This is a genomic window from Corynebacterium sp. UBA4397, assembly GCF_002390965.1.
Lineage (GTDB): Bacteria > Actinomycetota > Actinomycetes > Mycobacteriales > Mycobacteriaceae > Corynebacterium > Corynebacterium flavescens.
Genome location: NZ_DGRD01000017.1, coordinates 246 through 115,588, shown reverse-complemented (window position 1 = coordinate 115,588; position 115,343 = coordinate 246). Strand labels below are relative to the sequence as shown.

Annotated in this window: 93 protein-coding genes (1 of these 93 only partly in view); 45 read left to right on the top strand and 48 right to left on the bottom strand. The window is 60.7% G+C overall.

The features are described 5' to 3' along the window. The 5 genes in view from B2696_RS03895 to B2696_RS03875 are tightly spaced (at most 35 nt apart) and all read right to left on the bottom strand, a layout consistent with a single transcriptional unit that may run on beyond the window. Positions 1 to 196: the 5' end (the start) of a ribokinase gene (locus B2696_RS03895; RefSeq protein WP_276622745.1), read on the bottom strand. Its footprint begins 710 nt before the window's first position; only the first 196 of its 906 coding nucleotides appear in the window; the start codon lies at positions 194 to 196; its stop codon lies beyond the left edge, outside the window. Continuing rightward, the gene (locus tag B2696_RS03890; protein ID WP_286954044.1) at positions 193 to 1,110 is read right to left on the bottom strand and encodes a substrate-binding domain-containing protein; all 918 of its coding nucleotides are present in this window, start codon (positions 1,108 to 1,110) and stop codon (positions 193 to 195) included. Before B2696_RS03890 ends, B2696_RS03895 begins: the two co-directional genes overlap by 4 nt. 16 nt (positions 1,111 to 1,126) lie before the next feature. Continuing rightward, positions 1,127 to 2,080: an ABC transporter permease gene (locus B2696_RS03885; RefSeq protein ID WP_286954042.1), complete on the bottom strand. Its 954-nt coding sequence runs from the start codon at positions 2,078 to 2,080 to the stop codon at positions 1,127 to 1,129. 14 nt (positions 2,081 to 2,094) lie between these two features. After that, a complete protein-coding gene (locus B2696_RS03880; RefSeq protein ID WP_286954041.1) occupies positions 2,095 to 3,663 on the bottom strand; it encodes a sugar ABC transporter ATP-binding protein in 1,569 nt (522 codons plus the stop codon). A gap of 35 nt (positions 3,664 to 3,698) precedes the next feature. Then, positions 3,699 to 4,703 carry a LacI family DNA-binding transcriptional regulator gene (locus B2696_RS03875; RefSeq protein WP_276622749.1) on the bottom strand — a complete coding sequence of 335 codons (1,005 nt, stop codon included), beginning with the start codon at positions 4,701 to 4,703 and terminating at the stop codon, positions 3,699 to 3,701. 124 nt (positions 4,704 to 4,827) lie between these two features. Between B2696_RS03875 and B2696_RS03870 the strand changes: the two genes are divergently transcribed. After that, the gene (locus B2696_RS03870) at positions 4,828 to 5,280 is read left to right on the top strand and encodes a YdcF family protein (RefSeq protein WP_286954038.1); all 453 of its coding nucleotides are present in this window, start codon (positions 4,828 to 4,830) and stop codon (positions 5,278 to 5,280) included. 251 nt (positions 5,281 to 5,531) lie between these two features. On the opposite strand, the gene B2696_RS03865 is transcribed toward B2696_RS03870, so the two are convergent. From B2696_RS03865 to B2696_RS03855, 3 genes are all read right to left on the bottom strand, one after another. Then, positions 5,532 to 5,957 (bottom strand): hypothetical protein, encoded by a 426-nt coding sequence (locus tag B2696_RS03865; RefSeq protein WP_286954035.1) that lies wholly within the window; start codon positions 5,955 to 5,957, stop codon positions 5,532 to 5,534. Between the two features lie 10 nt (positions 5,958 to 5,967). After that, on the bottom strand, positions 5,968 to 7,011 hold the full coding sequence (locus B2696_RS03860; RefSeq protein WP_286954032.1) for a ribonuclease HI: 1,044 nt from the start codon (positions 7,009 to 7,011) through the stop codon (positions 5,968 to 5,970). Between the two features lie 92 nt (positions 7,012 to 7,103). Then, positions 7,104 to 7,670, bottom strand: a complete 567-nt coding sequence (locus B2696_RS03855) for a TetR/AcrR family transcriptional regulator (RefSeq protein WP_286954029.1) — start codon at positions 7,668 to 7,670, stop codon at positions 7,104 to 7,106. An 83-nt stretch (positions 7,671 to 7,753) separates the two neighbouring features. On the opposite strand from B2696_RS03855, the gene B2696_RS03850 reads away from it, so the two are divergent. Further along, entirely contained in the window at positions 7,754 to 8,929 is a 1,176-nt protein-coding gene (locus tag B2696_RS03850) for an acyl-CoA dehydrogenase family protein (RefSeq protein WP_286954026.1), read from the top strand. Between the two features lie 36 nt (positions 8,930 to 8,965). On the opposite strand, the gene B2696_RS03845 is transcribed toward B2696_RS03850, so the two are convergent. The 4 genes from B2696_RS03845 to B2696_RS03830 all read right to left on the bottom strand — a co-directional run bounded on the left by B2696_RS03845 (position 8,966) and on the right by B2696_RS03830 (position 14,694). Continuing rightward, positions 8,966 to 11,224: a 3-hydroxyacyl-CoA dehydrogenase/enoyl-CoA hydratase family protein gene (locus B2696_RS03845; RefSeq protein ID WP_286954024.1), complete on the bottom strand. Its 2,259-nt coding sequence runs from the start codon at positions 11,222 to 11,224 to the stop codon at positions 8,966 to 8,968. Between the two features lie 3 nt (positions 11,225 to 11,227). Beyond that, the gene (locus B2696_RS03840) at positions 11,228 to 12,385 is read right to left on the bottom strand and encodes a thiolase family protein (protein WP_286954022.1); all 1,158 of its coding nucleotides are present in this window, start codon (positions 12,383 to 12,385) and stop codon (positions 11,228 to 11,230) included. A 138-nt stretch (positions 12,386 to 12,523) separates the two neighbouring features. Beyond that, entirely contained in the window at positions 12,524 to 13,240 is a 717-nt protein-coding gene (locus B2696_RS03835) for a M15 family metallopeptidase (RefSeq protein ID WP_286954020.1), read from the bottom strand. Beyond that, the gene (locus B2696_RS03830; RefSeq protein WP_286954018.1) at positions 13,237 to 14,694 is read right to left on the bottom strand and encodes an APC family permease; all 1,458 of its coding nucleotides are present in this window, start codon (positions 14,692 to 14,694) and stop codon (positions 13,237 to 13,239) included. Before B2696_RS03830 ends, B2696_RS03835 begins: the two co-directional genes overlap by 4 nt. A 414-nt stretch (positions 14,695 to 15,108) precedes the next feature. On the opposite strand from B2696_RS03830, the gene B2696_RS03825 reads away from it, so the two are divergent. Further along, positions 15,109 to 16,272: an NRAMP family divalent metal transporter gene (locus tag B2696_RS03825; protein WP_286954077.1), complete on the top strand. Its 1,164-nt coding sequence runs from the start codon at positions 15,109 to 15,111 to the stop codon at positions 16,270 to 16,272. After that, the gene (locus tag B2696_RS03820) at positions 16,272 to 17,060 is read left to right on the top strand and encodes a putative hydro-lyase (protein ID WP_286954016.1); all 789 of its coding nucleotides are present in this window, start codon (positions 16,272 to 16,274) and stop codon (positions 17,058 to 17,060) included. The genes B2696_RS03825 and B2696_RS03820 overlap by 1 nt, the downstream gene beginning before the upstream one ends. Before the next feature lie 49 nt (positions 17,061 to 17,109). Here B2696_RS03820 and B2696_RS03815 read toward each other — a convergent pair whose 3' ends face one another. Then, positions 17,110 to 17,724, bottom strand: a complete 615-nt coding sequence (locus B2696_RS03815; protein WP_286954013.1) for a GntR family transcriptional regulator — start codon at positions 17,722 to 17,724, stop codon at positions 17,110 to 17,112. A gap of 230 nt (positions 17,725 to 17,954) precedes the next feature. Here B2696_RS03815 and B2696_RS03810 point away from each other — a divergent pair, with 230 nt between their 5' ends. Further along, on the top strand, positions 17,955 to 19,232 hold the full coding sequence (locus B2696_RS03810) for a DUF2867 domain-containing protein (protein ID WP_286954011.1): 1,278 nt from the start codon (positions 17,955 to 17,957) through the stop codon (positions 19,230 to 19,232). A gap of 29 nt (positions 19,233 to 19,261) precedes the next feature. Here B2696_RS03810 and B2696_RS03805 read toward each other — a convergent pair whose 3' ends face one another. From B2696_RS03805 to B2696_RS03795, 3 genes are read right to left on the bottom strand one after another with little or no spacing between them, the layout of a single operon-like run. Further along, on the bottom strand, positions 19,262 to 21,007 hold the full coding sequence (locus B2696_RS03805) for an acetyl/propionyl/methylcrotonyl-CoA carboxylase subunit alpha (protein WP_075729282.1): 1,746 nt from the start codon (positions 21,005 to 21,007) through the stop codon (positions 19,262 to 19,264). Further along, positions 20,997 to 22,592, bottom strand: a complete 1,596-nt coding sequence (locus B2696_RS03800) for a carboxyltransferase domain-containing protein (protein ID WP_075729283.1) — start codon at positions 22,590 to 22,592, stop codon at positions 20,997 to 20,999. The genes B2696_RS03805 and B2696_RS03800 overlap by 11 nt, the downstream gene beginning before the upstream one ends. Next, complete coding sequence (locus B2696_RS03795) at positions 22,592 to 23,353, bottom strand: LamB/YcsF family protein (RefSeq protein ID WP_075729284.1); 762 nt, start codon at positions 23,351 to 23,353, stop codon at positions 22,592 to 22,594. Before B2696_RS03795 ends, B2696_RS03800 begins: the two co-directional genes overlap by 1 nt. 201 nt (positions 23,354 to 23,554) lie before the next feature. On the opposite strand from B2696_RS03795, the gene B2696_RS03790 reads away from it, so the two are divergent. Continuing rightward, positions 23,555 to 24,382: a hypothetical protein gene (locus tag B2696_RS03790; protein WP_286954007.1), complete on the top strand. Its 828-nt coding sequence runs from the start codon at positions 23,555 to 23,557 to the stop codon at positions 24,380 to 24,382. 20 nt (positions 24,383 to 24,402) lie between these two features. Then, positions 24,403 to 24,603, top strand: a complete 201-nt coding sequence (locus tag B2696_RS03785) for a hypothetical protein (protein WP_286954004.1) — start codon at positions 24,403 to 24,405, stop codon at positions 24,601 to 24,603. 48 nt (positions 24,604 to 24,651) lie between these two features. Here the strand turns inward: B2696_RS03785 and B2696_RS03780 are convergent, their stop codons facing one another. The 3 genes from B2696_RS03780 to B2696_RS03770 all read right to left on the bottom strand — a co-directional run bounded on the left by B2696_RS03780 (position 24,652) and on the right by B2696_RS03770 (position 26,792). After that, complete coding sequence (locus tag B2696_RS03780) at positions 24,652 to 24,912, bottom strand: metal-sensitive transcriptional regulator (RefSeq protein ID WP_075729289.1); 261 nt, start codon at positions 24,910 to 24,912, stop codon at positions 24,652 to 24,654. Next, on the bottom strand, positions 24,909 to 26,555 hold the full coding sequence (locus tag B2696_RS03775) for an FAD-dependent oxidoreductase (protein WP_286954002.1): 1,647 nt from the start codon (positions 26,553 to 26,555) through the stop codon (positions 24,909 to 24,911). Before B2696_RS03775 ends, B2696_RS03780 begins: the two co-directional genes overlap by 4 nt. A gap of 63 nt (positions 26,556 to 26,618) precedes the next feature. Then, a complete protein-coding gene (locus tag B2696_RS03770; RefSeq protein ID WP_286954000.1) occupies positions 26,619 to 26,792 on the bottom strand; it encodes a hypothetical protein in 174 nt (57 codons plus the stop codon). Between the two features lie 411 nt (positions 26,793 to 27,203). Here B2696_RS03770 and B2696_RS03765 point away from each other — a divergent pair, with 411 nt between their 5' ends. From B2696_RS03765 to B2696_RS03745, 5 genes are all read left to right on the top strand, one after another. Continuing rightward, positions 27,204 to 27,371 (top strand): DUF2283 domain-containing protein, encoded by a 168-nt coding sequence (locus B2696_RS03765; protein ID WP_286953998.1) that lies wholly within the window; start codon positions 27,204 to 27,206, stop codon positions 27,369 to 27,371. Positions 27,372 to 27,855: 484 nt separating this feature from the next. Further along, on the top strand, positions 27,856 to 30,849 hold the full coding sequence (locus B2696_RS03760) for a DEAD/DEAH box helicase (RefSeq protein ID WP_286953996.1): 2,994 nt from the start codon (positions 27,856 to 27,858) through the stop codon (positions 30,847 to 30,849). 87 nt (positions 30,850 to 30,936) lie between these two features. After that, the gene (locus tag B2696_RS03755; RefSeq protein WP_286953995.1) at positions 30,937 to 35,541 is read left to right on the top strand and encodes an Eco57I restriction-modification methylase domain-containing protein; all 4,605 of its coding nucleotides are present in this window, start codon (positions 30,937 to 30,939) and stop codon (positions 35,539 to 35,541) included. Positions 35,542 to 35,652: 111 nt separating this feature from the next. Further along, the gene (locus B2696_RS03750; protein WP_286953994.1) at positions 35,653 to 42,348 is read left to right on the top strand and encodes a DEAD/DEAH box helicase; all 6,696 of its coding nucleotides are present in this window, start codon (positions 35,653 to 35,655) and stop codon (positions 42,346 to 42,348) included. Positions 42,349 to 42,445: 97 nt separating this feature from the next. Then, positions 42,446 to 44,833 (top strand): 3'-5' exonuclease, encoded by a 2,388-nt coding sequence (locus B2696_RS03745; protein WP_286953993.1) that lies wholly within the window; start codon positions 42,446 to 42,448, stop codon positions 44,831 to 44,833. Between the two features lie 35 nt (positions 44,834 to 44,868). On the opposite strand, the gene B2696_RS03740 is transcribed toward B2696_RS03745, so the two are convergent. Together B2696_RS03740 and B2696_RS03735 are read right to left on the bottom strand one after the other, a co-directional pair. Then, positions 44,869 to 50,370, bottom strand: a complete 5,502-nt coding sequence (locus tag B2696_RS03740) for an AAA domain-containing protein (protein ID WP_286953992.1) — start codon at positions 50,368 to 50,370, stop codon at positions 44,869 to 44,871. 123 nt (positions 50,371 to 50,493) lie between these two features. Further along, positions 50,494 to 50,757 (bottom strand): hypothetical protein, encoded by a 264-nt coding sequence (locus B2696_RS03735; RefSeq protein WP_286953990.1) that lies wholly within the window; start codon positions 50,755 to 50,757, stop codon positions 50,494 to 50,496. Between B2696_RS03735 and B2696_RS03730 the strand changes: the two genes are divergently transcribed. Then, the gene (locus B2696_RS03730; protein ID WP_286953988.1) at positions 50,756 to 51,106 is read left to right on the top strand and encodes a TetR/AcrR family transcriptional regulator C-terminal domain-containing protein; all 351 of its coding nucleotides are present in this window, start codon (positions 50,756 to 50,758) and stop codon (positions 51,104 to 51,106) included. The genes B2696_RS03735 and B2696_RS03730 overlap by 2 nt on opposite strands. On the opposite strand, the gene B2696_RS03725 is transcribed toward B2696_RS03730, so the two are convergent. The 3 genes from B2696_RS03725 to B2696_RS03715 form a co-directional block, all read right to left on the bottom strand. Beyond that, positions 51,103 to 52,080, bottom strand: a complete 978-nt coding sequence (locus tag B2696_RS03725; RefSeq protein WP_286953986.1) for a zinc-binding dehydrogenase — start codon at positions 52,078 to 52,080, stop codon at positions 51,103 to 51,105. The two genes, B2696_RS03730 and B2696_RS03725, sit on opposite strands and share 4 nt — an antisense overlap. An 84-nt stretch (positions 52,081 to 52,164) precedes the next feature. Beyond that, entirely contained in the window at positions 52,165 to 52,587 is a 423-nt protein-coding gene (locus tag B2696_RS03720; protein WP_075729294.1) for an organic hydroperoxide resistance protein, read from the bottom strand. A 13-nt stretch (positions 52,588 to 52,600) separates the two neighbouring features. After that, the gene (locus B2696_RS03715) at positions 52,601 to 53,050 is read right to left on the bottom strand and encodes a MarR family winged helix-turn-helix transcriptional regulator (RefSeq protein ID WP_174775547.1); all 450 of its coding nucleotides are present in this window, start codon (positions 53,048 to 53,050) and stop codon (positions 52,601 to 52,603) included. A 171-nt stretch (positions 53,051 to 53,221) separates the two neighbouring features. Between B2696_RS03715 and B2696_RS03710 the strand changes: the two genes are divergently transcribed. From B2696_RS03710 to B2696_RS03700, 3 genes are all read left to right on the top strand, one after another. After that, the gene (locus B2696_RS03710) at positions 53,222 to 53,830 is read left to right on the top strand and encodes a hypothetical protein (protein WP_286953983.1); all 609 of its coding nucleotides are present in this window, start codon (positions 53,222 to 53,224) and stop codon (positions 53,828 to 53,830) included. A gap of 537 nt (positions 53,831 to 54,367) precedes the next feature. Continuing rightward, positions 54,368 to 55,711 (top strand): TRAP transporter large permease subunit, encoded by a 1,344-nt coding sequence (locus B2696_RS03705; protein ID WP_286953982.1) that lies wholly within the window; start codon positions 54,368 to 54,370, stop codon positions 55,709 to 55,711. A 62-nt stretch (positions 55,712 to 55,773) separates the two neighbouring features. Next, entirely contained in the window at positions 55,774 to 56,028 is a 255-nt protein-coding gene (locus tag B2696_RS03700; RefSeq protein ID WP_276622799.1) for a hypothetical protein, read from the top strand. A gap of 9 nt (positions 56,029 to 56,037) precedes the next feature. Here the strand turns inward: B2696_RS03700 and B2696_RS03695 are convergent, their stop codons facing one another. Beyond that, complete coding sequence (locus B2696_RS03695) at positions 56,038 to 56,811, bottom strand: GntR family transcriptional regulator (RefSeq protein WP_075729298.1); 774 nt, start codon at positions 56,809 to 56,811, stop codon at positions 56,038 to 56,040. A gap of 109 nt (positions 56,812 to 56,920) precedes the next feature. Between B2696_RS03695 and B2696_RS03690 the strand changes: the two genes are divergently transcribed. Continuing rightward, complete coding sequence (locus B2696_RS03690; protein WP_286953978.1) at positions 56,921 to 59,845, top strand: FAD-binding and (Fe-S)-binding domain-containing protein; 2,925 nt, start codon at positions 56,921 to 56,923, stop codon at positions 59,843 to 59,845. Between the two features lie 5 nt (positions 59,846 to 59,850). On the opposite strand, the gene B2696_RS03685 is transcribed toward B2696_RS03690, so the two are convergent. From B2696_RS03685 to B2696_RS03650, 8 genes are all read right to left on the bottom strand, one after another. Further along, positions 59,851 to 60,267 (bottom strand): cupin domain-containing protein, encoded by a 417-nt coding sequence (locus B2696_RS03685; protein WP_075729300.1) that lies wholly within the window; start codon positions 60,265 to 60,267, stop codon positions 59,851 to 59,853. Then, complete coding sequence (locus B2696_RS03680) at positions 60,267 to 61,085, bottom strand: class I SAM-dependent methyltransferase (RefSeq protein WP_286953976.1); 819 nt, start codon at positions 61,083 to 61,085, stop codon at positions 60,267 to 60,269. Before B2696_RS03680 ends, B2696_RS03685 begins: the two co-directional genes overlap by 1 nt. Before the next feature lie 99 nt (positions 61,086 to 61,184). Further along, positions 61,185 to 61,703 carry a DUF4232 domain-containing protein gene (locus B2696_RS03675; RefSeq protein ID WP_286953974.1) on the bottom strand — a complete coding sequence of 173 codons (519 nt, stop codon included), beginning with the start codon at positions 61,701 to 61,703 and terminating at the stop codon, positions 61,185 to 61,187. A 423-nt stretch (positions 61,704 to 62,126) separates the two neighbouring features. After that, positions 62,127 to 63,203 carry an ABC transporter ATP-binding protein gene (locus B2696_RS03670; protein ID WP_075729303.1) on the bottom strand — a complete coding sequence of 359 codons (1,077 nt, stop codon included), beginning with the start codon at positions 63,201 to 63,203 and terminating at the stop codon, positions 62,127 to 62,129. Between the two features lie 37 nt (positions 63,204 to 63,240). Beyond that, positions 63,241 to 64,563, bottom strand: a complete 1,323-nt coding sequence (locus tag B2696_RS03665) for an ABC transporter substrate-binding protein (protein ID WP_286953972.1) — start codon at positions 64,561 to 64,563, stop codon at positions 63,241 to 63,243. Between the two features lie 62 nt (positions 64,564 to 64,625). Then, the gene (locus tag B2696_RS03660; protein WP_276622807.1) at positions 64,626 to 65,450 is read right to left on the bottom strand and encodes a carbohydrate ABC transporter permease; all 825 of its coding nucleotides are present in this window, start codon (positions 65,448 to 65,450) and stop codon (positions 64,626 to 64,628) included. After that, positions 65,450 to 66,340, bottom strand: a complete 891-nt coding sequence (locus tag B2696_RS03655; protein ID WP_286954075.1) for a carbohydrate ABC transporter permease — start codon at positions 66,338 to 66,340, stop codon at positions 65,450 to 65,452. The genes B2696_RS03660 and B2696_RS03655 overlap by 1 nt, the downstream gene beginning before the upstream one ends. Positions 66,341 to 66,469: 129 nt before the next feature. After that, positions 66,470 to 67,762, bottom strand: coding sequence for a D-serine ammonia-lyase (locus B2696_RS03650; protein WP_286953968.1), 1,293 nt, complete (start codon positions 67,760 to 67,762; stop codon positions 66,470 to 66,472). A 346-nt stretch (positions 67,763 to 68,108) separates the two neighbouring features. On the opposite strand from B2696_RS03650, the gene B2696_RS03645 reads away from it, so the two are divergent. Continuing rightward, positions 68,109 to 68,585, top strand: coding sequence for a hypothetical protein (locus B2696_RS03645; RefSeq protein ID WP_075729307.1), 477 nt, complete (start codon positions 68,109 to 68,111; stop codon positions 68,583 to 68,585). A 54-nt stretch (positions 68,586 to 68,639) separates the two neighbouring features. Here the strand turns inward: B2696_RS03645 and B2696_RS03640 are convergent, their stop codons facing one another. Then, entirely contained in the window at positions 68,640 to 70,223 is a 1,584-nt protein-coding gene (locus tag B2696_RS03640; RefSeq protein ID WP_286953965.1) for a helix-turn-helix domain-containing protein, read from the bottom strand. Between the two features lie 180 nt (positions 70,224 to 70,403). On the opposite strand from B2696_RS03640, the gene gabT reads away from it, so the two are divergent. From gabT to B2696_RS03625, 3 genes are read left to right on the top strand one after another with little or no spacing between them, the layout of a single operon-like run. Beyond that, positions 70,404 to 71,732 (top strand): 4-aminobutyrate--2-oxoglutarate transaminase, encoded by a 1,329-nt coding sequence (gene gabT, locus B2696_RS03635; RefSeq protein WP_286953964.1) that lies wholly within the window; start codon positions 70,404 to 70,406, stop codon positions 71,730 to 71,732. Between the two features lie 12 nt (positions 71,733 to 71,744). Further along, positions 71,745 to 73,226 (top strand): NAD-dependent succinate-semialdehyde dehydrogenase, encoded by a 1,482-nt coding sequence (locus tag B2696_RS03630; RefSeq protein ID WP_286953962.1) that lies wholly within the window; start codon positions 71,745 to 71,747, stop codon positions 73,224 to 73,226. Positions 73,227 to 73,236: 10 nt separating this feature from the next. After that, on the top strand, positions 73,237 to 74,802 hold the full coding sequence (locus B2696_RS03625) for an amino acid permease (RefSeq protein WP_286953959.1): 1,566 nt from the start codon (positions 73,237 to 73,239) through the stop codon (positions 74,800 to 74,802). Between the two features lie 162 nt (positions 74,803 to 74,964). Here the strand turns inward: B2696_RS03625 and B2696_RS03620 are convergent, their stop codons facing one another. The 5 genes from B2696_RS03620 to B2696_RS03600 form a co-directional block, all read right to left on the bottom strand. Next, a complete protein-coding gene (locus B2696_RS03620) occupies positions 74,965 to 76,356 on the bottom strand; it encodes an MFS transporter (protein ID WP_286953958.1) in 1,392 nt (463 codons plus the stop codon). Between the two features lie 104 nt (positions 76,357 to 76,460). Continuing rightward, positions 76,461 to 77,846: an NAD-dependent succinate-semialdehyde dehydrogenase gene (locus tag B2696_RS03615; protein ID WP_075729312.1), complete on the bottom strand. Its 1,386-nt coding sequence runs from the start codon at positions 77,844 to 77,846 to the stop codon at positions 76,461 to 76,463. Between the two features lie 64 nt (positions 77,847 to 77,910). After that, the gene (locus B2696_RS03610) at positions 77,911 to 79,482 is read right to left on the bottom strand and encodes an APC family permease (protein ID WP_286953956.1); all 1,572 of its coding nucleotides are present in this window, start codon (positions 79,480 to 79,482) and stop codon (positions 77,911 to 77,913) included. After that, positions 79,475 to 80,443 carry a universal stress protein gene (locus B2696_RS03605; RefSeq protein WP_286953954.1) on the bottom strand — a complete coding sequence of 323 codons (969 nt, stop codon included), beginning with the start codon at positions 80,441 to 80,443 and terminating at the stop codon, positions 79,475 to 79,477. The genes B2696_RS03610 and B2696_RS03605 overlap by 8 nt, the downstream gene beginning before the upstream one ends. A 3-nt stretch (positions 80,444 to 80,446) precedes the next feature. After that, complete coding sequence (locus B2696_RS03600) at positions 80,447 to 81,949, bottom strand: flavin monoamine oxidase family protein (protein WP_075729314.1); 1,503 nt, start codon at positions 81,947 to 81,949, stop codon at positions 80,447 to 80,449. Between the two features lie 151 nt (positions 81,950 to 82,100). Between B2696_RS03600 and B2696_RS03595 the strand changes: the two genes are divergently transcribed. Then, on the top strand, positions 82,101 to 82,775 hold the full coding sequence (locus B2696_RS03595) for a TetR/AcrR family transcriptional regulator (RefSeq protein WP_286953953.1): 675 nt from the start codon (positions 82,101 to 82,103) through the stop codon (positions 82,773 to 82,775). Here B2696_RS03595 and B2696_RS03590 read toward each other — a convergent pair. Both B2696_RS03590 and B2696_RS03585 read right to left on the bottom strand, forming a co-directional pair. Continuing rightward, positions 82,772 to 83,443 carry a TIGR03089 family protein gene (locus B2696_RS03590; RefSeq protein WP_075729316.1) on the bottom strand — a complete coding sequence of 224 codons (672 nt, stop codon included), beginning with the start codon at positions 83,441 to 83,443 and terminating at the stop codon, positions 82,772 to 82,774. The genes B2696_RS03595 and B2696_RS03590 overlap by 4 nt on opposite strands. A 46-nt stretch (positions 83,444 to 83,489) precedes the next feature. Next, a complete protein-coding gene (locus B2696_RS03585; RefSeq protein ID WP_286953951.1) occupies positions 83,490 to 85,121 on the bottom strand; it encodes an LCP family protein in 1,632 nt (543 codons plus the stop codon). 165 nt (positions 85,122 to 85,286) lie between these two features. On the opposite strand from B2696_RS03585, the gene B2696_RS03580 reads away from it, so the two are divergent. From B2696_RS03580 to B2696_RS03570, 3 genes are all read left to right on the top strand, one after another. Then, positions 85,287 to 86,198, top strand: coding sequence for a glycosyltransferase family 2 protein (locus B2696_RS03580; protein ID WP_075729317.1), 912 nt, complete (start codon positions 85,287 to 85,289; stop codon positions 86,196 to 86,198). A 109-nt stretch (positions 86,199 to 86,307) separates the two neighbouring features. Continuing rightward, on the top strand, positions 86,308 to 87,402 hold the full coding sequence (locus tag B2696_RS03575; protein ID WP_286953948.1) for an NDP-sugar synthase: 1,095 nt from the start codon (positions 86,308 to 86,310) through the stop codon (positions 87,400 to 87,402). A 488-nt stretch (positions 87,403 to 87,890) separates the two neighbouring features. Continuing rightward, complete coding sequence (locus B2696_RS03570; protein WP_005528147.1) at positions 87,891 to 88,139, top strand: WhiB family transcriptional regulator; 249 nt, start codon at positions 87,891 to 87,893, stop codon at positions 88,137 to 88,139. Between the two features lie 141 nt (positions 88,140 to 88,280). Here the strand turns inward: B2696_RS03570 and B2696_RS03565 are convergent, their stop codons facing one another. After that, a complete protein-coding gene (locus B2696_RS03565) occupies positions 88,281 to 88,751 on the bottom strand; it encodes a metallopeptidase family protein (RefSeq protein WP_286953947.1) in 471 nt (156 codons plus the stop codon). 95 nt (positions 88,752 to 88,846) lie between these two features. Between B2696_RS03565 and B2696_RS03560 the strand changes: the two genes are divergently transcribed. Together B2696_RS03560 and B2696_RS03555 are read left to right on the top strand one after the other, a co-directional pair. Next, positions 88,847 to 89,308: a DUF3499 domain-containing protein gene (locus B2696_RS03560; protein ID WP_276621602.1), complete on the top strand. Its 462-nt coding sequence runs from the start codon at positions 88,847 to 88,849 to the stop codon at positions 89,306 to 89,308. 29 nt (positions 89,309 to 89,337) lie between these two features. Continuing rightward, on the top strand, positions 89,338 to 90,705 hold the full coding sequence (locus B2696_RS03555; RefSeq protein ID WP_286953945.1) for a phosphomannomutase/phosphoglucomutase: 1,368 nt from the start codon (positions 89,338 to 89,340) through the stop codon (positions 90,703 to 90,705). 40 nt (positions 90,706 to 90,745) lie between these two features. Here the strand turns inward: B2696_RS03555 and B2696_RS03550 are convergent, their stop codons facing one another. Then, positions 90,746 to 92,095 (bottom strand): FAD-dependent oxidoreductase, encoded by a 1,350-nt coding sequence (locus B2696_RS03550; RefSeq protein WP_276621598.1) that lies wholly within the window; start codon positions 92,093 to 92,095, stop codon positions 90,746 to 90,748. Positions 92,096 to 92,350: 255 nt separating this feature from the next. Here B2696_RS03550 and B2696_RS03545 point away from each other — a divergent pair, with 255 nt between their 5' ends. The 4 genes from B2696_RS03545 to B2696_RS03530 are packed head-to-tail and all read left to right on the top strand — an operon-like array spanning position 92,351 to position 96,017. Continuing rightward, complete coding sequence (locus tag B2696_RS03545; RefSeq protein ID WP_075729324.1) at positions 92,351 to 94,027, top strand: nitrite/sulfite reductase; 1,677 nt, start codon at positions 92,351 to 92,353, stop codon at positions 94,025 to 94,027. Further along, positions 94,024 to 94,299, top strand: coding sequence for a hypothetical protein (locus B2696_RS03540; protein WP_075729325.1), 276 nt, complete (start codon positions 94,024 to 94,026; stop codon positions 94,297 to 94,299). Before B2696_RS03545 ends, B2696_RS03540 begins: the two co-directional genes overlap by 4 nt. Then, positions 94,296 to 94,997, top strand: a complete 702-nt coding sequence (locus tag B2696_RS03535) for a sirohydrochlorin chelatase (RefSeq protein ID WP_286953939.1) — start codon at positions 94,296 to 94,298, stop codon at positions 94,995 to 94,997. The genes B2696_RS03540 and B2696_RS03535 overlap by 4 nt, the downstream gene beginning before the upstream one ends. Before the next feature lie 3 nt (positions 94,998 to 95,000). Beyond that, positions 95,001 to 96,017 carry a sulfite exporter TauE/SafE family protein gene (locus tag B2696_RS03530; RefSeq protein ID WP_286953938.1) on the top strand — a complete coding sequence of 339 codons (1,017 nt, stop codon included), beginning with the start codon at positions 95,001 to 95,003 and terminating at the stop codon, positions 96,015 to 96,017. 39 nt (positions 96,018 to 96,056) lie between these two features. Here B2696_RS03530 and cobA read toward each other — a convergent pair whose 3' ends face one another. Then, on the bottom strand, positions 96,057 to 96,794 hold the full coding sequence (gene cobA, locus B2696_RS03525) for a uroporphyrinogen-III C-methyltransferase (RefSeq protein WP_075729327.1): 738 nt from the start codon (positions 96,792 to 96,794) through the stop codon (positions 96,057 to 96,059). Positions 96,795 to 96,938: 144 nt separating this feature from the next. Here cobA and B2696_RS03520 point away from each other — a divergent pair, with 144 nt between their 5' ends. Further along, complete coding sequence (locus B2696_RS03520) at positions 96,939 to 97,973, top strand: exopolyphosphatase (RefSeq protein WP_286953933.1); 1,035 nt, start codon at positions 96,939 to 96,941, stop codon at positions 97,971 to 97,973. An 11-nt stretch (positions 97,974 to 97,984) separates the two neighbouring features. Continuing rightward, positions 97,985 to 99,214 carry a mannose-6-phosphate isomerase, class I gene (gene manA / locus B2696_RS03515; RefSeq protein ID WP_276621590.1) on the top strand — a complete coding sequence of 410 codons (1,230 nt, stop codon included), beginning with the start codon at positions 97,985 to 97,987 and terminating at the stop codon, positions 99,212 to 99,214. A gap of 37 nt (positions 99,215 to 99,251) precedes the next feature. Here manA and B2696_RS03510 read toward each other — a convergent pair whose 3' ends face one another. Further along, positions 99,252 to 100,049, bottom strand: a complete 798-nt coding sequence (locus tag B2696_RS03510) for a hypothetical protein (RefSeq protein WP_276621588.1) — start codon at positions 100,047 to 100,049, stop codon at positions 99,252 to 99,254. A 175-nt stretch (positions 100,050 to 100,224) separates the two neighbouring features. On the opposite strand from B2696_RS03510, the gene B2696_RS03505 reads away from it, so the two are divergent. From B2696_RS03505 to B2696_RS03465, 9 genes are all read left to right on the top strand, one after another. Then, a complete protein-coding gene (locus tag B2696_RS03505; RefSeq protein WP_075729331.1) occupies positions 100,225 to 100,578 on the top strand; it encodes a DUF4259 domain-containing protein in 354 nt (117 codons plus the stop codon). 45 nt (positions 100,579 to 100,623) lie between these two features. Continuing rightward, positions 100,624 to 101,238, top strand: coding sequence for a dTMP kinase (locus B2696_RS03500; RefSeq protein ID WP_075729332.1), 615 nt, complete (start codon positions 100,624 to 100,626; stop codon positions 101,236 to 101,238). Positions 101,239 to 101,241: 3 nt separating this feature from the next. Then, positions 101,242 to 101,934, top strand: a complete 693-nt coding sequence (gene mtrA / locus B2696_RS03495) for an MtrAB system response regulator MtrA (protein ID WP_075729333.1) — start codon at positions 101,242 to 101,244, stop codon at positions 101,932 to 101,934. Positions 101,935 to 102,025: 91 nt separating this feature from the next. Further along, positions 102,026 to 103,828, top strand: a complete 1,803-nt coding sequence (gene mtrB, locus B2696_RS03490; protein ID WP_376778851.1) for an MtrAB system histidine kinase MtrB — start codon at positions 102,026 to 102,028, stop codon at positions 103,826 to 103,828. Then, positions 103,825 to 105,555, top strand: coding sequence for an MtrAB system accessory lipoprotein LpqB (lpqB, locus tag B2696_RS03485; RefSeq protein WP_286953920.1), 1,731 nt, complete (start codon positions 103,825 to 103,827; stop codon positions 105,553 to 105,555). Before mtrB ends, lpqB begins: the two co-directional genes overlap by 4 nt. 189 nt (positions 105,556 to 105,744) lie before the next feature. Beyond that, positions 105,745 to 106,320, top strand: coding sequence for a ComF family protein (locus B2696_RS03480; protein ID WP_286953919.1), 576 nt, complete (start codon positions 105,745 to 105,747; stop codon positions 106,318 to 106,320). Positions 106,321 to 106,514: 194 nt separating this feature from the next. Continuing rightward, complete coding sequence (gene hpf / locus B2696_RS03475; protein WP_286953917.1) at positions 106,515 to 107,159, top strand: ribosome hibernation-promoting factor, HPF/YfiA family; 645 nt, start codon at positions 106,515 to 106,517, stop codon at positions 107,157 to 107,159. 206 nt (positions 107,160 to 107,365) lie between these two features. Continuing rightward, positions 107,366 to 109,948 (top strand): preprotein translocase subunit SecA, encoded by a 2,583-nt coding sequence (gene secA, locus B2696_RS03470; RefSeq protein ID WP_276621581.1) that lies wholly within the window; start codon positions 107,366 to 107,368, stop codon positions 109,946 to 109,948. Positions 109,949 to 110,046: 98 nt separating this feature from the next. After that, positions 110,047 to 110,850 (top strand): hypothetical protein, encoded by an 804-nt coding sequence (locus B2696_RS03465; RefSeq protein WP_286953913.1) that lies wholly within the window; start codon positions 110,047 to 110,049, stop codon positions 110,848 to 110,850. Here the strand turns inward: B2696_RS03465 and B2696_RS03460 are convergent. Further along, positions 110,847 to 111,251 (bottom strand): hypothetical protein, encoded by a 405-nt coding sequence (locus B2696_RS03460; protein WP_286953909.1) that lies wholly within the window; start codon positions 111,249 to 111,251, stop codon positions 110,847 to 110,849. The two genes, B2696_RS03465 and B2696_RS03460, sit on opposite strands and share 4 nt — an antisense overlap. 116 nt (positions 111,252 to 111,367) lie before the next feature. Between B2696_RS03460 and B2696_RS03455 the strand changes: the two genes are divergently transcribed. Then, complete coding sequence (locus B2696_RS03455; protein WP_075729340.1) at positions 111,368 to 111,778, top strand: HAD family hydrolase; 411 nt, start codon at positions 111,368 to 111,370, stop codon at positions 111,776 to 111,778. Further along, positions 111,778 to 112,293 (top strand): DUF6912 family protein, encoded by a 516-nt coding sequence (locus B2696_RS03450; protein WP_075729341.1) that lies wholly within the window; start codon positions 111,778 to 111,780, stop codon positions 112,291 to 112,293. Before B2696_RS03455 ends, B2696_RS03450 begins: the two co-directional genes overlap by 1 nt. On the opposite strand, the gene rsgA is transcribed toward B2696_RS03450, so the two are convergent. Together rsgA and aroA are read right to left on the bottom strand one after the other, a co-directional pair. Next, a complete protein-coding gene (rsgA, locus tag B2696_RS03445; protein ID WP_276621578.1) occupies positions 112,290 to 113,303 on the bottom strand; it encodes a ribosome small subunit-dependent GTPase A in 1,014 nt (337 codons plus the stop codon). The genes B2696_RS03450 and rsgA overlap by 4 nt on opposite strands. Next, complete coding sequence (gene aroA / locus B2696_RS03440) at positions 113,296 to 114,576, bottom strand: 3-phosphoshikimate 1-carboxyvinyltransferase (protein WP_286953903.1); 1,281 nt, start codon at positions 114,574 to 114,576, stop codon at positions 113,296 to 113,298. Before aroA ends, rsgA begins: the two co-directional genes overlap by 8 nt. Here aroA and B2696_RS03435 point away from each other — a divergent pair. Further along, entirely contained in the window at positions 114,575 to 115,231 is a 657-nt protein-coding gene (locus tag B2696_RS03435; protein WP_286953900.1) for an SOS response-associated peptidase, read from the top strand. The two genes, aroA and B2696_RS03435, sit on opposite strands and share 2 nt — an antisense overlap. The last annotated feature ends 112 nt before the right edge of the window (positions 115,232 to 115,343 follow it).

Below are 115,343 nucleotides of genomic sequence, written 5' to 3'. Positions count from 1 at the left end.
AGGCATCGCGGCCTACCGCGCCGACAAAGGCGACATGTGCACCTAGTTGGGCGGCGGCCACCGCCTGATTTGCGCCCTTGCCGCCGGCGAGAATCTCTCCGCCAATGCCGACGAGTGTTTCACCAGGCAGCGGATGGCGCTCGGCGCGGATGATCAGATCGGCGTTAATGGAGCCGACTACGGTGAGCTTGCTCATTGGAAGTCCTCTACGTTTTCTGCGGTCACGGTGACCACCTCTACTGGAACGTTGCGTTCGGCCTTCTCGCCGCGCAGGAGGGCGGCGGCCTGTTCGACGGCGCGTTGGCCCAGCTCGGCGGGCTGCTGCGCGATGGTGGCGACGAGCTCGCCATCCTTGACGGCCTTGAGCCCATCGAAGGTGCCGTCGAAGGCGACGACCTTGACGTCTTTACCGGCGCGATCCCCCAGGGCCTCCACGGCACCGAGCGCCATCTCGTCATTCTCGGCGAAGATGGCGGTGACATCCGGGTTGGCTTGTAGGAGGTTGGTGGCCACGTTGAGGCCCTCAGTGCGATCGAAGTTGGCCGATTGCTTGGCCACCACCTCGATGTTGGGGTACTCGGCGATGCCTTCCTCGAAGCCTTGGCCGCGCTCGCGGGAGGCCGAGGTTCCGGCGGTGCCCTGCAGGATAAGGATCTTGCCGCGCTGCTCGATGGAGTCCGCTAGGACGTGGGCGGCCTGCTTTCCGCCGGCGATGTTATCGGAGGCGATCATGGAATCGAGTTCCACGCCGCCCACGGCGCGGTCGACGCCGATGACGGGCACCCCATCGTTGGCGATGGCGCGCACGGCAGGGGCCACGGCATCAGAATCGGTGGGATTTACTATGACCACCTTGGCGCCCATGGAGGTGGCGTTGTTGAGCTGATTGACCTGCTGTGCAGGGTCGTCGGAGGCATCCTGGATATCGAGTGGAACATCGAGCTCCTTGGCCTTTTCTTGGGCGCCGTGGCGCAGTTCGACGAAGAAGGGGTTGGTCTGGGTGGAAAGCGCCAGGGTGATGCGGTTCATGTCCTTGGCCGAGCGATTGCATGCGCCCAAAGTGAGCGCGAGCGCGGGGATCATAAGGGCCGCGAGAATCTTCTTAAGCATGACAGTGACTCCTAATCTAGGCCGCGGTCTTATTGCGAATGACGTCGAAGCCGACGGCGAAGGCGATGACGAGGCCGATGACAATCTGCTGCCAGAACGAAGAAACGTTGAGCAGGTTGAGGCCGTTGCGGATGACTGCCAGCAAGATGGCTCCGACGAGGGTTCCCGTTGCCTTGCCGGAGCCACCCGCCAGGGAGGCGCCGCCGATGACAACTGCGGCGATGGCGTCGAGCTCATAACCTGCGCCTGCCTGCGGCTGGGCGGATTCCAGGCGCCCTGCCATGACCATGCCGGCGAGGCCCGCGAACAGGCCGGAGAGCGCGAATACCGAAATCTGGATGCGCTTGACCGGCAATCCGGACAGGCGTGCGGCCTCGATGTTGCCGCCGATGGCGTACATGGAGCGGCCCAGTACGGTGCGTTCCAGGATGAACCAGCATACGACTCCGGCGATGACCATCATGATGATGGGGACCGGAATGGGACCCAGGGAGGATCCCAGCCAGTTGACCGCGCCGGAGGTTTCGATGGGGGAGCCCTGCGAGATGACCAGGGTCAGTCCGCGGGCGACAGACATCATGGCCAGCGTGGCGATAAAGGAGGGAATCTTGCCATAGGCGGTGGCGATGCCGCAGATGGCGCCGGCCATTGCGCCGCAGCCAAGGCCGATGAGGAGGGTGAGCCAGCCGGGCAGGCCGGCCTCGGCGAACATATAGGCCGAGACCATTGCGCCTAAGGCTGCGACCGAGCCGACCGAAAGGTCGATGCCGGCGGTGACGATGACGAAGGTCATGCCGAAGGCCAGAATGGCTACCGTAGCGGCCTGAATGCCGATGTTGAGCAGGTTGGCAACGGTGAGAAAGTAGGGCGTGGCTATAAAGAGCGCGATGCACAGTGCGATGAGGCCGACGAGGGCGCCGTTATTCATCGCCCAATTGAGGACCTGGTTCTTCGTGCGGGTCTGAGTCATGGTTTCTGATTCCTTCAGCTTGCTGCAGCCGGATCGACATCGGCTTCGGTAATGACGTTGGAGACGTTGGAGACGGCTAGGGCCATCACCTCGTCTTGGGAGGATTCGGGGGAGAGCTCGCCTGCCAGGACACCGCCAGACATGACAAGGACGCGGTCAGACACCCCCAGGACTTCTGGCAGGTCGGAGGAGACCATGAGCACGGCCCCGCCCCGGGAGGTGACATCGTTGATGATGTTGTAGATCTCTACCTTGGCGCCGACATCGACGCCGCGGGTCGGTTCGTCGAGAAGCAACACGGAGGAACCGGCAAGTACCCAGCGGCCAAAGACGGCCTTCTGCTGGTTGCCGCCCGAGAGGTTGCGGATGGGCTGCTCAAGGCCGGCCATGCGGATGCGGAGTTTCTCGGCGACGGTGCCTGCGCGCTGCTTTTGGCCGCGCAGGTCAGCCAGCCCCAGCTTTGAGGTGGCGGACAAGGTGGCAAATCCGAGGTTGTCGGAGACGCTGGCATCAAGGACCAAGGCCTGGGACTTGCGGTCTTCGGGGATGTGGCCGACGCCGGCGGCAATAGAGGCCGCTATATCGCCGCGCTTCACAGCGTTTCCGGCGATGCGCACGCTGCCCGAGTCATAGGGATCAGCGCCCGCGATGGCGCGAATGATTTCCGTCCTGCCTGCGCCTACCAGGCCGGCTAGACCCACGACCTCGCCGGAGCGGACAGAAAAGCTCACGCCGGAAAACTTGCCCTCGGCGCTGAGATCTTCAACCTCGAGGAGTACTTCGCCCGGCTGCTGCGGGCGCTGGCGCGGGTATTGATCCTCGATGTCGCGGCCCACCATGAGGCGCACGAGCTCCGCCTCGGGAGTGAAGGAGGGGACCTCGGCGACGAATTCTCCGTCACGCAGAACGCTGATGGTGTCCGCGATCCGCGCGAGCTCTTCCAGGTGATGGCTGATGAACACCATCGCCACGCCCTTGGCCTTGAGCTCGTCGAGGATGAGGAAGAGTGCGTCAATCTCCTTGCCGGTCAGGGCCGCGGTGGGTTCGTCGAGGATGAGAATGCGTGCGTTCATCGACAGGGCCTTGGCAATCTCGATGAGCTGTTGCTTGGCGATGCCGAGTTCCCCCACGGGCGTATCCAGGTCGACGTCGAGCCCGATGAGGTGCAGCGCCGCCTGGGCCTGGGCACGCAGATGGGCGCGGTTGACCAAGCCCCACTTGTGGGGAGTGTGTCCCAAGAGGATGTTTTCTGCCACCGACATGGTGGGCACGAGGTTGAGCTCTTGGTGGATGGTGGCAATGCCTAGGGCTTCTGCGGCGTTGGTGTCCGCAATGTCGACCTCGTTTCCGTCGACAACGATGCGGCCCGAATCTGGGCGGTGTACTCCGGCAATCATCTTGATAAGCGTGGATTTTCCGGCGCCGTTTTCTCCCAAGAGTGCCTGGACCTGGCCGCGGCGTACGTGCAGGGTCACGCCCTTGATGACGTCGACGGAACCAAAGGACTTCGATACCTCGACTAGCTCGAGGACCGGCGGATGGGAAGAACTGGCGGCGGGCTGGTGCCGCGCAGGGTAGGTCATGCTCGTTCTCCTGTTACTGATGTACTTCTCATGTGCTACTGCTGTGCTGCCAATGCTGGGCCGGATTGGGGGCCATAGGCGGTGGATGGACGGGGGATAAAGCGCGTGGGGTGTACGACACCGCGCGGCGTGGTCTTGGTCTCGATGGCGTGGATTAAAGAGTCCACGGCCGCGACTCCCAGGCGGTCTACCTCTTGGTCGATGACGGAGACCGGGGAGGGTTGATAGCGCAGGAAGACAAAGTCATCGAAGCCGACGAGCGCGAGTTGCTTTCCGATGTCGACCTGGGCGTTGTGGCAGGCTTCAAGCGCGCCGAAGGTCATCATGGAGTCGCCGGCAACGATGGCCGTGACCTGGGAATCAAGAAGATCGAGGGTGGCTTTGTAGCCCTCTTTGCGGCGAAAGCCTCCGTCGTGGACGATGACGTCGAGGCCTGAGGATTCGCGGAGGAATACCTCTAGGCGTTCGCGGCCTGTGGAGGTGGAGTCCGGCCCCGAGAGGTAGCCAATGCGGCTGTGCCCGCGCCTCTTGAGTAAGGCCAGTGCTGCTGCGATGCCTGGGGTGGGATCGGAGACGACCGCGGGCAGATCCCCCAAGTGGCGGTCAACTAGGAGCAGGGGGCGCAGCGCGGCCGTTGCGACAAGCGCTTCCTCGGCGCCGTGCATGGGGACGGCCACGATGCCGTCGACCTGGCGGGAGGACAAGGCATCGAGCGCCGAGGCGAGTTTGGTGCCATCCTCGGCGCTGGAGGTGATGATGGTGGCGAAGCCGCGTGCCTCCGCCGCCTCCTCGATGGCAGCTGCCATGGCTGCAAAGTAGGGGTTGACCAGGCTGGGAATGACTAGGCCGATGGCGTTACTCCGCGAGCTGCGCAGCGCGCGGGCCTGCGCATTGGGGTGATAATTAAGACTGGCGGCCGCCTTTTTAACTCGGCGCCGAGTAGCCTCGGAGATGGCGGGATTATCCGCCAACGAGCGCGAGGCCGTCGAAACGGACACGCCTGCGGCGGCGGCCACGTCCTTGAGTGTTGCTCCTGACATGATGAACCTCTCACGTTATGCAAACGTTTGCATAACTTCTATGGGATTTAAACTACTGAGCCTTGAGGCGCGGTGTCAACCCCTGGGCATTCGCCATCAATTTCGCTGGCCTATGCTCGTTGCTATGTCCCAACCTCTGCTCGTCCTTGGCGCCCGCGTTGTCGACGGCGCGCCGGGGCCCATGCTGGCGACGCGCCTAGATAAAGCGATAGAACTAGCCTCCCACCTGCCCGAACCCATCATCGTTTCAGGCAAAGGTGAGGCAGAAGCCATGCAACGCTACCTCGTTGACCACGGCATCGATCCGCGGCGCATTGTTGTTGAACCGGATGCTACGAGCACCAACGAGAACTTAGAGAGGGCTGTGCGGCTTTCCCCCGACGCTGAACTTTTTCACGTCATTACGAGTGACTTTCACATTGTGCGCACTAGGCTGTGGGCCTGGCATTTGGGGATCCCGGTTAGGATGCACTCCGCGCGTACTCCGTGGTCATTGAAGGCGAGCAACTATCTGCGCGAGGTTGTCGCCACCCCGCACTCAGCACTGCGGGTGTTGTGGCGCAAGTGGAGGGTATGACCCCAGATTGGGCTGAATCAAAAGTTGCGGACTGGGACTCGTAAGCTGATGACGTGCTGGTCAGCGCGGTCATCATTCTCCATGGAATGAACCTGTACGAAGGAAGGCACCTTAGACAAGCGCCGCACCATGGACGACGCCATATCGGCGACCACGCCACTTCACAGGACGGAATAGGAGGATCGCTTCCACGGGTCCAAAGGGCTTTGTCGCCTGCGTTAACGCGCTCACGCAAGCCGGACAAAGAACAACTAGACAAAGAACAAGAGGACAAACGCTGCGATCCACACCAGAGGCCAGTAGCGTTTTTGGGGAACCTTGGGCTCTCCGCGGTTGTTCCACGACATAAGCAGGTACCAGGCACTGGGAACAAGGAAGAATAGCGCCGTTCCGATCTCTGGATCGTCGAGCGCGCTGATGCCAACCAGTAGGAAGAAAACCGCGGCAACGGCCCTGAACCAGGAAAAGCGATAGATCTTTCCGCCCCGATTCTTATCGGCCTCGCTGATGACAGGCTCGGAGTACTCAGAGACCTCCGGCACGACGCTGTAGGCGGGTTCTGGAGAATACTCCGGAACGGGACTCTGGGAAGGCACGGCGAAAGGATTCTCACGGGGCTTTTTCCTTGCGGAATCCTTTGGCTCAAGAAAAGGGTTGGGCGGGGTAGGGTTGCTCATGCCCTTTAGCCTAAAGCCTCTTGAGGGCTTTGTTAATTCCCGCGATGAGGGTAGGACGCGCTTGCTTGAGCGGATGGGCTATGGCGCGCAATCCCATGTAGGCAATTTGATCGGCGGCGCGGTTGAGCGGATCCCCGGCATGCCCGAGCACGCGGCGAATCTCTACCGAGCACGTGCCTTGTACATCAAACCAGGCCTGTTGGAAACGCGAGCGTGAGCCGGAGCTTAGACCACGCCAGCGCCGCCTCGAGTGAGTTGCCTTGGAGTTGTGTTTGTGGGCTATTTCCTCGACTGCCTCTAGCGCGGCCACCGAATCGGATTCGATGATGGCTGAGGTGGCGCCCACCTTGAGCAGGTACTTCAAAGCCATGGTCAAGGATTCCAGCTCGAGTTCATCCGTGCCTGCGGAAGTCTCCTGGGTGCGCAGGCGGTAATCGCCGTTGGCGGCCACGAAACACATCGAACCTTTAAAGACGGTATCTGAGGAGGCGTCGGTGGCCAGGCGCACGGTCGCGCCCTGGGGCCAGGAGGATGCCTGGGAGAAATTAGGCCACCAATGCGCGCGGGGTGTCTCTACCTTGTTGACCTCTTTCTTCTTCGGTGCCTCACCCTTCTTCTTGGCCTCGCGGGCGGTGCGGGCTGCCTCGTTGCGCCGGGCGGTGCTGGCGCTATTCGAAGCCCTGTTTTCCTCCGCGAAGCTTCCCGTCACGCTAAGCCCGCGCTTTTCCAACGCCGCGCGTAAAGCCGGCTGGCGCCGGCCGGTAACGATCCACTTCTTGCCCTTGAGGCCGGCGGTGGCGCGGTCGTACTCTTTAAGGGTCACAGCGACAATATCCCCGGACTTGATCGTTCCTTTGCGCACGAAGCGCGTCGATTTAGTGGAGACGGCGATGACCCAGCCCTCCACCTTGCCGCTGGGGGCGCAGTCCCAGCGCTCGTCCCACAAGGCAACGGCTACGTGGACTGGGGAATCGATCATGGCCTGGGTGATCTTGCGCGTGCCGTAGGTGCGCGATTGCGTGCCCGTTAAGGCAGAAAGGTCGAGTGGTTCCATCGCTTTCAAGTAAACCATTCTCGGTGCTCGTGGGTTAAACCTTTCGTAGGCGGGTCCCCGTTGGGCCGCAGCCTGGGGTGGGGCGGTGGGGACTATGTCTCGATGCCGAGCTGTCTGAGAGCGAAGCGCCCGTACATGTCTCCCAGTTCCTCTGGGGAGTAGGCGCCGTCCGGGCTGTGCCACTGGGCAACGCCGATACCCATATCGATGAGTGCCCAGCAGGCAATCTTCAGGTCCTCGGCGCTGAAGTCCCCCGAGTCAACCACACGAATCCACCTGGCAACGTAGTCCTTGCGCAGCTGTACTACTACAGCGCGGGAGGGATCTTCGAGGTTGTGAAGCTCGGCATTGACTACTCGCACGCGTTTGGCATGCGTGGCGTGGAATATGACGTGGGTGCGCATGATGGAAAAAAGCTTCTCCTCCGGTGTGGAGGGGTGGGCTAATGCCGCCGCGTTGGCGCGCAGCAGCTCTTCCATGGTGCTTATGGTTACTGCGGCCAGAAGCTCCTGCTTGGAGCGGAAGTGGTTGTAAAGGCTGGAGGCGCGCATTCCCACGGCGGCGGCGATGTCTCCCATGCCGGTGCCATGGTAGCCGCGGCTATCGAAGAGGTCTAAGGCGGCGGCGGCAATTTGCTGGCGGCGTTGTTCATTGGCCATGGCTGGGTATTCTCCCTCTTGACAGGTGATGAGGTCTGCATCACAATCATAGGCTAATGATGATTCGTATTAGGAGGAGAAAAGTGTCCCATAATCACCTTGTAGCCACGACCGATCTGCTTGGCGTATTCGATGATATATCAGGAGAAGATGCCGAGGTCTGGCAGGATGCTAGGACTTTTGGCAGCGAGTGTCTGCCGCTTATTAATGACTACTGGGAGCGGGGCGAATACCCGCTCGCCCTCGTGCGTAGGCTGGGAGAACTTGATCTGCTCAGCGATGGCTTGGCAGTGCCCGGGCACCGCCACATGTCCATCTTGGCCGCCGGATTGACTCTCATGGAGGTCTCGCGCGCCGATGCGTCTATGGGAACCGTCATTGCGGTGCAGGCCGGCCTGGCCATGCGTTCCATCGATCTTCTCGGATCGCAGGAGCAGCGCGAGCGTTGGCTGCCGGGTATGGCGGAGGGAAAGCTGCTCGGAGCATTCGGCCTCACCGAGCCCGACCACGGCTCGGATTCCATTGCCCTCGAGACTACCGCCGTGCGCGCAGATGGTGGCTGGGTCCTCAACGGCAACAAGCGGTGGATAGGAAATGGCTCGGTGGGTGATGTCACCGTCATTTGGGCGCGCACCGAGCAAGGGGACGTTTCCGGATTCCTCGTTCCCCAAGTAAGCCCCGGCTACCACGCCACCACTCAGACGGGGAAGCTTTCGCTGCGCGCCATCAAGCAGGCAGAGATTCACCTGGAAGACTGCTTTGTGCCGGATTCAGCCCAACTGCCGCAGGCACGCAGCTTCAAAGACACCGCCCGCGTGCTCACCTCCACCCGCACCGGCGTGGCGTGGATGGCCTTGGGCTGCGCCATTGCCTGCTACGAGAGCGCTCGTATTCACGTGCTGGAGCGCCAGCAATTCGGGCGCCCGTTGGCGCAATCCCAGATCATTCAGCAGCGCCTTGCCAATATGGTTATTGATCTCGGCCAGATGGCGCTGACCTGTAGGGAAGTGGCTCGGCGCGAGAGTCTAGGTACCTTGCGTCCCGAGCAGGCTTCCGTGGCTAAGGTGCACAATACGCGTGCCGCGCGGCGCATTGCCGCCGATGCGCGCGACATGCTTGGGGGAGTGGGAATCCTCTTGGAAAACAATGTGGCGCGGCACTTTGCCGATCTGGAGGCGCTGCATACCTACGAGGGAACGGATACCATTCAGTCCCTCATCATTGGCAAGAAGATAACGGGTTTCTCCTCCTATAAGTAGCTGAGAAGAAGCCCGCTAGGGCGCAGAGCCCGCACGCTAGTTGTGCAGCGGCTTGCGGGTGCGCGCCATGTGCAGGGCCCGCTCCACATTGGCTGGCATGAGCAGGAGCGGGACGTCGAAGGCCACCTCCCGCTCGGCGAATTGCCTGAAGGTCAGCTCGCCTGTGCCGGTGTACATACGCGCAAGCTGGGCGGCGATGACGTGGTCGTTGGAGGTTGTATTCTCCAGCGGCCAGTCGCGGTCGAGCGCTGGGCCGGAATAGAGCGGCAGGAACTCCTCGGCAGGCGGGGTGTAGTCGGCAGCCAAGGCGGTGGCTTCCTCGAGGGCACGGGCGAGGATGCGGTCGAAGGAAAGCAGCACCACATCCGTCGGACGCAGGAGCCCATCGCGGCGAGCGGCAAAGGCATTGGCTGCGGGGCGCGTGGCGGTGATGAAGTCGAAGGCGCGTTGATGGGCATTGGATACCCCCGCCGCCCGCAGGCGACTGAGCAGGGCAACGGTACCCGTCCAGCTGGGGTAAAGACCCACGTTCAGCTCGGGGAAAGCCAGGCGAGAAGCAGCGTGCAGGACCAAGCGGTCGCAGGCTAGGGCCAACTCGAAGCCACCGCCGAGGGCGACTCCGCGCACCGCCCCGACCACGGGGATGGGGCAGTACTTGAGCCCTAGTAGCGCCTGGGATCCGGCGTTGAGGACCGCGGATATCTCGGTGGCAGACGCGGATTCGGCGGCCGCGGCAAGGGAAGGAAGATCCGCCCCGGCGCTAAAGACAGGCTTGTCGTTGCCAATGACAAGTGCCGCAATGCCATGGGGTTCTATCGCGTCGAGCGTGGAGTGGATAAGCGAGATGGCCTCGTTGGAAAGCGAGTTGAGCGGGGTATGGAAATCAAGGATGGCCACGTTATTGTCCAGCAGATGCAGCGCCCCGGCCGGGCTAGTCAGCAGGGTGTGCGCTTTCTCGCGCACGGTGGCAAGGGTGACCACGCCGGCGGATACTTCTGGTGTTAGCGGCTCGCCGCTAGAGCTAAGAACCTTGCCCTCGGGGTAGAAGCCGCCGGCGGCTGCAGCATCCACAAGTAGCTGGGGAGGAATGTCATAGGCTGTAACGAGCCAGTCCAGGCCGATCTCATCTGCGAGCTCGAAGATGCCTTTCTTCCAGCCGAAGCCGAGGCGCAACCCCTCATCAATAAGGCCCACGTGCTCGGCTATTTCGGGGGCGACCTCGCAGCAATAGGAGAGAGTGTCGAGGAAGAGTGCTCGGGCGAAGCGACCACCGGGCGAATCGGTGGACATGACCTCGCGCGGACTTTTTAGTCCGATGGCGGGATCTTCCGGCGCTGTGCGTGCAACGTAGTTAAAGTCGGCATCGATGACTTCATCGCGCCCGCGATAAAAGCCCTCGGAGACTCTGTTTCCGGTGCTTGTGCTGCCTCCTGAGCCTGCGCTGCGCCCGGTATGGCCGCGCTTGACCAGCTCCGCGATGAATTCGTCGGTGCCCAGCGGGACGCTAAACATACGGTCGCCTGGGTCCAGGGCATTCTCAAGCGAATTCCAGATCGGGGCGACGAGCTGCAGGCCGATGTAGTCGAGCAGACCAAAGATGCCGGTGCGGGGGATGCCGAAGGCGCGGCCGAAAGCGGCGTCGGCAAGCGCATAATCAATGTCAAACTCACGGGCGCGAAAAACTCCGCAGGCCAGCCAATAGCAACCCACGCGGTTGGCAATAAACCCCGGGGTATCGCGGCAGGGGAGAGCAGTCTTGCCAAGGTCTACCTCGATGATTCGGCGCAGCGTGTCGGCCGTAGTTGAAGTCTCGTCCGTACTGCTATTGACCACCAGCTCCACCAGCGGCATGACCTTAGGGGGATTGAAGAAGTGGGTGATGGCAAAACGCTCGCGCCGGGTGGGGGCTACCCCTTCTACCAGCGCGGAAAGCGGCAGTGTCGAGGTATTGGAGCTCACAATCGCGGTGGGCGAAAGGTGTGCTTCGATGGCGGTGTAGAGGGAGTGCTTCGCGCTGAGATCCTCAAAAATAGCCTCGATGACCCAATCGCAATCCTCCAACAGCGCATAATCTGAACCGGTGCTTATCCGTGCGGCATCCTCCTCGAGGTAGAAACCTCCTCGCTTGAGTTGCGTTTCTACCCCGCGCGCAGCGGCGTCGGCGTCCTGATCGAGCAGGACTACCTCCAGCCCTGCCGAGGCGCAGAGCGCGGCGATGCCTGCGCCCATGGAACCCGCGCCGATGACGGCGACTTTCGGCTGCGGAGCCGAACCATTCTGCAAGTTTGTGTTCATGACTTATGCCTCCTCGTTTTCGATGATGACGGCGATGCCTTGGCCGCCGCCAATGCACATGGTGATGAGCCCGTAGCGCAGGCCGTGGCGGCGCAGCGCGTAGAGCATGCGCACCGCCAAGATGGCGCCGGTGGCCCCGATGGGGTGGCCGTGCGCGATGGCGCCGCCGTAGATATTGGTCTTGTCCGGATCGAAGTTCAGGCCGCGCGAGACCGCAATGGCCTGGGCGGCGAAGGCCTCGTTGGATTCGATGAGGCCGATGTCATCGAGGCTCAATCCGGCCTTATTTAGCGCCTTGGGCACCGCGGCTAGGGGTCCGAGGCCCATGCGGGAGGGATCAACTCCGCCAATTCCCCAGCTGACGAGCCTGCCCAGGGATTCCAAGCCACGTTCGTAGACCTCCGTGTCGGTGGCGAGCACCACCGCGGCGGCGCCGTCATTGAGTCCGGAGGAGTTGCCGGCGGTGACGGTGCCCTCAGTGGTGAAGGCTGGGCGCAGGCTGGCGAGCTTGGCAAGGTCTGTCTCCCGCACCGCCTCGTCGTGGTGCAGTTCTGCCACGCTGAGAATTTCTTCTGTCTCGGCTCCTGACTCTTGGGCCTTTTTGGCCCGCTGCTGGGACTGCGCGGCGAACTCGTCTTGCTCGCGCCGGCTAATGGCGCTGTCGGCAGCGACGTTCTCTGCAGTTACCCCCATGTGCCCAGTGCCGAAGGGGCACGTCAACGCGCCGGTGAGCCAGTCATAGGCCACCCCGTCACCCAGGCGTTTTCCTTGGCGCATGCCGGCGATGGAAAAGGGTGCGTTAGACATTGACTCCACGCCGCCTGCTAGCGCGAGTGTGCCGTCGCCGAAGTTTAAGGATTGCGCGGCGGAGACGATTGCTTGCAGGCCGGAACCACACAGGCGGTTGACTCCCAAAGCAGTGGAGCTATCCGGCAGGCCAGCGCCGAGCGCGATAGTGCGGGAAATGTAGAGATCTTGGGGCGTTGTGGGCAGGACGTTGGCAATGACGGCAGTTTCAATCTCGGCGGGCTCCAGATGTGAGCGAGAGATGGCCTCGGCTGCGGCGGCGATTCCCATCTCCTGCAGGCTCATGCGAGAAAGCGAACCGCCGAATTTTCCAATGGGCAGCCGCGCCGCTCCTACGAAGTGAATGTCTTGCATCGTCCCTGGCCCTCCAATATACGAATCATCATTAGTTAAAAATGAATCCTACGTCACATTCATGGGCGGTGCAATGGCGCTCCGAGGTAGAGGGCGTTGGCGAACGGCTAGAGCGGTATAGCAGTGGTAGCGACTTCCCTAGTTGGGCGTAACGGTTCTGTAGAGGGAGTGCTCGCGACCATACTGCGCGGCCCAGCGCTGGTCGCCGTAGGAGAAGTGCCACCACTCCTGGGCATAAGGGGCGAATCTCTGTTCGCCGAGAACGCCGGTAAGTAAGCGCCGCAAGTCCCGCGCCAATACATCGGCGGCTGGGGCGGAGGCTGGCAGGGTTTCGAAATAGTTGGCATCGGCCACCTCTCCGAACTCGTCGAAGTCCGCGCCCAGGGGTAGGCCCTGTCCTTCAAAGGCCAGCGTGAGATCTATCGCCCCGCCCGTGGTATGGGGCGGGAGGAGCACGGGGTCGTCGGCGTTCGATACGGATCCTTCCCTCATCTGTGGGTCCTCCGCGGAATAGATCCGCATCAGCTCGCGCTGGGCATCCATGGTCCGCCAGGTGTCCAAGGCCAGAAGGCTAAACCCCAGTGGAAGCTGCTCTTGGGCCTTGAGGAGCTTTTCTGCCACCGTGCGGCGAATATACATCTCACGCGGCATGACATCGGTGTCTAGCTGCAGGTAAAGGTGCTTTCGGGGTATGCCGTCTGGCAAAAGGATGAGGGGATCGTGGTTCTCTGAGGCTGCAACACTGCGTACCTCCTGGTGGCTGACGGGCCTTGTCAGCGGGGGTAGGTCGGTCGGGGCGGCGGGGCGCACTGCGTCGAAGAGGAAATCCTGCAGCCAGGGACGGGGGATACTCATTTCTTCACCTCCGTAGCGGAGGCAGGTTTCTCCTCTGCGGTGGTGGATTCCAGAGTGTCGGCGTATTCGCCCAAGAGGTCCGAGAGTGCCTGATCCTCCTCCATGTTCCCGCTGGTCTTATAGAGAATGAATCCGAGAACGAACCACAGTGCCAGGATGATGTATTCGGCGGGCCACACCAGCGAGATATTTGTTCCGGGGAAGACGGCCAGGATGATAACCAGGCCGGCTCCCAGCGCGCCAATGATAGGTAAGGCGCGGAAGTGCAGCTTGGAACGCGCTGCCAGGTGGGGGAACTTTGAGCGCAAACGCATTTGGGCAACAACGACGATGATCCATACTAGGCCGAGGTAGATTCCACCCGTATCAAGGAACCAGACCACCGCGGCCTTGCCCAGCCAGCCCAGGCCAATGGTGATCACGAGGACGAAGAGTAGGGCGTTGACCGGGGTGCCGCGCTTCTTGTGAAGGTGAGAGAGCCCGTGGGGTAGCAGGTTCACGCGGGCCAGCGCGACCACGATGCGACTGGTGGCCATGAATAGGCCCAAGAAGGAGGTTAAAAGCCCGAGGATGGCAATGGCGAATGCGCCCCAACCCAAGAGGGGATAGCCCGCCTCCTGGAAGGCGGTGATGGTGCCCTGTTCCATCTGGGCGACGTCCTCCCAGGGAAGGATGAAGGCGGAGGAAGCTAAGACGATGCAGTAGAAGGAACCTGCCAGTAGCACCGTAGTCACAACAAGGCCACCGATCTTCTTTGCTGGCAGATTGGCCTCCTCGGCAAGAGTGGCGATGAGTCCGAATCCGGCCATGTAAGTCATACCGGGGACAACGAAGCGCAGGATCGACATCGTGGGGTTCTGGTCTTCGCGGAAGGCGGGCCAGAAGTTATCGAAGCTGCCCTGGGTAAAGCCGACGAAGGCCAGGCACAGCCCGATGAAGATGAGCACGACAAACAAGATGGTCTGTATCTGTCCGCCGAGCGCCACTCCGAAGTAGTTGAGCCCGAAGAAAAGCAGGGAAAGGAACAGCCCAGCCGCGAGCACAGGGAGGGATACTTCTTGGCCGGCGATGGAGTAGAGCGGGATGGCGTGCATGGCGGGGATTACCATGTCCAGCAAGATTCCAAAGGCGGTGAAGTAGAAGGCCAGTGAGGAGACATAGGCGCCGATGAGCAGCCACCCGGCAATAAAGCCCCAGCGCCGGCCCAAGATGGTGTATCCGAAGACGACCTCCCCGCCTGCCCGGGGGAAGAGACTGGTTAGCTCCGCATAGGACAGCGCCACGAAGGCGGCCAAGAGCGAGCCAAGCGCGAGTCCGAAGATCATGCCGCCGGCGCCATAGGTGTCGAAGAAGGTCCCGTTGGTATAGATCCAGCTGGACCCGATGACCCCGGAAACGCCGAGTGCAATGAGGGAAAAGACTCCGAGAGATTTCTGTAGTTGTGGTTGCGCCATCGTGGTGTCTCCTTAGGTATCAAAGTGGCGTTAAATCTGGTTCGCGATCTGGGGCTAAAGGAATACGGTGCTAGGTCTGTTCCGGGTCAAGCCCACTAGGGGAGGTGAGCCCCATTACAGTCTGTTTCTACACCGTGGAACCACCCCTCGGTAGGCTTTTGCGGCAACTTGGGCGCTCGGAGGGCGGGTGGGGTCATGTTTATGTCCATTTTTTACCCCCGCGATACGCGTTGAACTGCGGTATTAAAATCTATCGGTCGATAGGCCTTCCGTTATTGTTGAACAACCCCATATGATGATCCGCATTAGAAAAGTGCGACCCACATCACCTGAGAGGTTCCTATGAGCGCTGAAACATCTAAAACGTCTAATGAAAGTCCAGTGGAGGTGAAAGCTCCACGCGGAGTTGGGGTCATGGCCGGTGCCATGTTCCTCATGGCCACATCTTCCATTGGGCCGGGCTTCTTGACTCAAACCTCGGTGTTTACCGTGCAGATGGGTGCGGCCTTCGCCTTTGCAATCTTGTTGAGCATCATCGTGGACATTTCGATTCAGCTCAACGTTTGGCGCGTGCTGTGTGTCTCGGGCATGCGCGCTAACGAGCTGGGAAACACCGTCCTGCCCGGCCTGGGTTGGTTCCTTGCCATCCTGGTATTCATCGGCGGCGTCGTCTTCAATATAGGCAACATCGCCGGCTCGGGCTTGGGCCTCAACGCCATGCTGGGCATCGATGCCCGCATAGGCTCGGTCATCGCCGCAGCAATAGCCATCTTCATATTCCTATCTAAGCGCGCTGGCGTGGCCCTCGACCGCATTGTGGCGGCACTGGGCGCCATCATGATCTTGCTCATGCTCTATGTGGCCATCGTCTCCCAACCGCCGGTGGGAGAAGCATTGAAGAATACGATCATGCCTGAGCACATTGACTTCTTCGTTATCACCACATTGATCGGCGGCACGGTCGGTGGCTACATCACCTTCGCTGGCGCACACCGCCTCATCGACTCCGGAATGACCGGACCCGAGCACCTCAAAGACATCACCACGACCTCGGTGACGGGAGTCATCATCACCGGCATTATGCGTGTCTTGCTCTTCTTGGCTGTGCTCGGAGTAGCCTCCACCGGCGTGGCATTGTCTAAGGACAACACCGCGGCAGATGCTTTCTTCCAGGCCGCGGGCGAGTTTGGCCTCCGTGCCTTCGGCGTGGTCCTCTTCGCCGCCGGTCTTTCCTCCGTCATCGGCGCTTCCTATACCTCCATTTCCTTCGTCACTACGCAGAAGGTCACGCCGCGCACCCGCAGCTTCCTCACCGTCGGTTTCATCGTGGCCTGCAACATCCTCTTCATCCTGTTGAACTCCGCACCGCAAAAGCTCCTCATCTTCGCGGGTGCCTTCAACGGCATCATCTTGCCCATCGCTTTCGCCATGATCATGTGGGTTGCTTTCCGACGCCGCGATCTCCTCGGAGGCGTCAAACAACCAGCTTTCCTCTTGGTTATCGGCCTCATCGCTTTGGTGCTCGAAATCTACATCGGTGTCAACTCCATCGCCGGCATCATGAAGCTGTGGGCCTAATGTCTAACAATCCCCGCACCCTCACCCCGGCCCAGGTCCGCGAGCTGGCCCGCCACGAGGCGCTGTCAACGACCGCCGGCTATGCCGATGGATACGTCCAGGCAAACCTATTGGCCGTGCCGCAGGAGTATGCCTTTGATTTCCTGCTCTACGCCCAGCGCAATCCCAAGCCCTGTCCCATCATCGGCGTGCTCGAGGCCGGTCAGCTCAATTCGGAGCTTCTGCCCGGGGGCGACATCCGCACAGATATTCCCGGTTATCGCGTCTTCCGTGACGGGGAGCTGGTTTCTGAGCCAGCAGTGGTGAACGCGGAATGGGAAGAGGACATGGTGGCATTCCTCATCGGTTGCTCTTTTACCTTCGAATCCGCACTGCAGGACAATGGCATCTCATTGGCGCATATTGATCAGGGCCGCAACGTGCCGATGTATCGCACCTCCATCGCTACCACCCCGGCGGGAGTATTCTCCGGGCCTATGGTGGTGTCCATGCGTCCAGTTCCCGCGAATCAGGTGGCGGACGCGGTGCGTATTACCTCGCGCTATCCCTCGGTCCACGGCGCTCCGGTGCACGTGGGGGACCCCGCGCAGCTAGGCATCGCTGATTTATCCCGCCCAGACTTCGGTGACGCCGTGGACATCCCGGTGGGCCACATCCCAGTCTTTTGGGCCTGCGGGGTCACGCCCCAAGCGGCGGTGATGAACTCGCGCCCGCGCCTGGCCATTACCCATCAGCCGGGCAAGATGCTCGTTACTGATGCCCGCGACTTGGCCTATCAGATCCCCTAGACCGCAGCAGCGGGGGGACGGCTGACCTAGACCTAGACGCAGCCCGAGCCTAGAGCACCGCGAGGATTCTGCGGCACGTCGCCAGCAGAGCCTCGCGGGCCACGGCGGCGGCCGCGTCGCGCTCACCAGCGGCGATATACTCGGCCAGGCGGATATTTCCGGGCACGTGCTCCTCGTGCAGGGAAGGGTAGCGCGGCAGCGCGAGCAAGAAGGTCAGGCGCATGCGGGCGAGGAGGTTATCCATCTGCTCATCCAGCGTGGGCGAACCCAGCCCTGCGACAAGCCGGCGGTGGAAGTTCTGATTAATGCTGGAGATAACCTGGTGCTCCTCGGCCTTGACGTGGGCCTGCGCCGAGGAGGCCAAGTCCACTAGCTCACTAGGATTGGGGAACTCGCCCCAGAGCACTGCGGCCGGCTCTATGGCGGCGCGCGCGGTAAAGAGGTCCTTGACGAAGGCGGCATCCGGGGTGGCTATGAAGACTCCGCGGTTGGGGATCCGCGTGACAAGGCGCTCTGCGGTGAGCTCGCTAAAGGCCTCCCGCAGCGTATTGCGAGAGCAATGAAAGCGCTCGGCGGCCTTAACCTCACTGAGCTGTTGGCCCGGCGAGAAGTAGCCATCGGAGATGGCGGAGCGAATCGAGGCGGCCACAGACTGAGAAAGCATGCGCACGAGTCTATCCAAGCCACCGGTGCAGTTTGAACTCTTCCGTAGTATGGGCCCATGAATAGCCCCCATTCGGATCCTTCCCCCGGCCACAATGATTCCTCTGCGTAGGCATCCGTGCAACCAGTCGTGGTCGCAGCGCGTCACCCGCAGCGCAGAGTGCTGGTGACGGGAGCTACCGGCTACGGGGAGGCAGGCTCATTCCTGAGCTGCTCTCTGCGGGGTTTAAAGTGCGGGCCACCAGCCGGCGCATCGACTCTTTGCGCAGGTTCCCCTGGTTCGATGAGGTCGAGCATGCGGAGGCGGATCTCAGCTCCTACGAGGACATCGCCGCCGCGGTCGAGGACGTCGATGTGGTTTTCTACCTCGTGCACTCGATGGGCAAGGTCAAGGACTTCGAGAAGGAAGAAAAGCGCATCGCCGAGAACGTGGCGCGCGCGGCGGGTGAGGCAGGCGTGGGCCGGATAGTCTATCTTTCGGGCCTCATCCCCCAAGACACGGAGCTGGAGGATCTCTCCGCGCACATGCGCTCGCGGGAGAACGTTGCCCGCACGCTTTTGGCAAGTCGCGTCGACACAATAGTGCTGCGCGCGGCCACTCTAATCGGATCCGGTTCTGCTTCTTTTGAGATCATCCGGCACCTCTCCGAGCGCCTGCCGCTGATGCTCACCCCGCAGTGGATTCAGAATGAGATTGAGCCCATCGCCATCCGGGATGCTGTGTACTACCTCGTGCGCTGCGCGGATCTGCCGGAGGAGGAGGAGAAGGTCAATCGCGGCTATGACATTGGAGGGGGCAGCATCTACAAGTTCAAAGATCTCCTGAGCCTCTACGGCCGCGCGCGGGGGCACCGCAACCGCATCTATTCTCTGCCGATTCCGCTGCCCATGGACACGCTTTCCGGCGGCTGGATCTCCTTGGTCACCCCGGTGCCCTTCGGCATAGCCAAGCCCCTGGCGCAGTCAATGGCCAAGGACGCGGTGACGCGCGAGCACGATATTGCCCAGCTCATCCCTGATCCGCCGCGCGGCTTCTTGGACTATCCCACAGCGGTGCGCTTTGCTTTGACCCAGGAGGCCGCAGACCGGGTGGTCACCTCCTGGGATTCTTCCTGGACTGCGGCTGTGGGCGATAACCCGGCGGAGCTCGCGCCTAATGACCCGGATTGGGCAGGCGTGACCGTCTATAAAGACGAGCGCGACCGTCGGGTCGATGCACCGGTGGAAAGGGCGTGGGAGGTCATCGAGGGCATCGGCGGCAGGCACGGCTGGTATTCCACGCCGGTGCTGTGGAAGGTGCGAGGCATTCTCGATAGGATCTTGGGCGGCCCAGGCCTAGGCGGGCGGCGCAATCCCAATTCACTAACAGTGGGAGACCGCGTGGATTGGTGGCGCGTGGAGTATTTAGAGCGTCCGCACAAGCTGGTGCTGCGCGCGGATGTATTCCCATTGATGGCCGCAGGCGTGGCCTCCTCGGCAGAGGCCACGCGGTCTACACAAGCCAAGTAAAAGGCCAAGTAGCAGGCCTAATAAAAGGCCTAGTTGATGGTGGCGATGACCTGGCCGGAGCTCAGGCGGTCGCCCACAGCGGCGCGCAGGGAGATCTTTCCGGCGCGCGCCGCCTTGATGGAGGATTCCATCTTCATCGCTTCCACCGTGGCGAGGTCGTCACCAACGGCAACCTCGTCGCCCTCGGCCACGTTCCAGGCCACGAGGTTGGCCTCAAAGGAGGCGGTGACGGCGTTCTCGCCGGCGGCCTCGGCTGCATCGCTGTCCGTACCTGCACCCGCGCTTGAGCTGGAGCCACCGGCAGGGGCGCCGGCGCTGAGTAGCTCGGTCGGGAAGCCGACGTTGATGAGCCTGCCGTCGATCTCCACGGCGACGTTGCGGCGCTGGGAGTAGATGGCCTCGACCTTATCCACCTGCTGCGCGGCCGAAGGCCGGTAGTTGTGATCGACCCAGTCGGTGAAGATGCCCAAGTCCTCGCTCACGAGAGCGGGTTCCTCGAGCAAATCGCGGTGGAAGGGCAATACGGTGCGCACGCCGGCGATGTCGAATTCGCGCAGAGCGCGGCGAGCACGGACGATGGCAACCTCGCGGGTGGGGCCACACACGATGAGCTTGGCAATGAGGGAATCGTAGTAGGGCGGGACGATGGAGCCGGAGCGCACGGCGGAATCGACGCGGATGCCCGGACCCGTGGGCGGCTCAAAGGAGACAATCGTGCCGGGGCAAGGCGCAAAGCCGTTGAGGATGTCCTCGGCGTTGATGCGGAACTCGAAGGCGTGGCCGGTGGACTCAGGGTCGGCGTCGAAAGAAAGCGGCTCGCCGGCGGCGATGCGGATCTGCTCGGCCACGATGTCGACGCCGGTCACGGCCTCGGTGACGGGGTGCTCGACCTGGACGCGGGTGTTGACCTCGAGGAAGGAGATAGTGCCGTCCTCGGAGACGATGTACTCCACGGTCCCGGCACCGGTATAGCCCACTGCGGCGCAGATGGAGCGAGCACCCTCGATGATGCCCTCGCGCTGACTATCGGTGAGTGCCGGCGCGGGAGCCTCCTCGATGAGTTTTTGGAAGCGGCGTTGCGTGGAGCAGTCGCGGGTACCAAGGACACGGACGTTGCCGTGGTTATCGGCCAAGACCTGGGCCTCGACGTGGCGCGGGTGGGTAAGGAACTTCTCCACGTAACACTCGGCGCGTCCAAAGGCCTCGCTAGCCTCGCGCCCGGCGGAGTTGAAGGCACCCTCGATGGCATCGAGATCATCGACGACCTTCAGACCGCGTCCGCCGCCGCCGAAGGCTGCCTTGATGGCGATGGGCAGGCCGTGCTCCTCGGCGAAGGCGCGGGCCTCCTGCCAATCCGCGATGGGCTCGGAGGTGCCGGGGGCAAGCGGGGCACCGACTTTTTCGGCCACGCGGCGCGCGGCGATCTTATCGCCGAGCAACTCGATAGCCTCGGGGCTGGGGCCTACCCAGGTCAGGCCGGCGTCGGAAACGGCGCGGGCAAAGTCAGCGTTCTCGGAGAGGAAGCCATATCCGGGGTGGACTGCGTCCACGCCCGCACGCACGGCGATGTCGAGAAGCGCCGGCACATTCATATAGGTATCGGCGGCGGTATTGCCTGGCAGGGCATAGGCCTCGTCGGCGACCTGCGTGTGCAAGGCGCCGGCATCGGCCTCGGAGTAGATGGCCACGGACTTGATACCCAGGTCACGTGCCGCGCGGGCAATACGGACGGCGATTTCGCCTCGGTTGGCAATCAGGATGGCTTTAATTTTCATGGTCTTCTTCCTTAGTTAATTCCTCTGCCAGCCCCTCAACCAGCGCAAAGCGCAGGCGAGCTCCCGGCGGAAGCTGGGCGGCTATGTCGATGTCTTCATCTATTACGGTGGCGATGACGGGATAGCCCCCGGTCACGGCGTGGTCGCGCAGGAAGATAACGGGCTTGCCGTTGGGCGGTATCTGCACGGAACCGGCCACCATTCCCTCCGAGGCCAGCTCCCCGCCACGCGCGCGACGCACGGTGGTGCTGCCTGCGCCCGGCGCATCCGTATCCAGGCGCAATCCCACGCGGTTGGAATCCGCGGTCACTGTCCACTCGGTATCGAGGAAGTCAGCTACCGGGTCGGCGAACCAGTCATCGCGCGGACCTAAGACGCAGCGCAGGGTGGCGGTGGTGCGCCCGTCCTTCTCACTCACGCGCAGCGGGTTGCTCAGCTGGGCGTCGGTCGTGCCGGCCGAGCGGGGAAGAACTCCGATGATGTCTCCAGCGCGCACGGGCTCAGGGCCCAGCCCGGAGAGGACATCACTGGAGGAGGAACCCAGCTCGGCGTCGGCGACAATGCCGCCGCGCACGGCGACGTAGCTGCGCAGCCCAAAGAAAGCCGGGTCGATGGTGAGTGTCTGACCCGCCGTGATGAGCACTGGGCGGGCCAGGTGAACGGGCATGTACCCAAGGCGGACGCGGGCGGAGGCACCGGTGACGCAGACAACGGTATCCGTCAGCGCGCGCAGGCTCATTCCGCCGATGTTTTCCAGCACCGTGGCACCGCGCGGGTTTCCCACGGCGATGTTGGCGGTGGTGGCCGCCGCGCGGTCTGCGGCACCCGATTCCGTCACGCCGAGGTTGCCGGCGCCGGGGCGTCCGCGATCCTCGAAGAGCGTGAGTAGACCTGCGTCGAGGACCTCCAGGCGCGGCAGGCGCGCGGGGGAGTGCTTGGGCGTCTGGCCGCCGTCGACAAGCGCGGGCAGTTCCCGCACCGCGCGGTAACGCACGTGGTCACCGGGCTGGACAAAGGAGGGTGGCTGGGCGTGCGAGTCCCACATCGGGGTGGTGGTGGTCCCCAACAGCTGCCAGCCACCGGGGGATTGGCGCGGATAGACCGCGGAGAAGTCCCCGGCGATGCCCACTGCACCGGCAGGAACAGCGGTACGCGGGCTAGCCCGCCTGGGCACGTGGCGCGCCAGGGCCGGGTCCGAGGGCGTGCAATAGCTAAACCCGGGCGCAAAGCCTCCGAAGGCCGCAGTCCACTCGGTCGAGGTATGCCACTCAATGAGGCCCTCGCGGCTCAGCCCCATGAGCTCGGCTGCCTCGTCGAGGTCCGCGCCGTCATAAAGTACGTCGATCTCGACAGTGCGGGCATCGCCCGTGCTGGCCTCCCGGGGATGGAAATCCTTGAGATCGCGCGCAGCTTGCGTCGCCGCGCGAGGGGTGGAGAAGGTTAGCAACAAGGTGGTTGCGGCGGCCACGCAATCGATCTGGTTGCGCAGCGGCTCGGACATGAGCGCCGCGTGCCAGTTCATAACCTGGTCGAGCCCGTCTAAGTCAAGGAGCAACGCGCGCGTTCCCACGGCAAGGATGTGCATTAGATGAAGCTCCGAATCTCGATTCCCTCGTCCTTCAGGCGCTTGACGACGCCGCGCAGCAGCTGCACCGACCCCGGCGAGTCACCGTGGGTGCATACCGACTGCGCATCGACGCTAATGACGCTGCCGTCGATGGCGGTGATTGCACCGGTCTGTGCGACCTGGAGCACGCGCTTGACCACGTCCTCTTCGTTGGTGAGCACAGCGCCCGGCAGCCTCCGGGAGACCAGCGTGCCATCGGGGTTATAGCCGCGATCCGCAAAGGCCTCGCGGATGACGGTCAGGCCGGCCTTGTCGGCCGAGTCAATAGCCACCCCGCCTGGCAGGAGCATGACGGGCAGGTCCCCGAAGGCCTTGATACCGGCGATGACGGCGTCTGCCTGTTCAGTGTCGCGGACGATGGTGTTATACATCGCGCCGTGCGGCTTGACGTAGCTGATGCGGGTTCCGGCCGCGCGGGCCAGGGCATCGATGGCACCAATTTGGTAAGTCACCTCGTCGGTGAGATCCGCCGGCGCATAATCGATGAAGCGGCGTCCGAAGGCCGCCGGGTCGTTGTAGCCCACGTGCGCGCCCACCGTCACCCCGGCCGCTACTGCCTCGCGCAGCGTATCAGCGATCGAGTGCGGGTCCCCCGCGTGGAAGCCTGTGGCCACGTTCGCCGAGGAGACCAAGTGCAGCATCGCCGCATCATCAGCCACCGGGTTGCCCGCCGTAGTTTCGCCAAGGTCGGCGTTGAGGTCAATATGCAAAGAACTCATCAAGTACCCTCCCGTAGATTGTTGAACAATTCTATAGCTTGACAGTGTAGCGCCTGTCACGCGGGTTTGTGAAGAGGGCTACATCAAAAGATCTATGGAAGCTGCTCGAAGCGCCGAAACTTCCCAAGACAGTTAAGATGCTGTGGAAAGAAATGAGATCCATTGAAGTCGGCGGCAGTTTTCTAGGGGTGAGTTTGAGCTGTGGAGTTTTTCGAAACCGCGCCTTCTGCTTTTAGTTGGAAGCAGGTTCATAAGGCGGGAAGCAGCCTAAGGCTTGGGAAACCCGCCGACAACAATATCTTGAGGTCCTTTTTGGATCATCACGCGCTCATGTGCGCGAAGGTTTCTGAAATGGCTCAAGAGTCTATTGATTGCTTGCTTTCGCCAATAGAAGTCAATCCTGTGGCGGGAGCAGTCGAGCCGGACTCTGGATATTATTCCCTTTCTTATCGCGTGAAGACTATCCAAACGTTGGTTGAAAAGCTGAGGCGGATGCAGACATTTCCTTTGGAAAATATTCTCGATGTCAGCGGTATCCGATTCGATTGTGATCTGACTTTAAGCGAGCAGACCGAGATGGCAAAGATGTTTAGAGAGAACTTCTTGAATCGAGGTATCCAAAAAGTTGAGATTAGCGATACCAGAGAGAAGCCACATTCCGGATACCGAGCGGTGCACCTTCATCTCTACTCGAAGGCAGGTAGATCTGAGTTTCAGATTCGAACTGCTATGCAGGCTCAATGGGCGAACTTGTATGAACTAGCAGGTGATATTTTTGGTCGCAGTATCAGATACGAGAGCGTTGAAGACAATCTGAGTCCGGAAGTTATGACCATAGTAGACGCAATCCTTGAAGCCTCGGATGTGGTCCATCAAGCCGAATCTTTAGCTGATGAGTTGTTCGAGCCTTTTTCTCCGCAGCAAAGGATAGAGCCAATTCACGATGAGATGCGCGAGCTAAGGAAGAAAGCCTATGGAGTTTTAGAACAGGAACTGCGTAAACTGGAAGCAGCTCGGTCAAAGAAGTGAAATTCGAAAGGAGAAGCCGGATGCCTGCATTCCTTATTAAGTACAACCGCAAAAGCGGAGCTGTTGAAGTGTCGCGTTTCGAGTCTTTTCTCGAGGCCACGAGCGTGCGTCAAGACCTTGACCTCCTCAATGAAGACCCGGACTTAGAGATTGTCGCGATAGCCAGCAGAGATGAAGAGAGTCTCCGCGTCTCTCACTCGCGCTACTTTGCTGCGGTGTGAACGGGCGGAAGTCCTTTCTCGCTGCTGGCAGGCGGCCAAGCCCTTGCCCTAAGACAGGGCCAAAAACAGCTTCTCCATCCGCTCGGCGTCGAGCCCATCTGGGCCCTCCTCGCGGTAGCACTGCTTGAGTCCGGTGGCGATAATGGAGTAACCCGCGCGGTCGATGGCTTTGGCGGCTGCGGCTAGCTGGGTCACTGCTGCCTCGCAATCCTCACCAGCCTCGAGCATGCGGATGACGGCGTCGATCTGGCCGCGGGCGCGCTTGAGGCGTGCGACGGAGGGTTTGACCGCGGTGGGTTCTAATTTCATAGCGTGGCCTTTCCATGCTCCCAGGTGAGGTAACCGCCATCCAGGTTAGCAACGCTGGTGCCCACGCCCAGGTTCTTCAGCAGGCAGGCGGCGGTATGCCCGCGCAATCCCACTTGGCAGTGAACAATGATGTCGCCTTCGGCGGGGAGTTCGCCGTGGCGTGCGCGCAGCTCGTCGAGGGGGATATTTAGCGCGCCGGGAATTGAGCCGGAGGCAAACTCGGTGGTGGAGCGGACATCGACAAGCGTGGCACCGGTAGTAATACGGGCGTCGAGCTCGTGCCATTGCACGGTCTCCTCGCCGTGGACGAGGTTGTCGTTGATGAAGCCGGCGATATTGATGGGGTCCTTCGCGGAGCCGAACTGCGGGGCATAGGCCAGCTCCAGATCCGCCAGGTCGGTGGCGCTAAGGCCCGCGCGCATGGCTGTGGCGATGATGTCGATGCGTTTATCGGCGCCCTCTTCGCCCACGATCTGGGCGCCGAGGATGGCATCCGTGTCGGCGTCGATGACGAGCTTCATGTGCAGCTGGCTGGCCCCGGGGTAGTAGCCCGCGTGGTGTGCCGGGTGGAGATGAATGATGCGCACATTCTTCCCGGCGGCGCGGGCGCGCTTCTCGTTCCAGCCGGTCGTGGCTGCGGCCAGGCCGAAAAGTCCCACGATGGCGGTTCCTAAAACAGGCAGGGAGCTCACCTGGCGCCCGGCGATGACATCGGCCACGAGGCGCCCATGCCGGTTGGCGGTCTGCGCCAGAGGTACCAGGGTGTCCTCATCGCTGACGTGGTCTTTCTTGGCGGCGGCATCACCCAGCGCAAAAACGTGGGGGTCACTGGTGCGTTGCGCAGAGTCAACCACAATGCCGCCGCGCTCGGTGGTTTCCAGCCCAGCATCTTCCGCGAGCGAGCTTGCAGGCCGCACGCCGATGGCGGCGATGGTGACATCGGCCGGCAGCACCGTTGCATCCGCGGTCACCACCGAGTTTGCAGTGACCTGGGTGGCCTGGGAGTTGGTGAGGATGCGCACCCCGTTATCGCGCATGCGCTTGGCGACGACCCCTGCCATCTCCGCATCCAGCGGCGCGAGGATCTGCGGCCCGGCCTCAACAACGGTGACCTCCAGTCCGCGTCGGCGCAGGTTCTCTGCCATCTCAAGGCCAATGAATCCGCCGCCGATGATGACGGCACTTGTCGCGCCCGGAACTGCGGCGGAAATGCGGTCAACGTCCTCGACGGTGCGCAGGCTCAGCGCGTGCTCAATGCCTTCAATCGGCGGCAGGAAAGGCGTCGCCCCGGGGGAGAGCACCAGCGTGTCATAGGGGATTACCTCGCCCGAATCGGTGGTGACGGTGCGCGCATGGCGGTCGATGGCTGTGGCCCGAGTGTTGACGCGCACATCGAGGTCGAAGCGTTCCTTGAGGCTATCCGGGGTGTGGAGCAACAGTGCCTCGCGCTCCGGGATGACTCCGCCGACGTGATAGGGCAGCCCGCAATTGGCAAAGGACACGTGCCCGGAGGCCTCAAGCACAATGATGCGGCGATGTTCGTCGTTTCGGCGCAGGCGCGTGGCCGTGGACATGCCGCCAGCGACACCGCCCACGATGACGGTGGTGGGGCGTGATGACAGGGCAGGGGATGATGTGGTCATTATTTCTCCAGGTGCGTGTGATGGGAAAAGGGGAAAGACAGATGCGGGAAAGGGGAGATACTGCTATCCGAAGATGCGGCCAAAAAGCCCTTTGAAGCTGCCGGATTGCGCGGCGTCATCCCGTGTGCAGGTGCACCACTGCTCGGCGGGGACGGTGGCTTTGACGGAATCGATGTGGTTGCCGCATCCGGCCCAGGTTGTCTTCCCGCAGCTCTTGCATTTGACGGCTCGGCACATAGTGTTCTCCTTAGATTCAATACCCCGGGGGGTATGTGGTTGATGGCTTCAATATACCCCTAGGGGTATGCGAGGTGCAACCTTTGCCTGCCGAGGCCTCCCCGGCACGCTTCAGCGGAATCCCAAAGCTGATAAACGCTTGTCATTGCTGCGCCCCATCGCCTAAGTTTGAGTTGATAGATCCCCGGCCGGGCCTCTTGTCCTTAGTGGCAAAGCACAAATGGCCGGGGCCTTTTCAGTTTCCTTCAGCTAACAGATTGGCCTTTGTGCGGGTAAGCCACCACGCCGTTTGAGAGACGGAACTGGGTAAGTTGGTCTGTGTAGTTACTGTTGACAGTTCTGTTCCAATCCAATCCAATCCGTTCCAATCCAAGTCCTAACCTTTTCGCTAGAAGATGAAGGAGCATCGAAATGCAGATTCAAGTTCCTCATTCGAATGCGCTTCATGCTGGCTACGTGAAACTCACCGACAAGAAGATTTGGCGTTCTGAAGATCTGACGGATGACCTAATTGTCGATTTGGATTCCTTAGGTTGCGTAGTCGGTGTTGAACTCTTGGATTTGGATCGAGTTCCATAAGCAGCCGACATCGCTGCTAAGTTCCACGTAGCCAGCGCGGAACGCCCAATGCTTGAGCTTGCCCTGCGCCACTTGATGCGCTGGAAAGCCACGAATGGATCGCTAACTCGCCGCTCACAGGTTCAGGCGCAAGCCGAGCCGGGACGGACTCTCGAATCCTGTTAGACATTTGATTTCTCTGCATTTGGGACTGAAAAGCAACCTCTGCACCAAGCCAAGGAAGACCTACACTACAGGGGTTCAGATGTGCCGGAAGTTGCCTTGCGTGAGAGATCTTCACAGGGCTTAATCCAGTCCATCGCCACCCAGAGGTTAGTGCACTGCTGCGGAGAGATGTGGGCTGAGCGTTGTCATCATGTTTGGTGTCGAGTTGTTCTATGCCGCCAGCTGCTTTATCGCACATTATTAGCTGATTGGACAGTTCTTCGAACGTGTTGGCCATGGCTGATGCTTTGTGGATGGCGGCGCTGCTAACTTAAACCTCATGTCTTCTCCTGTTTCCTCCCCGGCTGAGACCTCCTCGGCACCCACTGCTGGTGACTACAGCCAGCTAGCGCCCGGCGTCACCATCGAATGCCGCGATGAGCAGTGGCTGGTCAGCAACGTTTCCCGGACCACGGATGGGTTCAGGGTGCGGGCGCGCGGGGTCAGTGACTACGTGCGCGATACCACCGCCACCTTCTTTACGGCGCTGGATGAGATTTCCATCTTTGACCCGGCCGATGTCACGGTGAAAGTGGATGACTCCCCGCACTTCCGGCACACCCGGCTGTGGTTGGAGTCCACGCTGCGGCGCACGCCAGTGCCGCTGTATCAAGCGGATCTAGAGGTCTCGAGGCAGATGCTCGCTGATCCGCTGGACTATCAGCTCTCCGCAGTGCGCATGGCTTTGTCTGATGAACGCATCCGCCCGCGCATTCTGCTCGCGGACGCCGTGGGACTGGGCAAGACCCTGGAAATCGGCATGATTGTCTCCGAGCTCATCCGTCGTGGACGCGGGGAGCGCATCCTAGTGGTCACGCCCAAGCACGTCATGGAGCAGTTCCAGCAGGAGCTGTGGACGCGCTTTGCTGTGCCTTTGGTGCGCCTAGACTCCCAGGGAATCCAGAAGGTGCGGCAAAAACTGCCTGCCTCTAAAAATCCCTTTACCTACTTCCCGCGGGTGATTGTGTCGATGGATACGCTCAAGTCCCCGAAGTACCGTGCCCAGCTCTCTAAGGTGCGCTGGGATGTAGTAGTCATCGATGAGATTCACAATGCCACCAATGTTGGTTCCCAAAACAACGAGCTCGCGCGCACCCTTGCTCCCACGACGGAATCGCTGATTCTAGCCTCGGCCACACCGCACAATGGGCGCGAGGATTCATTCAAAGAAATCCTGCGCCTTTTGGATCCGCTCTCCGTCTACCCGGATGGCCGCATCGATATGGAGGCGGCGAAAAAGCTCATCATTCGCCGACACCGCAACTCCCCAGAGGTGGCCAGCGTCGTGGGCAAGAAATGGGCCAAGCGCAAGGAGCCACGCAATATTCCGGTCGAGGCCTCGGCGGAGGAGAACGCCGTCGCGCGCGAAATCGCCGAGACCTGGGTCCACGGAGCGACCGCAGACCGGCTCTATCCTTGGACTCTGGTCAAGGCTTTCTTGTCCTCCCCGGCAGCCCTGGGGGAGACCATCGCCGCGCGGCTAAAGTCCTCGCGCCACCCCGAGGAAAAGAACAAGCTAGAGCGCTTGGCTGAGCTCAATGACAAGGTGACGGCGGAGAACTCAGAGAAGTTCGCCAGCCTCATCGAATACCTCAACGAGATTGGGGTGAAGAAGGGCAGCGAGCGCCGCGTCGTCATTTTCTCCGAGCGTGTAGCCACCCTGCATTGGCTCAAGCGCAATATTGAAAAGTACCTTTCCTTGCGTCCCGGCGCAGTCAAGATCATGCATGGTGGCCTGCCGGATACCGAGCAGCTTGCTCTCATCGATGAGTTCAAGCGCGAGGACACCCCGCTCCGCGTCCTTATCACTGGTGACGTCGCCTCCGAGGGCGTGAACCTGCACGCGCAGTGCCACCACTTGGTTCACTATGACATCCCTTGGTCCCTCATCCGCATCCAGCAGCGCAATGGCCGCATCGACCGCTACGGACAAGAGCACGAGCCGGAGATCACCGCGCTGCTGCTTGACCCGGCGGACGCGGATTCCATCGGTGAGCTGCGTGTGCTTACCCGCCTCATCGAGCGCGAGTACGCGGCCAATGAGCTCCTCGGTGATGCCGCCCCACTGATGGGCAAGCACAACCCCAAGGCCGAGGAAGATGAGATCCGGGAGGTGCTCACGCGCGCCCGCGATTTCGATGACGTTGTGGCTAACCCCCAGGACCTTCTCACTGGTGCTCACTCGCGCCCCGCGGAGCCAAAAAGCGCCGAAGAAGAGGACGATTCTTCCTTCGATATCTTTGCTCTGCTCAACGCCGGCGTGGCCAGCAATAAAGACCACAAAGGCAACAAAGACGACAAAGACGACAAAGACGACAAAGACGACCAAAACAACAACGACAGCACTGCCTCAGCCGGTGCCATGTCGGGCGGACGCACCCATTCTCGCCACAGCCTCTACGCTGCGGAGAACAGGTATTTAGAGGATGCCTTGAACGAGGCATTCAATGAGGAGGCCCACGCGCCAGTTGCAGCTGGGGGAGTGGAGTTCGTGGAACACGAGAACGACATCGTGGAGCTCAAGCCACCACAGGACTTGCGGCGGCGCTTTGACTTCCTGCCGCAGGACTATGTCTCCTATCGCAAGATTACTGAGCGCCTGCAACTGGCCACCACGGTCAAGCGGGGCAATGAGCAGTTGCGCGCGGCACGCGAGGGCGATTCGGAGAAGTCGTGGCCGCAGGCACACTTCTTGGGCCCATTGCACCCGGTGACGGAGTGGGCCTCGGATCGCGCACTGACGGCGATGGAGCAAAGCGAGATCCCCGCAGTGCTTGGCGCAGTTGAGGAACCAACGCTGTTGCTCATGGGCACGCTGACCAATTCACGCGGGCAGGTGCTCACCCGTGCCTTTGCTACCGCGGTGGTCGGTTCCTTCGGATTGGATGTGCCCCCCTCCGTGGAGGCCGCAGTGATCACTATTCAAGAGGATGTCTACGCCTGGTTGCGCCAAGTGGGCTTGGATGACAAAGCCATCAACCCCGGCGGATTCGCTGTACCGGATGATTCCGCGCGCTTTGTCGCTGCAGCAGTATCGGCAGCGGGGTCACGCCTGCGGTTTATCAAGGATGAGGCAGCAGGCTTGGCGCAGCGCCGCATTGCCGGTTGGCTGGAGCGGGAAGAATCGTGGAGCGGCCACAATGCCGCCTCTACCGCGCGTCTCCGCGCCGCCCACACCCAGATCAAGCGGGAGGAGGAGCTGCTTCGTTCCATGTCACCGGAGCGCTCGCTCATCCGGCCACTGGTCTTGGTACTGCCACGGGCCAAGGGCTAGCCCGCTCCCACACACCCAAACCCATTCCTTCACCCACCCTCTTTTCACCCACCCACTTTTCCTCCCCACCTCAAGAAAGCACATCACATGGCAGACTTCGATTCCATCATCAACGTCGAAGAGTGGATCTCGGATTACTATCTCACCACCGATGAAAAAGGCAGCTCCTTTGGCAAACGCGTCGATGATGAGCTCAAGGAATGGCGCAAGCTGGAGAAGGATAGCCAGGGTGCCACGCACTCCCCACTGAGCAGGCTGACCTCTCGCCGTGAGGCCATTCAGACCGCCCTTTCTGCGCTGGAGGAGGAGGCAGAGCCCGCCAAGCTGGACGCGGTCTATGACCTCATCTGTGACGCCTTTGGGTACCCGGCACCGCAGGAGGTGGAGTTTGATCGCAACGGGCAGGCGCTGCGCCTGCGCGCGTCGGCGGATACAGCAGGCTCAGTGGTAGTCCTGCGCGCCGGCCAGCTGGGCTCTATCGAGGAATTGGCCGGGCTGCGTCCGCTCGGCCCGGAGGCAACGCTGGGGGACAAGCCCCTCGACATCGCGGTGCCTAAACTCGTCGGCGAGATCTTCCTCGCGGAGTCCGCCCCAGACTTCATTCTCGTCCTGGCGGGCAACTGGGTCATCCTTGCCGAGCGCGAGACCTGGCCACTGGGCCGCTTCTTGGCAGTGGATCTGGGTCTGGCCATCGAGCGCAACGATCAGCGCGCCAAAGGTGAGCTCAGCCGCGTTATCGCCATCTTGGCTGCCGAGCACACCGCACGCGGTGCGGACGGATCCACCTGGTGGCTCGACACGCTGGCCGAGGCACGCGAGCACTCCGTCAAGGTGTCCGAGTCACTGCGTGGTGCCATCAAGGAATCGATAGAGCTCATCGGAAACGATGTCCTGGCCCGCCGCCGCGCCCGCGAAAATGAGGACCTCAGTGCGATAAGCGGCAACGAGCTAGCCAACCAGTCGCTGCGCTACCTCTACCGCATTCTCTTCCTGCTCTTTGCGGAATCTGCCCCGGAGCTGCAGATCCTTCCCACGGGGGATAATGACTATGACGAGGGCTACGGCCTGGCCCGCTTGCGCGATCTCATCTTGAACGAGCCCACCACGCACCGCGCGCAGAATGGCACGCACCTCTACGACAGCCTCGAGCTGCTCTTTGAGCGCGTCAACAAGGGCCACGACCCGGAGGACAAACGCAATCCTCTCTTCGATAGCAACGCCCCGGAAGAAGGGCTAGAGTTCCGCAATCTCGACGCGGATCTGTTTAAGGGCAGCGCCACTGCCTTTATCGATGAGGTCAAGCTCTCCAACCTGGCCCTGCATAAGGTGCTGCAGAACCTCCTGCTGACCAAGGAAAAGCGCGGGAGCGACCGCGGTTTCATCTCCTACGCCACCCTCGGCGTCACGGAGCTGGGTCAGGTCTATGAGGGCCTGATGTCCTATACCGGCTTCATCGCGGAGGAAGACCTCATCGAGGTAGCCAAGCACGGCGATCCCTCCAAGGGCTCGTGGGTGGTCCCGGAGGCAAGCTCCAACGAGCTGGAGCTGCCGGCGGATTGCGTTGTCTACGAGGACCGCGAAAGCGAGCACGGCGGAGTGGAGCGCGTCCCGCGCCGCCACCAGCGCGGCAGCTTTGTCTACCGTCAGTCCTCCCGCGACCGCGAGCGTTCCGCCTCTTTCTACTCGCCGCCGGTCATCACGGAGTTCACTGTGGGCCAGGCCATTGAGGAGCTCACCGCCACCGGGCGTATCGATAGCGCGGATGACATCTTGACTTTGAGCATCTGTGAGCCCGCCATGGGCTCGGGTGCCTTCGCGGTGGAGGCCGTCAACCAGCTCGCGGAGCTCTACCTGGATAAGAAGCAACAGGAGCTGGGCCGTGAAATCCCCGGTGAGCAGCGCACGCTGGAACTCCAGCGCGTTAAGGCGCACATCGCGCTGCACCAGGTCTACGGCGTGGACCTCAACAAAACCGCGGTGGAGCTCGCCGAGATCTCCCTGTGGCTCAACACCATGACTAAGGAGCTCAAGGCGCCGTGGTTCGGCTTGCACCTGCGCCACGGCAACTCCCTTATCGGTGCCTCCCGCGCCACGTTCTCCAAGAAGGAAACAAGCACCAAGGCCTACCTCAAGGCCACCCCTCAACACCACGGCATTCAGGGGCTGGCTACCGCCATTGACTCCGCGGAATCGGATCCCGCCCCACTGGGCCGCATCCACCACTTCCTCGTCCCCAGTGAGGGCTGGGGTGCTGCGGCCGATGCCAAGGATCTCAAGGACATCGCCGGCGAGGAGGTCAAGGAGATGAAAGCCTGGCGCACGGGCATCCGCAAGGGCCTGACCAGCTCCCAACAGACTCTGGCCACCGAGCTCTCCCGGCAGGTTGAGCGCCTGTGGGAGATTGCCCTGGTGCGCCTGCGCATAGCCGAGGATCAGATCCGGCGTGACCTGCCGCTATGGGGGCAAGAGCACACCGAAAGCGCCAAGAACGTCACCCGCCAGCAGGTGGAGGAAGAACTCCTCAACAATCAGGAGGGCGCCTACCTGCGCCTGCGCACCGCCATGGATGCCTGGAATGCCCTGTGGTTCTGGCCCGTAACCGCCACTGAGGAACTACCTGACATCGCGGAGTACCTCTCCACGATGCGAGATCTCCTCGGCATCCCCAATGATGGAGGCAGAAAATCCAAACCAAAAGCCAACCAACACGCCTTCGGTTTCGACATGAACTGGCAGGACCTCGACTACGTGGAGAGCCTCGACCGCACCACCTCGGGCCGTCTGCTTTTCGAAGCCGTCCTCGAGGCTCACCCGTGGCTGAAAACGGCCACCGACATCGCCCACGAACAGGCTTTCTTTCACTGGGACCTGGACTTTGCCACCGTCATGGCGCGCGGCGGCTTCGACTTCCAGGTGGGTAACCCGCCGTGGGTGCGCCCCGATGTCGACTTTGAGGATTTGCTCTCCGAGCACGATCCTTGGTTTAACCTAGCCAACAAGCCCACCCAGGCGGAGAAGAAGCGGCACCGAGAAGCTCTTGGGCAGGACCCGGAGATTCTTCGCACCCTTGCCTCTGGCGTTGGCGAAGTTACGGCCACAGCAGCCGTGCTCGGTGATATCACTCGCTACCCTCACCTCCAGGATCAGCGCCCAGACCTATACCGTGGATTTATGGAACTAACCTGGGAAAATGCCAGCAAGGAAGGGATTATCTCCCTCATTCATCCCGAATCCCACTTAACGGAGAAGAAGGCCGCGCCGCTACGCGCTGGTGCTTACAGACGTTTGCGCCGCCACTGGCAGTTTAGTAACGCTCTAGGCTTGTTTGACGCGCACCGTAGCATTAATTTCGGAGTTAACATCTATGGAAAGACTAATCTGACACCGTGCTTTTTATTTGCAGCTTCGCTGTACCACCCAAAGACTGTCGTAGATTCCTTTGGCCACGATGGCTCAGGAAAGCTGCCCGGCTTCCGAAACGAAGATTATGATTTGGATCTGCGTCCGCACCGGGATCGTATCTTTACCGTCGACGAGGGTACCCTGCGTGTGTGGAACTCCATCATCGAGGAACCAGGTACGCCCTTGCTGGAGACGCGCACCGTCTACTCTGTTAATAGCGAAGCGGCCGCAGTTTTGGCCAAGCTCGCCGCGGCACCGCGCATCAAGTCTCTTGGGCTGCAGTTTTCTTTGGGCTGGGATGAAGCTGCGGGAAAGAAGAAAGGCTACTTTGATACTTCCTGGCAGCACGCTGACTCCTGGGCGGACGTAATCCTGCAGGGCCCTCACCTCGGCGTTTCCACACCGATGATCAAGCAGCCCAATCCTACGATGAAGCACAACAAGGACTTGTCCGAGATCGACCTCGAGGGCATGCGAGCCGATTTCATCCCTGCGACGGCCTTTGCTCGCAACTTAGAGGCCAAGAATTATAAGAAAGATTATGGTCTTTGGCAAGCCGACGGCGAGCCGGTATATGTTTTGGATCAGTACCGTGTTGCGTGGCGCGTTAGGGCTGTAACGACGAATTTTCGAACCTGTTACCCCTCAATTATTCCCCCTGGTGCAGCTCATGTCGACAACGTGGCTGCAGCCGCGAATACGACCGAAAAGGGTCTGACAGTTTACGCAGCAGCCTCCCTTAGTAGTTTCTTAGCTGACTTCTTTATTAGATCGACTGGCGCTAGTCACCTTCGTTCCAAGAGCATTGAATCAGTTCCTCTTGGGTCAATGCCATTTAAAGGTGACGTTGTGCAAAAGAGCCTTGAATTGAACTGTATAACCGAGGATTATGCACCATTATGGGAGGAATTAATATGCAGTCCTTGGACCGTGGAAACCGTAGAGAGAAACGCCGCTAAACGGTGGCACCTGCAGAACGAGATCGATGCGATGGTTGCTCTGTCACTGGGTGTGACCTTGGACGAGCTGTTGATGGTGTACCGCACTCAGTTCCCAGTGATGCGGCGCTATGACCAGACTGATCTCTATGACGCGAATGGGCGGAAGGTTCCGGGGGACATCGTCAAGCGGGTGAAGAAGTTGAAGGCGGGGGAGACCCTGTCATTGGCGGAACGGACGTGGACGCACCCGCAATCTGAGGTGGAGTATGTCTTTGAGTATCCCTTTGCGCCCTTGGATAGGGAGGCGGACCTGCGGGAGGCATATGAGAAGTATGCAGCGATGCTGTAGCCGGTGATTTGTCTGCAGAGTCCTTAAATGTGGTGTTCTAATAGTGCGGAGACCTATCCCGCAAGGGCCTGTTGCAGAAGCCATATCAATCTAGTGGAGTAGTAGAAAACGATGTCGAGCCTTATCCCAACGCGTGCCTCTAGGCACATCGCTGATGGTCTATCCGAGTACGTGACCACCAGCTTCTCGTTGGCAGAGGACTTGACCTCCCAGCAGCTCCGCGCGTTTTTGCAGGCCCCACACGGCGGGATGTTCTTTGGACCCTATGTGAAAACCCGCTTGCCCTACGCGCCGGCGCGGGATTGGAAGGGGATCCTGGGTTGGCTGCCGCAGGGATTTACGCCCTACCGCCACCAGGCGCAGGCCTTCGAGCGGCTGGCCTCCTATTCCTATGCCGAAGGCACGCAGCGCCGGCCCCAGCCCACGCTGGTGGTTACGGGTACCGGCTCGGGTAAGACGGAGTCTTTCCTGTACCCGATTCTGGATCATTGCCGCCGCAACCGAGGCAGTGGCATTAAAGCGCTCATTCTCTATCCCATGAATGCTCTGGCCGCGGATCAGGAAAAACGCCTGACTCGGCTGCTGATGGAGGATGAGGCGCTGGCAGGGATAACCGCAGGCCTTTATACCGGTGAGGTGGCCTCGGGAGGCCGGCGCAAGGTTTCTGAGCGCGGCCTCATCACTGACCGCGAGGTCATGCGTGATACCCCGCCGGACATCTTGCTGACGAACTACAAGATGTTGGATCAGCTGCTGCTGCGCGCGGCAGATAGGCCCATGTGGGAAAAGTCGGCCGCGACCTTGCAGTACCTAGTGCTCGATGAGTTCCACACCTACGATGCAGCCCAGGGCTCTGATGTGGCAATGTTGCTGCGCCGGCTGGGGCTGATGCTCAAGAAGTACCAGGGTGAGGGTGTACTCGATGCCGAGGAGGCGGCCCGGCCTTTGGGGAAGATCACGCCAGTGGCTACCTCGGCAACGCTGGGCGGTGGTGGCTCTGCTGATGCTGCTGGTGATGGCTCTGCCGCTGTTGGTGGCGTCTCCGGTGCGCACGCGGACATGCTGAACTTTGCCCACACCGTATTTGGCGAGAAGTTGGAGCCAGAAGCAGTCGTGGGGGAGACGCTGCTTGATGTGGAGCAATGGCGCGCCACCATCCCTGAGCTCGTGGGTCTGCCGGTGGTATCAACGCCCCTGCCCACGGTGGAGACAATGGAGGCTGTTATTGCCCAAGTGGCCTCCGTGGTCGAAGGCATTGGATTGGCCGAGGCTGCTTTTGGTGAGCCTGCAGATTCTGCTGAGTCTGCAGGCTCTAGTGGAGTCACCGAGAAACGCGAGTATGACCTGGCCGTGCATTTCGCACTGTGCGATCACCTTCTGCTCTGCGGTGAAACCGTCGAGGAGGCGATTGCCGCCATGGCTGGCAATGCTGTGGTGGAGAAGATCTTGCGGGCGGCTACACAGCCCTTGCCCCTCGAGCATGCGGAAACGCGCGCCGGTGGAGAAGGCACTGCAGCCCGTATTGCCCCACTGGTGGAGGAGGTTTTTGACGCGAGTATCTTGCGTGCGCACCGCGAGATGGCAGTGGAGTTTCTCACCATCGTGCTCTCAGAAATCGCGTACCTGCGCGCGGAGTTTGGGGCACTCCGCGGCTGGGATGGCAAGAAGATCCCGGGGGTAGAAACGCACCTGTGGGTGCGTGAAATCTCCCGAATCGACCGGGCTGTGGGCCAAGTCGAAGATAGTGAGGCTGTTGCCGGCGACGAGGAAGGCTTGTCAGAGCAGTCCATTTTCCGTTGGTCAGATGATGGTGGAATTGCTCGCGGAGTAGAACACGCACATGCGGGCGCTGATAGCGGGCGGGCATGGCTGCCGGCTATCTACTGCCGGCACTGCGGGCGCTCGGGGTGGATGCTGGCCTTTCAGCCAGGTGGAGACACTTTTGAGACGGCTCCACAGAAGATTCGTGCGCTGTCCCTGACCCACTTGGAGCGCCTGCGGCCTTTGATCGATGCCACGAGCGAGGCAGTGCAAGGTGTACTGCGCAGCGATGATGATAAGTCCCGCGTTAAGTGGCTGAACATGGATCTGCCCGGGCTGATGGAGGCTGAGCCTGCAGCAGAGGTGCGCGAGGAATCCCCGGTGGTGCCGGTGCTCGTGTACTCGGGTGAGGGAACAGAGGAGCGGGCCAAGGCGCAGAACTGTCCTTCTTGCGGCGAGGATGACGCTATTCGCTACCTGGGCTCCTCTGTGGCCACGCTGCTTTCAGTGGCGTTGAGCAACCTCTTTGGCATGGACGAGCTCGACAACGCAGAGAAGAAGACCCTCGTCTTTGCTGACTCAGTGCAAGACGCCGCCCACCGCGCCGGGTTTGTACAGAACCGGGCGCGCGCCTTCGCTGTGCGTTCCCGCATCTGGCGGGCAGTGGAGTCCTACCTGCATCCGGCTACTGATGAGGGGACTGAAGCCCTTTCAGAAGGCGTAAACGGCGTGCGCCTGGACCTGCTTTCGGCGCGAATGGTCGAGCACGCGCAGGCCGAGCCCACCCCAGCCGAGTCCGCGCGGGCACTATTTGAACTCTTGCCGCCGGAGCTCAAAGACTCCGCGCGATTCCGCGCCGTGTGGGAGAAAGGTTCTACTCCGAGCGAAGTCACGCGTGCCCTGACGCAGCTGCGTAAACGCCTTGACTTGGATCTTGCCCTGCAATTCGGTGACCGCGTGGATCTGCCACGCTCTTTGGTCTCCACCGGCACGCTTAGCGTGGCAGTTGATGTGGAAGATGAGGTTCTTCTCAAGGCAGCACTGTCAGTCGGTGGGGTCCTCGCCACGGATGCTGAGCTCTTGGGCTGGGCTCGCGGCTGCGTTGAGTACATGCGCATCTCGGGCGGCATCTACCACGACTGGTTCAAGGGATTCCTCGGCCAGGACTGCAACCGCTACTTACTCAATAGCCGTGAGGCTAGGGCCAAAGGCGTACCTGGCTTCGTCCGCGGTGGAGAACCTAAGTTTCCACGGGCAGGCGCTGCGCTCAAAGGCGCATTAGGCAAGCGCGGAAACAGTGCTGCTATGTCCCTGAGTGCGCAACAAGGGTGGTACGCACGCTGGACCAACAAGGCGCTGGGCACCTCAGTGGGTTCTGCTTTTGACGCGGCCAAGCATGCCACCGAGCTTTTTGCTCAGCTCGAGTACGCCGGGGTAGTGGACTCATTGCCCACCGCCAGCGGCGGGCGGATTTATTCTTTGCCACCAAGTCACATCGTCGTGCGGGAGGAATCCACCCCGCAGTTGCTGGAGTGTCCGGTGTGCCACCTGCGCGCGGGCGTTGATGCCGATGGGCGTGCAGCGCTAGCCGGCACCGCCTGCTTCACCTTGTCCTGCTCTGGTTCCTTCGAGGTCATCGACGTTGAAGACAACTACTATCAGCGGCTTTATCGCACCCGCAACACCCGCACAGTGGTCTCAGCTGAACACACCAGCCTTGTACCCACCAACAAGCGTAAAGAAATAGAAGATCAGTTTAAGCTCCCCGCCGAGCAACAGCAGGCCGATGCTCCCAATGTCCTGGTCGCCACACCCACCCTGGAGATGGGCATCGACATCGGCGACCTATCCACCGTGATGCTCGCCTCCATGCCTTCCACCGTGGCAAGTTACGTGCAAAGAGTGGGGCGCGCCGGGCGTCTGTCTGGAAACTCGCTCATTGTGGCTCTCGTGCGTGGCCGAGGTCCTGCGCTGACCAAGCTGGAGCATCCGTTGGAAACCATCGCGGGCTCCGTCACGGCTCCGGCAGCATATCTCTCGGCCCGTGACATCATGCACCGCCAGTTCTTGGCCTATCTGATTGATGAGCTGGAGCCGAGTGCTTCTTCCGCGCGCTATGCCCGCGATGTGCTCAGCAGAAACAGCGAATCTTTCCTCGATGAGATAGCAGCCATGGCAGAGCAAGCCCATTCCCTGCAAGCAGAGGCGGAGGCCATTGCCACGGGGAAGAGTGAAGAAGTCCCCTCCGCGAAAGACGTGCATATCTGCGGGGCACTCGGGCGCTTTAGCGCGACCCTGCGCTCCAATACCGCCCCAGAGGTCCTCCAAGAACTCGCGCGATGGGTGACGTCACCAGGTGGCATGGTGGCAGACATCGACTCGGCGCGCACGCGGTGGAGCGAGACGAATATTGAGTTGCTCAAACGCCTGGAAGTAATGGAGCAGCGCAAGAACGAGCTGGAGGAGCGGCGCGCAGCCGCCGCGATCGAGGACGATGACACGAAGAATCAGCTCGATTCGACCCAGGCCGCTCTGCGCTTTACCCGCAAACAGCTCAAGGACCACGCGGAGGAGTATTGGATCTCTGCGCTGGAGCGCTATGGCCTGCTGCCCAACTTCACGCTCTTGGACGATAGCGTTGAATTCCACCTTTCAGTGTCTTCCTTCAACGTGGAGGTACAAAAGTTCGAGACCAAGGTCTTTGACTACAGCCGCGGTATATCCTCCGCGCTAACGGAATTGGCACCGGGGAATACCTTCTACGTTCAGGGGGTTGGCGCCGAAGTTGATTCCGTAGAGCTCGGCGCCGAGCATTCCGCCATCACGCAGTGGCGGCTGTGCCCCGAGTGCTCTTACTGTCAGCCAACCGGGGTGGTACTCTCGGCCGCTGCGCAATCTCCAGTGTCTGCGCCTCCGGCTGGGCCGTGCCCGGCGTGTGGTGCTCCCGGATTTGCTGACCGCGAGCAACTCGTCGACGTGGTTGAGATGTCTAAGGTCTATGCCTCGGTGGATTCCGCGCGTAGTGCTATCAGCGATAATCGCGATGATCGCGCCACGAAACGCTTTCAGACGCAACTGAGCTACCGCGTTCCCGAGGGGGGACATGGTAAAGCCTGGTACCTCAGCGATTCCGGGTTTGGCATGGAATACCTGCCGCATGTGGACATGCGCTGGCTTAACCTGGGGCGTTTCGGCGGAGGAGCCAAGCGGGTATTCGCCGCAGCAGAGCGCGAGGCCCCGCTCTTTCGCGTGTGCGAACACTGTGGACACCTCGATTCCCAGGCAGGTGCCAACCGCTGGCAAGACCATGCGCCCTGGTGCAAGCACCGCAATTCCGTGGAGGAAGAGTCCTTGACCATCGCGCTGGGCCGCACCTTGGGGACTCAAGCCGTGCTTGTGCACCTGCCAGCCTTGTTGGGCATGCTCGATTCCTCCACGCTGCCCTCACTCATCGCCGCCTTCAAATTGGGCTTCAAAGAATACCTGGGCGGAAACCCAGACCACCTCGATGTGGAGCAGGTACGTGCGCCCTCGGATGGCTTCGTCTCCGACATGCTCTTGGTGCATGACACCATCCCCGGGGGAACCGGCTACCTGGCGCAGTTTACTGATCCGGCGCACGTGCGCCGCCTCTTTGAGGTGGCCTACCGGCGGCTGGTTTCCTGCCATTGTGCTCACGAGGATCGTGAGTGCTGTCCTTCCTGCCTTTTGCCCTTTGCTCGAAGCAGCCAACTGCCACAGACGTCGCGCGCAGCTGCCGTCGTGGCGCTGGGCAAGATCTTGGCTGATGATATCCACCTTTCCGCCGAGGCCGAGCCCCTTGAGTACTCCTGGGAGGGCCACCTGACGGAGCACAAGCCCGAAGGCTCCGCCCAGTCGCAGCTTGAGCGGAGATTCCTGGATCAGCTGCGCCAAGACCTCAAAGCAATGGGGGCTGTGGTCAGTGATGCGGTCGTGGGAAACTACGCTCACTGGACCATCGACTTCGGCCCGCAGGTTCCGCATAAGTGGACCATGAAGGAGCAAGTCAACCTGGGATTTACCATCCCAGACATCGTGTTCTCGACCCCTGACCCACAGGTGCGCGATATAGCGCTCTACCTCGATGGCGCCGCCTACCATGCCAGTTCAGTGCACAACCGCGTTGCCGACGATTTTGAGAAACGCAACCGCCTCTATGCCGATGGCTATCTGCCGTGGTCGTTGACGTGGCACGACATCGACAAGCGCCAGGCACGCGTCAACGGTGAGTACATAGAACCGGCTTGTTGGGTAGAACCTTCCAAACATGCGGTATTCTCCCGACAATTCAACATCGCAGCTGAGCGGATGGATTTGCTCGGTGTGGATGGTCTTAGTTTGCTTGAGGAAGTTCTTCTTGACCCTGGCAAGGAGTGGCAGGATCTCTCCCATGCTGCTGTGTTGGAGGCAGTTCTCGGTGGGGAAGGCACCGGGCAAGAGTATTGGAACACTTATGGCAAGGCAGTTGAGGTCAGATACTCGACTCGACTGCGCCAGCTAGTTTTCGAGAATTCCCGCGCCGGGGATGAAAAGAAGCATTGGCAGTTGTTTGTCGGGCTGAGCAATTACTTCTACCTCGACCCATCGAATGCTGTGGTCAGGGTCATTGACTCCGACGTGGAAACGAATCTGGAAGACAGTGCTATTGCCTCCGGAGTTGCCGTGGGAGTGGATGCGATGGGCATAGAGGCGCAACCGGCTGCGGAGCCAGATTCTGCAGCATCATCTACGCCGCCGATACCACTGGAATGGGAAGAGATCCTGGCTGAATTTCAGGACGAGCCCGAAGCACGAGACTGCCTGCGCGTGTTGGCACAGGCAGGGATTGCACCCCCGGATGAATCCAGCCTCGGCACAGAAGTCGATGGTGCGCCAATAATCGCACGGTGGCCCAAGGAGAAACTTGTCCTGCTCTATGCCGATGATGTCCCCGACCTGGGGCCGGGCTTAGAGGCAGGGGGACTGCATGTATTCGGTGCAGACTTTTCTGAAGTACCCGCTGAAGTGGCTGCGCTCTTTTACTAATCTGAACGGGCACGGGGAAGACTAGCTGCTGAAAAGCAGCTGGAGAAGACTATCCGGAAATATTTACCGAAGAAGAACACAAGGAGACCACGAGGGCATGCCAGCTACAGTCGCGTTCTATAAATCCCTGCAGAATAGGTATGACCTGGGAAACCAGATTGTAGCCTTCATCGATAAGTTGGCCAGCAATCCAGAGAGCCCCTCGCTGCATGTGGAGCGGGTGGCCAACGCAGCCGATAAGCGTGTGCGCACAGCGCGAGTTACTGACAAGTACCGTGCCGTGCTCTTTGAACTGCAGGGCAGCGGGGAAAAACAGTTCCTCGTCATTGACATCCTCAACCACGATGATGCCTACGATCTGGCGACTTCGAAAAGCCTCGTGGTCAACGCCGTTACCGGAGTTACCCAGCTTGTGGATGTTTCTGCCACAGGCGCCGGTGGCGCCGGCGACGGCGGTGCAGGCACTGCGGGAGGTTCCGCAGGGCTCTCGCAGGCAGAGATCGAGTCACGTGCCAAGGCTATTGCCGCGCAGAAAGTTGCCGAGTACCAAGCACAGCAGGCGGCCACTGATGCTGCCAAGGAGACGGCGCGGGCGGATTCGAAGGACGCTGAACGCCCTGCCGCAATTCTTGGCGAGCACGGCATCACTGCTGAGCAGCTGCGCAAGGAGCTGGGGCTTAGTCCGCAGGTAGTTGCTCTCATTGAAGAGGCATCCAGCCTGGAGGAACTCGAGAAACTCTGGGAAGGTATTTCCAACTGGGAACGCGATGCCACGCTGGGATTGCTTTCCGGAATGAGCATTGCCGAGGTACGCGCCGACTTACAGCTCGATTCCGCCGCCGAGTCTGACGAAGATACGAGTGCCACCTCTCCCACGGCTGAAAAGACCGGCGACGACGATGCCCTCATTGCAGGCATGCAGACCCCGGCCGGAAGGATGGACTTCCTCATTGATCCCGGGCAGGAAGAGCTCGAAGAGATCATCAACGGTGGCTCCTTCGCGCAGTGGCGTGTGTTCTTGCACCCCAGCCAGCGCCGCGCAGTAACCGCCCGCCACAGTGGTTCCGCGCGCATCACCGGCGGTGCGGGCACCGGCAAGACCGTCGTGGTCATCCACCGCACGAAGCATCTGCTAGACACCGACCCCGGCTCCCGCGTCCTGTTGACCACGTTCACCCGTGAGCTGGCCAATGCGCTCAAAGGTCAGATGAATGAGCTCGATCCCTCTTTCCCCGAGGCCAGCGTGCATGGCAGCCCCGGGCTGTGGATCTCCGGTATCGATGCGCTGGTGCGTGACGTATTAAAGAATGCGCAGAAGTCCGAGCTACGCATGGCGCTCAAGAGCGCTGTGGGGATAGACGGCGACTTTTGTCCCGGGGCCTTGGATGGGCGCACCGAAAACCGCTTGTGGATCGAGGCCGCCGACCTTAAGGGCGGGACGCTCAGCCAAGAAAAGAAGCATCCGGCATTCCTGGCTCAGGAGTACTCCGCGGTGATCTTGACCCACGGCATCAAAGACGAGAAGTCCTACCTGCGAGTGCGACGCGCAGGACGCGGAACCTCGCTCAACCGCGCAGAGCGTAAGACCGTCTGGTCCATCGTGGAGCTTTTCCAAGCCAAGTGCGCCGCTGCCCAGAAACTGACCTATGCCGCATGCGCGGTGGTGGCTGGAGACATCGTTGAGCAGCGCTCGGCCGAGGGCATGTTTGATCACGTCCTCATCGATGAGGCACAGGACTTCCACGCCGGTCATTGGCGTTTCTTGCGCGCTATTGCCAAGTCAGGGCCGAACGATATTTTCATCTCAGAGGATTCTCACCAGCGTATCTACGGCCAGCGGCTGGTGTTGCGCAACTACGGGATTGAGACCCGCGGGCGTGCCACAACCAAGCTGCGCGTGAACTACCGCACCACTGCGCAGAACCTAGGCTATGCCTCTGCCATCTTGGATGGCACGCAGTGGGTGGATTCCGAGGAACAAACCGATGATCTGCACGGTTATCACTCCGTGCGCCAAGGCCCTGCCCCCGTCACCGTCTACTCGGAGAGCAAAGCCGAGGAAGCTGAGAAGATTGCCGCCCACATTGCTGAATGGACCGCTGGCGAGGCAGCTGTGTCTATCGGCGTGCTTGCGCGAACTAACTCGCGCCGGGCAGAAATCTCCGCGCAGCTCGCAGAGCTGGGCATTGCCGTTAGCCCAGGGCGTTTTACCACCGCCGACCGTCCAGTGACGGTGATGACCATGTTCAACGCCAAGGGCCTGGAGTTTACCCACGTTGTTCTGGTCGATGTCAGTGCCGAGGCGCTGCCTCAGCAGTACCTGCTGCGCGGCCTAGCACCCGCCGAGGTTGAGGATTCCCTACAGCGCGAAAGAGCTCTCCTCTACGTCGCGGCCTCCCGCGCCCGCGACATGCTCTTAGTCAGCGTCGTGGGCAAGCCCTCGGAGCTATTGCCGGAGCAGCTCGGGGAACCGGATATGCACTAGGCTCCGTGTCTCCCCGAGGGCCGGGTCTGCTCGGCTCAGTCCTGACCTGACCAAGTACTCAGCGCTAGATGATCGCTCAGGAACGCAGCACCCTTCTCAGAGAGCCGGCCTAGGCCCCAATACTTGCGGCAGAGCTGGAAGAGCTCGGTCGCGGTGGGGGCGGTGGGGAAGAGATTCATTGTTGCGATTACCTCGTCTGAGGTCATCTCCCGCAGGTTTCTTTCGCCGAGCTCGCGGGGCACGGAAGGGTCTTGCCCGGCTAGGTAGAAGGTGCGTTCGTCCAAAGTTTTGCGATTAAGCGGGTTACTCGACAAGATGACGTTTTTCTGGAGGGCAACGCTAAGGGCCTGCTTGATAGTTGTCTTTACCTCGCTGCCGATACGTCCGCCGTAGCCTGCCGCATACTTCCGGTAGAGGCGCCCACCCCGGGTAGGGCCCTCGACCTGCAGAATCTTGACTAAGCCCTCTTCGATCTCGCCCCGCGTGGCTATGGTGACAGCAGTCGTGCCTCCGCCGAAAGCGGTGAACTTCTCCGGAGCCGGGATGTCTCCCTCAGCCGCCTCGAGGACGACGCTTAACTCCGAACGAGCAGAGGAGGGCTGCAGCGGGAAGCGCTGCTGCGTTTCCTCGCCATTGGACTGGCGGACGAGCAGCGGGTTGGGGAGCCCGGCTTTCCGGAGAGCGGGTGCTGGTTGTGCCGGCTGTTCAGGCTGTGCTGAGAAGGGATTGCTCAGGGAGCCGCCGAGGGAATCGGTGGGGTAATCCTCGGGAACGTCATCATTGTCGTCATCGTCGTCATCGTCGTCATCGGCGTACCCGGCGGCCTCACCGTATTCGGTGCTGTCGGTGCCGGCCTCGGCCTCGGCTTCGATTAGCGCGGCGAAGGGGTTGTTGGAGAACTCGTCATCGGCGTAGAGGTCGTCCTCATAGGAGAACTCACTAGATACCTTGCCGGTCCATTCTTCGCTCGGCTCGGCTTGCCCGGCCTGTTCGGCATGTCCGGCATGCGCGGATTGCTGCGCAGTTGGTGCGGACGGTGTGACCGGTGCGGAGGTGGAGAAGGGGCTGGGTTCTGTGGCTGCTCGGGTTGTGGTTGGTGTTTGGGCTGTGGTGGCTGTTTGAACAGTGGTGGCTGGCTGGGGTGCGATGTTCTGCGCGCTGATTGCGCTGAGCAGGCGCTCCAGGCTGGCTGTGGGGTCGGCGCGGTAGTCCTCTTCCCAGATGCGGTAGAAGTGCCAGCCGCAGCGCTCCAGTTCACGCTGGGCCTGCATCTGTGCGTTGAAGGCCTCGCGGGTGGACCAGGAATCGCCGTCGCACTCGATGGCAAGGCGGGCCTTGTCGCCTTCGACCACGAGGTCGATGACGTGGCCCATCGCGTTGTAACGGGGCAGGATACGGAAGTGGCGTTCGCTCAGTGCGCGGTAGATGTCCTGTTCAAAGAGGGTATCGAAGGGTTCAGTGAGCGAGCCTTCGCTTGGCAGTGCGATTGTCTCCGTGGCTTTCTGGGCGGCGGCATCGGCAGCGGCCAGGGTGTTACGCGCGTAGTCGAGGAGGCGGAAGCGCATGTCCTCGTGGTTGTTGAGTTCCGCGGCTTGCACCGAGTGGAAGACCCACACCTGTTCCTTGGCGCGGCTGACGGCGACGTTATAGCGTTGCACGTCGCGCTCACGGGTCTGGGCATTAAAACGCACGTCGCCGCGGTACGAGGCCACCATGGACAAGAAGATGACGTCGCGCTCAGCGCCCTGGAAGTCGGGGGCGATCCCGGCCATGATCTGGCGTTCCTCGATCACGGCGGTGTCGATCTCAGAGAGGAGGAGCTGCTCAATGCGCGCGGCCTGCGCGGAGCCAAGCAGGGAGATGATTCCGAAGGTCATGCCCTCGTATCGTGGATCCTCAAGGCATTGCTTGAGGTGGTCTAAGATGGCGTGGGCCTCGGCGTCGTTAATGCGCTTGGTGGCCGTGCCTGTCATTTCACCCTGCGGGGTATGCACCAGGCGGAAGGGGCTGAGGCGGTCGGCGGTGACCTGCCTAACCGGCACGAGGGGGACGCCGTTGTTTTCGTAGGCAATGGCGTTGGAAAAACCGATGATTTCAGGAACGCAGCGCCGGTGCTCAGTCAGGGTGAGCTGGCCGCCGTAGCGCATATTGGCGTCGTCGAAAAGCGAGCGGCCGGTGCTTGTCCAGGAGTTCTTGAAAGGCAACTCCGGGATAAGCTGGTTGGACAGGGATAGGAGCTCGTCCTGGCGCACGCCGACATCGGAGGGCGAGACCTGCTTGTCGTCACCGATGACCACGATCTTCGGGGCGAGGTACTGCAGGAATACCGCGGACATGCTGGACTGGGAGGCCTCGTCCACGATGACCACGTCGAACATGTTCTCCTGGATTGCCAGCTGTTCAGTGACGCGGAAGAGGGGCATGATCCACACCGGGATGGAGGCGCGGCAGTTATCGAGGGTCTTGCGGATCTCGGCGCGCTGCATGGCCGCGTACTTGCCGGTGCCCTTGCCCAGCTTGCGTACCTGCTGCACGTAGCTCTTGAGCACGGCGCGTGATTGGGGGGAAAGCCTATCGCCGGAGACCGCGTGATTCCAGGCGCGGTGCTGGGCCAGCTCCGCCGATTGCTTGCGCAGGCGGTCCTCGATGAAGGAGAGCTGCTGCTGAATGCGGTCGATGTCGGTGCTGATTAGACCTTGGCGCTGCTCCTCAAGCTGGGCCCAGGCCTGGGCCTTGGCAAGCTGGGGCAGGCGGCCGGAGTACTCGAGCTGGGTGGTCAGGCGCTGCGCACGGGGCATGGCAGGGAAGGTGCGCAGCAACTCGCGGCCGGTGGCGCCAAAGGCGGCGGCCTCGGCGCGCAACTCCACGAGCTCCTTTTCGCGGGCGTGGAGCTCCTCGAGAGCCTGGATGACCTCTGAGTAAGCATCGAGATCGAAGTCGCGCACGGCCGCATAGGCCGGCTCGATGACGGCGGCGGCGCTCTCACCCACGGTGGACAGGGTGGTGCTGATCATCTCGAGCGCGGCTGTGTGCTCCTCCTTAATGCGGGCGAGGTCGCCGCGCTTGTCCTTCAGCTTTATTGCAGCCAGCAGTGCGGGGACGGCGTCGGCGTCAAGCCAGTTGAGCGGGGGAAGCCGGTGCTCGCTAAGGAAGGCATTGGTATTCTCCGCCGCCTGCAGCTTGTCAATGAGGGCACTGAGGGAGGCCGCGGCGCGGCGGTACTCCTCGATCTTGGCGCTATCGCTGAGTGTATGCTCCACCCGAATACCGGGAATGATGTCCGCCATGGACTCTACCGCGCGAGCCAATTCGCCGTGGGCGATGAAGGATTCTAGGTCCGCGCGTTCCACGGGGGCAACGCCGTCGACGCGCACGGAGTCCAGCAGGATACGGTTGCGCTTATAGGCGCCGGGGGAGAGCATGCCCAGCTTGGCTGCACCATCGGGGCGCAGGGCCACGGTCTTTCCGCCGCCATCGAGGTGTGCCAGCAGGTCCTTGGCTTGGCGCAGGAGCAGGCCCGCCTCGCCTTCAAAGGAGATGGACCGGCGGGACTTTGCCACAAGATCGCTGGCCTTGACGACGGCGCGGTCCAGCTGGGCCGCACGGTCCTCCCAGATCTCGCGAATGCCACCGAGGATCTCTAGGGCGGCGTCGGCGTGCCATCCTCCCTGGGAGTCCACGAGGGTAGAAATATCGTGCCGGGTCCGCTCGAGCCTCTCCTCAATCTGGGCGGTGGGGAGGGAGCCGGTATTGTTCAGAGCCTTGCGCAGCGTGGAGGGGCACTGGGAACGCAGCGCTTCGACCTGCGCGGCAGTGGTTTCTTGGAGTTGCTTGAGCTCTGTGAGTTCGTGGAGGCTCAACGGCAGTTCTTCTTGGGCAAGCTTTTCGATGACCGCCGCGTCCACGTCGGAATCGAGCTGGGTCAGGGCACGCAGGAAAGCGAGGAAGCGCGGGGAGTTTACCTGTTCGGCGTCGCAGGCACGCAGCAGGGAATCCTCAAGGATCCACTCATACTCGCCGCGGTGGGAATCCACATACTGGATTAGTTCGCCGTGCGTGCCCGAGAAACCTTCGATGTCGCAGGAGGTGCCGGCCGCCTCATAGGCGCGGGCCAGATCAGCATAAAGCCCCTTGCGCTCAGCGAGCAGGGAGGCGGCCTTCTTCTCGTGCTTCTTGACCGCGGCCTTGTTGTGCTTGGGGTGAAAAGCATCCGCTTGTTTGGAGATCACCTGGATGGAGCGCGAGAGCTGGCTTTGCTCGGCGGCGCTGTGCCCGATGACGGAAACGGCCAAGTCCTGGATGGGCTCCGGCAGCTTCCCGCGGACCTCAAGGAGTGCGCGGTCGGTCTCTGCGGTAACGAGGACGCGCTTGCCCTGGGCCAAAAGGTGGGTAATCAAAGCCGCGGCGGTGTGGGTCTTGCCCGTGCCGGGAGGGCCCTGCACCAAGGTCTGGGCGTTGGAGTCCACCCTGTCGATGATCTGCTTCTGTGCCTCATTGAGCGGCAAGGGGCCAAAGAACTCGCCCTCGGATTCAATGAGCGCACCCGGGGTATCGGAGGGCTGGGAAGAGGGCACCGCGTCCGGATCAACAAGCGGCATAAGCCCCTGGGGTACGCGGTTGCTCTCGACGATGGTCTCCGCGATGCCCTCGAAGACTGCCGCCAGATCAGAAGGCTTGCGCGTGCGCTGAATAATGGCGGGCGAGAGTGTGATGATAGGCGCCAGACCAGGTACGGGCAGGCGCGTGTCCTCGCTGATGCGGCCATCGGGGTGCAGCTGAAAGGCCACCTGCGCGCAGATCTCACGTACGAAGTCGGGCTCAAAGGAGGGGACATCCTGGTTTTGCAGGCTCTGGCGCACCTTGGTCACCACGCTCGCCGAGCCCAGCGCACTCGAGTCGAGCATGTCGAACTCAGCGCTTAGCGCCACCACCGATTCCGCCAGGCAGACGCTAATCTCACCGGTCTTGAGATCGAGGTGAATCTCAATCGGTGCGGAGAGCACGTGCCTTTGCACCGGCTCATGGTCGGCGGGCTGCCAGGATAAAACGCCCGCAGCCAGTACCAGCTCCAGGGCATCGCCCTTGGTGCTCATTGCGTTGCGAATGCTAAAAAGCTTCTTATACAAGGCATGGACGGGCCTGTCGCGCCGGGCTTTGTCGGCCCAGGAGTTCCACGTCTTAAGCCACTCATCGCGCAGGCGCAGGAGCCCCGGCTCGCTATCGGCGCCTAGGAGGGGGAAGGTGGGCGCTTGGGAAGGATTATTGGTCTCGCCCTCTACGAACTCGCGCAGTAGGGAAGGAATCTCGCGCGGGAGCACGTCGCGGGGCTTGCCCACGATGAGGAAAGGCTCGCCGGGCGCGGCGGCGATGTCTATGAGGAGGTCCGGGTGCGTGGCCAGAGCGCCGAGCCAGATGACTTCCCCATCCTTGCTGTACTGCTTGACGTCGCGGGTCTTCTTAGACTTGACCTGTTGGACCTGGGCCAGGAACTTCATCAGGTTGACGGCGTCGTGGGAGGTAGGGCTCAGCGCGGACAAAACTGCTCCTTTTAAAAGCACGGAGGGGGGAGGAGAGACAGAGGGCTACAAAGATAAGGTATAAGCCCGTTCCACTATAGAGCCCGTGTTGCGCGGCTTAGTCATCTACTCGAGGCTTTGCTCTCACTGCGCTGAACTTATGGGCGTCCTTGCACTCGGGCGCGCCGGGGATGCACCACGGGCGAAGAAATAGGCGTCGCCGAAGAGTAACAGGGCGGAGAGCGCGGAGGCAGTCCATACCGTAGAGGACGCGGGAGGATCCCCCAGCACTAGGGGGTTGAGTGCGGCAAGGGGAAGGCCGTGGCCAAAGACGGCGGGCCAGATGCTGCCGAAGCGCACGGTAACCGCGCTTAAGAAAAGCCCCAGCCAAGCGTTGAACTCATTCATGGATCACGTCATCGAAAGATTTCAAGCAGAGCCCGGTTACGTGGAGCTACTAGCCGCGCAGCCCATAGTGGGGCCCAACTCGCTCGCACTCAATGAGGCGCTGCTGAGGTTCTTCATCGAGCGCGTGGGTCACAGCGCGCAAAAAGCAGCAAGTGTTACCGTCCTATTGACCGAATGGCTGCACGGGCACATGCTGCTCATGACTTCAGGTCTTGGGCCAGAGCCGCCAGCCAGGGACAACATCCCCGCGGCGGACTTTCAGCTTACTCGCGATATGCTTAACCAAGAGCCGGGGGACTGGGCGCTGCGGGCGTTGATTACAGCAGTGACCCTTAGCCCACAGGCTTAGAACTGCAGCAATACCTTGCCCACGCGGCCGGGTGTGAAGTGGGCGTCGATGGCGGCGGGGAGCTCCTCCGGGCCGAAGACTCCGGCTACGGGTAGGGTGAGCTCGCCGGCGCTGATGCGCTGCATGAGCTCAGCAAAGAGTCCCTGCTTCTTGGCCGGATCCATGTCACGGCTGACCTGCGAGCCCCAGAATCCTTTGACCTTCAGGTCGCGGAAGATGATGGGACCGGAGGGCAGTTCCATGGTGGGCCCTGCCATGGCGCCGAAGACGACGAGGGTGCCGCCCTGCGCCAACAGGGAGAGAACCTGGCCGGAGGACTGACCCCCGACGGAATCCACGCCCGCGCGAATCGGGGCGCCGCCGGTAATCTCTGCTGCTTGCTCCCGCCACTTCGGGTCAGCGGTGGAGACCACGGTGTCAATGCCCTGGGCCTTGAGCTCCTCGATGCCCTCGTTGCGGCGCACCAGGCCCAACACGTTGACCCCGCGGGCACGCGCCAGCTGGGCGAGCATGCGGCCCACGGCGCCATTCGCGGAGTTTTGGACTACCCAATCGCCTGCTTCGACGTCGAGGAAGTCCAGGAGGGAAAGGGCGCTAAAGGGCATCGAGACCAGCTGGGCCGCCGCCTCATCGGGCAGTTGCTCGGGGACGGGGATGAACCCGGCGACATCGACAAGCGCGTAATCGCCCCAGACACCGAAGGAGGTGCCGCTCACGCCGCGCTGGCCTACCTCGATACCGGTGACGCCCTCACCCAGCTTGTCGACGACGCCTAGTACCTCCGTACCAGCCGGCGCCGGCAGCTCCGGCTTGAAACCATAAGTGCCACGAATGGTCCAGATGTCGTGGTTGTGGATGGGCGAAAGCCGCACCCGCAGGCGGATCTGGCCGGGGCCGGGCTCCGGGAGGGGACGCTCCTCTACGTGCAAGACGTCTTGAGGTTCGCCGAATGAGTCATGAATGAGGGCGCGCATGAGTGCTCCTTGGGTAGTTGTTGGGGTGGGCAGGACCGTGTGTTTCTGGGTCTTGCTGCGTACTTCTGTGTGTTTCCGAAGTGCCTAGTCGTCGGAGACGGTGACGGTGACCTCGATGTTGCCGCGGGTGGCATTGGAGTAGGGGCAGACCTGGTGCGCGGCATCCGCCAGCGCTTGGGCCTCGTCGTGGCTCAGGTGTGGGATAGTGACCTCGAGCTCGACTGCCAAGCCGTAACCACCCTGGCCGTTGGAGCCGATGCTCACGCGTGCACCCACGGAGGTGTCGGCGAGCTTGATTTTCTGGCTGCGCGCAACGGACTGGAGCGCGGAGTGGAAACAGGCGGCGTAGCCGGCGGCGAAGAGCTGCTCGGGGTTGGCGCCAGCGCCGCTGCCGCCCATCTCCTTGGGGATAGCGAGGTCGAGGCTGATGGTGCCGTCCGAGGTGGCGGTGTGGCCGTTGCGGCCTTCTCCGGTGGCGAGTGCTTCTGCGGTGTACAGCGGTGTCATATCTCTAGCTCCTTCAAGCTTTGTCTGGCTTTTCTGCGCCAGATTGATTGAGTGAAGCGCACATCTCCTGCAGGGTGGAGAGCAGCTGGCGTGCCTGCTCATCATCCGTGGTGAGCATGAGTTCACGTACCTGAGTGGGGATGTGTGCAAGTTCGGATTCCAACGCCGTGCCGGCGTCAGTGAGTGTGACAGTGACGATGCGGGCGTCGCTATCGCGGCGCTCCCGGGCGAGGTATCCGGCCTTCTCCAGCCTGCGCAGCAGGGGGGAAAGGGTCCCGGAATCAAGCTGCATGGCCTCGCCCAAACACTGCATGTTCTGCTGGCCGTCATTCCACAGCACCACCATCACGAGGTACTGCGGGTAGGTGAGCTCCCACGGTTCAAGCAGCGTGCGATAAGCCCGCATGGTTGCTCGTGCGGCCGAGTAAAGGGAAAAGCACACCATCTTGTCTGTCACGCTCATGAGAACAATATTGCACACAATTTAGTTGTGCGCAAAATTGTATTAGGGCGGAATGTTCACTCCTACCGCTGAGCAGACCTTTGGCTGAGTTGGAGTTTTCCCAGTGCTGCCCTAATGGATGACGTTGTCCTCGACCCAGCGCCGCAGGTGCTGTAGGGGAGCGGCTGTGGAGTGTCCCAGCACGAGCTCCTCACCCACGTTGCCACGCTTGTCGAAGCCGGCTCCCTCCACCCCACCAATACCCTCACACTAAACCCCATATCGGCCGCGAACCTCGACAAGGCCTATGCGCAGGTCGCCGCCGGGCACATGCTTGGCAAGCTGGTCCTGGCGTGCTGGGCTGACTGGCTTCGCGAGCAAGCCCAACCTTTCCTGCTATGGCAAGATAGGCGCATGACTCTCTCATCTCGCATCTCCTCGCCTTTCAGTCGGCTCACTCGAATTGCAGCCGCCACCGCTGTGCTTACGTCACTGGTCGCCCCGCAGGCGGCAGCGCTTAGCCCGGAAGAAGAACAGTTCCGTACCGATCCGGTCGGGGCAGTGGCCTGGCAAACCATCATGAGCTCCTATAATGCCCTGCGCGCTAACGAGGGAGCCTTCACGGCGGCCTCGTACTTCTCTATGACTCGACCCGGTGAAAGCATAGGAATGCCCGGCCTGCAACGCTGTGCGGAAGGTCTTGGTTCTTCCTCGCCGCTGGGCGCAGTCCGTTTTGTTACCGGCGCGCTGTGTGCGAGTTTCGATCCTGCGTCCCGTGCGGAGGCAGCCCGCTTGGGCTAAAAGTGCTGGCCCGAATGAGAAAACGAGTGGAGCCCCGGCCTTGAAGGTCGGGGCTCCACTCGTCTCTCTGAAAGGTGTCACGCTATCGGCTTGAAGCCGCCCTGCGGACTAGGGGTTCTCTCTCTATCTCTCTCATGCGCTCTCTCAAACGCACAAGTGCAAGTATGGGGCATGTAGCTGAAATCAGCCTAGTGCACAACTGGGAGAAGCCTGGGGGTTTGAAAACGAATGGGTTACCGTGTGGAGATTGTTCCTGCCTCAATGTCCGTGGCCAGGAAGGGAAATGCGAGCTCATGTTTGTTCTTTCTTCCCCTCGAAGGTCATGGATAGCAACCGAAAGTGCACATATCAACCTTGCATCATGTTCCATGCGGAGGCCCGTGTGTAGAGATGGGGACGCGTGGAGGTGGGGAAGCCCTGGAACCTCAAGGGGGTAGGAAAGGGGTAAGCCCTAAGGGGCAATTCTGCCTGTGTGTGGCATGTAACATGCTACGGTGAGCCTCGTCACTTTACTGGAGCAATTTAAGGAGGCGCATAGTGGGCATCGCAGCTCTCTTTGTCTTTATTGCAGTGACGGTGGTTTTCAACACGTTTGTTAAGCGTGACATCTCGGAATCCCTCGTCATTGCGCTGATCGCCACCGCCTTACTGGGCGGAACTCAGGCACCAGCCCTTCTGGGCAACGCTATGTTCGAGGCCGCGCAGTCAGAAGTCACGTTTGCCGGCATGGCGTTTGTGTTCATGGGCATCATCGTCCAGGCAACTGGCCTCATTGACAGGCTGATTGAGATCTTGAACTCCCTCTTTGGGCGGCTGCGTGGTGGCGCGGCTTATGTCTCGACGCTGGGCTCGGCGATGATCGGCCTCATCGCCGGCTCTACCGCGGGAAACTCCGCCACCGTGGGCTCGGTGACCATCCCGTGGATGAAGAAATCCGGTTGGAGCTCCACCCGGGCGGCCACGCTTGTTGCTGGAAACTCCGGGCTTGGCGTGGCGCTTCCTCCTAACTCCACGATGTTTATCATCTTGGCGCTGCCGGCCGCAGCAGGTGCCTCGGCCTCGAGCGTCTACGTCGCCCTGGCGTGCGGCGGCGCCTACGCAGTGCTCTACCGCCTTGCCGTGGTCTTTTGGTGGACGCGCAAGGACAAGATAGAGGCTTCGTCTAGCGATGAAATCAAGACTTTCCGCGAGTCCATGCGCGAAGGCTGGCGCTCGCCTTCCATCTTCATGGGCATTGTCATTCCCGTCATCCTGACGATCGGCCCCGTTGCGGGCTACCTGACCAAAGAGCTCGGCACAGATGCGGTCAAGTCCATCTCCATCATCGTCTGGGTTCCGGTTCTCATTACGCTTATCGCGTTGCTGGAAGGCGCAAAGCATATCCGGCGCAACAACGCTCAGTTTAGGGCGCAGCTCAAGCGCGACTCCTCGCAGTTTGCCACCGTCGGTATCTCACTTTTCGCGGCGCTGTCGGCTGCAAAAATTATGGAGGAGCTTGGCGTGGGTGACCAGCTCTCCGGGATACTTGATGCCCTGGATCTGCCCCGCTGGATCATGCTCATCGCCGTCGCCATCTTGGCCGTGCTTGTTGCCACCCCGCTCTCATCCACGGCAACCGCGGCAGCGATCGGTGCTCCGGCTGTCGCCGCTTTGACTGCGGTCGGCCTCGATCCCGCCGCAGCCATCGTCGTTATCCTGTTGTGCACCTCTACCGAAGGCGCCTCGCCGCCGGTCGGAGCTCCCATTTACCTCTCCGCAGCAATGGCCGAGGCGGATCCTCCCAAGATGTTCGTGCCGCTCATTGTCTACTTCGTTCTGCCCTTGATGCTGCTCGCTTGGCTTATCGGAATGGGATGGCTGCCCATCTATGTCCCTGCCTAGAAGGCAGAAATCAAGAGCTAAAAGAGAAATAAGTGCAGTTTGCAGTTTAAGGAGAAAGAAAAATGCAAGCCATCTTCCGGGTATTTGAAGTCCTATTCTTTAGCTTCATGGCCCTGTTCATGCTGGGTGGAGTGGCCATTATCGCTACCCAGTTCTTCGGCGTTGTCTCGCTGAACGGGAGCACAGTACTAGGGGTGGAGAACTGGCTGGCGCCGGTGACCTTCGCGTGCGCCACGGCGTGCGCTGTCTGTGCCTTCGTGCTCAACTATCGCCCCAAGCCGCAGTCTCAAGAGCATCACTACAGCACCGAGGACTAAGCCCGGGTGTTAAGGGCGTGAGGTATAGCGTGCCCAAATGGCATCCGCTTGTGTGCCCGCCGCGCGCTCGTTGAGTCCAGGATTCCGCTTGAGCACGTTCTGGCGTAGTAAGAGAAGCCCAGTGGCGCGGATGTGCGCGGCCATCTCGGCTCGGGCCAGTTCAGGATCTTGTCGGGCGATGGCCTCAATCACCGGCAGATGCTCCGAATGCACCTGTTCGAGGGAGCGGAAGCGCCGCACCGTGGAATCGGAAAGCAGGCGGGTGTGGGTGCGCAAGGTGGCCAGGATGTCGCGCCCGCGCCGGCTGTGTCCGGCGGCCAGGATGGAGTCGTGCAGCAGCTGGTCCCAGGCAAAGAAAGTGGCTTCGTCGCCGGATTCGACCGCACGCTGCATCTGTGCGGCTATGTTTTTCATCTCGGCCAGTTCATCTTCGCTGCGGTCGCGGGCGGCGCGGGCGGCGGCGGGGGGCTCGATGCTTAGGCGCAGTTCGAAGATATCTGCCACGTCTTCTGGCTGGGGCTCTACTACGCGGAAGCCGCGGTTACGCACGAACTCGATGAGCCCGGCCTCCTCTAGGCGCAGCAGCCCGTCGCGCACGGGGGAGCGGGAAATGCCGAGCTGCTCGGAGAGTTGGTAGACGCTGTACCACGTGCCGCTGGACATCTCGCCGCCCTGTATGGCATCGCGCACGTGATTCATCACCTGCGAGGCCATGGTCTGCGGGGCGGAGACGGCGCGGCCGGCGGGAGATTCCGCGCCGGAGCTATGAGCAGTGAGATCCATTTAGTGAACATTACCCAGAAGCAACACCAGAATGTAACATGTTACCCAGTGGGGTCGGGTCTGCACCCAACGCTTCCCCACGCTAGAGCAGGAAAGTGGAGCATCCGCCATGACTAATACCATCAAGTTTCAGCGCTTGGAGCCCAGCGTCTACGCCAAGATTGCGCGCACAGGCTTGCGCACCGACATGGCCACACGCGCGGCCTATACCAGCGATGCCTCCATCTTCCGCCGAGTTCCCGCCGGCGTTCTCGAGCCCCGCACCCTCGAGGACGTGCGTGACGGCGTCGCCATCGCCCAGGCCCGCGGATGGAAGGTCGTCGGACGCGGTGGCGGTTCCTCCGTGGCGGGCAATGCCATCGGGGAAGGGCTCATCATTGATACTTCCCGCTACTTCAACCGCATCCTCGACATCGACCCCGAGCGAGCCACCGCCACGGTGGAGCCGGGCGTGGTTTGTGATGCCTTGCGCGATGCCGCGGCCCCGCACGGGCTTACCTATGGGCCGGATCCCTCGACCCACTCGCGCTGCACCATCGGGGGCATGGTGGCCAATAACGCCTGCGGCTCCCACTCCGTGGCCTTTGGCACGGCCGCCGAAAACTTGGTCGACGTTACGCTCCTGCTTGGCGACGGCCGCGAGGTCACCTTCACCAAAGGAGGCGCCTCCGATCCAGACATCGACGCCGCCCTGCGCAGCCTAGTGGAGGACAATGCCGAGCTCATCGAGTCCGAGCTCGGGCGCTTCCCACGTCAGGTCTCGGGCTACGGGCTGCATTACCTCCTTGATCGCCATGGCTTCGACGTGGCCAAGGCCCTGGCCGGCTCCGAGGGAACGACGGGGATTATCACTAAGCTCACCGTCAAGCTCGTGCCGGTGCCCAAGGTCAAGGCACTGGCGGTGCTGGCTTTTGACACCGTCTTCGATGCCGCCGCTGCCGCGGCCCAGCTGCGCCTGCCTGGGGTCGCCACCATCGAGGGAATGGGCGGGGACCTTTTGGCCGCGTTGCGTTCCAAGGTGGGCCAGGAGAAGGCCGGGGCCAATCTGCCCGGCAACCGCAAGGGGCTGCCCGCCGGCGGCTGGCTTTATTGCGAGACTGGCGGGGAAGACCTCGACGAGGCCTTGGCACTGGCCCATGATGTGGCAGGTGCGGTCGAGACCATCGATACCGTGGTCGTCCACGAGCCGGGCGAGATGCGCGAGCTCTGGCGCATCCGCGAGGCTTCCGCCGGGATTGTCACCCGCCTGCCCGATGGCGGGGAGGCCTGGCCCAACTGGGAGGACTCCGCGGTTCCGCCTGAGAACCTCGCCGATTACCTGCGCGATCTCTACGCCCTGATGGATAAGTACCATCTGCGCGGGATTCCCTTCGGCCACTTCGGCGAGGGCTGCGTACACGTGCGCATCTCCTTCGACTTCGGCACGAAAGAGGGAATCACGCAGTTCAAGGCCTTCATGGAGGATGCCGCCGCGCTCGTCTCCTCCTACGGCGGCTCGCTCTCCGGTGAGCATGGCGATGGCCGCGCGCGCTCCGCCCTGCTCGGGCACATGTACTCCCCGCAGATGCTGGCACTTTTTGAAAATTTCAAGCTCATCTTCGACCCGGACCGCCTGTTCAACCCGGGCGTCCTGGTCTGGCCGGATGCCACCGACCAGGGCTTGCGCATGGCTCCGGGGCAACGCACCTTTGAGATCACCCCGGTGCATGCATTCAGTCATGACAAGGGCTCGATGGTCAACGCCATCAACCGCTGCGTCGGCGTTTCTGCCTGCCGCTCGGAGACGGGCTCGATGTGCCCCTCCTTCCAGATCACCGGCGACGAGATTCACTCCACGCGCGGGCGCGCTCGCCTGTTTAGCGAGATGTTCCGTGGCGAGTCCATCCGTGATGGTTTTCGCTCCACCGAGGTCGCCGAGGCCCTCGACCTGTGCCTATCCTGCAAGGCCTGCGCCTCCGAATGCCCGGTCAACGTGGACATGGCTACCTATAAATCTGAGTTCTTGCACAAGCACTACAAGGGTCGTCTGCGCCCTGGTGCCCACTACGTTATGGGCTGGCTGCCGCTTTTGGGTTTCATTGCCCACAAGATTCCGTTGGTGCCAACCTTGGCCGATAAGGCGATGTCTACTCCTGGACTGAGCACGCTGATTGCGCGGATAGGCGGCCTCGATACCAATAGGCCACTTATCCACTTCGCGCATACCTCGCTGCGCACGTGGCATAAGCGCCACGTGAAGAAAGCCGGCACTAAGCGCAACACCGCGCACCAATCCGAGCGCGACACCGTTGTGCTCTGGCCGGATTCCTTCAATTCCTCGCTGGGCACCTCCCCGGCCACTGCGGCCGTCGAGGTCCTTGAGGCGCTGGGTTATCGCGTGGAAATCCCGCAGGAGTTCGTGTGCTGCGGCCTGACCTGGCATTCCACGGGACAGCTGGACATGACGCGCCGCGTCCTCGAGCACACCGCCAAGGTGATGCGGCCTTATCTCGATCGTGGCCTGCCGGTCATCGGCGTCGAGCCCTCCTGCACTGTCATGCTGAATTCCGAGGCCACCGAGTTGAGCCCCAATCCCGATCTCGCGCGCCTGGCTCAGGCCACAGTTCCTTTCTCGGAGTTCATCGTCCCCCGCATCAAGGAACAGGTCGACGCAGGAAAGATCGTGCCTGGTGATGTCTCAGCCTTGACCCAGGTTCACTGCCACGAGAAGTCCTTGGGGGATCCTTCCCAGTCCGCCCAGCTTCTCGATGCCCTCGGCGTCGACGAGGAACACATCGCCACCGGCTGTTGTGGCCTGGCCGGCAACTGGGGATTTGAAAAGGGCCACGCGGAAGTCTCCATGGCCCTCGGCGAGCGCGAGCTCTTCCCGCGTGTGCGCGAGGCCACCGAGGAAGGCAAGCTCGTCATCGCCGATGGCTTTTCCTGCCGCACCCAGATCGAGCAGGGTACAGGCACCGCGGCCAAGCACATCGCCGAAATCGTCCGCGACGTGCTCAAAGGTCAGCCGCAGGCCGGCCAGAAAGCGCGGGACTAGAAAGGCTATTTAGAGCCTGCGTCTGTGATTCTCTCGCCGGTAATCATGGTCAACAACAAGACTCCCGTGCCCTCTGCGGTGGCGGGGTAGTCCACGCGGTGAACGAGATGATCACGCAGTTGGACTGCAGAGCCTGGACTTAAAGTCACGGTTTTTCCTGCGCAGGAGAACTCAAACTCCCCACGTAGGGAGGACACGGTGATGGGATGCGCTGCGCGGTGATCGGGCAGGTCCTGGCCCGGTGCGAAGCTGAAGACGATGAGGTTGGCGCCGTCGGCACGCAGGACCCGCTTGACCGCGGGCCGCTTCTTATCGGGCTCAACTTCAGGAGCTTGGGCGAGAAGGTCGAGGAAGTGAAAGCCTTCGTGGTAATCCTCGACGGCTGGCCCGAAGGTTTCTGGGGTGTTGGTATTTAAGGTCATTAACTCTGTTTCCTAAGAATGAGGCCCACCGCACCGAGGTTGTCCTTGTGACGGTTGAAGGTGGCGCGCATGGTCAGCACACGGGCGCGTAGGTCTGGCTGCCGGAGCACGTTGAAAAAAATCCTTGCGGTGCCCTTTATACCCTCGTCGCGGATGTTGCGGCCCGGGGAAAGCAAAGCCATGTCGGCGCGGTAGCAGTCGATGACCTCGAATCCGCAGCTGCGCGCGATGTCGGCCCATTCAGGCACGGTGAGGGGGCGGGCATTGACCTTGATGGAGGTAGCCAGCTCCCGCTGAATGGCGGTGGCGTGCTCCGCGGAGATCGTATCTGGGTTCAGGCACAGCTCATGGATGGCGTAGAGACCACCAGGGCGCAGGAGACGCGCGGCCTCCGCCATGATTTCTTTCTTGTGCTTATCCGTGGTCATGGTCAACATGGCCTCGCCGACGATGACGTCAGCGGTAGCATCCGGAAGACCGCTTGCAGTAGCCGCGGCATTAATAACCTCGTGGGAACCCGAAGGGCCTGCGGCAACTGCAGCTATATTAGCGCGGACATTGGCGCAGGCATCCGCATCCTCGTCGACGCCGATATAGCGGCTGGGGCGCCGCGAGAGGATCTCTTTGGCGGTGACGCCCAGACCCGGCGCGAACTCTATAACAGTGGAGCCCTGAAGAGGAACGTTGTCGAGGAGGAATTCGGTGGTTTCGCGGCCGCCGGGGCGAAGGACTTTCTTTCCTAGACGGGCGAGGATCCAGTGTCCTCCGGCGCGCGCGGCGGATTGCTCCGCTGCGGGGATACGGGGTTGTGCTGTCATGAGCGCGAGTCTACGCGTCTATCCAGCGAAAACAGCACCCTAAATTAGGTAAACCTACTGCGAATTAGGTCACACTAAAAAGTGTGCTGCTACTAGTGCCTACCGGGTTACCGGCTGCACCGAAATGAGTTCTGCGTCTTCGCTCTCGCAGCCGGTTACGGAGTCCAGCGGGAGGAAAACCGAGTCGGTCTGATTCGGCGGATAGACGCGCAGGCCATCGGCGGGAACCGGCGAGCACGCCTGCACGTCGTAGTTCTCCGCACGCGTGATGCGCACGGACGAGTGCGCGGACTCGCCCGGCTGCAGCGTCACTGGCTCGCTGGCTACTTCCTCCCGCCGCGCCGGAGTGCCCAGCTGCGTGCCGTCATCGTTTCCAACGAGGCTCACGCCGGGGAATCCATCGAGGGTGCAAGGATTGTCTGAGGTGTTGCGGAAGTCCACATCGAGAAGAATGCTCCCTGCGGCTCCTTGTGTATCGCCTGCGGTTACGGACAGTTTGGCCGTCTGGCAGGCGGCGGAGGGATCCGGATGTGCTTCCCCCTGACCAGTGGTTTCTTTGTCGGTGTCTTTTCCTGGAACGCTTCCCTGGGAGGGAGACTCCGTGACGACTGAAGTCACCGTTTCTTGAGATTGACTCGACTCGTTCCCTGATGCGCAGCCGTAAAGGAAGACTGCGCAGGCAACGGCTAGAACTGGGGCGAGGGCGCGGGCTGGAGTGGAGGAGCGGTAGGTCAACATGGTTCCACGGTAGGCAATCTCAGAGGGCGGCGTTGCAGTTTGACCGTCATGCTTCCTGCACGGGGGGTGGGCTGAGAAGAAAACGACTGTGGCCCCCGAGTCTCCTCAGGGGCCACAGTCTGTCTCTCTCTACAAGGTGTCACGCTATCGGCTTGAAGCCGCCCTGCGGACTAGGGGTTCTCTCTCTATCTCTCTCATGCGCTCTCTCAAACGCACAAGTGCAAGTATGGGGCATCTGCCTGAAATGGCAATAGTATCTGCCTTAGACCTTGCTGCATATTGCTGTTAATAGGCTGATAGTTGTTAGATGCGGTTTCCGCTGGCGGTGTCGAAGATGTGGATATGTGCGACATCGGGAAGCACGTGCACAGTTGAACCAACCTCAAACTGGCTGCGCGAGCCCACCAAGATGCCGGTGTTTCCGCCGAGGCGGGTGGTCGAGGCGACCACGCTGCCGTCCGCATTGAGCAGGTCGCCGTAGAGATAAGACTCGTGGCCGAGCTCCTCGCAGTGGCGCACCAGGAAGGGGATGGCGCCCTCGCCCTCAGAGCTCAAGCGCCAGTCCTCGGGACGGATCCCGACGGTGATGTTCCCCCGCGGAGCCTGCGCGATCTGCCAGCCGGCCAAGTGCGGAGAGGAAAGCTCGTAGAGATTCATGGAGGGGGAACCAATGAAGCCGGCGACGAAGGTATTCGCGGGGCGATCGTAGATTTCCCGGGTGGAGGCGACCTGCTGGAGAACCCCTGCGTTGAGGACGGCGACGCGATCTCCCATAGTCATCGCCTCAGTTTGGTCGTGGGTGACGTAGACCGTGGTGGTGCCGAGCCGGCGCTGCAGATCAGAAATCTGCGCGCGGGTGGATACGCGCAGCTTCGCGTCCAAGTTGGACAGGGGCTCATCCATGCAGAAGACAGCGGGCTCGCGCACGATGGCGCGGCCCATGGCGACGCGCTGGCGCTGGCCACCGGAGAGATTCGCCGGCTTGCGGCCGAGCAGGCCCTCCATCTGCAGGATCTTCGCGGCCTCTTGCACGCGCGTGCGGATGACGTCCTTGGACACCTTGCGGTTTTCCAGAGCGAAGCTCATGTTCTGCGCCACCGTCATGTTGGGGTAGAGCGCGTAGTTCTGGAAAACCATGGCGACATCCCGATCGGAGGGGCTAACTCCCATGACGTCGCGGCCGTCAATGCTGATGGAGCCGACGTCAGTGGGCTCGAGCCCGGCCAGCATGCGTAAGCTCGTGGACTTTCCACAGCCGGAAGGGCCAACGAGGACGAGAAACTCGCCGTCAGCGATATCGAGATCCAGCGAATCGACGGCGGGCTTTTCGGCATCCTTGCTATAGATGCGCGATACGCCGGCGAAAGTTACGGTTGCCATGGTTTTCCTCTCAGTGCAGTGCAGAAAATAGTGCCAGTTAGCTCTTGGCTATTGGCTTGACCTGGTTGTCGTAGATGGCCTGGAGCGTCTTTTGCAGATCGGTCAGGGTCTTAGTCACGTCATCGCGGTTGGTGACAATCTTCTCAAAGGCACCGCCGATTTCTTGGTCGGCACCGGGCAGGAAGACGCGGGCGTAATCCTGCGGACGGGTCTCCGGCAGCTGCTGGATGGCGGTGGCGAAGTTCGGGTTCTCTTCCATGAACTTCTTCTGATCTTCGAGCTCTACGGCGGTCGAACGCACAGGCATGTAGCCCACGTTCTGGGACCAGTAGGCGGTGTTTTCATCGTTGGTGAGGAAGTCAATGAGCTTGACGGCAGCCAGCTGGCGCTTCTTGTCGATGCTGGCAGGAATGGCCAGACCCGCCCCGCCGGTGGGGCAGGCGCCATCGCCGGTGGGGTTGGGCAGGAAGGCGGTTCCCAGCTCAAACGTGGCGTTCTCGTTGACGCCACTGAGATCGCCGGTGGAGAGGACGGTGGCGGCAGCGCGGCCGGTGGAGAACTCCATGGCCATGTCATTGCCCACGTAGGAGTAGCCCTCCTTCTCATCGGTGACCTTCTTGAGCCATTCGACGGCCTCGATGGTCTTGGAATCGGTGAACTTGAGGTCCCACTCATCGGAGTAGGCGCCACCCTTGGACCACAGTGGGCCCTGGAAGATCCAGCCCAGGTAGTCAACGGCGTCTCCCCAGCCGAAGGCCTTCATGTCAGGGTTGGCCTCGCCAAGCTTGGAGGACCACTGATCCATCTCGTCCCAGGATTCAGGGCCGCGATCCGGCAAGCCGGCCTTCTTCCACGCTTCTTTGTTGTAGTAGAACAGGGGCGTTGAACGAGCGAAAGGCAGGGCAAAGTGCCCGCCTTCGTAGGCGTAGTCCTCATAGAGCGGCTGCACGTAGGTGGAGAGATCGACGTCTGCTTCCTTAGCCAAATCATCGATGTTGGCGATCTGGCCGTTGATGGCGAAGTTGTACCACCAGACATCGGAAAGAACTACGATATCGGGCAAGTCCGTGCCGGTGAGCGCGGCGTTGAACTTCTGGGCCGCCTCCTCGTAGTTCTTTCCGGCATCAACCAGCTTGACTTTGATGTCGGGGTTTTCCTTCTCGAAGCGAGAGATGAGTTCAGTTTCGATGTCCTTGGAGGAACCCGGGTGGTTGGACCACCAGGTCAGCTCGGTGACGTCTCCGCCGGAGGCAGAGCCATTGGAATTTTGAGTGCTGGTGCTGGAGGTGCCGGCGCAGGCGGTCAGTGTGACCGAGGCCGAGGCGAGGGAGGCGATAGCCAGGAAAGAACGACGATCCATGAGGTACTCCTTGTAATTGATGAGAAACGGCGAGCGTGGTTGAGGCTGAGTGCGCAAAGCACCTAGCCCTTGACGGCACCGGTGGTCAGGCCCTTGATCATGTATTTCTGCAGGGCCAGGAAGATGATGAGAATTGGGATGATGGTCAGCACCGTTGCCGCCATGACGGGACCCCAGTTGGTGACACCGTCATTGTTTTGGAGCATGGTGAGGCCCACCTGCAAAGGCGCGACATCGGGCGTATCGGACATGAGGAAGGGCCACAGGTACTGATTCCACTCGTTGACGATGGTGATGACGGCAAAAGCCGAGAGGGTGGGCCACGACACGGGTAGAAGCACCTTGGTCAACAGGCGGATTGGGCCAGCGCCGTCCATGCGCGCCGCCTCCACCAGCTCGAAGGGCAAAGAGAGAAAGTGGTTGCGCATGAGGAAGGTGCCAAAGGCTACACCGGCCAGGGGGACGATGATGCCGACGAATGTATTGCGCCAGTTGAGAGAGTTAACCAGAGCGTAGTTGGAGATAACCGTGATCTCGGAGGGAACCATCAACGCGGAAATGACCACGAGGAATACCAGGTTGCGTCCCGGGAAGCGCAGAATAGCGAGAGCATAGGCAGACACCACTCCGAGGACAATCTTGACTACGGCCAGGACTGCGGTGATGATGACGGAGTTGCGCAGGTAGGTCCAGAAAGGAACTCGCGTCGTAGCATCGAGGTAGTTAGCGGTCTCCCACGTGGGCGGAAGCCAAGAAACGGGGTCGGTATAAATATCGCCCTTGGCTTTGAAGGATGTCATCAGAATCCAAAAGAGGGGGAGACCGATGAAGAGGAGCACAAGGACGATGCCGAGATACCCGAAGAGTTTTTTCGCAGATACATTCATTATTTTTCCCGCTTATCCATGACGCGCACCTGAATCAAAGTGATGACGAGCAAGATGAGGAACATGATGGTGGCGGCCGTGGCACCGTATCCGGCCCGGAAGTTGACGAAGGTCTCCTGATAGATCTGGAAGACCAGCGTGGTTGTGCCGTTGCCCTGGGGGCCGCCCCTGGTCATGACGTTGATGATGTCGAAGACCTGGACCGAGTTGAGGGTGACGGTGATGGAGAGGAAAAAGGTGGTTGGCCGCAGCTGCGGCAAGGTCACCCGGCGGAAGCGGGTCCACGTCGAGGCGCCGTCGATGGCTGCTGCCTCATCCAAGTCCTTCGATAGCCCTTGGAGCGCGGCGAGGTAGATGACGAAGGTATAGCCCAAGTTCTTCCACACGAAGGTGAAAGTCACCATGAACAATGCCCAGCCGGGAACCGCATAGAAGTTGGGACTATCCAGGCCCACCCAGCGGAGCATGTCCTGGATGAGACCAAAGTTGGGATCGAAGATGAACTGAAAAGCAATGCCGATTGCCGCGCCGGAGATGGCGAAGGGGGCAAAGACAACGGAGCGCGTGAAGTTGCGCCCTTTGAGCTTCTGGTTCAACAGCAAAGCCAGGGCCAGTCCGAGCACCAAAGAGCCGATGACGGCGAAGAAGGTAAAGATGACGGTGTTGGAGACAATTGTCTTGGTGTCATCACGGGTAAACCACTCAATGTAGTTCTGCCAGCCCACGAAAGTGGACTGCGGGCTGGAGATATTCCAGTTGAAGAATGAGAGACGAATATTATCGATCAGAGGCCGATAGGTAAAAATAGCCAGGAGGATCAGATTGGGGGCGAGGAGCAGTCCCGCGAGCCACCATTCTTGATGCTTCCTGGACTGGGCTTTCTTCCGCAGCGTCGCGGTGTCAGCCGCAGATTCTGCGGCACCCTGTGCCGAGTTCTTGATAACCACTCGGACAAACTTAAGGTCTAGAGGTTAACGGTCGGCGCTCAAGTAAGTAACCCTAAATGAAACGCAGGTGAACTAAAAGTGTTGGGCCTGTCGCAGCAGCTCCTCACGCTCGTGAGCAGGGACTAGGCTTCCTCCGGTCAGCCACACCAGGTGGGTTCCCTGGGCACCAATAAGGTCTTCGCGCCACGGAATGCTCAGCCCAGCCGTCGCTGAGACTTCGACATCGACTTCCTCGCGGGCATGCAGCCAATCGACGCCGGCTAACATCACCGTGTCCTCCACGGTGTGGAATCCCGAGACATGGGGGGCGACGTAGTCCACGATGAGTTGGGAGGGACGTTGGACAGCGAGGCCGTCGGCAAGCGTGTGCCCGGAAAGACCATAATCCTGGCAGCTCACGGCGTGGCCCTTGCCGCTGAGCACGCCGAGGAACATGCACGGGCTGGTGGTGGGCTCGACGAAGTGGCAGTGGACATTGTCGCCGAAGACGTGCTTGAGGCCGAAAGTGACCCCACCGGGGCCGCCGCCCACACCGCAGGGCAGGTAGACATGCAAAGGATTCTCGTGGCTTACCTCGACCCCGCTCTCATGCAGCTGCTTTTCAAGCCTCAGCGCGGCCACTGCATAGCCGGCGAGGAGCCCGAAAGAGTATTCATCATCGACGAAGTAGGCACCGGGAATCTCCTTGGCCGCGGTCCGCGCCTGCGCTATGGCCTCACTAAAGAGCCCGCTGTGCTCGATGACCTGCGCGCCCTTGGCCCGCAGCAGCTCCTTCTTCCACGCCTTGGCATCCACGGACACGTGAACCTGAGTGGGAAAGCCCAGGGCCGGGCCCACCGTCCCGATGGACAGCCCAAGATTGCCCGTCGAGCCGACAAGAATAGGCCTGCGCGCTGCGGCGAGACGGAAGGGCGCGCTATCGAGGAGGTCTGCGAATTGCTCTGGATCCTGCGGGGCGGATTTGTGTGGATCGAGCTCATCTGCCAGGCGCTCTGCCGCCATGAGCACCTCGTGGATGCCACCGCGAGCCTTGATGGAACCGCTGACCGCGAGGCTGTCATCGCGTTTGAGCCACAACTGCCCCTGGAGCTTGTGTCCGAAGCGGGAATCGAGAAAGCCTTGCACCTGCGCCGCACGTTGCACCGGCGACTCGATAATACCGGCGGCGGTATCAGGGAAGTGGCGCGCGAGCCACGGGGCAAACCGCTGCAGCCGCGCCTCAGCTGCGGTGATAAGGCCGGAATCGAGACTCATCTCGGACGCGGGCTTCGGCGTGCGCAGCCATGTCGTCGGCACGGCATCTCGCAGGCGGGCTAGTTGCTTAGTAGTGGCCTCAGACATGGGCTCGGCAGTGGGCTCAGACATGGGGAAAGTGTAGTACCTCCGGGTGTGAAAGAGGCGTATATTCCGCGCCAGAAGAGATTTGCCCAGCTAATCTTGAATGATGCCTCTCTCTTTCTCTCTCCCCTTATCTCTCCGCGCGATTACCACCGGAAGTATTGTCGCCCTCGCCCTCGGCCTTGCCGGTTGTGCAGCGGACCAAGATTCCCCGCAACCCGCTGAATCTCCCACGCCCCTCACCCAAGAAGCACAAGCGCCGCGATCTACGGTCACCGTCACCGAGACCGCTGCGCCCAGCACGCAAAGCACGCGCGGAAGCAATCCGCAGCCCGTGGATTCGCAGGTTCCTTTATATATAAGGGAAAAGCTAATGAGTGCCACGATTGGGGATGTAGTTTTTTATCCGGGCCATTCTTTCACACTGGTTAATGGACAGTTGAGAATGCCAGATAATGGCGCAGTGGGTCTGGCAACTGCTAGCGGCGGTTTTGCATCTTCGCCGAGCGAGATCGCGGCCTGGCAAGGGGAGATTGATAACGAGCCGGGCATCGATATCATCGCTGCAATTGCATCCGGTGGAGGTGGATCAGGTACTGAATTAGCTTGGTACATCTTCGACGAAGATGCCAATGTCAAAGTGAAAATGCCGGCAGTCGAGGACATGAAAATCTATCGGGGTGGTTACAACGTGGAAGGAGTAGACGGGCCGAATATGTCTATGACCTGGTATGGCTATCAAGACACTGATGCGATGTGCTGCCCAAGCCTGAACGGGAGTGGAACCTATAAATGGAATGGCACGAGCCTCGTCGCGGTGGATGGGCCGTATTTCTCGCCCCGGAGCTAAGGCGTTTCTTGAGGTCTAGCGCGAGGTCCTTGCAGGTAGTCTTAGCTAGTCTTTCTAGCGTCCGGCACGCGGGCTGATGCACAGAAGCAGCACTTCGGCGCGCGTGATGGGATCGCTCAAGTCGATGGCGCACAGCTGCTGGATCTTCTCAATGCGTGAGCGCACGGTGTGGCGGTGGACGCCGAGCTCGGCGGAGGTGTGGGCGAGGTGGGCGTCGGCAAGCAAGAAGGCGCGCAGCGTGGGGAGTAACTCCGTGGCGTGGGCGGCGTCGTATGCATCGAGCTCACCCAGAAGCGTTGCGTAGCGCGCATCGAGGGCGGAGCGGACCGCGGAGTTGTTGAGCCAGACAGGTCCAAGATCGTCGAGTTGCGCGGCGGTGCCCAGAGGCTCAGTCTGGGCCTGGATGCGAAGTGCCGAGAGCAGGTCGCTCGAGAGTTCGCTCCAGTGCACTGCGGCTGTGTGGGCACCGCGCAGGGAGGAAGAGGCACGCCCAAAAAGCTGGGGCATCGTGGCTATACGGGTATCGGGCGAGAATGCCAGCAGGACCTGGCTGGCAGCACTAGGGGTGCCAGGAACTTCGGGGGAGGGCGCGGGGGAAGCGGTGGGGGAGCGCTCTGGGTCGAGGGGGAGGCTGAAGTAGCTGGTTCCGGTCGCGGCAGCGTGCCCGGCCAAGGAGTGCAGCGCCTTGTTCAAAGCGGAGGGGGACTCAGCACTGATGAGGCAATAGACCACGTTTTCTTCGCGCGCGATGGTCCCGAAAGCCTGCGCGAGCTGGGCGCGCAGGCTCGGTGCGAGGGCAGGGGAGCTTAGCTGCGCGGCTAAGGCCAGGCCGCCAAGAGTGTGCTGCCGGCTGGAATCGGACTCCCGCAGGAGGAGGCCGGCAAGACCCACGAGGTGGCGTACCAGCGCGCGGGCATAGGAATCGAATTTCAGCGGGGCGGAGGCGGCTAAGCCGAAGCGCTGGTGTTCCTGGATGCGGAAGGCGTTGGTGATGGTGGCCACAGTGGTGCCGTCCTTGAGGGTGCGGCTCTGGGCGCCCGAGGTGGAGGCTTCAGGATCGGTGGCAACGGAGATGGCATCGGGCAACGCGTCGAGTGAGTGGCGCGGGTGGCTAGATATCGTTGTGCCATCGGAGGCGGCGAGGGCGATCGCGGCATCGAGTTCTTGGGAGGCCTGGGCCACGAGGTGATCGATGCCGAAGGCCGCCGCCTTGTTGAGGGCCTCTTGCCGGCGGTGCAGGGCAAACTGCTGGTTGTTCTCACTGCGCACAAGCTCAGAGGAGACGGTGTTGATGATGGAGTTGAAGGCTATGGCCCGGGGAACTTCGAAAAGCGCCAGACCCTCCTGCTGAGCGGCGGCGATGAGCTGCTGCGGAATGGTGCGAAAGCCCAGCCCTGTGCCGAAGCCAATGCCTTGGATCCCGGCGGCCTTGAGCCGGGCGGCATAGGCGGGGAAGCCTGCGGCGGCGCCGTTGAAGGCGAGTCCCACGGTGAGGATGATGGCACCGGGGGCGGTGAACTCAGTGGGATCTTCAAGCTCGGTGGCTTGGATAGTGGTGAAGGTGGTGGGGCCTTCCACTATGGGCCGCAAATCCAGACGGCGCTGATTGTAGAGCCATTTCAAGCCGATTGATCCCATATACTAAGACTCCTTTTCTTCGCGCTGACGTCCAAGTTTATACGCAAGGGCCAGTTTTGGGAAATAATTTCGCCAGAGCGGACATAGTTTATAGGGGGTGCCAAGTCTCACAATATGGTCATCCTATAAAAATGGGTAACACTATAAAAATTCGAATGCTCCTTTATGGAAGGGAAAATCATGCAGGAACTTGAGTACCGCCTCGAGCAGGTCCGAAAGCTCAACCAGCAGGTGCCGGGCCCAGTCAGCGCCGCCCTCGACGAGCGCCGCAAGGCAGCCCTGCCCGCCGGAATGACTCCTTCGCTGCCCGGCTACGTTGTCGATGCAGACGGCGGAATCCTCGCAGATGCTGATGGCAACCAGTACATCGACCTGGCCTCCGGCATCGCCGTTACCTCGGCTGGCGCCTCCAACCCGGCAGTGGTCAAGGCAGTCCAGGAAGCCGTCGCTCACTTTACGCACACCTCCTTCTCGGTCTCTCCCTACGCCGGCTACGTCGAGGTCGCTGAAAAGCTCAACGAGGTCACCCCAGGCGACCACGAAAAGCGCACCGTCTTGCTGAACTCCGGTGCTGAGGCTGTGGAGAACGCAGTCAAGATTGCTCGCAACTACACCGGCAAGTCCGGCGTCGCCGTCATGGACCGTGCCTTCCACGGCCGCACCAACCTAACCATGGCGATGACCGCCAAGCAGGCCCCCTACAAGTCCGGCTTCGGCCCCTTCGCCCCGGACATCTACCGCGCTCCCATGTCCTACCCCTTGCGCGACGGACTGACCGGCGCCGAGGCTGCCAAGCAGACCATCACGATGCTTGAGCAGGAAATCGGTGCCCACAACCTGGCCTGCGTCATCGTCGAGCCTATTCAGGGTGAGGGCGGTTTCGTCGTCCCCGCCGAGGGCTTCCTGCCCGCAGTGGTCAAGTGGTGCAACGACAACGATGTCGTATTCATCGCCGATGAGATTCAGGCCGGCATGATGCGTACCGGTAGCTGGTACGCCTCCGACCACGAGGGTATCGTCCCTGACCTGGTCACCACCGCCAAGGGCATTGCCTCCGGCATGCCGCTGTCCGCCGTTACCGGCCGCGCAGAGATCATGGACGCCCCGCAGGCCGGTGGCCTAGGCGGCACCTACGGCGGAAACCCCGTGGCGTGTGCCGCTGCGCTCGCCACCTTCAAGGAATTCGAGGACAAGGACTTCGCAGCCCGCGCCCAGAACCTGGAGAAGATCGCCCGCGAAGAGCTCTCCGAGCTGGTCGAGGACAAGCGCGTGGCCGAGTTCCGCGGACGCGGTGCCATGTTGGCACTCGAGTTCATCACCGACGAGGGAGAGCCGGACTCCGAGCTGGTTCACCAGATCTCCGCTGCCGCCAAGGCCGAGGGCGTGCTGCTGCTGACCTGTGGCCTCGACCACAACGTCATCCGCTTCCTGCCTTCCCTGGCTATCCCGGAGCACCTGTGGCGCGAGGCGCTGCAGGTACTTGTCAAGCTCTTCAACGAGTACAAGTAAGGACCCTGCCACATGAGCGAATTTGACTATACGCAGGTGGAGGGGCTGCTGGGCTCCCTGCCGACCGGCATCTGGCTCGAAGGCGAGAACGTCGGGGCCACCGGCGGACGCACCTTTGAGGTGCTCGACCCCGCCACCGAACAGGTCCTCGCCCACGTGGCGGATGCCACCTCCACGGAGTGGATGAAGGCCCTCGACGCGGCGGTCGCAGCGCAGGAAGAGTGGGCCGAGTTTGCCCCGCGCCAGCGCTCCGAAGTACTCACCGACATCTTCACCACCGTGGCCGCGCGGGCCGATGATTTCGCTCGCGTTATGACGCTGGAGATGGGCAAGCCCTATGCGGAAGCCCGTGGCGAGGTGGCCTACGGCAACGAATACTTCCGGTGGTTTGCTGAGGAAGCAGTGCGAATCCCGGGACGCCTGGCCACCGCGCCGGGCGGTAACGGTCACATCCTGGTATCGCGTGCTCCCGTGGGCCCAGTGCTTGCCATTACCCCCTGGAACTTCCCGCTGGCCATGGCAACGCGCAAGATCGCCCCGGCCTTGGCGGCTGGGTGCCCAATCATTATCAAGCCCGCGCACGAGACACCGCTGACCATGCTCCTTTTGGGCCAGGTCTTCGCGGAAGTATTCGCCCGTCACGGCGTCCCGCAGGGCCTCGTCTCCATTGTTCCTACCACCGCGGCCTCGGCATTGTCCTCCGAGCTCATGGCGGATTCCCGCCTGCGCAAGGTGAGCTTTACCGGGTCCACCCCGGTGGGACGCCAGTTGGTGCGCCAAGCCGCCGATAACCTCTTGCACACCTCGATGGAGCTGGGCGGAAACGCTCCCTTTGTCATCGCGGCTGACGCGGATCTTGATCTCGTCCTCACCTGCGCCATGCAGGCGAAGATGCGCAACGGTGGACAAGCTTGTATCGCCGCCAACCGCTTCTTGGTCGACGAGTCCATCGCCCAAGAGTTCAGCGAGCGCCTGACCGCAGCCATGTCTGCCTCCGTGGTGGGACATGGCCTAAATGAATCCTCCACCATGGGGCCCGTCATCACGGCCAAGCAACGCGATCGCATCGCCGCGCTTGTCGAAGACGCGCTCGCCGCAGGCGCGCGTGCCACCACTGGCGGCAAGCGCCCGGAGGGGCAAGGTTACTTCTATCCCGCCACCGTGCTTGTCGATGTCCCTTCTGACGCGCGCATCCTGCACGAGGAGATCTTTGGCCCAGTGGCCACCGTGAGCACCTTCAGCGATCTTGAGGAAGGCATCGCCGCGGCCAATGACACCGAGTTCGGGTTGGCTGCCTATGGCTTCTCCCGCTCGCTGGAGTCAGCCCAGCTGATGGCAGAAAAGCTCAACGCCGGCATGGTCGGCATCAATCGTGGCGCCATTTCCGATCCCGCCGCCCCCTTCGGCGGCATCAAGCAGTCCGGCTTCGGGCGCGAGGGCGGAACCGAAGGCATTGAAGAATACCTAGATACCCGATATATCTCGCTCACCTGAGGAGAAAGCAATGTCCCAAACACAACCGTCGGCACGGGTCGACGAAAACGGTAATCCCGGCAACGAGGTCAAAAAGCTAGCGTCGCGCCACGTCACGATGATCACCTTGGGTGGCATCATCGGCGCCAGCCTCTTCGTTGGATCCGGAAACATCATCCGCAATATCGGCCCCGCTGCCATCTTGTCCTACCTCTTGGGCGGCCTGCTGGTTTTCTTCGCCATGCGCATGCTGGGGGAGATGGCCGCAGCGCGGCCTTCCATCGGCTCCTTCATGGAATACGCCCGCGTCGGTCTAGGTGACTGGGCCGCTTACTTGGTGGGCTGGCTCTACTGGTACTTCTGGGTGGGCGTTCTCGCCTATGAGGCGGTGTTAGGCGGGGAAACCTTGACGCATTGGTTCTCCTTCCTCCCCTCTTGGGCGTGGTCGATGATCCTGCTTCTCATCTTCATCTCCACGAATGCTATCTCCGTGCGTACCTTTGGAGAGATTGAGTTCTGGCTGGCCAGTATCAAGGTCATCGCCATCGTGGTATTCCTCGTTGCCGGTACCCTCTTCGCATTCGGACTGTGGCCCAATGCCGAGATATCCGTGTCGAATCTGTGGGACCACGGTGGATTCGCACCCAATGGCATCACCGTGGCACTGACCGGTGTTGCCATCGTCATCTTCTCTTATTTCGGCACTGAGATCGCCGTCATGGCCGCCGCGGAATCCGAGGATCCGGCCAAGGGTATCAACCAAGCTACGAACACCATCATCTGGCGCATCCTGCTCTTCTTCGTCGGTGCCGTTACCGTCATCGTCGCGGTTGTGCCCTGGAATGAGCTGCCCGATCCCACGAGCGTAGCCACTGCTCCTTTCACCTATGTGTTCTCGCTGTTGGGCCTGCCCGGCGCTGCTATGATCATGCAGTTGGTGATCTTTACCGCGGTTATCTCTGTGCTCAACTCGGGCTTGTACTCGGCCTCGCGCATGCTCGCCGCCTTGGGTGATCGCGGATATGCCCCAAAGGCGGTTACCGTTCGCAATAAACGCAACGTTCCCATCGTCGCGCTTTTCGCTTCCACCATCGGCGGCATCGCGGCGACCATCGTGAACTTCGCTGCCCCAGAGTCCGGCGTTTTCGAGTTCATCATGAACTCGGCCGGCCTTGTTGCCCTCTTCGTCTACGTTTTTATCGCGCTGACTCAGATGCGCCTGCGCATGAAGATGACTCCGGAGGAGGTTGCCGGCCTCAAGTTGAAGATGTGGCTTTTCCCCTGGATTAACATCGTGCTGATACTGTCTATCGCCGCCATCTTCATCGTGATGCTCACCACTGATATTGGCCGTACCCAGGTATGGACGAGCCTTATCGCCACCGGCGCTCTCGTAGTTCTGTGGCCTGTGGCCAAGCGCAGCATCGCCCGCAAGAAGGCGAATGGTGAGTACCCGACCGATGACGGGACCGAGTCAAAGCCTGAATCCAAGAACGCGGCCAAGACTGAAGCAAAGACTGAAGCCAAGACTGTGTATGAGTCTGGGACTCAGACTGAAGACGCAGCAGAGCCCAAAGCAGGTCCTGCGCAGCAGTAGTTGCTCTAACTAAGCCATAGGCTTCGCGAAATCACTCCCCAGGAAAGAGACCACCCAAAAGTCTCCGCTTCCCCTGGGGAGTTTTTTCGCGCTTTAGGCTCTAGAGCTTTAGGCTTTAGCCCCTAGAGCCCTGGGTATTTACTCTTCTATCTGCTGCTTTTCTCAGGCCTTCTCTTGTGCCGAGCCTGCAATGTCCTGACTCGCCCCGGCGTAGTACGCACTCAGCTGGCGGTAGGGGCGGGACTTGAGGGCGAGGAGCACGACGACAAGCATGATGAATCCGGAGATGAAGAACATCAGGGCCATGCCGCGTGTGGTGCCCTCGCCCAGAATGACGCCAAAGATGGTCTGTGCACCTGGCCCTGCCATCCAGGGGATGAGATAGGCCTGCGCGAGGATGGCCACAGCAAAAGTGGCCAGCGGGCTGGCGGCCATCTCCACCGCCATGGCTAGGCCGAATACGCGGCCTTGCTGGCGGAAGGGAACCACCCTCTGCAGAATGGTTTGTTCCGCTGCCTCCGCGGCTGGAACGGTGAGCATGAATAAGAAGATGCCGCCCGCGTAGAGCCACCACCACTCGCGCAGTCCGAAGAGCATTCCGAGCATCGCCACTGCGACGTTGACCAACAAGAGAGTGCGCACAGGGTTTGTGCCTAGGCCTGTGCGCGCCACGATCATGCCGCCGAATACGAAACCGGTTCCGGTGACACCTAAAACTATTCCCCACACCTGCGGACTAAAAAGCTCCAGTCCATAAGGATCCATCAGTGCCGCGTAGACCCCGCCGATGAGGTTATTAAAACAAGAGAAGAGGATGAGGGCGAGCAGACCAGGCACCGCGCTGATGATACGCAGGGATCCCTTGAGGTCAATCCCTTTAGAGAGCACAGTGGGGTCTGCAGTGCTGGGGCCGGAAGATCCAGCGGCGGTGGTGGATTCAGTGGTGGTTTCTGCTGCGCTGAGGATCTTTGCCTCTGGAATGGCGATGGGTAAAAGGTGCACCAGGGCTACGACTGTGAGGCCAAGTGATACCCACAAGGTGGCTGCCATACCGATGAAACCTATGGCCAGGCCTGCAATGACACTGGTGACCATGAAGGCCACCCCTTGCACCGCGCCGACGAGTCCATTGGCCTTGTCGCGGTCTTCCTCCGGAACGAGGAGAGTAACCGTGGTTGACAGGGCAATATTGCGCATGTGCTCAACCACGGATCCGGCGGTAACGGCGAGAATGAAGACCCACAAAGCAGGATCAGAAATGCTCATGGACTCGTGGTCGAGCCAGACAACCCACACCGCAGCTGCGAGCAGGTAGCACACGAGAGTAGCGGTGGCGGCAAAGACCATGACGTTCTTCTTGTAGTGGTGATCGACCACGGACCCGAAGAAAACCGAGCCGAGTGCAACGGAGGCCATATACGAGCCGGTGACGATGCCCGTCAGTGCCACGTCACCGGTCTGGAGATAAATCCAGAAAGTCAAGGCGAAGAATAAGAAGCCTGTGGTGACGTTGGCGATGAGGGTGTTGGCGAGGATGTGATGAAACTGCCGCACGAAAGCCGCCTTTCCCGGTTACCCCGCAGGGTGTCGGAGATAGAAGGGAGGTCTAACGTACCCCGAACACCACGGCGAGCACCATGGCTAAGCGCTAATGCGAGCTATTTCTCGACGTAGTAGAGCTGCTTATTAACAAACTCATCCATGCCAAGGGGGCCGAGTTCGCGGCCAAAGCCTGAGCGCTTCACTCCCCCAAAGGGCAGCTCGGAGCTCTCTGCTGACGGGGTGTTGACGCACGCCATACCCACTTCGAGGCGACGTGACAGGGCTGCGGCGCGCTCCGGATCCTGGGAGTAGACCGTTCCACCGAGACCAAATTGCGTGTTATTGGCCAGCTCTAGTGCCTCGGCATCGGAAGCCACGCGGTACACCGTCGCCACGGGGCCGAAAAGCTCCTCGTAGTAAACGTCGGAGCCCACCGGGACATCGCTAAGCACAGCGGGGGAGAAGTACGCGCCTTCGGCGGCAAGCTCGCCACCTGCGTGCACAGTGGCGCCGGCAGCGACCGCGCGACGCAGCTGAGCGTCGAGGTTCTCCGCCGCATCCCGCGAGGAAAGCGGACAGTAGGTGTCATCCGCCGCCGACTCCGGACTATGCGGATCCACGGGCCGGGCCTTGTTTGCTAGGTCGACGAGCTCGGTGAGAAACTCATCGTAGATATCGTCCATGACGATCATGCGCTTATTGGAATTGCAGGCCTGGCCGGTGTTGTACATCCGGGTATTCCATGCCAGGCGTGCGGCGGCTTTGACATCAGCGGCGTCGAGAAGCACGAAGGGGTCGGAGCCGCCCAGCTCCAAGACTGCCTTCTTGAGGTTCTTGCCCGCCTGTGCCCCAATGATGGATCCAGCGCGTTCCGAGCCCGTGAGCGAGACGCCCTGTACGCGGGGATCGGCGATGATGGTGCCGATTTGCTCGTGGGTGGCAAAGACATTGCTATAGACCCCGTGGGGGATGCCGGCATCATCCATGATCTGCTGCACCGCAACAGCCGAGCGGGGACAAATCTCCGCGTCCTTGAGCACGATGGTGTTGCCCAACACCAGATTCGGCGCCGCGAAACGGGCAATCTGATAGTAGGGGAAGTTCCAAGGCATGACGCCCAGTAGTGGGCCGATGGGCAGGCGGCGGATGAAAGCCCTGGCATCACCGCCGGTGGGGATCTCCTGCTCGGCGCTAAAAGCCGCGCCGTTGTCCGCGAAGTAGTGCATGATAGCGGAGGCGAACTCGGCCTCCTCTATTCCTTCATGCAGGGGCTTGCCCATTTCCGTGGCGGCAATTTCTGCCAGCTCCTCCTTGCGATCTTCAAAGAGCTCGCCAACGCGGGTTACCGCAGCCGCCCGAGTAGCAAGCGGGAGGGCCGACCACTCCCGGTATGCGGTAGCAGAGTCAGCGAGCGTTTGCTCAATCGAAGCATCAGAAGCCGAGGGGAAGGTCTCGATGACCTGGTTGTCTACAGGGTTTTGGACGCGGTATTGGGGGGACATGGTGGGAAAGTCTCCTTTGAAGTTGGTTGAAAGTAAATGATGCGGACTGAACCTTGCTATGCGCCTAGGTTAGTGGGGCTTGCGTGTTTTCTGTGGAGCTGATGCGTGCCAGGGTTTCTCCAGCGAAAAATGCGGGGTGGCGCATGCGCGTGAAAATCATGAGGATTATTCCTAGGATGAGGACTCCCATGCCAAGGACAAAGACGGTGCCGATGCCTAGTATGGAGGAGCCTGAACCGTAGTCGGGGTCAAGGGAGTCGAAGGCGGTTATGAAGAACATCACCAGCAGGAATCCCCCACCGAACAGCGGAAAGATAAGTTTGAAGACAACGTTATGGACGGAGGAAAATAGTTCTCGGCGGAAGTACCAAACGCAAGCTACGGCTGTTATTCCGTAGTAGAAGCAGATCATAAGACCTAAGGCGGCGATAGTATCCCACAGTGCGTTCTCTGAGAGGATTCGCGTAACCGTGTAAAAAACTCCGGCCGCGATTGCGGAGATGATGGTTGCCACGGATGGGGTACGGAAACGCGGACTGATTTTGGAGAACATCGGCGGCAGAGCATTGTAATAGCCCATGGCAAGCAGTGTTCGTGCAGGGCCCACCATGGTCGATTGCAGCGAGGCGAAAGAGCTTGACAACACCGCGACATATATAAGGAGGGCCGCAGGGCCTAGAACGGGATAAGACAAGACCGCAAAGATCGATTCTTGGTTGGCGGGATTGCCTGCCCCGAGACCGGTTTCTCCGGTACCTGCCCATGTGATGACTGCCAAGGCAGTGAGCACGTAGAGCACGATGATGATAAGCACGGTAATGGTGGCTGCACGCCCAGGCGTCTTCTCGGGATTCTTGGTTTCCTCGTTCATGGTCAAGGTGACATCCCAACCCCAGAACATAAAGATGGACAAAGAGATTCCGGCGGCGATGAGGGAAAAATCACCAATTTCCAAGGGATTAAACCAGGCCAGATCGATCGGTGTGAAGTCGAAGCCACCATTGTTGTACGCATTGACTATAGCCACGACGTCGAAGACAACGATGGCCAGCACTTGAACCGAGACGAGGATGTACTGCAGGCGCTTCGTTGAGTCGAGGCCGCGGTAGGAGACATAGGCGGCGATAGTGATAAAGACGATGGTAGTGGGGATGTTTATCCACAGGTTACGAGTCCACTCGGCAATTCCGGGGGAGTTGAAAAGCTGTGCGAGCAAGAGGTAGAAGAAGTCGACTGCAACTGCGGCGAGGTTGGATAGAACTAGGATGGTCGCAGTGATTAAGCCCCAGCCTCCCATCCATCCCACCCATGGGCCGAAGGCTTTGGTTGCCCAAGTAAAGGAAGTACCGGAATCTGGAACCGCGTTGTTGAGTTCCCGGTAGGCAAAGGCCACCAGAAGCATGGGTAAAAACCCGAGCAAGAGTACGGCAGGCACGAACTCGCCCACTGCCGAGATTGTCGGGCCAAGACCAGAAGTCAGAGTATAGGTTGGCGCGATGCAGCTGATACCAATGACCACTGCTCCGATGAGGCCGACTTTGCCAGTTGCCAACCCTTTGGCAGAAATAACTCCCTGATCGCCACCGGGTGTGGGCTGAGCAGAGGCCGTGGATGCTGAGGGAGGTGCACTAGTCATGATTTACCTCCGAGGAATCTGGATCGGTAGGAGAAAGAGGCGGGGAATCGCCGCCTGCCTGCATATAACCTGCGGGTACAAGCACCATGGGCACGGGGATAGAGCGCAGCATGCGCGAGGCCGTACCGCCTAGGAAGAGGCGTCCAGGCACGGCCAAGCGGGATGAGCCGACGACTGCTACTTCGCCTTCTTCCCACGTGAGTTTGTCCATGGCGGTCTCAACATCTCGCCCGCTGGCGACTTCGGTGGTGGCATGCCCGGCTTCGAGCATGCCCTGTGCGACGTCGCCGAGGACCCTCGTGGCGTAGGCGCGAACCGCACCAGGCACGTCGGTTCCTAAAGCTTGCATGTCGGATTCTCCGGGTAAGACGAGCGAAACCAGACGCAAAGGAATCTGGCGGCGGCGGGCGCGGTCGAGGCCGATGGCTATGACATCGGATGTTCCAGGACGCGGGCCGAACATCGCAGTTACCCGCGTGAGTGGTCCTGGGTATGAGTACCCACGCGGTGCAAGCGCTATGGGGACGCTGGCGGAGTGGAGTAGGGCGTTGACGGCTGCCCCCATCTTGAAGCGATTGAAGATCCCCCCCTTACGAGCGCCAACAACAATGACATCGCAGCCTAGTTCTTGAGCAGCAGAGTTGAGTGCCTCGGCTTCAGACTGACCAGGAACAATGCGGGCGACGGCTTCGACATCGTCTGGCACTTCGTCGAGCGCTTCTTGCAGCCACCCCGCAAGTTGTTCTTCGATGATTGAGCTGTATCCACGATCGTGGGGGTAGATGCCAGAAAATGTATTGTGTGCTGGAGCAACCATGGTGATGTGAAGGATGACGTCTCGCTGCCGGGCGAGAGAAATTCCAAGGCGGAGTGCATCTTTCCCAAAGTCGGTAGCGACGTAGCCGACTAAGATGTGGCCACTGGCGGGGCGTCGGCCAAACTGCGAAGCTGAGATAGCCATGGTCTAGATCCTCTCGGCAATGTGCTCAGCTACAAGTTCTCCTTGGCGAATAGCGCCGTCTACATGTTGGTAGCCTTCGGCCGCGATATCAGAGCAGGCGTAGTAGATGCAGCCTGTCGGCTGGTTTTGTAGGTGGCCCCATCGCGAAAGCCCTCCGAGGTCATAGCTGGTGGCATAGGCACCTCGGGTCCACTCCTCGGCCGCCATATCTGAGAGGTAGAATGCGATGGGTTCTTTGGTCTTGGGTCCGAGGTAATCCGCCATGGCAGTGAGAATCGCGTCCTTGCGCTCATCCGGCGGCAAGTGCCACATTTCTTCGGCATGCACATCGGAGACGAAGCCGACTAGGGTGCCGTAGCTGTCCTCCGTATCAGATTCGGAGGCCGCGAAATTCGCTCCAAAGTTGGTGTTGTCGTAGACCTCTTGCACGAGGCGTCCACCGCCGAAGCCGGTTCCGGAAAGACCGTCCTCACGCCAGAACGGGGTCTCATAGACTGCGTGCACCTTGATAACAAGCCCCATCGAAATGTGTTGGTGCACGATCTGCTGATCGCGGGGAAGAGGAGGGGAGAAAGAGATACGGCTATAGAGGTTTGGGGGAACGGCCAGCACGGCGAATCTTGCGTTGACAGTGACCTGATCGGAGTAGGCCTTAACAGAGCCTGCGGACCCGTTATTGGGGAGTCCATTTCTGACATCGGCGGGTATGCAGTTGAGCTCGTCGGCGGTCGCCGGATCCGGCTCGGCCCACTGCAGTTCGCGCACAGGACTTGAGCAGAATACATCCTCTCCGAGCTCGGCAGCCATAGCCAGAGATACAGATTGCATGCCACCGACGACGCGCCGGTCGAGAATGAAGTCTTCGTCCACAAGGTTGGAAAAAGACCCTGCTGAGGCTGCCATGAGAAGTGCCTGCAGTGTAGAAAATGCGTAAGAAGGCTTGGTGAGCATCCCGGAAGCGACGTAGATGGAAACATTGTCTATTGCCTCCGAGTCCGACGACAATCCCTCGAGCCAAGACCTAAAAGAAATGGAATCGAGCTCCGCAGCCCGAGGATGTGCCCAGGGGCGTGCTGGGTCCATTTCGGCGGCTAGATCATCGAGGATTTCGATGAGCCGATCCATCTCCGAGATGGTTTCCGGAGCGGCGGGGAATGACGTTCCTTCGTATTCGTGACGGGTGCCATCCGGGGAAACATAAATGGATTTACCGGAGCGATAGCGTTGGAAAGTCTCAAGCCCAAGTTCTGCGACGAGCTCGCTCAAGCGGTTCTGATCGGGGGAAATCCACTGCCCGCCGAGCTCGATGAAATGTTCCACCCCGGTTGCATCCGCGACCTTTCCGTTCCAGGTCCGTCCTCCGACGCGGTCTCGAGCTTCGAGGACGGCGACGGAGTACCCGCGTCGTTTGAGCGTGCGCGCAGCCATCAATCCAGCCGGTCCCGCACCAATGACGACGACATCGCGGTCAAGAATAGGGGTGTTTTTAGTGGTGAAATGCGACATGAGTGGAGAAGCTCCTGTTCTTCTCCCGCAGACAAGAGTGCCTATGGGAGACTTCAATAAGGACTGATAAAAATACTTAAATGAATGACGTTCATTTTGTATTTTGGGTCACTTTACAGGAATCATGTCGATAACGATAGGGGTCAAGCCTATGAATTCTCCGCGCGCCAAGGGAAGACCATCTCAGGCGCTGCTCAGCCGCAAAAAGATCGCAGACTCGGCTCTAATCCTCATTGAGGAAAACGGCTATGAAAAGCTCACGATGGCGCGAATTGCCCGGCGCATGGGTGTAGCTCCTAGCGCCTTGTATAACCACGTGAGCAATAAGCACGAGCTTCTCATCTTGGTGGAAGATGCAGTTATGGCGCAGGTGGAAACCGTGCCACTCGATGCCGCGTTAGATGGATCAGTCGATCCCCTCGAGGCAATTGAGCGCTGGGCTGAGTCTTATCGTGCAGTGTTTGCAAGGCACGCGCCCTTGGTGGAAGTCATCGCTAGCGTGCCGGTATCCGGAGCGCCGCGAGCAGTTCAGATGTACGAGAAAGTAGCTCGAGTGTTTGAGCTGGCAGGGGTGGCGCAAGAGCTCATCCTTCCCCGCGTCATCATGTTGGAGTCTTTCATCTACGGTTCCGCTCTGGACGTTAACGCCCCAGCTAACCTCTTCGAGGTGCCTGAGAATTATGAGGTTCAGGCGCCCACGTTGCGTAAATCGCACGAGTCGTGGGCGCGGTCCATAGCAATGGAAACTTCTAGTGCAGAAAACCCCTTCGCTGAAGAACCCTTCCGGCTCGGATTACGGGCGCTGTTGAAAGGCATTGCTGACTAAAGCCGCAGCGTAACCTTCTCATTCGCGGCGATGTCCTCCAAGCGCTCGGCAGGGCACATCCCGGCGACGATGACGGCGGAGCCACCGGCGGCGAGGGGCTCGAGGAGTAGGTGCTGAAAGCTCTCCTCATCGTGCCAGCCGCCGGAGAGCACACGCTGCGGGCCGAGGTCGCTGGGGTAGAGCTGGGGCAGGGCGGTGGTGGGGCCGAAGAATTGATCGCCGTAGAAGCGCACGGTGGGGCCGAAGTCGATGGCGCCGGGGGGCAGTTCGCCGCCGGATTCGACGATGCCGCGCCCGAAGGGATCGTCGCTGACTAGAACCACATCCGCGCCGGGATAGGCGGCGGTGACGGCGCTGAAGTCTGCGGGGGAGCAGAAGATGGCATCGGGTGCGGTGTCGCTGCTATCGGCGTTGAGAAACTCTGCGTTGACACCTGCTGCGAGGGCGCCGAGTGCGATGACTGCCGGCTGCCACGAGACGGGCAAGCTGATGCCGATGGTGGAGTCCTCGTCCAAGTCGAGTTCTTCCTGGAGCATGTTGGCTATCTTAGAGACCCAGTTGTCGAGGGTCTGGGCCGAAAAGTCCATGCGGACCCCGGTGGATTCGTTATAGAACGTTAGGCGGGGCGCGGCCGCATCCGAGCGCAGAAGGTGTTTGAGCAGTTCCATGGTTGCCCATGGTAGGCGCAAGCCCCGCGGCGCGAGCGTGGGGGAACTAGTTCACGCAGCGCGGGCCGTCCCCGCCGGCATCGATCTTCGGGGCGACTTCCGCGGTGCCGAAGTCATCACCGGGGGTTCCGGCCGGGGCGTTGGAAGGATCCTCGCTGGGCTCTGCGGCCTGGGCGGCATCGTCCTTGGGGCCGGCGTAGTCATCGGTGGCCACTACGATGTAGGTGCCGGGCTCGAGGCCCTGGTTGGCACTGACGGGCAGCCCTCCCATTTGCTCAGCGAGGGCGCGGGCAGCAGGATCGTTGGCGTCCGCGGCGACAATCTGAGACTCGCTGTACACGCCTGATTGGGCGTTCGAGGTGCGCTCGACCGTATAGCCCACGCGGGTGAGCCACTCGCCGATTCCGGAGGCCAAGCCGTCGATGCTGCCGGCGTTGAGGACGTGGATGTTCATGTTCTCTGCGACTGGCTTCTCCGAAGGGTTGCTTCCTTCTGCCGCCTCTTGGGAGGCTTCTTGGGACTCGGTCTCATCGGCGGTCTGGGCCAGGCCCTCCATGAACTTGTGCACTTCGTTGGGGTCGATGGTGACGATAGATTCGCCGTTATCGCCCACGCCGTCGATGGAGGTAACCGGGATTGTGGTGAAGGTGACGTTGCCGCCGGCGAGGCCTGCGAGCTGACCCACAAAGCCCATGATGTCCCAGCCTTCATCGATGACGACGGAACGCTTCACTGCCTCGGCGATCTTAGATAGCTTGCTGGGGGAGGTCAGGGTGTCGTTGGAGAGCACCTTCGAGACCAGAGAGGCCATGTAGGACTGCTGGCGCACGATGCGGTCGAGGTCGCCACGGGGAAGCTCGTAGCGCTGGCGCACAAAGGCCAGGCCTTGGGCCCCGTGGAGAGTCTGCTCACCCTTGGGGAACTTCGCGCCCGACATCTCATCATCGACGTCGTTGTTGAGGCAGACGTCGACGCCATCCACGGCGTCGGTAAGCAGCACGAAGCCGAGGAGGCCAATCTCCGCGTAGTGATCGATGGAGACGCCGGTAATCTGCCGCACGATGCTGATGAGTCCGGTGCGTCCGGCTTCGACGCCCTGCTTTTCGATGTCCTTTTCACTGTGCGGTGGCTTTTGTCCCGCGGCCTCCGCCTGCGCGTTCTCCGCCTCCAACTGGGTGACTTTGTCTGCCTTGTGGCCGGCGAATACGGCGTTGATCTTGGTGTTTCCGTATGCCCCGTCGTGGACGTAGGTATCGCGCGGGATGGATACGGCGGTGGCACGGGAGCCGTCGTTAGGCACGCGGATCATCATGATCGTGTCCGTGTTTTCCTCGCCCTCATCCACGCCAGCATGGAGATTGCGCAGTTCCTCATCCGAGAGGGAGTTGCCCTGGGCGTCGGTGCGGGAGTCCTTCCCCACCAGGAGGATGTCAACCGCACCATCGGCCGACTTTTCGCCGATTCCTCCCTCGTTACCGAGGGCTACATTAGATACGGAGGCCATATCGCCGCCGAGTTTGCCCACGACGAAGTAGCCGACGCCTGAGAAAACCACGGCGATGACGGCCATAACCGCCATGATGGCCTGCAGCGGCCGCGAACCCTTTTGGCGGACAGGAGCAGACTCCACCGGCGCGGCTTGGATATCGCGGACCCGGCGATTGTTCTCAGATGTCACGTTTGAAGCTTTCTACTATCTAGCTATTACCTAGGAAACTTTGCTTTAGTGTAGGGCAGAAAGAGCGCAAACCGTGATCCGCTGTGGACTTCGGAGAAACTCGTGGCCGTTCTCCTAGTGTCTTTTCAGGATCGAGTGCACCCAAGTGGGTACGCTAGGCCCATTGTGAACAAGAAGAATGACAGCGCGCGCACCGATTCTGTTGCGCCGCGCCCGCTGGGCATAGTGACCGTGACTTATTCGCCCGGGCCCTATTTGGAGTCCCTCATCGAGTCCGTGGCGCAGGCTACCTCGCGGCCCACCCGCATCATTGCTGCCGACAATGGTTCCACGGACGGCGCCCCGCAGGCCGCTGCCGCCGCGCACAGCAACGTTGAGTTCCTCGACACGGGCGGCAACATCGGTTACGGCGGCGCCATGAATGCCGGTGAGCGTTTCCTCAGTGAGCACGGTCAGGCTGATCCTGAGTTCCTGCTCCTGGTCAACCCGGATGTCACCTTCGGCCCCGGGAGCATCGATGCCCTCATCGACTGCGCCAAGCGTTGGCCCCGTGCTGGGTCCGTCGGCCCGCGGATTGTGGAGCCAGATGGGAAGAACTATCCCTCGGCGCGTGCGTTGCCCAACCTGAAGAACGGTATCGGCCATGCACTCTTGGGTTCTGTGTGGCCGGGTAATCCCTTCTCGCGCGCCTACCGCGATGATGCGGATATGAGCATGCAGCGTCCAGCTGGCTGGCTTTCCGGCTCCTGCCTGCTCGTGCGCCGCGAGGCTTTTTCCCAAGTCGGCGGGTTCGATGAACGTTATTTCATGTACCTCGAGGACGTGGATCTGGGGGACCGCCTGGCCCGGGCGGGCTGGCACAACGTTTTCTGCCCTGAGGCTGCCATTACCCATGCGCAGGGCCATTCCACGAAGGTGCATGCTGGCCCGATGCTGCGCGCGCACCATGCCTCGGCCTATCAGTATCTAGCGGACAGGCATCCCCAGTGGTGGCAGGCCCCTCTGCGGGCAGCACTATGGTTGGGCCTGCGATTGCGTGCTTTGCTCACCTCTTATCGTGCGCGCCTTTCGCGCTAAGCCGAAGTTCCTGCTTTAAACTGTCAAGGACGCGCGTGGAGCACACGCCGTGGACACTGCCGCGGGGATCGAAACCGCGGAAACACGTACTAGAAAGTATCCAAGGAAAATGACTGAAGAAGTGGCCAATTACGGTGCCTCTACTGATGCGGTGATCCTGGTCGGCGGGCGGGGCACTCGTTTGCGCCCGCTGACGATCGGCACGCCGAAGCCGATGCTGCCTACCGCCAATTACCCGTTCCTCCAGCACCTGTTGGCCCGCATCCAGACGGCCGGGATCACGCACGTTGTGATGTCGACCTCCTTCAAGGCGGAGGTTTTTGAAGAGTACTTCGGCGATGGCTCCGAGCTGGGCCTCGATATTGAGTACGTCGTTGAGGAAACCGCGCTGGGCACTGGCGGCGGCATTCGCAACGTCTACGACAAACTGCGCCATGATACCGTCATGGTCTTCAACGGTGACGTTCTCTCCGGGATGGATCTCTCCGGGATTCTTGATACCCATCACCGCAAGGATGCGGACGTGACCATGCACCTGCTCAACGTCGCGGATCCGCGCGCCTTTGGTTGCGTTCCTACCGACGAGGAGGGGCGAGTCCTCGAATTCTTGGAGAAGACGGAGGATCCTCCCACCAACCAGATCAACGCCGGTTGCTATGTGTTCAAGCGCGAGGTCATCCAGACCATCCCCGCCGACCGCGTGGTTTCCGTGGAGAGGGAGACTTTCCCGGGCTTGCTCAGTGATGGCCACCTCGTGGTCGGTCACGTGGACAATTCCTATTGGCGCGATATGGGGCGCCCGGATGATTTCGTGCGCGGCTCCTCTGATCTCGTACGCGGCATTGCTTATTCCCCGTTGCTCGACGGTCGTACGGGCGAGGCCATCGTCGACGAGTCTGCGGGGGTCGCGGGCGGCGCTTTACTGCTTTCGGGCACTGCCATTGGCCGCGGTTCCGTCATCGGAGCCGGCTGCCGCATCGACGGCACCGTCGTCTTCGATGGGGTCACCATCGAGCCCGGTGCCGTGGTCAACAACTCCATCATTGCTTCGGGCGTGCACATCGGTGCCAACGCCCACATCGATAACTGCGTCATCGGGGAGGGCGCGCAGGTCGGCGCTCGCTGTGAGCTGCAGGGCGGCATGCGCGTATTCCCTGGGGTCGTGCTTCCCGACGCCGGGGTGAGGTTTAGCTCCGACGCCTAGGTAGATCTCTTTAGCTCTAGGGTTTTGCCGGGTACTGGCTTCAATCAGCCGGCCACGATGCGTACTGACTAAGAATCAGTGTCGCGTCGGGGCCGGCTTTTGTTTTTAGTTTTGGCCTTGTGTGTGCGACACGCCGATCTAACCTGAGAATTGTTGACAGGAGGATAGGCCATTACTACATGTAGTACCCCTGGCATCCACCCCCGACCGTGGGCCTTTGTTACTAATGTTACGCATGGTGATCGTGTGCAGCGTTTTTGGCGATCAGGGGTGGGTAAAGACATTTCTAGGTTGACGGTATTTAGTGATCCAGTGTGAAATGACATCAGTGTAATCAGATGGCGCGGCCACGCTGGCTCACCTTAGGGTGGGGTCGGAATAGCCGGGTACGTTTGAGTAAGTTAGATGGGCCAACCTCGGAGAAAGGAAAAGGCGTGGACAAAGTGGCTAAAAACAACGCCGTTCTCCGTGGCGGTGCTGCTGCAGAGATGTCGCTGGATGAACTCTTCGGTGCCGTTGAGCAGGAGTGGCAAGACCAAGCACTATGCGCACAGACCGACCCGGAGGCTTTCTTCCCTGAGAAGGGTGGTTCCACGAGGGAGGCAAAGCGTATTTGCCAGGCCTGTGCCGTGCGTGATGAATGCCTCGAGTATGCGCTCGAGCATGATGAACGCTTTGGAATCTGGGGCGGCCTCTCAGATCGTGAGCGTCGCCGCCTCAAGCGGGAGATTGGCTAGAGCCTCTTCTTGCTAGTGACCAAGACAAGTCCTCGCTCCGGCAGCCAGCCGGGGATGGTGGGACTTGTCTTTTTTGGTGTTCAGGCTTGGGTCCTTCAACGCCTGGGTTCTTCAAAGCCTGGGGTCATAAATGTGCGGGTTTTACCAGCTAAAGTGTGGATCCACGTCTTCTGGGTCGAGGTTGAGGTAGTCAGCCACGAGCGCGGTGAGGACGGTTCCCAAAAGCTCCGCTTGTTCGCGGGCGTTTTTAGCCCTTTGCTCGATGGGCATCCGGAAGATTACGAGCCGGGCGCGAGTGGGTTTACCGCGGGTGTCCACTCCAGCGGGAACAATCCGGCCCAGCGGCACGGGGCCGTCGGCGATGATCTCGTCTGGGAGCACTGTCATATCGGCCGATAGCCGCATTCTTGGCACGGTGTCTACTGCCAGGTCGAGGCTGGAGAGCTGCTCGGCAAAAGCATTTTGGATAGGGGCATAGGCCTCGAGAACCGCCATGTCGAAGCGCTCGCGCTTGCTGCGAAACCGCGGAGTCTGCTGGGGGAGAAGGGGGCCGCGCATTCCTCGCCCATGCCGATCGCGGGCGGGGCGAATGTGGCGTTCAGACGTGGTCATGCGGGTTATTCTATGTCGGGTTAACAAAGCTATCAGTGGGGGCGCGCCGGACTAAGGCTACCTAAATCTCAACTTAGGGTTTAGACTCTATTGGCGTGACTACTCATCGCCATTGCTCTCGCCCTGGCTGCGGCCGCCCGGCCGTGGCGACATTGACCTACGCTTATTCCCAACAGACCGCGGTAGTGGGTCCGCTGGCGGATGAGACAGACCCTCATAGCTGGGATCTCTGTGAGAAGCACAGTGCCCGTATTACAGCCCCACAAGGCTGGGAGATGGTGCGGGTGGACCGAATCGAGCTCGATGAGGAAGACGATCTCATGGCCCTAGCTGAGGCCGTGCGTGAGGGCGGGCGCGTGACCACGGGATTGGTCGATGATGTGGCAGCAGGATCCGGGCGCGACCCCATAGATTATGCGGCCAACTTCGACGGCGCAGACCCCGCGCGTTCCAATCATCCGGTATTCCGCACCCGCCGAGTCAGTGACTTTAAGCAGCGTCGCCGCGCACATCTTTCCGTGGTTCCGGACACGGATTCGCATTTGACTGAGAGCTAGAGCCTGCGCGCGGGGTAAGGTTAGTGCTTATGCGAAATCGTGAGCACCTAGATGCAGTAATCAAAGCCTATGACGTCCGCGGCGTGGTGGGCAAGGACATCGACGAAGGCTTCGTGCGTGATACCGCCGCGGCTTATGCGGCTATCTTGCGCGGCGAAGGGGAAAGCACCCTCGCCATCGGCCACGACATGCGGCCTTCCTCCCCGGCGCTTGCGCAGGCTTTCGCGGAAGGCGCCACCTCCCAAGGTATTGACGTCATCTTGCTCGGTCTGACTTCGACTGATGAGCTCTACTATGCCTCCGGTGATTTGGGCTGTGCAGGTGCCATGTTCACCGCCTCTCACAACCCCGCGCGCTATAACGGCATCAAGCTCTGCCGCGCCGGTGCCCGCCCTGTCGGCCAGGAGACCGGGCTGTCGGAGATCAAAGACATGCTCGTCAACGGCGTTCCGGAGTACTCCGGCAAGCCCGGCACCATCAGCGAGAAGAACGTGCTCGACGGCTATGCCGCTTTCTTGAACTCCTTGGTCGATCTTTCTGACATCCGCCCCCTCGTTGTCGCTGCGGATGCCGCCAACGGTATGGGTGGGCTCACCGCTCCGGCCGTATTCGCTGGCCTTCCTGTCGATCTGCGCCCCCTCTACTTTGAGCTGGACGGTACCTTCCCCAACCACGAGGCCAACCCTCTTGATCCGAAGAACCTCGTTGATCTGCAGAAGTTCGTCGTAGAGCAGGGCGCAGACATCGGCCTCGCCTTCGACGGTGACGCCGATCGCTGCTTCGTCGTGGATGAAAAGGGGCATCCAGTATCTCCCTCCGCCATCTGTGCCTTGGTTGCGGAGCGCTACCTTGACAAGTTCCCTGGTGCCACCATCATTCACAACCTCATCACCTCCAAGTCGGTGCCTGAACTCATCGAGGAAAAGGGTGGCACCCCCGTGCGTACCCGCGTCGGCCACTCCTTCATCAAGGCAGAGATGGCCAAGCACAAGGCTGCCTTCGGTGGAGAGCACTCCGCGCACTACTACTTCCAGGAATTCTGGAACGCGGATTCTGGCATGCTGGCCGCCCTGCACGTTCTCGCCGCTCTGGGCAAGTACGAGGGCACGCTCAGTGAGATGATGGCGCAGTACATGCGCTACGAAGACTCCGGGGAGATCAACTCCACCGTGAAGGATCAAAAGGCTACCGTGCAGGCCGTTCTCGACGGCATGGCGGACAAGATCGAGTCCGTGGATCACCTCGACGGAGTTACCGTTGAGCTCAAGGGGACGGACGCTTGGTTCAACGTGCGCGCTTCCAACACCGAGCCGCTGCTGCGCCTTAACGTCGAGGCCAAGACCAAGGAAGAGGTCCAACAGATCGTCGATGAGGTCCTCAGCATCATCCGCGCCTAATCCATCATCCGCGCGTATTCGGGGGCGGTGAGAGGCGAGCTCAGGAAAGGGAGTGCGCTACCATGTGCTCCCACTCGACGTACTTCTTACGCTCGCGGCCCTCGGCTGCACCGAGTGCGCGCTCAGCAGCGTCGAGCTTCTTCCATCCCTCCCAGCTCAGTACCTCTACGCCCGCATTTGAGAGCCTATCGGCTACGTCAGCGTCATTCGAGTGGTGGAGGTTTCCGGCTGCGTGATCTTTCAGCAGCATGGAGATAGTTTCTGCAGCATCGGACTTGGTATTGCCGATGAGTCCTATAGGGCCACGTTTAATCCAGCCGGTGGCATAGAGCCCGGGAACGATAGTGCCGTCGAGTTCGGTGACGTGCCCGCCGTCGTTATTAATAACGTGCTTGCCCTCGTTGAATGGTACCCCGTCCACGGCGTCGGAGCGATAACCCACCGCGAGGTAGACCGCCTGCACCGGCCACGTGCTGAATTGTCCCGTTCCTCGGACCTGACCATCGCCGCTCAAGGCGGTTCGCTCGGTTTTTAGTCCCGCAACCTTGCCGTTTTCCTCCAAGATCTCCACGGGCTGCTCGAAGAAATGAATCTGAAGCGTGTGCGGTGCGGGTTTCGATTCGCGGAGGGCATAGTTTTCCAGGATCTGGCACACCAGGTCCTGGGACTTAGATTCCGCACGTGCGGCGAAAGAGGCCTCGTCGTAATCGATGTCTTCCGCAGAGACCTCGACGTTGATAGTCGGAGAGTGATCTAGTTCCTTAAGCTCCAGCGGCGTGAATTTGGCCTGCGCGGGACCGCGCCTGCCGAACACGCGCACCGTGCAGGCTTGGTTGCGGGAGAGGGATTCATAAACATTATCGGGGATCTCGGTGACCTTGAGTTCGTCGCCGGTTTTAGACAGGATTCGAGCCACGTCGAGGCCCACATTTCCTACGCCAATGACGGCCACCTCTTGGGCGTGCAGATCCCAGCTGCGCTGGAAGCGCGGGTTTCCATCGTAGAAGCCGACAAACTCGCCGGCTCCGAAAACCCCCTCGAGCTGCGCGCCGGGGATATCGAGGGAGCGATCGCCTACGGCGCCGGTGGCGAAGATGACGGCGTCATAGTGTGCGCCGAGTTGATCAACGGTGATATCGCGCCCCACTGAAACGTTGGTAAGCAAACGAATGCTGGGAGACTCCAGCACCCGGTGCAGGGACTTGATTATGCCCTTGATGCGCGGGTGATCGGGTGCTACTCCGTAGCGGATGAGGCCGAATGGGGCGGGCATCTGCTCGATGAGATCGATATGTACGTTGCCCTCAGTCTTTTTAACCAGGATATCGGAGGCGTAGATTCCGGCTGGTCCCGCGCCAATAACTGCAACTTTGAGGGGCTTGGTGGTCATGGTGGCCTTTCGGGGGTATCGGGTGACGGCAAGTTCCGCCCTAGATAAACATGTCTATTTCTACTCGGAAATGATTTGTTTCATTGAATCTTCTGCGAGGAATTCACGCAAGGCGGGTAATTACATTCTGTCGATCTGCGCTAAAAAGTGCTGGTAGATAAGGTTCGACCTCTGAAATTAAAGTATACCGCTTTGTCTGTTGGGTGTAGACCAGTAGGTTTTGAGTACTAAGAGAAAGGTAGTGATCTGCACGCTATGACTACAGCAACGAAACCGCAACGCTCCCCGCGCCCTCGGAAACCGGAGGGGCAGTGGAAGATCGACGGCACCGCGCCGCTGAATGATGATGAAGCTATCAAGCAAGAAGACGGGGGGCTTTCCGCCCGGCAACGCGTGATCGACATCTACTCCAAGCAGGGGTTCAGCTCTATTCCCGCCGCCGATCTGGCGCCGCGCTTCAAATGGCTGGGCCTTTATACGCAACGTAAGCAAAATCTGGGCGGCGAACACACCTCCCAGATGACTAATGCCGAGCTGCAGGACGAGTACTTCATGATGCGTATCCGCTTCGATGGCGGGCGGCTCAATCCGACTCAGCTGCGCACAGTGGGAGAGATTTCCCGCGATTATGCTCGCTCAACAGCGGACTTTAGCGATCGTCAGAACCTGCAATTGCACTGGGTTGAAATCGAGAATGTCCCCACCATCTGGGAGAAGCTGGAAGCGGTGGGCCTCGACACGCTGCTCGGTTGCGGCGACGTGCCCCGCGTCGTGCTCGGCTCCCCAGTGGCGGGGGTGGCCGCGGATGAGATTATTGATGGCACCCCGGCCATTGAAGAGATCGTTGGTGACTATCTGATGCGCGAGGAGTTCCACAACCTTCCCCGTAAGTTCAAGAGCGCGGTGTCGGGCAATCGCCGCCAAGACGTTACGCACGAGATTCAAGATGTTGCTTTCGTCGGCGTCGATCACCCCGAGCATGGACCTGGTTTCGATTGCTTCGTTGGCGGTGGTCTTTCAACTAACCCCATGCTTTCGCAGTCACTGGGTGCTTGGGTCCCGCTGGAACGTGTCGCGGAGGTCTGGGCCGGCGTGGCCGGCATTTTCCGAGATTACGGTTACCGCCGTAACCGCAATCGCGCTCGCCTGAAGTTCCTGGTGGCGCAGTGGGGTATCGAGAAGTTCCGTGAGGTCCTCGAGAAGGACTATCTAGACGCGCCGCTTCTCGACGGAGAACCGCTCGAGGTCGAACCCGGTTCCAGGGATCACCTCGGCGTCCATAAGCAAAAGGACGGGAAGCTCTATCTCGGAGTTAAGCCCACCGTGGGGCATGCCACCGGTGAGCAGCTCATCGCTATCGCAGATGTGGCGGAAGAGTTTGGCATTGAGAGAATTCGCACCACCCCGATGAAAGAGTTGCTGTTCCTTGACGTGGAGGAGGAAAAGATACCGGCGTTGTCTCGCGCGCTCGATGACACTGGCCTTTACTCGCAGCCCTCAGAGTTTCGCCGGGGAGTCATATCGTGCACCGGCCTGGAGTTTTGCAAGCTAGCGCACGTGACCACCAAGGCGCGCGCTATCGAACTCGTTGACATCCTAGAGGACAGGTTGGGAGATCTTGACGTCCCGCTGTCGATTGCTCTCAACGGTTGCCCCAATGCTTGCGCTCGCTCTCAGGTCGCCGATATCGGCCTCAAGGGCCAGATGGTGGCCGATTCCGAAGGCAACAAGGTCGAGGGCTTTCAGGTGCACCTCGGCGGAGCCTTGGGTCTCTCGCCGGATTGGGGACGCAAACTGCGCGGTCACAAGGTGATCGCGGAAGAACTTCCCGAGTACGTTATTCGCCTCGTGGAAAAGTACAAGGAGCAGCGGGAGGAAGGCGAACAGTTCCGGCACTGGGTTCTGCGTGCACCGGAAGAAGAGCTGCAATGAGTTTTCGCCGAAAGCCGAATCCAAACCGGAATCACCCCAGTTATTGCCCATATTGTGCGGGAACATCGCTCTTTCCGGACGAGGAAGGGGAGTTTGCCTGGAAGTGCACGGAGTGCCTGCGGGTGTTTTCCGTACTTTTCCACGGGCAAGATGACGCCCCCACCGCGCCCGTCTCCAGCGTCTCATCGGCCGAAGCGCTGCAACTTTCGCTGCGGCGACGTGGGCATCGCACTGCGGTGAGCACATCGAACAGGGAGGATGATGAAGATTGACCGCATTAATTACGCTTAGTCACGGTTCGCGGCACCCCGGCGCGGCAGCGGGAGTCGACAGACTCACGCGTGCGGCCGCGCGCGATGTGGGAATTAATTATTTCCTCAGCGCTCACCTGGAGTTTACTGAGCCCAACCTTGCGGGCACAGCAAACAGCTTGGCGAGCCTTGGTGTTGAGGAAGCCGTGGTGGTCCCGCTGTTATTCACCTCGGGATATCACCAGAGGGTCGATGTTCCCAACGCCGTCAGCGTGGCGGAGGATTCCTCAGGACTCCGGTTGAAGTTAACCCCGGGCCTAGGAACGGGTGAGGAAATGGCGCGGGTATTGGCTCGGCGAATGCTCAAGGCGCACCCCGATGAGCATTGCATACTATATGCGGTGGGCTCATCAGACCCTTGCGCGAACATCGCCGTCGAAAAGCTCGCGACTCGGGTTGCAGATCTAACGGGGCACAGCACCTCAGTGGCGTTTGCTACTCGCGGTGGGCGTGAGGCCATAGCCGCCCAGGCCACTGGGTACCGCCACGTCCGTGTGCTGCCACTGTTTGTCACCGCAGGTCTTTTGCTGGACCTGCTTTCAGATTCCCCGGGGCACATCGATCCTCCACTCGGGGAAGACCTTGCCGAAATCGTCGCGGCCCGCTTCCAAGTTGGCGCGCGCACCCACGCGCGCCAACTACTCAAGAATGGAATCTAAACCATGAAAACACTCATCCTCATCGCCCTCGCCGGTGCCGCCGCCCAGCTGGTTGACGGCGGAATTGGCATGGGCTTTGGAGTAACCTCTACGACCATCTTGTTGCTGGCCGGACTCGGCCCGGCCCAGGCCTCGGCGGTTGTACATACTGCGGAACTAGGCACGACCTTCGTCTCGGGCCTAAGCCACTGGCGTTTTGGCAACGTGCACTGGCCCACCGTTTTCAAGCTAGGGGTTCCAGGCTCCATCGCTGCCTTCCTTGGCGCGACGGTGCTTTCCAATATCTCCACTGATGCGGCGGTCCCCATTACCTCCTTGATCTTGGTCGCCATTGGCATCAACTTGGTGTGGCGTTTTTCCCAGATACGGCCGCACCGGGTGGTGAGCGATCGTTCACACTCGACCGCCTTTCTCGGAGGGTTGGGCTTGGTCGGCGGCTTTGTCGACGCTACTGGCGGCGGCGGATGGGGGCCGGTGTCGACCTCAACCCTCATGGCAATCGGGCGTGAGCAGCCGCGCCGCATTGTGGGAACTGTCAATACAGCGGAGTTCTTAGTCACGCTTGGCGCCACCCTCGGGTTTATGGTCGGGCTCTGGCACGATATTGTCTCCAACTTTTCCTCAGTGCTTGCGTTGCTTATAGGAGGCACCATCGCCGCGCCTTTCGCCGCTTGGTTGGTTTCTCGCATTAGCCCCATCCTGCTAGGAGGTCTAGTGGGCACCGCTATTATCTTCCTCAACATCGACAAGGTTTTCGGAGGAGCGGGAACGTACTTCGGTCTTGAGGTGCCGACGACGGTGACCGCAGTCATAAAGTATGCCTTACTAGCAGTCGGCATCTTTGCCACCATTTACGGCGCGCGACACGAACGCAAGGCGCAGGCCGCAGCATTAGCCAAGGAAAATGAACCGGAGAATAGTGTCCCGGTTGCGGACGGCATTGATGCTGGCGAGGGCGGTCATGCTGAAGTAGTGCCCGCCAGCGCGGCCTATCAGGCTGAGCAAGGTACGAGGAAATAACTTGGCCGGGTTCCAGCCGGGCCTGCCCAAGGCTAATCGCTAAAGGTTGACCACCGCGCCGATGACGTAGACGGCGGGAGGCGCAATATGGTGCTTTGCCATAACCTCGCCGAGGTCACGCAGCTCGCACCGGAATTCCCGGGCCTCGGAAAGTGAGCCCTCCTGCATGATGGCTACCGGCGTGGTGGGGGCTAGGCCCCCTTCCTGCAAAGCCTGCGCGATGGCACGGGCATTCTTTACGCCCATGATGACAGAAAGCGTTGCCCCCGAGGTAGCCAGTGCTTGCCAGTTGACTAGGGACTTGGGGTGTCTAGGCGGAAGATGCCCCGAAACGACGGTGAAGGCATGCACCACTCCGCGCTGGGTGACGGGCACTCCTGCTAGCGCAGGAACGGAGACTGCACTCGTCACCCCAGGGATGACCTCAACGGGTATGCCGGCTTTTAGGAGGGCTTGATACTCCTCGAAACCGCGTCCAAAAACATAGGGATCCCCTCCCTTCAGCCGTGCAACGCTTCGCCCAGCCACAGCGTGCTCGATGAGGAGATGGTTGATCTTCTCCTGCGAGGTTTGCCGCCTATATGGAAGCTTCGAGACGTCGATAAGCTGCTTGGAGGAGATATCGCACAACTTGTCGAGCTGGGCCGTTGGGCCGAGGTGGTCGGCCAAGATGACTTCCGCCTCTTGCAAAGCGTGCATGCCACGGACAGTGATGAGATCCCAGGCTCCGGGCCCACCGCCGATGAGAGAAACTGGATGAGGCTGTCTAGACGTCATAGATCTTCATGCTAGTTCACTGTCATCGACGACCGGACTATCCGGGGTGGTTTGGATGTGTCACAGCTGGCGATTCTTCTCAGTGCATAACCGGCCTGTAGCTAGCCGGGGCGGTCCGTTTGGCACCAGACTATGCTCGAAGATATGGACAACGGATACTACGATGGCTCCGCATATGACGCTGAAACCGTGCGTTTTTTCGATGTTGCGCACGAGGGGAGCCAGATTCGGCTCTTAGCCAACTCCCTCGAGGCATTGCGGCCCATTAGCGGAATGCGTCCGCGGTCGGTGGTTATCTTGGCGACCGAGCAGGTAGCGCGGGCCGCTGCGGACTTCGTCGTCGGGCTCGCAGAGCCCTTGCGAGTTCCCATCGTCGTTGCCGAGGCCCTTCCGCAGTTTGTCGGTGCTCTCGACATTGTGGTCGTGGTGGGGGACAAAGGTGAATGCGATTGGGCTTCTCAGGCTCTCATCAGTGCCGATAAGCGTGGGGCAAGCACCATTTTCATCGGCCCGAGCAGTGGCCCTCTAGTCGATGACGTGCCGGCCAGCACTGTTGTCGCTCCCACGCTGCCTACTGCAGCAGGCCCCTCGCCGGCTCGGTGCATCGCGGCTCTGTACGCCATCGTCGAAGTGCTCGAGGGTGACTGCGAGTTTATCGCTCGCAGGCTCGAGGAAGTGGCCAGCGCCGTCGACCGGGAGCTGGTGCTCCTGTCCCCAGAGAGTGATTCCACCACCAATCCGGGGCGGCAGCTGCGCGAGTTCGTCGAAGGCTGCCTTGTCATCCACAGTTGCGGAGTAGACCCACATGCCTATTCCTCGCAACGCCAGCGAGTTGATATGGGCTGCCTCGTTGCACGCATGGCGGCGAGCGTGTGGGCAACGCGCGGGCTGGGCGGAACCTTCGTTGCAGCGGAGGAACTTCCGCAGGTCCTCGAGCGCAGAAATACCGGCGGGGACAATGTTAATGAAGATCTCTTCTTTGATCCCTTCCTAGACAGTGCTCAAGGGCAGGGGGCTTTGGTACCCTTGAAAGTTGTCTTGTGGGTACAGGACGAGGCGAACCTGTCCCACTCTTTAGCCGTCAATAGTGCGGACCCGGAGCCCGGTCTCGGGGATCTGGCTCGTGCCTTGCAGCTAATCACGCGGAGTTATGCCGCGACCGCCTACGACATTAACTAAAGGACAAAGCAATGCAGCTTCTGGACAGCGCGACTCGAAACTACTCTTGGGGTTCAAAAGCCCTCATCCCACACCTGCAAGGCAAGGATTCTTCCGATAAGCCGGTAGCTGAGCTGTGGTACGGCGCCCATCCGGCTGATCCTTCTTCCGTGGACGGCCAGCGCCTTGACGCCGTGATCGCTGCGGATCCCCAGGACAGTCTAGGACGCCGCGTCGAAAAGCGCTACGGCGAGCGCCTGCCTTTCCTGTTGAAGATTCTGGCCGCGGCCGAACCACTGTCGCTGCAGGCGCACCCTTCGAAGGCTCAAGCGGAGGAGGGCTTCGAGCGTGAGAACCGCCTCGGCATTTCCCTGCAGGCCAGCAACCGTAATTACAAGGACGATAACCACAAGCCAGAGCTCATCGTCGCGCTCACGCCTTTCTACGCCATGGCTGGGTTCCGCCCGCTCGTGCGCACTCGCGAACTTTTTGACGGCCTGTCCTGCTCCGCCCTCGACCACTACCTAGGCATGCTCGATGACAGGCCCGAGGCTGAGTCCGATAATCTGCGCGCGCTCTTTACCACGTGGATTACTATTCCCTCCTCCAACCGCAAGGAGCTCATCGCCGCTGTAATAGCGTCCGGCGAGGATCTCGTCGCGCGTCTGCCTCGGGAGGATTGGCGCTCGGTGGTCATGTCTACCGTTATTCGCCTCAATGAGCAGTACCCCGGGGATATTGGAGTCCTTGGTGCACTGCTGCTTAACCATGTGCAGCTACAGCCTGGTGAGGCCGCCTATCTCAATGCAGGCGAGCTGCATGCCTATGTCTCCGGACTAGGCGTGGAAATCATGGCCAATTCCGATAACGTGCTGCGCGGCGGCCTGACCCCCAAGTTCGTGGATGTTCCGGAGCTGGTGAAGGTCCTGACCTACAAGGCTGCCAAGGATCCGCGCGTCGAGCAGGTAGACAAGTCCGCCCAAGCCAATGTGCACGGTGCCGCCGTGTGGTCCTACCCAGTTCCCATTGAAGAGTTCATCATCGATCGCGTAGAGCTGAAGGGGACGGACTCGGTGGACCTAGACTTCGATGGTCCTGCGATCGTTTTGTGCACTGGGGGTGAGGCGCAAGCCCGCGACATAAACGGCAAGACCCTGCAGATCGCCCCGAGCAAGGCCATCTGGCTGCCAGCCTCCGAGGCTACGGTGTCGATTTCCGCGGTAAATGGTGGCAAGGCGGAGGTATTCGTCGCCCGCGTTTAGTGGGGGCAAGGGGAGGACGGAAGCTCTTTCTCAGCTCTTATTGGGAGTTGGGGAAGAGATTCCAAGGCTGGAAGAACGCGCCCTTGGAGCCGAAGGGATCACCGAAGTTATTTGGCTCTCGGCTGGGCTGAGGCGCGGGTTCTTCAGCGCCGGCCTGTGATTGGGCAGACTCACCGAGCTCTTGGGGCTCATCAGGAGTGTTGGTTTCAGAGGAGTTCGGTTGGCCTGCTGCGCCGGGAATTGTGGGCAGGTCAGGAAGCCCCGGCAGTCCCGGTATTTCGGGTTGGGAGGGGTTGCCCGGTTGCTGAGGCGAGGTAGCTTCCCCGCCTTGGTTGTTAGAGCCATTGTTAGGGGGAGTGGAGGTCTGCTCGCTCGTTGAGTTTTCTTGCTGCGGGGTTTCCGGCTCAGAAGTCTCGGATGGGCTGGTGGTTCCAGTCGGCTCTAGGTCCGTAGGTTCAGCCAAGACGGTTGGTTCCGAGGACTGCCAGTTTTGGGTCGAGAGATTATCTGGGCGATAGAAAGCAGTAGGGCCGGTGCTGCGCTGTGGAGGATTTACCACGGCGTTCGGGGCGAGGAAAGGATCGTCGGGGAGGGCGTTGATTCGCTCTTCCTCACGATCTTGCTCGCGCGAGGAAGTCTGCTCGCGAGGCTTAGAGGAGGTGGGAGCCTGACCGGAAGTGGTGCTTTCCGTGGTGGCGACGTTAGTAACCAAGGCCTCATTCGAGGAGGTGGGGGATTCCGGGCTGCCGAGCCGCCACACACCGATGCCGACGAAGACGGCAACGATCAATCCAGCGCCGATGAAGGCGTAGACGCGACGTGCCTCAGAATTCACTGTTTTCCTTTCCTTCGGTAACAACTTGATAACGACACTACCATCTTCGCTTAGTGATGCGAATGGGCAAGGACGTTCGGCGGGTTTCATAGTGGTTTATGAGGGGTTTATACACAAATGTTGACACTAAGTAAGATAAAACCCAGTCGTGAGCTGGAGAGGTAAGGAGCTTGATATGAGCAGCTGGGATGAGGCCATCTTGACCCAGGAGGACAACGTTGATTTCCTCGAAGAACTGTCGAATCTTGATGATGAAGATATCGTCGAGGCCATCGTTGATGCCTGCGCGCTGGGTATCGGCACTGAGAACGTTTCCGCAGAGGAGCAGGCAAATGCCCTGGCCGCTGCGACCATCGCTGCCATTTGGGCCGGTGCGCCTTTTAGTGCAGGCGAGGTAGTGTCCGCCTATCCATTTATTAGGCAGTTGGCTGGCTCCGGCACGGAGAGCCTTAATGAGGCAGCCCTCGAGCTCTTGGAGGGCGTCGAGGAGGATTACGATCTCGAGGCATTCATTGAGGCTGTGTCCTAAAGTCTTGAGGGGCATCCGTATCGAGTTGGGAGAGAGTTCGCACCCATGTTGTTAAGTATTGAAGGAATTGACGGCGCGGGAAAGAACACCCTCGTCCATCGCCTGCAAGAAGAGCTGGAGGTGGAGGTCTCCGTCCTCGCATTTCCTCGCTATGAGGAGTCTATTCACGCCCAGCTGGCGCGGGAGGCCCTCTACGGACACATGGGGGACATGGTTGATTCGGCCTATGCCATGGCAACACTTTTTGCGCTGGATCGTTACGGTGCCAAAGAAAAGTTGCTGCAGGCCGCTGAAAGCTCGGGTCTGCTCATCCTGGACCGCTACGTGGCCTCGAATGCCGCCTATTCTATGGCCCGTCTGGGTGATGATGGCGTGGCGGATTGGGTCTATGACCTCGAATATGGGCGTTTGGGTCTGCCGAAGCCAGACCTGCAAATCTTCCTCGATACAGACGTTGAGCTCGCGGCTTCCCGTGCTCGTGGACGCGAGGCCGCTGATGACACGCGCGAGCGTGATCAGTATGAAAAGGACAGCAACCTGCAATCCCGCACGGCTGCCGCCTATCGGCGCTTAGCGCAGGCGGACTGGGCGGGGCAGTGGATCGCTACTGCTGAAGTGGATATGATTGTCAGAGCCTTAAAAGACCGCCTAGGAGTGTAGATAGTGGCCCCAAAGATTCTTGTTGTTGATGATGACCCAGCGATCTCAGAAATGCTGACCATCGTGTTGGAATCTGAGGGCTTCGTGCCCTTTGCCGTCACGGATGGCAATGACGCGGTCCCCGCGTTTGAGGCCCACGAGCCGGATCTCATTTTGCTCGACCTGATGTTGCCTGGCATGAACGGCGTGGATATCTGCCGCGCGATTCGCAGTCAGTCCTCCGTCCCCATCGTCATGCTCACCGCCAAGACGGATACGGTGGACGTGGTCTTGGGCTTAGAGTCAGGTGCTGATGATTACATCACCAAGCCTTTCAAGCCGAAGGAGCTTATCGCCCGCATTCGTGCTCGCCTGCGGCGAACGGCGTCTACCTCGAACGAGCTCATTGAGGTCGGTGACCTAGTCATCGATGTGCCAGAGCACACTGTCACTCGGCGCAACGGCGAGGAAATCTCTCTCACCCCCCTTGAGTTCGATCTCCTTTTGGAGATGGCGCGCAAACCGGGGCAGGTTCATACCCGTGAAGCCCTGTTGGAGTCCGTGTGGGGCTATCGCCATGCCTCCGATACGCGCCTAGTTAATGTGCACGTGCAGCGTCTGCGCGCCAAGATCGAACGCGATCCGGAAGACCCGCAGATTGTGCTCACGGTCCGCGGAGTTGGCTATAAAACCGGGAAGACTGACGCGGGCGAGTAGGCGGTTGTAGATCATTCTTCAAAGAATTCGGCGCCTGAAAGATGCCGCATTAGATGCCTGGCGCACTTCCTTGCAGGCCAGGGTCATCGGCATGATCCTTATCGCCTCTACTGTTGTCATGGTGATCTTGGCCTATGCCTTGATCTCCGTTCTGACCCAACGCCTCGTGGGGCAGAAAGAAGACGTAGCCAGGCAGGAGCTCGATCGCGCTCGAGTCGCCGTCGAACAGCAAATCAATGCCACCGGTACTGCCAATTCCGTGCAGGTGCGTATCAACTCCGCGCGTGCGGCACTGGGGCAAATGTCGGCCCAGCCCGTCGATACGCAGGCGGTCTACGAGCCGGTCATTGTCGTCGACAACGAGGACGGCAGCGTGACCACTTCGCCGGAGGGCTACCACGTGCCGGAGAATCTTCGGGCGTTGGTGGATCAGGGCCAGCTCGCGCAGCAGTATACGTCCGTAGATCGGGCGGATGGTCAAAGCTACAACGCCTTGGTGGTGGGGACGCCTACTGAATCGGACATTCCAGGAACCCAGGTCTACCTCGTTCTTTCGATGGAATCGGAAGAGTCAACGATGGCGTTGATGCGTGGGCTGTTATCAGCAGCAGGCGTGGTTGTCGTGGTGCTCTTGGTTGGCATTGCGTGGCTGGCCACGCAGCAGGCCATTGCCCCCATTCGTTCCGCGTCTCGCATTGCTCAACGTCTGGCCGCAGGTCACCTGCGCGAGCGCATGGTGGTAGACACGGACGATGAGATGGGCCGTTTGGCTTCTTCTTTCAATGACATGGCGGACACCCTTTCCAAGCAGATTACCCAGCTCGAGGAGTATGGAGATCTGCAGCGCCAATTCACTTCCGACGTCTCTCACGAGTTGCGCACTCCCTTGACCACCGTGCGTATGGCCGCCGACATGATTGCGGCGGACGCCGATTCCTTGGAGCCGCATACTCGCCGCGCTGCTGAGCTCATGACCCGTGAGCTCGATCGATTCGAGGAGCTGCTCGCAGATCTTCTGGAGATCTCTCGCCACGATGCGGGTGTGGCCGATCTTTCCAGTACCTCGCTAGACGTGCGCTCCTGCGTGCACGCCGCTTCGAGCCAAGTGGCCCACCTTGCGGATGAGCTCGACGTCGAAGTGCGCATCAACATGCCCGAGGAGCCGGTAACCATCGAGGGCGATTCGCGCCGTATCGAGCGCGTATTGCGTAACCTGCTGGCCAACGCCATCGATCACTCGGAGGGAAATCCGGTCACCGTGGACATGGTGGCCACCGACGAAGCGGTCGGCATTGCCGTTACCGATCACGGTGTCGGGCTCAAGAAGGGCCAGGAGGAGCTGGTATTCAACCGCTTCTGGCGGGCAGATGCCTCCCGCAAGCGCCATTCCGGAGGAACGGGTTTGGGGTTGGCAATTGCCCGCGAGGATGTGGCCTTGCATGGCGGCACCCTAGACGCCATTGGCTACCTCGGCGTCGGCTCGCGCTTCCGCCTCATCTTGCCGCGCGTTCCCAACACGCGGATCGAAAAGGAGCCAATTGCTCTCGAGGTTCCGCATGCTGTGGAGGAATCGGAAGAATCCGGCGCAGCGCAAGCAAACCAGGCTGAAAGCCACCGCCCTCATTCTGTGGGGGAGGAGACCTCCGCCCCTGGGGCGACACCGTCTTCCGCGTCTTATGAACAGGGCGCATCCGCCATCCACGGGGATGGCATTGTGTGGCCTTCGGAGCGTGAAAAGCGTTTAGTCAGTGGCGTTGAGCCTTCGCCGCGTTCGAAGTTTGTGAAGCCAGAGACCCCGGGTGCTCAGTCCTATAGCAGCCAGGTGGCTGTGGATAAGAAGTCACCAGAGGCTGGTTCCCACGGCGATGAGGCGGGACGGGAGGCGCAGCAATGAGAACAGTGAAACCGGCAATGAGAAGTTTTCGCAAGGCTGCGGCACTAGGCAGCGCCCTGGCTCTTTTTGGTTGTGTTGCCTGTTCTACCTTGCCGCATAATACTGACCCGCAGGTTATCGGCAGCTTCGAGGCGCATAGCGGCGACGAAAGCCCTTTCCTAGGGCCGAAGGCTGGCCAAGAGCCGGATTTATTGTTGCGTGACTTCTTTACTGCCACCGCGATCCCTTCGGGTGATTATGAGGCGGCACGTAGCTTTATGGATCCGGCTATTTCGGAGTCCTGGGATCCCACGGAATCGATCCTGGTGGTCGATTCCATCGATCTCAACACCGTGCACGTCGACGCGGGCCAGATTGAATACAGCGTGCGTGGAAACATCATTGGCTCACTCAACAGTGGTGGCGCCTATTCGCCGGAGAATGCCGGTTACGAGGCTCGCATGACGCTGCAGCAGATTTCAGGCGAGTGGCGCATCACAGATCTTCCCTCCGGAGCCGTCATCGAGCGCAACGAGCTGCGCAACCGCTATCAGCCGCAGTCCCTGTATTTCTACGAGCAGTCGCGCAAGGCTTTAATTTCGGACAGGCGCTGGCTCTATAGCGGTCAAGATCCCATGGACACTGAGCTGGTGACCTTGCTTATCGAGGGGCCTAATGCAGATCTCAAGCCGGCGACCTCTTCGCTGCTGCCAGAGACGGCCACTTTCTTGGGCGTCGAAGACGGCGAGTATCGCTTCAGCGGGATGACGGCGATGAGCCAGGAAGACAAGACCAAATTCGCGGCACAGTTAGTATGGACCTTGAACAACGCCGGCATGGGCCAAGAGTTTAGAGCCACGGCAGATGGCAGCCCCTTGGTCGAGGGCCTCGACATCATGTCCACCGATGAATTCGCGGAGTTCAATCCGCAGGAATCTCCGACATCGGTATCCTCCCTCTTCGTCCTGTATGAGGGCTCGCTGTGGTCAGTGAAGGCAACTGCGGTACAGCCGGTTTCCGGCTCCGCCGGGACGGTCGGGGACATTCAATCCGCGGACGTCAGCGCCGGGGGCATTGTCGCTGCCGTGCGCAAGAAGTCCCCGGACGAATTCGAATTCGCCATGGGGGAGACCACCGGCGAGTTGGGCACGGCTTTGTCGGCCAAGACTCTCGCGCGCCCCACCTTTGAGCTCAACGGTCAAGCTGCATGGACGGTGGAAGACGGCGAGCGAATTGTGCGCGTGGTGCGTTCCTCCGCCACTGGGCAGATCACAGATGCCGCGGTGGATTCTAGCGAGGTGGACGGCATCAACGGGGAAATCTCAGTCATTCGCCTTTCCAACACCGGCGCTCGCATTGCGATGATCATTGGCGGATACGTTTATACGGGGGTGGTGACGCGCGCGACCAACGGCAAGCATCGCATCGTCAACGTGCACGAGGTAGCCCCCGAACTCAATGGCTCAGCTTTGTCACTGGACTGGCAATCTGACGGATCGCTGCTGGTGGGAACCTCCTCGAGAAACTCGCCTGTGTGGCGCATCGAACAGGATGGTTCTGCTTCGTCGACTATGCCTTCAGGAAACATCTCAGCCCCAGTTGTTGCGGTCGCGGCCTCCCCGTCGACGCTCTACGTCACGGATTCCCGCGCCATGTTGGAGATGCCCGCGGTTGGCAGTGACAGTAGTTATTGGCGCGAGGTTCCCGGTCTGCAAGGAAAGCGTTCTTCACCTATCATCGCCAACTAGACCCAGGGGGGGAGAAGGGAGGTAAGGCAAGCGATGTGGGGATGGAATACCAGCCCTGCGCACAAGCGTATGCAGGGTTTGTCGGCACGGACATGGGCATTCGGGGAGCTTCTTGTTCCTCGGCAGTGCGCTGGTTGCTTTGCCCCGGGAGAGGTTCTGTGCGTGCAGTGTCGCAGGCACTTGAGGCAGGTGCCTTATCCGGTTGACCGGCCGCGCCCCTTGGGAGCGCCGGTGTGGGCGTTGGGGGCCTATTCCGAGGTGCGTCGCAATCTCATCGTGGCGATGAAGGAGCACGATAACCGGGCAGTGCGGGCGCATGCGGGGGCAGTGTTGGCGGCTGCGATATCTTTCCTGCAGGCGCGTGGGGATATTCCAGCAGGCCTGGGGCTTGACCTCGTTCCTGCTCCGACGCGGGTGCGTTCGGCACGCAAAAGAGGCGGGGATCCAGTGGCGGCGCTGTGCCACCACGCGGCTGTGCGCTTGCCGGGCGTAGAGGTGGCGGAATGCTTGGTCTTGGCAGGCTCCGCTGCAGATCAGTCCACACTGACGGGGGAGGGGCGGTGGGCAAACATGCATGGCGCAGTCAGGTTTAGCCCGAGTGGCAGCCACGGGGGCGGGGCGCACCACCCCCACGATATGTGTGGGCACAATGTCCTGCTTGTCGACGACGTTATTACCACCGGCGCCACCGTAGCGGCGGCGATTGCCGCTCTGCAGACGTCGGGAGCGCTCGTGTGTGGAGTGCTCGTGCTCGCGGACGCTTAAGGTATCCCCCCTTGTGTGCTTAGGTTATGACCACTGCTAAGATGAAAAGTGTCACAGGGAAGTAGTCGCTGTGATTGGGAGTTAATACGCCACCCCCTTTGATGGGGGGTGAGAATCCGCACTTGACCCTCAAGTCACCGAAGCTACAGAATGTGCACTCATTCGAGTCCCCACTACTACAGGGAGGCAATTCAATGTCCCAGCCCAACAATGCTCAGGTCACCATCACAGGACGCAACGTCGACGTTCCTGATCACTTCCAAGAGCGAGTCTCTGAAAAGCTGGCCAAGATTGAACGCCTCGATCCGACTCTGACTTTCTTCCATGTGGAGTTGCAGCACGAGCCGAACCCGCGCCGTGATGCCGAGTCTGATCGTATCCAGATCACTGCCACCGGTAAGGGCCACATTGCCCGTGCCGAGGCCAAGGAAGATTCTTTCTACGCTGCCCTTGAAACCGCTTTGGGCAAGATGGAACGCTCCCTGCGCAAGGTTAAGGTCCGCCGCGAATTCGTTAAGTCGGGCCACCGTGCACGCAAGGGAACCGGCGAGCTTTCCGCACAGATCGTGGCGGAAGCCGAGCAGGATCGCGCAGCTGCCGAGCGCTACGTGGATCCCTATGCTGAGACCGTCGAGGATGTTCGCCCCGGCCAGATTGTCCGCTCCAAGGAGCACCCAGCTACGCCCATGAGCGTGGATGAGGCCCTGAGTGAGATGGAGCTGGTGGGCCATGATTTCTTCCTCTTCGTCAACGAGGAGACCGGCAAGCCCTCCGTTGTCTACCGTCGCCACGCCTTCGACTACGGCATCATCTCCCTTTCTGGGAGCGCTGAAGCCTAATTGGCCTAGTCTTCCGCCCTTCCCGCATTGCCGGGGAGGGCGGTTACTGCGTTTTGACGTGGTCTACAGCCAGGGCTGCAGACTGCAGTGAGTTGCTTGTCTCTCGGGCAGGGAAAAACACTGGCCGGAATAAGATAAAGCTGAGGAAGTGAGTACAATGTTCGAGAGTTACCCAATATTGATGCGACAAGAAGGACTATCTAGAAGTGTTTGGACTTTCCAAGCTGCTCCGCGCCGGCGAAGGACGCACCGTCAAGCGCCTGGCGAAGATGGCTGATGATGTTATCGCTCTCGAAGACGAGTACGCGGCTCTGACCGATGATGAACTCAAGGCTAAGACTGAGGAGTTCAAGGAGCGTCTCGCCGGCAAGGAGAGCATGAATGACATCCTTCTTGAAGCTTTCGCAACCGTGCGGGAGGCCGCGTGGCGTGTCCTCGGACAAAAGCACTACAAGGTGCAGATTATGGGTGGTGCGGCGTTGCACTTTGGCAACGTTGCCGAGATGCGCACCGGTGAGGGCAAGACCCTTACCTCGCTGCTTCCCGCTTATCTCAACGCCCTAGAGGGCAATGGCGTCCACATCGTCACGGTCAATGACTACCTGGCCCGGCGTGACGCCGAGATGATGGGACGTGTCCACCGCTGGTTGGGTCTTTCCGTCGGCGTCATTCTCTCCGAGATGCGCCCGGCGCAGCGCAAAGAGGCCTATGACTGCGACATCACTTATGGAACCAATAACGAGCTGGGCTTTGACTACCTGCGCGATAACATGGTCCGTTCCTTGGCGGACATCGTCCAGCGCGGCCATAACTACTGCATCGTGGACGAGGTAGACTCCATCCTTATTGATGAGGCACGTACCCCTCTTATTATCTCCGGACCTGTGGATGGATCTTCCCAGTTCTATGGAGTATTCGCGCAGCTAGCCCCGCGCATGCGTGAGGGCATCCACTACGAAGTGGATCATAAAAAGCGCACCATCGGTGTCTTGGAGGACGGCGTTGAATACGTCGAAGACCAACTTGGCATTGATAACCTCTATGCCCCTGAGCACTCGCAGTTGGTGTCCTATCTTAACAACGCACTTAAGGCCAAAGAGCTCTTCGTGCGCGATAAGGACTACATCGTGCGCAACGGTGAAGTTATGATCGTTGACTCCTTTACCGGACGTATCCTCGCCGGCCGTCGCTACAACGAGGGCATGCACCAAGCCATTGAGGCCAAGGAGCAGGTCGAGATCAAGAACGAGAACCAGACCCTGGCTACCGTCACCTTGCAGAACTACTTCCGCCTCTATGACAAGATTTCCGGCATGACCGGTACCGCCGAGACGGAGGCTGCCGAGCTGCACTCCATCTACGGCCTTGACGTGGTTTCTATCCCCACCAACAAGCCCAATCAGCGTGAGGATCACTCGGATCGCATCTACAAGACTCAAGAGGCCAAGTTCGCCGCTGTGGTCGATGATATTGCCGAGCATGTGGAGAACAACCAGCCAGTGCTTGTAGGCACCACCTCAGTGGAACGCTCCGAGTACCTCTCCCAGCTGCTGAATAAGCGGGGAATCAAGCACTCGGTGCTCAACGCTAAGCACCACGAAGAAGAAGGTCAGATCATCGCCCGCGCCGGCCGCCCTGGCACCGTCACTGTGGCTACCAACATGGCAGGCCGCGGTACGGATATCGTGCTGGGTGGAAATACCGAAGTCATCTTGGATGAGAAGCTGCGCGAGCGGGGGCTTGATCCTTTCGAGGACGAAGAGAAGTACCAGGAAGCCTGGGATGCGGAGATCGCACAGGAAAAGGAGCGCTCACAGCGCTTGGGAGATCAGGTCCGAGAGGCCGGCGGTCTCTACGTGCTCGGTACTGAACGCCATGAGTCTCGCCGTATTGATAACCAGCTGCGTGGACGTACGGGACGTCAGGGAGATCCGGGCGAGACCCGCTTCTACCTCTCCATGCGTGATGAGCTGATGGTTCGCTTCGTTGGGCAATCGATGGAACAGATGATGAACCGCCTCAACGTTCCGGATGATGTTCCTATCGAGGCCAAGATGGTGTCCAACTCCATCAAGGGTGCTCAGGCTCAGGTTGAGAACCAGAACTTTGAAATGCGCAAGAACGTGTTGAAGTATGACGAGGTGCTCAACGAGCAGCGCAAGGTGGTCTACCGCGAGCGCTACTCCATCTTGGATGCCGGAGACATCAAAGACAATATTCGTTCGATGATCACCGACACGGTCTCGGCTTATGTCGATGCGGCTACGGAGACCGGATACGTCGAGGATTGGAACCTCGAGGAGCTGTGGAACGCGCTCAAGGCACTCTATGGTCCTACGATGACCCCGCAGTCCGTGGTTGATGGTTCTGAATACGGCTCGCCCGGCGAGCTCAGCGCCGAGCAGCTGCGTGAGGCGCTCGTGGCGGATGCGCAGTCCGAGTACGACAAACTGGAGGAAGCTGTCGAGGCTATCGGCGGCGAGGACCAGATGCGTGCCACTGAGCGTATGGTTATCCTGCCCATCATCGACCAGAAGTGGCGCGAACACCTCTACGAGATGGACTACCTCAAAGAGGGCATCGGCCTGCGTGCCATGGCGCAGCGTGACCCCTTGGTGGAGTACCAGAAAGAGGGCGGCGACATGTTCAATGCCATGAATGACGCCATCAAGGAAGAAACCGTCCGCCAGCTCTTCATGCTCCGTAAGCAGTTTAAGGCGCAGGAAGACGCGCAGAAGGCAGCGCAGAGCGGATCCGCTGCTAACGGCGAAGGCACGGTCGAGGCCTAGCCTGGCGGCTTTCCTCTAGGGCTTAGGTTTTGGAGGAAAGTAGTCTAGGATAGGGAGCAAGTTAAACATCGTCCCTCTCTCATAGGTGTAGTTTGCGCGTGCGTATCCCTTCTTTCCGCCTAGGCTTCTCGGTCTTGGCCATGGCCACACTTCTTAGTGGCCCAGCGCCGGCCTTGGCCTATGAGCCGCATAATGAAGGCGAAGACTCCTGCCGCGTTTCCTATGATCGGTCGCAGACTCACGCTTGGGGTTCGGCGGCGGAGGAAGTCTATAACATCGCTCAAGAGCGCAAAGGTGCGCTGTCTGAGTTTGGAGTCTTAAGCCCACAGCAGCTGCAGCACGCCTTTGACTTCTATTTCGGGGAAGAGCGTGTAGCAAACGCTATTCGCAGTGCCCAGGGTCCAGCGAATAAGACCCAAGCCCTGACGGAGTATCCGTGGGCTCTTAGCGCGGAGAGCGTCAAGGCGCCGCAAAGAACCGCCGGTCCTAGCGAAAAGCAGGTCTTGGATTACCTTGGGGCGCTCAGCTCCGAGTTTTTGAAACTGCGCGTCAGCGCACAGCCGGGTCTGCATCCGTCTAATGCTGCCCAGGCGCCAACGCCGGCGGCGGGTGCTAACCCCGCAGCAGAGCAGTTCCCGCAGGGTTTCCCAGACTATGCAGCCGCCCTAGACCGGGCTCAGGACCTTGGCGGCAGCGCCGACAAGCCCTGCACTCAGGAACCAGGCCAAGAGAGCCAGACCACGGCCCAAGGCGGCGAGAATGCGCCTGCGGTGCCGGAGTCTTTCTTTGGCCCGCTCGCCGCGGTCTTTGGAGGCACAGCGGCGGCCACGGCGGCTATTGCCTCCGTGTGGGGTTCGCTCGACTGGACTTCCATCCTTACCGCACTGGGCTCACTCATCTAAAGAAGCCGGAAGGTGAGGAGCTTTCCGTTTGTTGCGGATCCGGTAAAGGCGTGGCGCCGATGTGCAATGCGGGCGCTGCCAAAGTACTCGCCGTGGGAACGCGCGTGCAGGCTGAGTAATTCTCCGCTGGCAGCGCCTGAGTCGATGCCGTGCGCTTTCTTCCACAGACGCAGGTGAAGCCCTATGGCCTCGTCGAAGTGATCTCGGCGCAGGTGCTGAAGAGACCGCAGGCCGGCTGCGACTTCCACTGCTATGGTGACGAGCTCGCGGATAGAATCACGCGCGATAATATCCGCGGCAGCGGGCACGCGTTCATAGCGCACTTCATCGGGGGCGCGGTACAGCTTGAGGTGGGCAAATCCGGGTATGGGCTGGTACATGGTGAGTACTGATTGTGCCACGGGACATCGCCAAGCGCAGCGTCTGGGAATTAGCTGTGAGGGATGGGCGCAAATTACGGGGGACTTAGCTATACTCACCAACGTAAATTCGTACCACAACCCTAAAGGAATAGTAGATGCGCGGTCTCATCGTCGATTATGTCGGCGTGCTCGATGGCACTGAAGAAGACACGAAGCGTTGGCGGAACCTCTTCGCCGCAGCAAAGGCCAACGGCGTGGCCACTGCGATCTTGTCCAATGATGCCGGCGGCCCCCAGGCGGAGCATATCCGCGAATGGGAGTATCGCGGCATCGTCGACGCGGTCATCCTATCCGGGGAGATCGGGTCGGAAAAGCCTGAAATCGGCGCCTTCCGCGCTGCCGCTGATGCGCTCGAGCTTCCTTTGAATGACTGCGTGATGGTGGATGATTCAATCCTCAACGTCCGCGCCGCCGTCGAGTTTGGCATGATCGGCATGCTTTACACCGTCTTTGACCGCACCAGCGTGGAAATCCAGGCCGTATTCGATATCGAGGGCGAGTTCTAGTGGCCAAGGAACGCGTCTACGTGCCCGCTACCTTTGCCATGCTGCGTGAACTCGCGGAGACGGGCAGCGTGGCTGCGCGCTCCGGGTGGGGGTTCATGTTAACCCCGGCCCTGCGCGAGTTTTATACGGACGGCGATGAGGAAGAGATTGCCTATTCCGCATTCTTGGAGGCTTCGATGGCCTCGTTGCGGCTGTTGGCCATCGGGGATGAGGCTGACTTTCCCCACCGCCGCGTCGTCATCTCAGTAGACATAGACCAGGGCGCCATCAAGCCGCAGCCAGAAATGGGCGAGCCCGTGGTCAAGCTCGACCCAGCTGTGTTCAGCACCGAGGATGTCGCAGCGATCCACGTCGACATCGAGGAATCAGAGGCGGCAACGAGCAAGGCCATTGAGGTCATCGACACCGCAGATCTCGGCGATGAGGACGCGGAACTAGCCGTTGGAGATGCCCTCGACAACTTCATGGCTTTCTACGATCCCTCTGAGCTGCCCTTCTTGGTGGAGCTTCTCTAGCTTTCCCAATCCACGTTGCTGCGCAGCGCAACCAACAGCTTGCGCACGGCGTCACGCCTGCGCGCGGAGGCGGAATCGGGGGCGATGAGGCGGGGATCATCGAGCCCGCACTCTGGATCGGCAGGGGGGCCCAGGTGCGTGCAGCCACGTGGGCATTCCCGGGTGGCCTCGGCCAGATCTCCGAAGACGCCGATCACAGTATCGGCGTCGACATGCGCCAAACCGAAAGAACGGATGCCCGGGGTATCTATGAGCCAGCCGGCATCCTCCGGCAAACGCAGCGCCACGGACTGCGTTGAGGTGTGCCGGCCTTTGCCCACCGCAGAGACCTCGCCGGTCTCGCGATGTGCATCGGGAATAAGCCGATTGACCAAAGTGGACTTGCCTACCCCGGAGTGCCCGATGAAAGCGGTGATATGGCCATCGATGATGGCATGGACGGCATCGAGAGTGTCATCCACACCCGCGTTGACTACGGGAACATCAAGATCCGCGAATTCTGCCGCAAAAGGGCTGGGATCGGTCAAGTCTGTCTTGGTCAGGCAAAGGATCGGGCGCACGTTGCCCACGAAGGCGGCGATGAGCGCGCGTTCGACAAACCCGGAGCGTGGCGGAGGATCTGCAACGGCAGTAACGATGAGCATTTGATCCGCATTTGCCACCACGATGCGTTCATAAGGATCAGTGTCATCGGCGGTGCGGCGCAGGACGGAGGTCCGATCCTCAAGGCGTACGATCCTTGCCAATGTGCCCTCGCGCCCCGAGGTATCGCCGACGACGCCGACGCGATCTCCCACCTCAACGGCGGTGCGACCCATCTCGCGGGCGCGCATGGCTACGACGACGGGTCCGTCATCGAGGGCTACGCCCCACCGTCCGCGATCCTTGGTGATGACCATCCCGAACTTGGCGTTCTTATGGCTGGGACGGTCTTTGGTGCGCGGGCGAGAGCCCTTGCCTGGGCGGACACGGACGTCGGACTCATCGAAACTGCGGGAACTTCTAGCCATGAAGCATGTTCTCCCACATGGACTCGAACTCTGGGAGCGTTTTTGCGGTGCAAGCAATATCATCGACTTCGACGCCTGGCACACGCAGCCCAATGATCGCGCCTGCGGTGGCCATGCGGTGATCCGCCAACGCCTTCCACGGCCCGCCGTGCAAGGTAGCCGGTTCGATATAGAGGCCGTCGCCAAGCTCGGTGACTTTGCCTCCCAAGCCATTGAGGTTAGAGGCCAAGGCCGCCAGGCGGTCCGTCTCGTGGCCGCGTAGGTGCGCGATGCCCGTGAGACGCGAAGGGCTGTCCGCCAGTGCGCACAGAGCAGCGATGGTGGGGGTGAGCTCGCCGACGTCCCCCAAGTCACGCTCAATGCAGCTTAAGCGCGCGCCAACGGGCGCTAAGACCGAAAGCTTGGAACCTTCTAGAGTGACTTTAACGCCCATATCTTCGAGGATTGGGCGAATGGCGTCACCCGGCTGCGTGGTGCGGGCTGGCCAATCAGCGATGGTGACTTCGCCTCCTGCTACTACGGCTGCGGCGAGGAAGGGCGTGGCGTTGGAGAGATCGGGCTCAATCTGCCACTGTCTGCCGGCTATAGCGCCTGGCTCTACCCTCCAAGAGTTTTCGCCTTCGTGGACCGTGACTCCGGCTTCACGCAGCATCTCCACGGTCATCTCAATGTGAGGCAGGGAAGGAAGCGCCGCGCCGCGGTGAGTCACGGTTATGCCCTGGCGGTAGCGCGCGCCGCTGAGTAGGAGTCCCGATACGAATTGGGAAGATGCAGAAGCGTCCACGGTAACCTCACCGCCCTCAGGGGTACACTGCGAGACGATAGTCAGCGGCAGGGTATCTCCCTCTACCTCGACGCCGAGGTCGCGCAATGCTTGCACGGTGGTGTGCATAGGCCGGCTACGCGCTTGCTCATCGCCGTCCATGTGCACCGGGCCTTGCGCCAAAGCCGCCACAGGAGGAAGGAATCGCATGACCGTGCCTGCCAGGCCGCAGTCGACGTCGGCCCCGTGCAATGGGCCCGGAGTAACGGTGACGGTGGGACCGGAGTGGGAAAACCCTATGCCCATAGCTGAGAGGGCTTCTTCCATGAGGCGAGTATCGCGCGACTCGAGCGGATTGTGCAGGATAGAGGGGGAATCGGCGAGTGCGGCGAGCACATAGGCGCGGTTGGTGATGGACTTTGAACCGGGAATGCTGGTTTCCCAATGCAGCGGTTCGGATGCTTGCGGTGCGGTCCAAGAAATAGGCATGTAGTCCATAATAGGGGGCATGTGCGGAAGATTTGTTTTGTTCACCGAGTCCTTGCTTACTGAGGTTGGCAACCTGCCTGGCGTGGGCGAGGTGCATGCCCCACAAGGCATACCCGGCCCGCGCTTTAACATTGCTCCCACCCAGGTTGTGCCCGCTGTGCGCTTGCGCGAGGAACTGGCACAGGTCGATCCCGCGCGCTGGGGCTTGCTGCCGGGATGGAAGAAGGATGAGTCGGGCCCACCGCTTTTTAATGCCCGCGCAGAAACCGTGCGTTCCAAGCCTTCTTTTCGTGCCGCCTTCAAGGCACAGCGTTGCCTCATTCCCATGAACGGCTATTACGAATGGCATGATGACGGCACGGGCAAGGCCCCTTACTACGTAACCAGAGGTGAAGGGCTGCTGTGGGCGGCTGGGCTGTGGGACGAGGGTCTTGAGCGGCTTTCTGCAACCATCGTGACAACGGCTGCCACCCCGGAGATGGAGTGGTTGCACGATAGGTTGCCCCGCTTCCTCGGGGAAGAGGAAGTGCGCACGTGGGCCACGGGTTCTCCGGAGGAGGCCGCTTCGCTGCTAGCGCCGACCGGGCTGGAGGACTTTTCGGCGCGGAAGGCTGATAAGGCCGTGGGCAATGTCTCCAACGACTATCCCGCCCTTATCGGGACCTTCGGGGTTTAGAGTGCAGTGATTTTGTTGGTCAGCACCGAGCCCGATCATTCAGGATAGGCCGGATGGCCTTGCTACCGCACTACCTAATTCTGGCTAGGTGGCCCAGCTGTGGATAACTGCG

Bases quoted from the DNA above. Each gene is read 5' to 3' on its own strand.
- B2696_RS03890 (WP_286954044.1), bottom strand. From the start codon at position 1,110: ATGCTTAAGAAGATTCTCGCGGCCCTTATGATCCCCGCGCTCGCGCTC.
- B2696_RS03885 (WP_286954042.1), bottom strand. From the start codon at position 2,080: ATGACTCAGACCCGCACGAAGAACCAGGTCCTCAATTGGGCGATGAAT.
- B2696_RS03880 (WP_286954041.1), bottom strand. From the start codon at position 3,663: ATGACCTACCCTGCGCGGCACCAGCCCGCCGCCAGTTCTTCCCATCCG.
- B2696_RS03875 (WP_276622749.1), bottom strand. From the start codon at position 4,703: ATGTCAGGAGCAACACTCAAGGACGTGGCCGCCGCCGCAGGCGTGTCC.
- B2696_RS03870 (WP_286954038.1), top strand. From the start codon at position 4,828: ATGTCCCAACCTCTGCTCGTCCTTGGCGCCCGCGTTGTCGACGGCGCG.
- B2696_RS03865 (WP_286954035.1), bottom strand. From the start codon at position 5,957: ATGAGCAACCCTACCCCGCCCAACCCTTTTCTTGAGCCAAAGGATTCC.
- B2696_RS03860 (WP_286954032.1), bottom strand. From the start codon at position 7,011: ATGGAACCACTCGACCTTTCTGCCTTAACGGGCACGCAATCGCGCACC.
- B2696_RS03855 (WP_286954029.1), bottom strand. From the start codon at position 7,670: ATGGCCAATGAACAACGCCGCCAGCAAATTGCCGCCGCCGCCTTAGAC.
- B2696_RS03845 (WP_286954024.1), bottom strand. From the start codon at position 11,224: ATGAACACAAACTTGCAGAATGGTTCGGCTCCGCAGCCGAAAGTCGCC.
- B2696_RS03840 (WP_286954022.1), bottom strand. From the start codon at position 12,385: ATGCAAGACATTCACTTCGTAGGAGCGGCGCGGCTGCCCATTGGAAAA.
- B2696_RS03835 (WP_286954020.1), bottom strand. From the start codon at position 13,240: ATGAGTATCCCCCGTCCCTGGCTGCAGGATTTCCTCTTCGACGCAGTG.
- B2696_RS03830 (WP_286954018.1), bottom strand. From the start codon at position 14,694: ATGGCGCAACCACAACTACAGAAATCTCTCGGAGTCTTTTCCCTCATT.
- B2696_RS03825 (WP_286954077.1), top strand. From the start codon at position 15,109: ATGGCCGGTGCCATGTTCCTCATGGCCACATCTTCCATTGGGCCGGGC.
- B2696_RS03820 (WP_286954016.1), top strand. From the start codon at position 16,272: ATGTCTAACAATCCCCGCACCCTCACCCCGGCCCAGGTCCGCGAGCTG.
- B2696_RS03815 (WP_286954013.1), bottom strand. From the start codon at position 17,724: ATGCTTTCTCAGTCTGTGGCCGCCTCGATTCGCTCCGCCATCTCCGAT.
- B2696_RS03805 (WP_075729282.1), bottom strand. From the start codon at position 21,007: ATGAAAATTAAAGCCATCCTGATTGCCAACCGAGGCGAAATCGCCGTC.
- B2696_RS03800 (WP_075729283.1), bottom strand. From the start codon at position 22,592: ATGCACATCCTTGCCGTGGGAACGCGCGCGTTGCTCCTTGACTTAGAC.
- B2696_RS03795 (WP_075729284.1), bottom strand. From the start codon at position 23,353: ATGAGTTCTTTGCATATTGACCTCAACGCCGACCTTGGCGAAACTACG.
- B2696_RS03785 (WP_286954004.1), top strand. From the start codon at position 24,403: ATGCCTGCATTCCTTATTAAGTACAACCGCAAAAGCGGAGCTGTTGAA.
- B2696_RS03780 (WP_075729289.1), bottom strand. From the start codon at position 24,912: ATGAAATTAGAACCCACCGCGGTCAAACCCTCCGTCGCACGCCTCAAG.
- B2696_RS03775 (WP_286954002.1), bottom strand. From the start codon at position 26,555: ATGACCACATCATCCCCTGCCCTGTCATCACGCCCCACCACCGTCATC.
- B2696_RS03770 (WP_286954000.1), bottom strand. From the start codon at position 26,792: ATGTGCCGAGCCGTCAAATGCAAGAGCTGCGGGAAGACAACCTGGGCC.
- B2696_RS03765 (WP_286953998.1), top strand. From the start codon at position 27,204: ATGCAGATTCAAGTTCCTCATTCGAATGCGCTTCATGCTGGCTACGTG.
- B2696_RS03760 (WP_286953996.1), top strand. From the start codon at position 27,856: ATGTCTTCTCCTGTTTCCTCCCCGGCTGAGACCTCCTCGGCACCCACT.
- B2696_RS03755 (WP_286953995.1), top strand. From the start codon at position 30,937: ATGGCAGACTTCGATTCCATCATCAACGTCGAAGAGTGGATCTCGGAT.
- B2696_RS03750 (WP_286953994.1), top strand. From the start codon at position 35,653: ATGTCGAGCCTTATCCCAACGCGTGCCTCTAGGCACATCGCTGATGGT.
- B2696_RS03745 (WP_286953993.1), top strand. From the start codon at position 42,446: ATGCCAGCTACAGTCGCGTTCTATAAATCCCTGCAGAATAGGTATGAC.
- B2696_RS03730 (WP_286953988.1), top strand. From the start codon at position 50,756: ATGGATCACGTCATCGAAAGATTTCAAGCAGAGCCCGGTTACGTGGAG.
- B2696_RS03735 (WP_286953990.1), bottom strand. From the start codon at position 50,757: ATGAATGAGTTCAACGCTTGGCTGGGGCTTTTCTTAAGCGCGGTTACC.
- B2696_RS03725 (WP_286953986.1), bottom strand. From the start codon at position 52,080: ATGCGCGCCCTCATTCATGACTCATTCGGCGAACCTCAAGACGTCTTG.
- B2696_RS03720 (WP_075729294.1), bottom strand. From the start codon at position 52,587: ATGACACCGCTGTACACCGCAGAAGCACTCGCCACCGGAGAAGGCCGC.
- B2696_RS03715 (WP_174775547.1), bottom strand. From the start codon at position 53,050: ATGAGCGTGACAGACAAGATGGTGTGCTTTTCCCTTTACTCGGCCGCA.
- B2696_RS03700 (WP_276622799.1), top strand. From the start codon at position 55,774: ATGCAAGCCATCTTCCGGGTATTTGAAGTCCTATTCTTTAGCTTCATG.
- B2696_RS03695 (WP_075729298.1), bottom strand. From the start codon at position 56,811: ATGGATCTCACTGCTCATAGCTCCGGCGCGGAATCTCCCGCCGGCCGC.
- B2696_RS03690 (WP_286953978.1), top strand. From the start codon at position 56,921: ATGACTAATACCATCAAGTTTCAGCGCTTGGAGCCCAGCGTCTACGCC.
- B2696_RS03685 (WP_075729300.1), bottom strand. From the start codon at position 60,267: ATGACCTTAAATACCAACACCCCAGAAACCTTCGGGCCAGCCGTCGAG.
- B2696_RS03680 (WP_286953976.1), bottom strand. From the start codon at position 61,085: ATGACAGCACAACCCCGTATCCCCGCAGCGGAGCAATCCGCCGCGCGC.
- B2696_RS03670 (WP_075729303.1), bottom strand. From the start codon at position 63,203: ATGGCAACCGTAACTTTCGCCGGCGTATCGCGCATCTATAGCAAGGAT.
- B2696_RS03665 (WP_286953972.1), bottom strand. From the start codon at position 64,563: ATGGATCGTCGTTCTTTCCTGGCTATCGCCTCCCTCGCCTCGGCCTCG.
- B2696_RS03660 (WP_276622807.1), bottom strand. From the start codon at position 65,450: ATGAATGTATCTGCGAAAAAACTCTTCGGGTATCTCGGCATCGTCCTT.
- B2696_RS03650 (WP_286953968.1), bottom strand. From the start codon at position 67,762: ATGTCTGAGCCCACTGCCGAGCCCATGTCTGAGGCCACTACTAAGCAA.
- B2696_RS03645 (WP_075729307.1), top strand. From the start codon at position 68,109: ATGAGTGCCACGATTGGGGATGTAGTTTTTTATCCGGGCCATTCTTTC.
- B2696_RS03640 (WP_286953965.1), bottom strand. From the start codon at position 70,223: ATGGGATCAATCGGCTTGAAATGGCTCTACAATCAGCGCCGTCTGGAT.
- gabT (WP_286953964.1), top strand. From the start codon at position 70,404: ATGCAGGAACTTGAGTACCGCCTCGAGCAGGTCCGAAAGCTCAACCAG.
- B2696_RS03630 (WP_286953962.1), top strand. From the start codon at position 71,745: ATGAGCGAATTTGACTATACGCAGGTGGAGGGGCTGCTGGGCTCCCTG.
- B2696_RS03625 (WP_286953959.1), top strand. From the start codon at position 73,237: ATGTCCCAAACACAACCGTCGGCACGGGTCGACGAAAACGGTAATCCC.
- B2696_RS03615 (WP_075729312.1), bottom strand. From the start codon at position 77,846: ATGTCCCCCCAATACCGCGTCCAAAACCCTGTAGACAACCAGGTCATC.
- B2696_RS03610 (WP_286953956.1), bottom strand. From the start codon at position 79,482: ATGACTAGTGCACCTCCCTCAGCATCCACGGCCTCTGCTCAGCCCACA.
- B2696_RS03605 (WP_286953954.1), bottom strand. From the start codon at position 80,443: ATGGCTATCTCAGCTTCGCAGTTTGGCCGACGCCCCGCCAGTGGCCAC.
- B2696_RS03600 (WP_075729314.1), bottom strand. From the start codon at position 81,949: ATGTCGCATTTCACCACTAAAAACACCCCTATTCTTGACCGCGATGTC.
- B2696_RS03595 (WP_286953953.1), top strand. From the start codon at position 82,101: ATGAATTCTCCGCGCGCCAAGGGAAGACCATCTCAGGCGCTGCTCAGC.
- B2696_RS03590 (WP_075729316.1), bottom strand. From the start codon at position 83,443: ATGGAACTGCTCAAACACCTTCTGCGCTCGGATGCGGCCGCGCCCCGC.
- B2696_RS03575 (WP_286953948.1), top strand. From the start codon at position 86,308: ATGACTGAAGAAGTGGCCAATTACGGTGCCTCTACTGATGCGGTGATC.
- B2696_RS03570 (WP_005528147.1), top strand. From the start codon at position 87,891: ATGTCGCTGGATGAACTCTTCGGTGCCGTTGAGCAGGAGTGGCAAGAC.
- B2696_RS03565 (WP_286953947.1), bottom strand. From the start codon at position 88,751: ATGACCACGTCTGAACGCCACATTCGCCCCGCCCGCGATCGGCATGGG.
- B2696_RS03555 (WP_286953945.1), top strand. From the start codon at position 89,338: ATGCGAAATCGTGAGCACCTAGATGCAGTAATCAAAGCCTATGACGTC.
- B2696_RS03550 (WP_276621598.1), bottom strand. From the start codon at position 92,095: ATGACCACCAAGCCCCTCAAAGTTGCAGTTATTGGCGCGGGACCAGCC.
- B2696_RS03545 (WP_075729324.1), top strand. From the start codon at position 92,351: ATGACTACAGCAACGAAACCGCAACGCTCCCCGCGCCCTCGGAAACCG.
- B2696_RS03540 (WP_075729325.1), top strand. From the start codon at position 94,024: ATGAGTTTTCGCCGAAAGCCGAATCCAAACCGGAATCACCCCAGTTAT.
- B2696_RS03530 (WP_286953938.1), top strand. From the start codon at position 95,001: ATGAAAACACTCATCCTCATCGCCCTCGCCGGTGCCGCCGCCCAGCTG.
- cobA (WP_075729327.1), bottom strand. From the start codon at position 96,794: ATGACGTCTAGACAGCCTCATCCAGTTTCTCTCATCGGCGGTGGGCCC.
- B2696_RS03520 (WP_286953933.1), top strand. From the start codon at position 96,939: ATGGACAACGGATACTACGATGGCTCCGCATATGACGCTGAAACCGTG.
- manA (WP_276621590.1), top strand. From the start codon at position 97,985: ATGCAGCTTCTGGACAGCGCGACTCGAAACTACTCTTGGGGTTCAAAA.
- B2696_RS03505 (WP_075729331.1), top strand. From the start codon at position 100,225: ATGAGCAGCTGGGATGAGGCCATCTTGACCCAGGAGGACAACGTTGAT.
- B2696_RS03500 (WP_075729332.1), top strand. From the start codon at position 100,624: ATGTTGTTAAGTATTGAAGGAATTGACGGCGCGGGAAAGAACACCCTC.
- mtrB (WP_376778851.1), top strand. From the start codon at position 102,026: ATGATCCTTATCGCCTCTACTGTTGTCATGGTGATCTTGGCCTATGCC.
- lpqB (WP_286953920.1), top strand. From the start codon at position 103,825: ATGAGAACAGTGAAACCGGCAATGAGAAGTTTTCGCAAGGCTGCGGCA.
- hpf (WP_286953917.1), top strand. From the start codon at position 106,515: ATGTCCCAGCCCAACAATGCTCAGGTCACCATCACAGGACGCAACGTC.
- B2696_RS03455 (WP_075729340.1), top strand. From the start codon at position 111,368: ATGCGCGGTCTCATCGTCGATTATGTCGGCGTGCTCGATGGCACTGAA.
- rsgA (WP_276621578.1), bottom strand. From the start codon at position 113,303: ATGGCTAGAAGTTCCCGCAGTTTCGATGAGTCCGACGTCCGTGTCCGC.
- B2696_RS03435 (WP_286953900.1), top strand. From the start codon at position 114,575: ATGTGCGGAAGATTTGTTTTGTTCACCGAGTCCTTGCTTACTGAGGTT.
- aroA (WP_286953903.1), bottom strand. From the start codon at position 114,576: ATGCCCCCTATTATGGACTACATGCCTATTTCTTGGACCGCACCGCAA.